The organism is Aurantimonas sp. A2-1-M11 (genome assembly GCF_036549475.1).
Taxonomy (GTDB): Bacteria; Pseudomonadota; Alphaproteobacteria; order Rhizobiales; family Rhizobiaceae; genus Aurantimonas.
The window spans coordinates 1-111894 of sequence record NZ_JAZHLI010000006.1; the positions used below are offsets into that span (position 1 = coordinate 1).

Here is a 111894-nt window from a genome sequence, read left to right on the forward strand (position 1 = left end):
TGCGGCGGAATCCCGCCAAACTGTCGATGACCAACAAACGATTGAAGGCCGGGTGGAACGAAAAATTCCTCGTCAGCCTCATCTCGTGAAATGCAACTCACCCGATTCCCCTGCCATTCCCCGCGCCCCCCATTGGACGACGGACCGTGCCGGTCACGCGCGAGCAGAGCGCATGTCAGCCGTAATGGTTGCGCACGACGGCGTTGGCCAGTTCCTCGCGGCTGATGACGCCGGCGATGTCCTCCGGCCGCGGCACGCCGCGGGTCTCGTTCACCACGATCGCATAGGAGCGGTTGCGACGGTTCATCCGGGTCACGACCGTATTCAGATTGTGAACCGTGGAGGCGAGGATGAATTCCGACGAGCCGATGTCGTCCAGCGTCTGGGTGGTGAAGCGGTCGGCGCGGTACGGGATGGTGCCGAATCGCACGAAGCCGGTGATGCGGTTGCCGTCGGTAAGGATCACCCGCGAGGTCTCGACATCGATACGCTTGAGCGCCTCCGAGACCGTCATGCTGCCCGGCAGGATCTCGAAGGTCTTCGACATGACCTCCGTCACCGGCTGCACCATGAACATGTTGGTGGTGCGGTCGGTGGGGATCGGACGGCCGCGGTACCTCAGCTTGATCGTGTAGATATCGGCCACAATCAGCGAGCGCCGCACGCCGATGGCAATCGCCACGGCCAGCACCAGCGGCAGGATGATGTCGTAGTCGCGGGTCATCTCGAAGATCATCACGATCGCCGTCATCGCCGCACTGGTGGCGCCGCCGACCATCGCCCCCATCCCGATGATGGCGAAGGTCTCCATCGTCAGCCCGGCGCCCGGCAAAAGCGTGTTGCCGATCAGGCCGATCGCGCCGCCCAGTGCCGCGCCCATGAACAGGCTCGGCGAGAAGATCCCGCCCGAGGCGCCGGCGCCGAGGCTGAGGCAGGTGGCCACCAGCTTGCCGACGAACAGCATGAGCAGCACCGCGACGGTCATGTCGCCGCCGCTGATGATGTCCTGGATGGTGGAATAGCCGACCGAATAGATGTGGTAGTGGCCGGTCCAGGTCAGGAACAGATAGCCCATCACGCCGACGGCGGTCATGCCGATGACGTTCTGGACATAGGGATTGAGGCGCGATCCCTCGAACACGTCCTCGGATTTGGCGAGCAGCTTGACGAAGGCCCAGGCGGCCACGCCCATGACCGCGCCGAGGATGGCCGACAGAAGAAGCTCGGCGCCATTGACCGCCATGCCTTCGGGCAGCCCGCCGAGCGGCACGATGAAGGCCGATTCGATGCCCATGGCCAGGCGGTAGACATAGGTGGAAGTCGCGGTCGCCACGACCACCGGCAGGAAGGTGCGGGCCGAGATCTCCGGCAGCAGCACCTCGGAGGCGAACAGCACGCCGCCGAGCGGCGTGTTGAAGGTCGCGGCGATGCCGGCGCCGGCACCGGCCGAGAGCAGCGTGATCTTCTGGTGTCGCACGAGGCCCAGCGCCCGTCCGAAGGTCGAGCCGAAGGACGAGCCGATCTGGATGATCGGCCCCTCGCGCCCGACCGAGGCGCCGGTGCCGATGGAGATCGCCGAGGCCAGCGACTTCACCACAGCGACGACGCCGCGCACGTTCCCGTTCTGGTGATAGATCGCGTACATGACCTCGGGCACGCCATGGCCCTTGGCCTCGGGCGCGAAGTTGCGCACCAGCCAGACGACGACGAGACCACCCAGCACCGGCACCAGGATGATGCCCATGCCCCAGGGGCTCGGCGCGCCATAGGCGTTGGGCTCGAGGTGCAGGTTGAACTGCCCGTAGAAGGCCAGATTGTAGATGAATGCGATCAGATACTTGAACACGATCGCGCCGAGGCCGGCGACGATTCCGACGACCAGCGCCAGCACCAGCATGATCGGCAGCGACATCTCCCGGTCCGGCGGCGCCTCCGCCTCCGGTGCGAACGACGCAACGGGTTGGGCAGACGGGCTTTCGACGGACATGATCGCAAGGAACGCTGTTGGAATGGATCGGGCTGGCTGTAAGGTCCCCTTCTATTTCACCCTCACCGGCCTATGAAAAGACCGTAAGGGGAAGATTTGCCGCGCGTCCCCACGCATTCCCGTGGAGTTTAGTCCTTCCACGCCGCCAGGCAACCCGGCCGCTCGCCGCTGACCGGGTCGCGCTCCGGCAAGCCCAGAGCCGCGATCTGCGCCCGTACGGCGCCCATGTCGCCGTCGCCGGGCCGCAGGATCGCGCCGTTCTGGCCGGGCGGATAGGCGCCGACAACGGCGAAATCCGGGCTCGCCGACAGCCGCCGATGGCCCACCCCTGCCGGGATCATCACCACGTCGCCCGGCCGCATCCTTGCCTGAACGCCGCCGTCGCCGCCGAAGCCGATCACCGCCTCGCCGCCGACACAGCCCAGCACTTCGTGCCCCTGTGCATGGAAGTGCCAGTAGTCGAAGACCGTGTAGGTCCACGTCCCCTGCCAGCCATTGTCGGTGAAGCGTCGGGCCATCGCCGCAGAGCTCGCGTCTTCCGCAGGGACAGCCTGGGGCAGGACGAGCAGGGGCAGATGGCTGCTCGGAATTTCCGTATCGTCGGGCAGATGATGTGTGACGACTTCCATTTTGCCTCGCTAGCATCGATGATGACGCCATGAGCGGCACCAGGGACATGGCGCCGCGAGAAATGGCCTGGTTTGCAGAAGAGCTAGGCAAGGTTCCTGTCCGGTCCACGAGGTCCATGCCACACCATCGTCTCCCGCATCCCGCGCTTGCCGCTCCATTCGTCGTCGACACCGTGCTGAAGCGCGACGTCTTCGGCGAGATCTCGGCGGGGCACATGGCCGATGCGCCGGAGACGATCGTCACCCGCCGCCGCGTCGCGGGCGCCGCCCCCTGGGTTCGCCGCTTCGCCTGGCATCTGGCAGGCCGCGAGATCCGCGCCTTGCAGAAGCTCGCGCCGGTGGACGGCACGCCGAAGCTCCTGGGCGTCGATTCCAATGCGCTGTACCGTTCCTGGATCGAGGGCACGCCGCTGCATGTCGCCCGGCCGAAGGGCAACACCGCCTATTTCCGCGATGCCAAGCGGCTGCTGCGCAGCCTGCACCGGGCAGGCATCACCCACAACGATCTGGCCAAGCCCCAGAACTGGCTGATGACCCCGGATGGCAAGGCGGCGCTGATCGACATGCAGCTCGCCACCGTCTTTCCCCGCCGTACCCGCCTGTTCCGCCTCCTGGCGCGCGAGGACCTGCGCCACCTCCTCAAGCACAAGCGCAGCTTCTGCCGCGAGGCGCTGACCCCGGCCGAACGGCGAATGCTGGCGACCAAGAGCCTGCCGGCGCGGATCTGGATGGCCTCCTTCAAACCCGTCTACAATCTGGTGACCCGCGGGATCTTCAACTGGTCCGACGGCGAGGGGACCGGGGACCGGATGGACACCGACGGCAAGGCAATCATGGCCCGGCTCGCGGCCGACCCCGCCATCACCGGATTCGCGCTCGTGCCGTACCCTTATCCGCGCCAGCGCGGCATCGGCCTCTACCTGTTTGCCGAGCCCGCGCCCGGCACGGACGGGTCGGCGCTGGAGCGCCGGCTGCGCGGGGCACCGCGCCCGCGCCCGGACCTCGTTCAGGCGGTCGCCGCCCTGCCTCGCGACGCCAGCGGCACGGTCCGCGAGGATCTCCTGCGGCTGGTGGCAATCAATCAGGTCGAGCGCATCCCGGCCGTCGCCCGGGACGAGGCCGCCCTCGCCGCCACCCTGCGCATCGCCGAGGACCGCCGCAACTTCACCGACCGCCGGCTGAAGGGATAGACGCAGGGGGCAGCCCCAGCTGTCCCGCGATCGCCTGGCCGGCGGCGACGCCCGAAGACCAGGCCCACTGGAAATTGTAGCCGCCGAGCCAGCCGGTCACGTCCACGGCCTCGCCGATGGCGTAGAGGCCCGGCACGCGGCGCGCCTCCATGGTCTTGGACGACAGTTCGGCGGTGTCGATCCCGCCGGCGGTCACCTCGGCCTTGGCGAGTCCCTCGGTGCCGGTCGGGCGGAAGGTGAGCCGCGTCAGCGTTTCGGCGGCTACGCCCAGTTCGGCATCGGTGATGCTGCCGAGCTCGCGCGGCTCGCCGATGCGCTCGGCCAGGGCATCGGCAAGGCGGTTGGGAAGCCGCTCGGCCAGCGCCGCCTTCATGTGTGCGCGCGGCATCCGCCGCTTGGCCGCCCGCAGCATCTCGGCGGCGTCCTTGACCACGGTCAGCGCGATGGTCTCGCCCGGCGCCCAATAGGACGACACCTGCAGGATGGCTGGGCCGGACAGCCCCTTGTGGGTGAACAGCGCCGCCTCCTCGAAGGCGACGTCGCCGACCCGCGCCACCGCCGGGCAGGACACGCCGGAAATCTTCCGGAACAGCATTTCGTCCGGTCCCAGCGTCAGCGGGACCAAAGCGGGCCGCGGCGTGACGACGTTCAGGCCGAAACGCGCGGCGATCTCGTAGGCCTTGCCGGTCGCCCCCATCTTCGGGATCGACGGCCCGCCGGTGGCGACGACCAGCGCGGGTGCCGACGCGCGGCCCACCTGGAAGCGGCCGTCGGCATGGCCGATCTCGCCGACCGGCGTCGACAGCGCGATCTCGACGCGGCCGGCCTCGCATTCCGCTAGCAGCATGTCGACGATCTGCCTCGCCGATCCGTCGCAGAAGAGCTGGCCGAGGGTCTTTTCGTGCCAGGCGATGCCATGGCGCTCGACCAGCGCCAGAAAGTCCCACTGGGTGTAGCGGCTGAGCGCCGACTTGGCGAAATGCGGGTTCTGCGAGAGGTAGCAGCGCGGCTCCGTCTCGCGGTTGGTGAAGTTGCAGCGCCCGCCGCCCGAGATCAGGATTTTCTTTCCCGGCGCGTCCGCATGGTCGATGACGAGCACCCGCGCGCCCGCCTGCCCCGCCGTCGCAGCCGCCAGGAGCCCCGCGCCGCCGGCGCCCAGAATGATCGCGTCGTAATCCATCATCGCCTTGTGTGGAATGCGTGGACGCTCCGGCGCGGCCCATAAGGGCGCGAACCAGCAGAGAGCGCCGCCGTCTGCCGCTCAAGCCCCGTTGACGAAGCCTTCGAGAACGCGCTTCTGGCCGGCCTTGTCAAAATCGACGGTCAGCTTGTTGCCCTCGACGCTGGCGACGGTGCCGTTGCCGAACTTCATGTGGAAGACCCGGTCCCCGGCGGCAAAGCGGCTCTCCTCGGTGGCGACGGACTTGGCCACCAGCTCGCCCTCGATGTCGCGCGGGCCGCCCTTGCGGGCCGAGGCGTTGAGGCCGAAGCCGGTGCGCGGCGGCTGGTTGTGCCCCTTGCCGCCAGGCTGGCCGCCGCGAACCCCGCCATCGTCATAGCTGATCTCGCGGGTCCGCCCACCGGACCAGCCGTCGCCGCCCCGGCCGCGCCCGCCATTGCCCCCGGCAAAGCCGGCATTGGCCGCCTGGGCCCGCCGCCAGCCCGGCGTCGTGTAGGCACCTTCCTGGAAGGCCGCCGCGCCATCCCAGCGGCTCGCGCCGTAGCCACCGAAGCCGCCGGCGCCGTAGCCACCATAGGAGGTGTTGGCCTCCATCACCTCGACATGCGCCTCGGGCAGTTCGTCGAGGAAGCGCGAGGGAACGGTCGATTGCCACATCCCGTGGATGCGCCGGTTGGAGACGAACCAGATCTTCACCCGCTGCTTGCCGCGGGTCAGGCCCACATAGGCCAGCCGGCGCTCTTCCTCGAGGCCGGAGCGACCGCCCTCGTCGAGCGCGCGCTGGTGGGGAAACAGCCCCTCTTCCCAGCCGGGCAGGAACACCGTCTCGAACTCCAGCCCCTTGGCCGCGTGCAGCGTCATGATCGAGACGGCGTCCATCTCGGCGTTCTGCTCGGTGTCCATGACCAGTGCGACATGCTCCAGGAAGGAGGGCAGCGTGTCGTAGGCCTCCATGGAGCGGACGAGTTCCTTGAGGTTTTCCAGCCGCCCCGGCGCCTCGGCCGAGCGGTCGTTCTGCCACATCTCGGTGTAGCCGGATTCCTCGAGGATCTGCTCGGCGAGTTCGGTGTGCTTGGCGGTGGGAAGCTGCTCGGCCCAGCGCATCAGGTCGGTGACCACCCTGCGCAGCGCGTTGCGCGGCTTGGGCTTCAGTTCCTCGGTCTCCACCATCTCGCCGGCCGCCGCGATCAGCGGCACGCCGCGGGCGCGCGCATAGTCGTGCAGAAGCCGCATGGTCGCGTCGCCGAGGCCGCGCTTGGGTGTGTTGACGATGCGCTCGAAGGCGAGGTCGTCGGCCGGCTGGCAGACGCAGCGGAAATAGGCCAGCGCGTCGCGCACCTCCATGCGCTCGTAGAAGCGCGGGCCGCCGATGACGCGGTAGTTCAGGCCCATGGTGACGAAGCGGTCCTCAAACTCGCGCATCTGGAACGAGGCGCGCACCAGGATCGCCATGTCGTTGAGGTTGTGGTCGTTGCGCCGCTGCAGATCCTCGATCGCCTCGCCGATCGCCCGGGCCTCTTCCTCCGAATCCCAGCCGGCATTGACCTCGACCTTCTGGTGCTCGGGGTCGGAATGGTCGGTGAACAGGGTCTTGCCGAGCCGGTCCTCGTTGTGGGCGATCAGGTGCGAGGCCGCGCCCAGGATGTGGGCGGTCGAGCGGTAGTTGCGCTCCAGCCGGATCACAGTCGCGCCGGGAAAATCCTTGTCGAAGCGCAGGATGTTGTCCACCTCGGCGCCGCGCCAGCCATAGATCGACTGGTCGTCGTCGCCGACGCAGCAGATGTTGACGGGCGGACGGCTCCCCCGGTCGCTGCCTTGCGCGGCGGGCAACGCGGGCGACGGGCTGATCTCCCCCCTTGTGGGGGAGATCACCTTGCTTGAAGCCTCGTCACGCTGCTTCGGACGCTGGGCGAGCAGGCGCAGCCACAGATACTGGGCGACGTTGGTGTCCTGGTACTCGTCGACCAGGATGTAGCGGAAGCGGTCGTGATACTCGCCCAGCAGATCCGTATGGGTCCGGAAGATTGCGATGGGATGCAGCAGCAGATCGCCGAAGTCGCAGGCGTTGAGCGCCTTCAGCCGTGCCTGGTAGGCCGCATAGAGCTCCCGGCCCTTGCCATTGGCGAAGGCACGCGCGTCCCCCTCGGGAATGTCCTTCGGCGTCAGTGCCTTGTTCTTCCAGCCATCCAGCATGTTGGCGAAGGTGCGGGCCGGCCAGCGCTTGTCGTCCAGGCCCTCGGCCTGAATGAGCTGCTTGATCAGCCGGATCTGGTCGTCGGTATCGAGGATCGTGAAGTTCGACTTCAGCCCCGCCAGCTCGGCGTGGCGCCGCAGGATCTTGACGCCGATGGAGTGGAAGGTGCCGAGCCACGGCATGCCCTCGACCTGCTCGCCGACGAGGAGGCCGATGCGCTGCTTCATCTCGCGCGCCGCCTTGTTGGTGAAGGTCACGGCGAGGATCTGCGAGGGCCAGGCCCGGCCGGTGGCCAGGATATGGGCGATGCGCGTCGTCAGCACGCGCGTCTTGCCGGTGCCGGCGCCGGCCAGCACCAGCACCGGTCCCTCGGTGGTTTCCACCGCCGCGCGCTGTTCCGCGTTGAGGCCTGAGAGATAGTCCGGCGCGCCGGCGTTGCGCACGACGCCGCGAGCCGACAGCGCACGGGCGGCGATGCCGCCGGGACGGGCCGGCGGGACCCCGGTTGATTCGTCGAAATCTGTCATCAGCGCCAATGTAAGACTTCGCGCGCGGAACACTACAGCAACGGCCCGAAAATCGGAATCGATCCTCGGGAAGCACGACGCGGAGATTCAACGGGTTAGAGCGTCCTGTCGGGCGCACGGCGGTCCGGGCAACCATCACGCCAGCAAGTCGCCGAACGCATCCGGCGCACAATGCGCGGGACCTTCGTTGCACCAGGATCGCGACCGGCTAGTATGGGCCGAACGCGATGGAGCAGGCGATCATGGACGACAGGACCCCGACGATCACCCAGGCGATGATCGACGCCTATGACGAATACACGCACCTGACGCTGGATCGTCGCGGCTTCATGTGCCGGCTGACCGCGCTGGCGGGATCGGCGACGGCTGCCGCAGCGATCGTGCCGCTGATGGCCGCCTCCAGCGCCCGCGCCGCCATGGTCGCGCCGGACGATTCCCGCCTGTCCGCCGTCTGGGCCACCTTCCCCGGCACCACCGGCGAGATGAAAGCCTATGTGGCCCGGCCTGCCGACGCGGCCGACACGGCCCTGCCCTGCGTGCTGGTGATCCACGAGAACCGCGGCCTCAACGGCCACATCCAGGACGTCGCCCGGCGGCTGGCGCTGGAAGGCTTCCTCGTCGTGGCGCCCGACTTCCTGTCGCCGGCCGGCGGTACGCCGCCGGACGAGGACAGGGCGCGCGAGATGATCGGCCAGCTCGACGCCGAGGGGCGCATCGGCAACGCCGTGGCCGCGCGGCAGTGGCTTGCCGGGCGCCAGGACAGCACCAGGCGCGTCGGGGCGGTGGGCTTCTGTTGGGGCGGCGGTCTCGTCAACGACCTCGCCGTCGCCGATCCGGAGCTGGCCGCCGGGATCGCCTATTACGGCCGCCAGCCCGATGGCGACGGCGTCGCCGATATCGAGGCGGCCATGCTGCTGCACTATGCCGGCCTCGACCAGCGCATCAATGCCGGCATCGACGCCTATCGCGCCGCGCTGGAGGCGGCCGGCACCACCCACGAGATCCATGTCTATGACGGGGTCAACCACGCCTTCAACAACGATACCTCCGAGGCCCGCTACGATGCGGAGGCCGCCGAACTCGCCTGGGGCCGCACGGTGCGCTTCCTGAAGGACCATCTCGCGGGCTGATCCAGCATCGGAATCTCCCCGTGAGCGCGTCCCGCGCCATCCTTTGCCTTGCCTTGGGTGAAACCATCGTCTGGGCCGGCTTCTACTATCTCTTTCCGGCGCTGCTCCTGCGCTGGGAGGCCGATGCCGGCTGGCCGAAGACCTGGCTCACCGCGGCCTTCGCCGCGGCGGTGATCGTGTCGGCGCTGGTGTCGCCGCTGGCGGGACGGACGATCGACCGGGGCCACGGCCCGGCCATCATGGCCGGCTCGGCCCTGGCCGGGGCGGTGCTGCTGGCGCTGCTGCCCTTTGCCGGATCGCTCCCCGTCTTCGCCCTGCTCTGGCTCGGCATCGGCGCGGCGATGGGCGGCTGCCTCTACGAACCCTGCTTCGCCCTGGTCACGCGAGTCCTCGGAACCGCCGCGCGGCCGGCGATCACCCGTATCACCTTGCTGGCCGGCTTTGCCGGCACCCTCTCCTTTCCGCTCAATCACTGGATGGCGGAACTGGCCGGGTGGCAGGGCGCGGTCTGGCTGTTCGCCGCACTGGTCGGCTTCTGCGGGGTCCCGCTGATCCTCCTCGGCGCGCGCGGCCTGGAACGGGGAATGGAATACCTGCCGGAGGACACGGCCAGCCCCCGGCGTGCCGAGGCACCGGAGGGCGCCGCGGCCACAGAGCTTACCGATCCGGTCGCAGGCCCAACCGCTCCGCCCCGTCCGGTCGCAGAACTCGTGCGCCGACCGCTCTTCTGGTATCTCGCCGCCGGCTTCTCCCTGCTCGGCTTCAATCATGGGGTGGTGCTGAACCATCTTCTGCCGATGCTCGCCGACAGGGGCGTCGGCCTCGACATCGCCGTCCTCGCCGCCGCCATGATCGGGCCGATGCAGGTGGCCGGCCGGCTCGCCCTCATGCTGGGCGGAGGCCGGCTGTCCAATGGCCTCGTGGCCACGCTGTCCTTCGCCTTCGTCATGACGGCGACGCTCTGCCTGATCGCGGCGGAATTTGCGCCCTTGCTGGTTATTGCCTTCGTCGTCCTGCAGGGCAGCGGCTACGGCGTGCTCAGCATCATGCGGCCGGTGATGACGCGGGAGATCCTGGGCCAGGCCCATTTCGGCGCGATCAGCGGCGCGATGGCGGTGCCGTATCTGGTGGCCTACGCGCTGTCGCCCTTCATCGGCTCGCTCTTGTGGGCGGCCGGCGGCTACGACTTCGCGCTGGTGGCCGTCGCAGCCCTCACCCTCGTCGGACTGGTATGCTATCGCGTTGCCCTGCGGCTCTCGGCAGCGCGTGCCGCCTCGCCGGAACCGGCCTGAGCCGTCAGGCGAGCTTGGCCAGCAGCAGCGGCTGCTCGGGTTCGGGCTTGGCAAAGAGCGCCAGCGCAACGACCTCCCCGGTCGCATCGCGCGTCGCGTCCGGTTCCAGCCCGACGATCTGTCCCCCGGCGCTCAGGAGCGTGAGCGCCAGTTCGTCTGCCGGCTTCGGTCGGCTGAAGAAGTAGCCCTGCATCTCGTGGCAGCCTTCCCGCAGCAGGATGTCGCGTTGCGCGGCCGTCTCGACGCCTTCGGCGATCACCGTCAGGTCCATGGCCCGGCTGAGGCTGATCACGGCGCGGATGATCGCCAGGTTCTCGCGGTCCTCGATCCTGCGGACGAAGGACTGGTCGATCTTGATCTTGTCGAAGGGGAAGCGGCTGAGATAGCCGAGCGAGGAATAACCTGTGCCGAAATCGTCCATCGAGATGCCGATGCCGCGGTCCCGCATCCGCTCCAGCGTCGCGAGCACCTTCGACGAATCCTGCAGCAGCAGCGATTCCGTCACCTCGATCCGCAGGCGCTTGTGTGGCAGTCCCGTACGCTCCAGGATGGTTTCCACCTTTTTCGCCAGGCCCGCATCACGAAACTGCACCGGCGAGAGATTGACCGAAATGGACAGATGCGACGGCCATTCCGCTGCCTGCCGGCAGGCCGCCTCCAGCGCCCAGCTTCCGATCGGTCCCATCAGCCCGCAATCCTCGGCGACGGGAATGAACTCGGCGGGCGACACCAGGCCGCGCTGCGGATGGTGCCAGCGCAGCAGCGCCTCGAAGCCTGTGACGGCCTGCCGTTCGACATCCACGAAGGGTTGGTAGAACAGCGTGAACTCGTCGTTGTCGATCGCCAGCCGCAGATCAAGCTCCAGTTGCCGGCGCGCGTCGAGACCGGCATCCATGTGCGGTTCGAAGAAGCGGAACGTGCCGCGCCCGTCAGCCTTGGCCCGGTACAAGGCGACGTCGGCACTCTTGATGATCGTGTCGGGATCGATCGGCTCGCCGGCTTCCGCCATTTCGGCCGTGACGAAGATGCCCACGCTGACGCCGACGCAGATCTGGCGTCCGTCGATCGGGAACGGCTCGACGAAGGCGGCGAGGATGCGCGTGGCCAGTGCCTCGGCGGCCAGACGCGGATCGCCGGCTGACTGGATGATGGAGAATTCGTCGCCGCCGACCCGGGCGACCAGGTCGTCCCGCCGCACGCAGGACTGCAGCCGTGCGGCAGCGGCGCGCAGGAGGGCGTCGCCGGTCGGATGGCCGAGCGTGTCGTTGACGGTCTTGAATCCGTCGAGATCGAGGCACAGCACCGTGGTGCTCGCCACGCCGCGCCGCGTGCGGGTGACGTCCTCGAGCCGCTCGCGGAACTGCACGCGGTTGGGCAGGCCGGTAAGCGCATCGTGCAGCGCCATGTGGGATAGCTTGGCCTGGGCGTGGTAGCGTTCGGTCACGTCCTCGAAGGTGTCGACCCAGCCGCCGCCGGCGATCGCCTGCCGCGAGGTCGCAATCATCCGCCCGTCGGGCAGTTCGTGGGTGACGTTGCCGCCAGGGCCGGGCGCCAGGAGGTGCTGGATATCCGGATCGAGCATCACCTGCCGGGCCGAGGCGCCGATCTGCAGCCCGCCGAACATCTCCGCAAACCGGCGGTTGAACACGATCAGCCGCTCCTCGCTGTCGAACATGCACAGACCCTGCGTCATGTTGTGGAGCGCCGCCTCGAAGCGGTTGTTCTGGAGGGCGATGTGACTGTCATAGCTGTCGGCCTGCTTGGCCATCAGCTCCTTGATGCGCCCGATATGCTCGCTGATGCTGCCCTGCATCGTCGCCAGCGCCCGCATCAGCTGTGCGGTCTCGTCGTGCCCGCGCGGGACGATCGCATTGTCCAGTTTGCCGTGGGCGATGGATTCGGCCACCTGCACCGCCCGGCGCAGGGGTGGCACGATCATCCGCGACAGAAGCAGCGAGATGATCACCGCCAGCGCCACGGCCGCTGCCATGGCGGCCTGGGTGCTGCGCATGGAGGCCTCGATCAGGTCGCCGACCTCGCGGCGGAAACGATAGCCGTCCCCCGCCAGGATCTCCACGGCCGTATCGAATGCGGTGTCGATTTCGGAAAACCGCGTCTGGATCTCCCCTGGAGGCAGCTCGTTGAAATCCGCCTGGAGCGACCGCAGCTCGGTGCGGATCTCGCCGATCTTGGCGCGGCCGCCCGGTGACATCGCCCGCTCCGACGCCACGTCGAGATCCGCCATGATGTCCGGCAGGACCGTCGACAGGGCGCTCCTGGCGGACAACCGGGTTTCGCCGTCCAGGCCCGCCATTCCCAGCCGCAGTTGCAGATCATCCCGATCGATCTGGATCAGCGAGTTCTGGGCCGAACGCAGATAGCTGAGTGACAGCAGGGCCTCGTCGTAGATCCGGGTGGCCAGACCTCCGGCTTCGCGCTGCGAGTACTGCGCGAAGACACCCAGTCCGAGCGTGACAAGGCTCAGGCACAGACACCCGACGAGAAGCTTCAACCTGATGGGCATGGGGTCGGTCTCTTTGTGCCGATGCCTGGAGAGGCGGTGAATCTGCCGACCACTATTCGACCGATACTGCGAGGCTCATGCGCGGATGGATGCCGCAGCGAACCTCGTACTCGCCCCGGCGCGGGAAGGTCACGTCGATGATCTCGCCGGGAGCCTGCTCGTCGGAATCGAAGCTGAAGCCAGCGGACTCGACATAGATCTGGTGCAGGAATTCGTCGCGATTGGTGAAGCGCAGCATGTCGCCCGTGCCGATCGCGACGACCTTGCGATCGAACATCCGGTCGATCTGGTCGATGACGACCATCTGACCGGCCGCCATGGCGGCGACGATCGGCAGGGCAAAGCCGCACGTGGCGGCACAGGCGAGAAGTCGGATCACGAGAGAGCCTCTCCGGTTGCTATTGCGAGTCGGCCACGACCGGATCGCGCGTACGGCGACGGTCATGGGAAAGGCGATAGCTGCGCGTGCGTGAGATCAGCATGGGATCGTCCGACGGGGCGATGCCGCCGACCAGACTGAGCGGCGTGAACAGGAGGTCGCGCTGGCGCGCCGCCGCATTTTCCGCGAAGCCGGTCAGGAAAAAGGTCCCGAGTTCGACCTCTTCCCGATCCTTCGGCCAGGGAAAGGCCGCGCGGGTCAGGGAGTCGCCCTCGCCGGCAAGCTGCACCAGCAGCCGGAAGCGCACCGGGCCGTCCTGCATGCGCTGCGCCATGTCGCGCGACAGATAGTCCGCGTCCCGTTCCTTCGTCTCGGCCTCGCTCAGATGGGCGACGCCGGCCTCGGGCACCAGTCGATACTTGCCGAAGCGCGATTCGCCCGCCGCATTGGTGAAGGCAAAGGCATTGACGCCGAAGAAGGCCTCGGTGGCGTAACTGACCGGCGCCGGCTTCGGCGTGTCGACGAAGCGGCGCGCTGCCGGATGCGCTGCCAGATGGTCGGCAAGGACCTGCGGATCCTTCGAGCCGAGGGCCTGAACGAAGTCCCGGAACTCTGCGGGCGTCTGGGCCGCGAAGCCGTCGAAGGAATGAACGACGATGTCGGTCGACCCGCCGTCCGGCAGCAGGAACTTGATCGCCATGCCCTTGGGATTCGCCGCGCCGTCGTGGTCGGGCACCTCGGGCATGCCGGCAAAATCGGAAAAGCGGACCAGCACCGGTACGTCGCTGCCGGTCAGATGCTCCGCGCGGGTCAGCGAGGCCGCGTGCCCGGATGGGCGAAACATCCCGTCCAGCAGGATGCCCTGGGCATGTGCCGCACGATGGCCCGCGTAGGGGCCGCCGAACACCTTGTCGAGACCGTCAACGATGCCCCGGGCGATCTCGGTCTGGCCGGAACCGGCCGGTGACTTCTGGGCCGAAGCCGGTGCTGCGATGCCGATCGCGGCGGCAAGCACGATACAACCCGCCGCGCGCCGCAGCGTATCACCGCTCTTTCTGTCGTCTGTTCTGATCATCGCGGGAATCCTGCCGATGGGAGACCCGTCAAACTCACACAGGCGTGATTAAGCGATTGCTACATTTCAATGCCTTGCACGAATTTTCTGAGCGACGACGTCCGTAGTCGGAATCTCCAGGCCACTTCCACAACCCGAATGAGGGCACAGGCGGCGGCGCGGCGCGTCAACCGTTTCCCGTCACCGCCATCTGGGGCAGGAAGAAGGGAAGCGTCGGGGGTGTGCGGCCCACCGGCAGCGCGATGCCGTAGACCACCTCCACCATTGCGTCGTCGACGACCGAGCCGACCGGTCCGGCGGCGACCACGCGGCCGTCCTTGAGCGCAACGATCCGGTCGCTCGCCATGGCCGCCAGGTTGAGGTCGTGCAGCACGGCGACGATTCCGATACCGCGCCCGGCCAGACGGCGCGCCAGCGTGAGGGTCTCGACCTGGTGACGCAGATCGAGGCTGGCGGTCGGTTCGTCGAGGAGCAGGAAATACCCGCCGGCAACCTGGCCCGCCTGCGCCGTGTCCATCGCGGCCTCGATCTGGGCGATGCCGCGGGCCAGATGCACGCGCTGCGCCTCGCCGCCGGACAGGCTCGGCACCAGCTGCCGCGCATGGCCCGCCATGTCCACCTGCGCCAGCGCCGATTCCGCGATCTCCCCGCGGCGCCTGCCACTTGCCCCGCCGGCCTCGGCGCCGAAGCGGACGATCTCGGCGGCCGTGAAGGGAAACGACAGGTCGACGCTCTGGGCCACCACGGCCCGGCGCCGCGACAGCCCGGCGGCGCCGATCTCACTTAGCTCGCGCCCGTCGAGGCGCGCCGACCCGCGATCCGGCCGCAACTGGCCGCTCAGCACCTTCATCAATGTCGATTTGCCGGCCCCGTTGGCGCCGATCACCCCCACGCATTCGCCCGCCGTGACGGTAAATCCGACACCGTCGAGAATGGCCCGTCCGCCCAGCGAGACGGAGATGCCTGAGAGTTCCAGCATCAGACGACCATCCCGCCGCGCCGCCGCAGCAGCAGCCACAGGAAGAACGGCGCCCCCACCAATGCGGTCAGGATGCCGATCGGCAGTTCGGCCGGCGCGACGATGGTGCGCGCCACCGTATCGGCGGCCACGACGAGACTGCCGCCGAACAGCGCGGCCGCCGGCATCAGCGTGCGGTGGTCGGGGCCGATCAGCGTGCGCAGGAGATGCGGGGCGACCAGGCCGACGAAGCCGATGATGCCGGAAACGGCCACGGCGGCGCCGACCGCGGCGGCAATGACGAAGATTGCCAGGCGCGTCACAACCTGCACGTCGATGCCCAGATGGAAGGCTTCGCCGTGGCCCAGCGTCATGGCGTTCAGGCTGCGCGCCAGGAAGGGCGCTGCGAGGAAGGCCGGCAGCATCAGCGGCAGGATCGCTAGGAGCTTGGGCCATGTCGCGCCGCCCAGGCCGCCCATCGTCCAGAAGGTCAGTTCCCGCAATTGCTGGTCGTCGGAGATGAAGACGAGGACGCCGATGAGCGCGCTGGCCAGCGCCGCCAGCGCGATGCCGAGGAGGAGCATGGCGGCGACGGACGTGCGCCCGTTCACCGTGGCGAGCCGGTAGAGGATCGTGGTGGTGCCGAGCGCGCCCATGAAAGCCGCGATGGGCAGGAGATGGTGCGCGACGAAATCCGGCAGCCAGAATGCCACCGAATGGCCGAGGACGATGCTGGTGACCGCGGCCAGCGCAGCGCCGGAAGAAATGCCGACAAGCGACGGATCGGCAAGCGGATTTCGGAACAGCCCCTGCATCATCGCGCCCGACAGCGCGAGGGCCGCGCCGACCAGCATGCCGGTCAGGATCCGGGGCAGCCGGATGTCGAGGACGATGGTGGCGACCGACAGGTCGAGCGCCGGCCGCTGCCCCGTCGTCGCCGCCAGCACGGACTCGAGCGTCGCCCCTAGCGAAACGCCAGCGGCGCCCACGGTCAGGGCGACGAGACAGACGACGAGCGCGATGGCCCCGGTCGCGCAGACCGCAAGGCGCGCCAGCACGGCCCTGTCGCGCGATCGGGCATCCGCTGCGCCGGACCGCATGGCCGCAAGATCGCCGGTGACGCTCACCGCGGCGCGACCCAGGGCCGCGGCGGCAGAACCGGCAGGTCGAGGTCGGGATAGAGGTCCGCGGCGAGATCGCGCACGGCATGGGCTGTGCGCGGGCCGAAGCCCAGGAGATAGGTGCCGTCATGGGCGTAGAGCCGATCCTGGCGGACCGCCGGGGTGGTGGCGAAGGCCGGATCGGCGCGGACGCGGTCCAGCCCGTCGGCGTGTTCGCCCGAAGCCATGGTCACGACGGCATCGGGAGCAGACGCGACGGTCGCCTCGGGGGTTGCCGGCTTGAATCCTTCGAAGGCGGCGAAGGCGTTGTCGGCGCCTGCGAGCGACAGCATGGCGTCGGCCGAGGTGGCGCTGCCGGCAACCAGCGGGGCGCCGCTGCGCATCGCCAGGATGAAGGCGACGGACAGCCGCCTCTCCACCGATGCGGTGCCCGTCGTGATCGCGGCGAGATCGGCCGAGACCGCCGCGGCCAGTTCCTCGCCCTTCTCCGCCCGGCCGACAGCAGCCGCGACGGCGCGGATCTTTGCGGCGATCCCCTCCGGCGTCGGCGTGTCGGGAATGTTCACGAAGGGAACGGACGCCGCTTCCAGGACGTCGAGCACGGCGGGCGGTCCGGCCCCCTCGATGGCGACGATGAGGCTGGGGTCGAGCGCCAGGATGCCCTCGGCCGCCAGCGCCCGCATGTAGCCGACGTCGGGCTTGTCTTCCATTGCGGCGGGATAGGTGCTGGTCGTGTCCACGGCGACGACGTTTTCGGCCATGCCGAGGGCGTCGAGGATTTCGGTCACTGCCCCGCCGATGGAGACGATCCGCGACGTGTCGGCGATCTCGACCGTGCGTCCAAGAGCGTCGGTCACGCTGTGGCTATCCGCCATCGCCGGGCCGGCCATCGCCGGCAGCAGCGACAGCCATGTCGCGGTGATCTGGAAGCGGCGCGAAATTGTCGTCATGCGGGATGCCCTATTTGGTCAGGATGAGCTTGTTGTTGGACGTCAGCCGCAGCCGGTAGATGTCGTCGGCATGCCGGATCAGGATTTCCCGGCCGGTCGAGAACAGATCGGCGGCGTTCAGCACGGGCAGCGTCTGTTTGCGCCGGTCTGCATGGCCGCCTGCCACCTGCAGCTTCGAGGCCATTTCTTCCGACATAGGCATCCTCATCAACGCTGGCCCGGCGCGGAAACCTTTCCCGCGTCGGGCTTTGCCAGTTTTGTGGCAATATGTTGACTATGATAATCATATTAAATATCGAATGCAAGCAGGGCACGACGGTCACGTCACCGGGTGCCTTCGAACGCCAGCCAGCCGCACCTGACCGTAGCCAGCCAGCCCGTAACCCTCTCCAACGACAGCGGGAAATCATGGCCCATCCAGACGGGCGCCACGGCGGCGCGACACTCCCCCTCCTTCTTCCGATGATGGCGGGCGCATCGCTCCTCGTCCTCGCATCGGCCGCCACGGCACAGGACACGCAGACCGCCGGTGAACCGGGCGCGACGCTGGTCCTCGACGACGGCACGACGATCCAGCTCGACGAGGTCTCGATCCTCGCCAATCGCGGGCTCGAGAGCCCCATCCAGAGCCTCGGCGGCGTCAGCATCGTCGGCCGCGACGAGATCGCCCGCTACAATTCCGGCGACCTGGAGGAGATTCTCGAGACGATCCCCGGCGTCTCCACCACCAGCGACGGCGACGATCCCGGCGTGTCGATCGCCGTGCGGGGCCTGCGCGATTCCGGCCGTGTCAATGTGATGATCGACGGCGCGCGCCAGAATTTCGGCGTGCAGGGCCATCTCGACAACAATCTCGTCTATGTCGACCCCGCCTTGCTGGGCGGCATCGATGTGATCCGCGGCCCGGTGGCCAATGCCTATGGCTCCGGCGCGATCGGCGGCGTGGTGGCGTTGCGGACACTGGAGCTGGAAGACCTGCTGACGCCGTCCGAGCGCTATGCGGCGCGTATGGGAACGGTCTACGGCACCAACGGGCCGGACTGGCTGGGCAAGCTGGAGGCCGGCGTGCGGCTCGGCGACCGGGCCGATGTCTACGGCGCCTTCGTCTATCGCGACGAGGACGATTTCCATGACGGTGACGGCAACGACGTCGACAACACCGGCTTCGACGTGCGCTCGGGCGTCCTGAAGGCACGCCTGCGGCCGGCCGACGGACACGAGATCACCCTGTCCGGCGTGATCTACGACAACGACTTCGTCTCCTCGACGGGCGGCGGCACCGATCGCGACACCGACGTGCGCAACGCCACCTACCGCCTGGGCTACAGCTTCCTCAGCCCCGACACCCCGCTGGTCGACCTGACCTTCAATCTCTACCGCAACGAGACCGACTACACGCAGATTGACCGGGACGCCGCCGCGGCGCGCCGCGACGTCGAGGTCGCGACCACCGGCTTCGATCTCTACAACGCCTCGCGCTTCGATCTCGGCATCGTGCCGACGACCCTCACCTATGGCGTCGACTATTTCCGCGACGAGGTGGAAACCCATGACGACGTCGGCTCCACCGAGCTCTTCACGCCCTCCGGCACGCGCGAGGTCTATGGCGGCTTCGTCCAGGCGAAGTTCGAATACGAGACCTGGCTCGAAGTGATCGCCGGCGGACGCATCGACCATTTCGACCTGACCAGCACCGTCACGACCGAGGAGAACACCGGCGACCGCTTCTCGCCGAAGCTCAGCGTCGGCCTCACGCCGGTGCAGGGTTTCCAGATCTACGGCACCTATGCCGAGGGGCTCCGCTCGCCGACGCTCAACGAGGCCGTCGTCTCGGGCCTGCATCCGGCACCGGCCGCTTTCGAGCTGCTCCCGAACGCCGGCCTGTCGCCGGAAGTCGGGCGGACGCTGGAGGCGGGCGTGAACCTGTCCTACGATGATGTCCTCGTCGGCGGCGACGGCCTGCGCGCCAAGCTGTCGGTCTTCCGCAACGATGTCGACGACTACATCGAATATGCCACGATCGACCGTGCCGGCGTCGTCAATCCCTGCCTTGCCGGCCGCGGCCCGGTCTGCTTCGCCCGCCTTCCCTACGATGCGCTGCAGTACCAGAACATCGACGAAGCGCGGCTGGAAGGCGTCGAGCTGGAAGCCAGCTACGACTGGCGCTGGGGCTATGTCGGCCTGGCCGGCGCGATGATCGACGGCGAGAACCGCCGCAACGGCGATCCCCTCAACTCGGTCTATCCCGACAAGCTGACGACGACGCTCGGCTTCCGGGCGCTGGACGAGAAGCTGACCTTCGGCGGCCGCTGGCACGCCGTGGCAGCCAAGGACGACGTCACCGATCCGACCCTCGTCTCGGACAGCTACGACGTCTTCGACCTCTTCGTCGCCTACGAGCCCAACGAGAACACCCGCTTCGACGCCAGCATCCGCAATCTCTTCGACCGGCAATACCAAGCCTATTCGGGCTTCCCGGCGAGCGAGACCGAACCGGCACCCGGCTTCGAGGCGATGTTCGGCGTGAGCATCAAGTTCGGCGTCGAGAGCTGACAGCAACAGACAAGGATGAGACCATGTACATCGCAATGAACCGCTTCAAGGTGCTTCCCGGACAGGAGGAGGCGTTCGAGGCCGTCTGGCGCAACCGCGAATCCCAGCTCCAGACGGTGCCCGGCTTCGTCGAGTTCCATTTGCTGCGCGGCCCCGTTCGGGAGGATCACGTCCTCTTCGCCTCGCACACGATCTGGGCCGACGAGGCGGCGTTTACCGGCTGGACCCGGTCGGAGGCGTTCCGCGCCGCCCATCGCAGCGCCGGCGAACGTCAGCCGATGTATCTCGGCCATCCCGAATTCGAGGGCTTTACCGTCGTCCAGACGATCCCTGGCCTCGAAACGGCCGATCTCGCAGCCACCGGCTGAACACTGGAAACAGGCCGGCGGCGCAACTTTCAGTGTGCCGCCGGCACCAATGCCGACGCTACATCAGGACCACGTGGCGGACGGTGCGGCCAGCCGCGAGGGCGTCGAAGCCTTCGTTGATGTCGTCAAGCGTGCCGCGGCTGGTCAACAGCCGGTCCACCGGCAGCCGTCCAGCGCGATACAGGGCGATGTAGCGCGGGATGTCGCGGCTCGGGATGCAGCTTCCCACATAGCTGCCCTTCAGCGTGCGTTCCTCGGCGACGAGCTTCAGCGGCGACAGCGCCATGGTCGCCGTCGGCGGCGTCAGCCCGGCCGTCACCGTGGCCCCGCCGCGCCGGGTGATGGCGAAGGCGAGTTCCAGAGCCCGCGCCGACCCCGCCATCTCGAAGGCATGGTCGACCCCGCCCCCGGTCGCCGCGCGCACCGTATCCGCCGCGCCGTCCTCGCCGGCATTGAAGATGTCCGTCGCGCCCAGCGACTTCGCCATGTCCAGCTTGTCGGCCTGCAGGTCGACGGCGATGATCCGGGACGCACCGGCCGCGACCGCGCCCAGGACTGCGCTGAGGCCGACGCCGCCGAGCCCGACCACGGCGACCGTCTCGCCCGCCTTGACCCGGCCGGTGTTCACCACCGCGCCGACGCCGGTCAGCACCGCGCAGCCGAACAGCGCCGCGATCTCCAGCGGCAGTTCCGGATCGATCCTGATCACCGAACGGCGCGACAGGACCGCACGCTCGGCAAAGGCCGAGACGCCGAGATGATGGTGCACCGGCTGGCCGTCCATCGACAGGCGGCGCTCGCCCGACAGGAGCGTGCCCTCGCCGTTGCGGGCATTGCCCGGCTCGCACAAGGCCGGCCGCCCTTCGGCGCAGGGGCTGCAATGGCCGCAGGACGGCACGAACACCATCACCACGTGGTCGCCCGGCACCAGATCGTCGACGCCCGCGCCGACCGTCTCGACGATGCCGGCGGCCTCATGGCCGAGCACCATCGGGGTCGGCCGCGGCCGTACGCCGTCGATCACCGACAGGTCGGAATGGCACAGGCCGGCAGCCTTGATGCGCACCTGCACCTCGCCGAAGCCGGGCTGCGCCAGTGCGACGGTCTCGATGGAGAGCGGCCGCGACGTCGCGTAGGGCCCCTCGACTGGCGATTTGCGCAGCACCGCCGCGCGCGTGGTGATGGTCGTCATCTCTGTCCTCCCCTCAGGCATGTTGCTGCGATCGTCCGCCCCTGGCCGTCCGTTCGCTGCGACCGGCCAGAGATGTCGCATCGGGGTCCCGGCTTGGCAATCAGCCAGACCGGCCTGCGATCCCTCAGACCGGTATGAAGCAGACGACGAGCCCGCCGAGGCCGGCGGCAAGCCGCAGCCAGACCGGGCCTCGCCAGATGAAGGCCAGCGACAGTGCCCACAGCGCGATGGCGATCTTGACGAAGGCGATGGCCGCATCGGCCGGCTGGTCGGCCATGTGGATGATCGCCGGATTGGCGATCATCGCCAGCGGGATGACATAGAGGCCGATGCCCAGGCGCATTGCCGAGCCCGCGACCTTCAGCCAGTTCTCGCCCACCATGCCCGCGGCGATGAACACCGCGCCGCAGACCGGCGGGGTGATCGTCGACAGGAGCGCGAACCAGAACACGAAGAGATGCGCCAGCAGCGGCTCGATGCCCAGCCGCTCCAGCGCCGGCCCGGCAATCGTCACGCAGATCACGTAGGCCGCCGTCGTCGGCACCTCCATGCCGAGCAGGATGCAGGCGATCGCCGTCAGCAGCAGGGCGGGCCACAGGGAATCGTCGGCCACCGACAGGATCGTCGAGGTGACCTTCACGCCGAGCCCCGTCATGCCGAGGACGCCGATGACGATGGAGGCGCAGATGATGATCGCACCGATCACCGCGATCTGCTGGCCGGCGGAGACCGCGGCATTGCCCGCCCGTTCGACGAAGCGGCGCACGGAGATCTCGCCGCGAACATTGGCGAAGAGCAGGAGTGTCGCGGCGAGGATGGCCAGGCACGCCGCATATTGCGGCGTGAAGCCGCCGACGAACATGCGCTCCAGGAGAACGCCGAATGGCACCGCGAAGAACAGCGAGGTGATGACGACGTCGCGCAACTTCGGGCGATCCGCCGCGTCGACGGCGCCCAGATCGTAGCGGCGGGCGAACAGGTCGATGCCGATCCATGTCGTCATGAAGTACAGGACAGCCGGCGGCAGCGCCGCGGCCATGATGGTGGCGTAGGGCGAACCGGTGAGTTCGACCATGACGAAGGCTCCCGCCCCCATCAGCGGCGGCATGATCTGGCCGCCCGACGAAGCCACCGCCTCGACCGCACCGGCCAGCGCGCGCGGATAGCCGAGCCGCGTCATGGCCGGAATGGTCACAGCGCCGGTCGAGGCGACATTGGCCGAGGCCGAGCCGGAGATAGAGCCGAACATCGCCGAGGACAGGACCGAGACCTTGCCCGCGCCGCCGCGCAGGCGGCCCGCCGCCAGCGTGGCCAGGTTCATGAAGCCTTGGCCGGCCTCGCCGGCATTCAGCACCGCGCCCAGGATGACGAAGATCGAGACGATGCCGACGGAGACCCCGGTCAGCGAGCCCCAGATGCCGCCCTCGGTGATGGTCATGGTGCCGAGGAAGCTGGGAAGCGGAAAGCCGGGATGGCCGAATTCGCCGGGCACGTATTCGCCGAACATGCCATAGGCCAGACACAGCAGCGCGACCAGCGGCAGCGGCCAGCCGATCGCCCGCCGCGCCATTTCCAGCGTCACCACGATCAGCGTGACGGCCATCGCCATCTGGGGGCCGTTGTCGATGAAGCCGTACTGGTCGGACAGCGCCTCGGCGTTCAGCGCGATGTACAGGCAGGCGATCTCGCCGAGAACGAGGAGGACCCAGCCCGACCAGAGCTGCGCACGGCTCTGTGCCAGAAAGACGAAGAGCCAGGGCAGCGCCAGCGCCATGTGGATCGGCCGCGCGACGAGCGCCGGCACGAGGCCGCTGAAGATCAGCCCGAGATGGAAGGCGACGGAGAGCACGCCGAGCGCCGGCCAGACGAACCGGATCGGAGTGCGCGCGGCCGCGTCGTCGGCTTCCATCGTCGTCATTGGATCATCCTTGCGCGGCCCGGGGACGGCGCTTCGCAGGCATGATCCGGCCCCGGCAGCGTCGCGCGCTGTCGGGGCCGGATCGGGCGGTGTCGGTTACGGGCGCAAGCGCTTCAGCCTCAGCGCAGATCGTCCGGAAGGTCGATCCCGGCTTCCTCGTAGTAGCGCGCCGCGCCCGGATGCAGCGCGACGCCGCTGCCTTCCAGCAGCTCCGGCGTCACCGCGTTCCACCAGCGGGCCTGCTCGCCCATCGCCGCCTTCTGTTCCCAGAAGGTCTTGGTCAGGAGATAGGCGGCCTCCTCGCTGGTCCCGGTTGTGGTGAAGGCGATGACCGGCAGCGAGGTGGTGATCGTGTCCTCATCGACCCCGGCATAGGTGCCGGCCGGGATCACCTGCCGGGTGCGCCCGGTTTCGCTCACCTGCTCGTCGGTCAGGGTGATGAGGCTCACCGGCGTGCTGGCCGACGCCTCGATGACGTTCGGCGCGGGGAAGGAGCCCGCCGTGACGAAGCCGTCGATCTGGCCGTTCTTGAGTGCGTCCGATGCGTTGCCGAGTTCGGCGTCGGCGACGGTCACCTTGTCGGTCAGGCCGAACAGGTCGAGATATTTCTCGCCCTCGGTGGCGCCGAAGGAGCCCTTGCCGAGCAGGATGGTCTTGCCGGCCATGTCCTCCAGCGAGCGCGCGCCGGCATCGCCGCGCATGACGAAATGCATGGTCAGCGACGGAATCGGAAACAGCGAGCGGATCTCGGCAAAGCGCGGATTCTGGCGCTCGGCGAAGGGTCCGGTGCCGGCGGCGGCGGCAGAGACCAGTCCCGGCGGCGCCGTGAAGACGTAGCTGCCGGAGCGGGCCGCCGCTTCCATGACGTTCTGGACGGAGCCTTGGCTCTCCTCGACGGTGACGATGACCTCGCCGTCGGTGCCGGCCTTGACCGCGTTCGCGAGCTCCACGCCCATCTGGTAGTAGGACGTCCCGCTCTTGGCGGATTTGTAGGAGATCCGCTCCTCGGCCGCCGCCGGCGCGGCATGCAGCCCCGCCACGAGTGCGGCCGCAGCCGCGGCAATCGCCTTCAGACCTGTCGAATGCATTGTCATTCCTCCCATTGTCGTTTCGCCATGCGTGGCGCCTGTCCCGACCGACGCTGTCGGCAGCGGCGGCCCGTCTGTCAAGTCCGGCCGCCGGCCCCGGACTCTCCGACGGCCGGCCGATCGATCACATCGGGATCGGGTAGCGCCGGTGCAGCGCCACGATCTCGGCCATCACATCCTCGCCCAGCGTGACCTCGACCGCCGCGATGTTGTTGCGCAGCTGGTTCAGATTGGTCGCGCCGATGATGGCCGCCGTGGTGAACGGCCGGCTCAGGCAGAAGGCGATCGCCATCTGGCAGACATCGAGGCCGTGCTTGCGCGCCACCGCGCCGTAGGCGTCGGCGATCGCGGCGTTCTCGGGCGTATAGCGGCCACCGAGCGCGTTGTCGTTGACGGCGAGCCGCGCACCCTCGGGGCTCGCGCCGCCGCTGTACTTGCCGGTCAGAAGGCCGGCGGCGAGCGGCGAATAGGCCAGCAAGCCGACATCCTCGTTCACGGCCAGTTCCGCCAGGTCGAGATCGAACAGCCGGTGCATCAGGCTGTATTCGTTCTGGATCGAGGCGATCCGCGGCAGGCCCACGGACCCGGCGATCTGCAGGTATTGCTGCGTGCCCCAGCAGGTCTCGTTGGACAGGCCGACATGGCCGATCTTGCCGGCCTGCACCAGTTCGTCGAGCGCTTCTAGCACCTCCACCATGTTGGCACGCACCGCCTCGCGGTCCTGGCCGCTCGGATCGTAGGTCCAGGACTGGCGGAAATGGTAGGAGCCGCGGTTCGGCCAGTGCAGCTGGTAAAGGTCGATCCGGTCGGTCTGCAGCCGCTTCAGGCTGGCCTCCGCCGCTGCCTTCACGCTGGCGCCGGTGATCGGCTCGCCGCCCCGCACCTTGGCATTGCCCTGTCCGGTGATCTTGCTGGCCAGGACGATGTCGTCCCGCTTGCCCGAAGCCGCGAACCAGCTGCCGATGATCTCCTCGGTGCGGCCCACCGTCTCGGCCGTCATCGGCGTCGTCGGATACATTTCGGCGGCATCGAAGAAATTGACGCCCGCCTCCACCGCGGCGTCCATCTGCTGATGGCCCTCGGCTTCGCTGTTCTGGCTTCCCCAGGTCATGGTGCCGAGGCAGATCTCGCTGACGCTCAGGCCGGTCCGGCCGAGTGGACGGTACTTCATGCATGTCCTCGCTGTGGGGGAATCGAATTGCGGCGGAACCTAGCCGATTTCGCCAGACACTCAAGCAAACGGCGGGTCTTTCGGCGGGTTCAGTCGAACGCTTCGGCGAAATCGATCAGCCGGAAACGCACCTCCTCGCGGCCGCGGAAGCGGTCGAGCGACAGGGTCCCGACGGCATGCACCGGGCGGTCGCGGGAATTGAGCAGCCGCTGGCCGATCTCGGTTTCCGCCGACTTGAAGGCGATGGCCGACACGCGCGCCCCGTCGGCCCCGCGCAGGGTCGCCCGCACATGGCCGTTGCCGACGATGGAGGAGGAATCGACCCGGTGCCGAGCCAGCGCGAAGATCGGCGCGGCGTGGCCCGAGCCGAAGGGCCCGGCCCGCATGATCGTGGCATAGAGGTCGGGCGTCAGGCCCGCCGCACTGACGGTGCCGTCCACCTTGAGGGAGTCGCCTTCGCGCAGCGCCGTGACGGCGGCGGCCGCGCGCTCCTCCAGGAAGCCGCGGAAATCGCCGAGCCGTTCCTTGCGGATCGTCACGCCGGCGGCCATCGCATGCCCGCCGCCCTTTTCCAGCAGCCCGACCGTCACCGCCTCGCGCACCAGCCGGCCGAGATCGAACCCGCCGATCGAGCGTCCGGACCCGGTACCGCGTCCCGACCCGTCGAAGGCGATGGCAAAGGCCGGGCGGCGGTAGCGCTCCTTCAGCCGCGCCGAGATCAGACCGACAATGCCCGGATGCCACGTGGCGGAGCCGACGACCAGCACGGCCGGTCCCTCGCCTGCGCCGATCTCGGCGGCAACCTCGGCATCCGCCTCCGCCAGCATGGTCTGTTCCATCGCCTGGCGTTCCTCGTTGAGGGCGCTGAGGCGCGCGGCGATCTCGTCGCAGGTCGCGTCGTCGTCCAGGCACAACAGCCGGCTGCCGAGGGCGGCGTCGCCGATCCGGCCGCCGGCATTGATCCGCGGCCCGAGTAGGAAACCGAAATGGTGGGTCTCCATCGGTCCTGACAGGCGCGCGATCCGTCCCAGCGCCGCCAGCCCGCCATTGCGCTGGGCATGGGCCACCTTCAGCCCCTGCACGACGAAGGCGCGGTTGAGACCGACCAGCGGAACGACGTCGCACACCGTCGCCAGCGCCACCAGGTCGAGCAGCCCGAAAACGTCCGGCAGCTTTGCCTGGGGCATTCCCCGCCGGCGCAACTCGCGCGACACCGCGACCAGCGTCATGAACACGACGCCGGCCGCGCACAGATGACCGAGGCCGGAGAGATCGTCCTGGCGGTTCGGATTGACCAGCACATTGGCATCGGGAAGCTCAGGGCCGGTCTGGTGATGATCGAGGACCACCACGTCGACGCCCTCGTCGCGGGCCGCAGCAATCGCCTCGAAGCTGCCGGTGCCGCAGTCGACGGCCACGATGAGCGTCGCCCCGTCCGCCGCCAGTTCGCGCATCGCGGCGGGGTTCGGGCCGTAGCCTTCGGTGATCCGGTCGGGAATGCGGATCGCGGCGTCGATGCCGAAATGCTTCAGGTAGCGCCACAGCAGCGCCGATGACGCCGCGCCGTCGACGTCATAGTCGCCGAAGATCGCCATCCTCTCGCGCCGCCCGATGGCGTCGGCCAGGCGCGCCGCGGCCGCGTCCATGTCGGTCAGGCGCGAGGGATCTGGCATCAGGTCGCGGATGCGCGGATCCAGGAACCCCGTCGCCTCGGCCTCCGCCACGCCCCGCGCGGCCAGGACCCGGCTGACGATGTCGGGCAGGCCCAATGACTGCGACATCTTCAGGGCGGCGCCTTCGGCCCGATCGTCCAGCGCGTTCAGCCAGCGGCGACCGCCGATCGAGCGATCGACGTCGAGGAATGTGCGCAAGGGTGCGGCCATGGATGCGTTGTGGCGGTGCTTCGGGGGACGCGCAAGGCCGTCCCCGGCTTCGCTCACAGATGAAATTTGGACTTGTCGTGGTGATAGGCGCGCATCTCGCGCACGGTGCGCGAGCGCGAGCGCATCAGCAGCGTGTGGGTGACGATGCGGTCGCTGTAGAAGCGCACGCCATCGAGGAGATTGCCGTCGGTCACGCCGGTCGCGGCAAAGATCACGTCGCCCGACGCCATCTCGTCGGTGGAATAGATCCGGTACGGGTCGGAAATCCCCATCTTCTCGGCGCGGGCGCGCTTGTCGTTGGTGTTAAGCTGCAGGCGTCCCTGGATCTGGCCTCCGGTACAGCGCAGGGCCGCGGCGGCCAGGACACCCTCGGGCGCGCCGCCGATGCCCATATAGATGTCGATGCCGGTCTGCTCCGGATCGGTGGTGTGGATCACCCCGGCAATGTCGCCGTCGCCGATCAGGCGGATGGCGGCTCCCGCCTCACGCACCGCCTCGATCAGCGGCGCATGCCGCGGCCGGTCGAGGATGCAGGCGGTGATCTCGGAGACCGCCACGCCCTTGGCCTTTGCCAGCGCCTGGAGATTGGCTTCCGGCGGCTGGGCGAGATCGACCACGCCCTCCGGATAGCCCGGTCCGACAGCGATCTTCTCCATGTAGACGTCCGGCGCGTTCAGGAGGCTGCCACGCCCGGTCATGGCGATGACCGCCAGCGAGTTGGGCAGGTTCTTGGCGCAGACCGTGCGGCCCTCGAGCGGATCCAGCGCGATGTCGACGGACGGCCCCTCGCCGGTGCCGACCTCCTCGCCGATGAACAGCATCGGGGCCTCGTCGCGCTCGCCTTCGCCGATGACGATGACGCCCTGGATGGCCAGGGTGTTGAGCTCCGAGCGCATCGCGTCGACGGCGGCCTGGTCGGCGGCCTTCTCGTCACCGCGTCCGCGCAGATGCGCCGCGGCGACGGCGGCCCTCTCGGTGACCCGCGCGATTTCGAGCGTCAAGATCCGGTCCAGCGTGCCGGTCTCGTCGAGTGCCCTGGTCATCGCGCGTCTCTCCCCCTCGTCCCATCCCCGCCGCCCGAATCGTGTCAGCGCCGGGCTTCCAGGTCTGATATGACCCGGATGTGCGAAAACACAATGTCACTGGCCGCGGCGCCGGAGAAACCGCCCTGTCCGCCAGTTGCCGTGATCAGTCCAGTGCCTCGATGCGGATCATCTTCGGCTCGCCTTCCAGGTGCCCGTCCTTCGACACCAGCTCCAGCGCCTTGCGGACGGCCGCCTCGGTGGTCTCGTGGGTGACCAGCACGACCGGCGCGATGGCCGAATCGCCGGCCTCGTCGCGCCGGCGCTGGACGATCGATTCCAGCGAAATCTTGCTCTCGGCCATGCGCCGCGCGATCGAGGCGAAGGCGCCGACCCGGTCGAGCACCGACAGGCGGATATAGTAGCCGCCCTCATGGGCGCGCATGCGGGCGCGCTTGTACGGAGCGAGCTTCGCCGCCGGCATGCCGAGGGTCGGGCGCAGATCGCCGCCGGCCACGTCCATGATGTCCGACAGCACCGCCGAAGCGGTCGCGTCGCCGCCCGCGCCTGGGCCGGCCAGCAGGATCGAGCCGAGAAGGTCGGTGTCGACTGCCACCGCGTTGGTCACGCCGTCGACCCGCGCCAGGGCGGAATCGGCCGGGATCATCGCCGGATGGACGCGCTGCTCGATGCCGGTGTCGGTGCGCATGGCGACGGCGAGAAGCTTGATGCGATAGCCGAGCTCGGCCGCCGCCGCGATGTCGTCGTTGGTCACCGCCTCGATGCCCTCGATGAACACCGATTCCAGGTCCAGTTCGCAGCCGAAGGCGAGCGAGGTCAGGATCGTCAGCTTGTGGGCGGCATCGAAGCCGCCGATGTCGAAGGTCGGGTCGGCCTCGGCATAGCCGAGGCGCTGGGCATCGGCGAGGCACGCGTCGAAGGCGATCCCCTCCTTCTCCATGCGCGTCAGCATGTAGTTGCAGGTGCCGTTGAGGATGCCGTAGACGCGGCTGACATCGTTGCCGACCAGCGCCTCGCGCATGGTCTTGACGATCGGAATGCCGCCGGCGACCGCCGCCTCGAACAGGATCTCGGTCTTCTTGCGGGCTGCCAGGCGGGCCAGCGTCACGCCGTGATGGGCCAGGAGCGCCTTGTTGGCGGTCACCACCGGAAGGCCGCGATTGAGCGCCGCCTTCACCGAATCCAGCGCCGGGCCGTCCGAGCCGCCGATCAGTTCGACGAAGACGTCGATCTCGGCTTCGCTCGCCAGCTTCACCGGATCGTCGAACCAGGCGAGCCCGGCACTGTCGAAGCCGCGATCGCGGCTGCGGTCGCGGGCACAGACGGCGGTGGCGCGGATCGGGCGACCGGCCTTGTCGGCCAGTGTCTCGGCCTTGGTCTCGATCAGCCGGGCAAGGCTCGCGCCGACCGTTCCAAGCCCGGCGATGCCGAGCCGCAATGGGCTGTTCATGACGTCCCTGTCGATGTTTGCGTCGAATTGGCCGGCGCCGGCCAGGTCAGGTCCCGGCGCCGATGGCCACGACCTTCTGCCCGGCTTCGGCGCCGGAGGCAAGGAAGCGCTTGATGTTGCGGGCCGCCTGGCGGATGCGATGCTCGTTCTCCACCAGCGCGATGCGCACATGGCTGTCGCCATGCTCGCCGAAGCCGATCCCCGGTGCTACGGCGACATCGGCCTTCTCGATCAGCAGCTTGGAGAATTCCAGCGAGCCCATGTGGCGGTAGGCCTCGGGCAGCGGCGCCCAGGCGAACATGGTCGAGGACGGCGACGGAACGTCCCAGCCGGCCCGGCCGAACGAATCGACCAGCACGTCGCGGCGGCGGCGATAGATGGTGCGCACCTCCTCGATGGCCTCGTCGCCGGCGTTCAGCGCGGCGGTCGCGGCGACCTGGATCGGCGTGAAGGCGCCATAGTCGAGATAGGACTTCACCCGCGCCAGGGCGGCCAGCAGCCGTTCGTTGCCGACAGCAAAGCCCATGCGCCAGCCCGGCATGGAGAAGGTCTTCGACATGGAGGTGAACTCCACGGCCACGTCGATGGCCCCCTCCACCTCGAGGATCGAGGGCGGCGGCGAGCCGTCGAAGAAGATCTCCGCATAGGCCAGGTCCGACAGGACGACGATCTCGTGCTTGCGCGCGAAGGCGACGATCTCGCGATAGAAGTCGAGATCGGCCTCGAAGGCCGTCGGATTGGCCGGATAGTTGAGAATGATGGCGATCGGCTTGGGGATCGAATAGCGCACGGCCCGGTCGATCGCGACGAGGAAGTCGGCGTCCGGCCTGGCGGGGATCGCGCGGATGGTGCCGCCCGACATGATGAAGCCGAAGGCGTGGATCGGATAGGTCGGGTTGGGACACAGCACCACGTCGCCGGGCGCGGTGATCGCCTGCGCCATGTTGGCGAAGCCTTCCTTCGAGCCGAGCGTCGCCACGACCTGCGTATTGGGGTCGAGCTTCACGTCGAAGCGACGGGCGTAATAGGCCGCCTGCGCCTTGCGCAGCCCGGCAATGCCCTTGGAGGCCGAATAGCGGTGGGTGCGCGGGTCGCGGATCGCCTCGCACAGCTTATCGACGATGAATTTCGGCGTCGGCAGGTCGGGGTTGCCCATACCCAGATCGACGATGTCGGCACCGCCGGCGCGGGCCGCGGCCTTCAGGCGGTTGACCTCCTCGAAGACATAGGGCGGAAGCCGGCGGATTTTGTGGAATTCTTCCATGGTGCATGATCCTCGGCGCGAAGGCCGGTCGCAGGATTGGGTCGGCCGCAGGGCTGTTACTGCCCGGCCTCGATCTGGCGCAGGACTTCCTCGGGCGTCGGAACGGTGCGCGTCGGCCGGTTTCCGGATGCGTCGCGCGGGCTTGGCTGGGTGGCGAGCACCGCCTCCACCTCGGCGGCCTGCTGCTGGCGAACCGACTCGGCGCGTTGGATCTTCCCGGCAAAGCCGCTCGGCGCCGCCGCAGCGCCGGCATGTTGGCTGGCGGCCGCGGCGAGGCGGGCCTGCTCGGCCTGTACCTCGGCATCGGTAAGCTGCGCCGCCGCCTTGCCCGGATAGGCGCCCAGCAGCGGATAGCCGTCCGCGTCCGCGCGCTGCGAACTCGGTACGTCCGGCGAGGCGGCCAGCCGGAGGGCGCCAATGGACGTGTCGTCCGACTGGCAGGCTGCCACCGGCAGCAGCGCCAGGACGATCGCGAACGGGCGGATAACGGAAAGCGGGAGCATAGCCATAAGGCCTTCTTGAAACTGCGTCACACCTCATATCCTAGAGGCCGGGCTTTGACAAAGCTGCGGTGCCCGATTGTGGCGGGACGCGTTCGTCGACACAATGGCCGGGCACCTCGGGTCCAGACTGGGAACCAGCACGCCCGCACCGCATGGGAGGATGCCGCAATGACGACCAAGCAGCCGATCGACGCCCCACCACAGGACCGCGCCGACCCCACGTCCGACTTCGTCGTCAAGGACCCCGAAGCCTTTGCCCGCAACATGGCGCATGTGCTGGAAGAGATCGGCAAGGCGGCCTCCGCCTGGGTCGGCCCGCGCGAACGCGGCGAGATGGTCGAGGACACCCCCGTCTCGATGGGCGAGATCGTGCAGACCCTGTCGAAGGTCTCCGAATACTGGCTGACGGACCCGACGCGGGCGATCGAGGCGCAGACTTCGCTATTCACCAACTACATGAACGTCTGGAACAATTCGATCCGGCGAATGGCCGGCGAGGCGCCGGTGGATCCCGTGGAGCCGCCCAAGGGCGACAAGCGCTTTGCCGACAAGCAATGGTCCGAGCACCTGTTCTTCGACTTCGTCAAGCAGGTCTACATCCTGACGACGCGCTGGGCCGACGACCTCCTGGAGCGCACGGAGGGCCTCGACCCGCACACGCGCCACAAGGCAGAATTCTACCTCAAGCAGGTGGAGAACGCGCTGTCGCCGTCGAACTTCGTCCTGACCAATCCCGAGCTCTACCGCGAGACGCTGGCCTGCAACGGCGAGAACCTGGTGCGCGGCATGAAGATGTTCGCCGAGGACATGAAGGCGGGCGGCGGCATGCTGCGCTTGCGCCAGTCCGATTCCTCGACCTTCCAGGTCGGCCGCGACATGGCGCTGACGCCGGGCAAGGTCGTCGCCCAGAACGACATCTGCCAGATCATCCAGTACGCGCCGCAGACCGCGACGGTGTTCAAGCGCCCCCTGCTGATCGTGCCGCCCTGGATCAACAAGTTCTACATCCTCGACCTGAAGCCGGAGAAATCGTTCATCAACTGGCTGGTCGGCCAGGGCCACACGGTCTTCGTCATTTCCTGGGTCAATCCGGACGACCGGCAGGCGATGAAGGACTGGCACGACTATATCCAGGAGGGCATCGTCTTCGGCCTCGACACGGTCGAGGCGGCCACCGGCCAGAAGGAAGTCAACACGATCGGCTATTGCGTCGGCGGCACGCTGCTCGGCGCGTCCCTGGCCTATCTGAAGGCGACCGGCGACGAGCGCATCGCCTCCACCACCTTCCTGACCACCCAGATCGACTTCACCTATGCCGGCGACCTGAAGGTCTTCGTCGACGAGGCACAACTCCAGACCCTGGAGCGCGCCATGGAGAAGAAGGGCTATCTGGAGGGTGCGCAGATGGCGACGGCCTTCAACCTGTTGCGCTCGGGCGACCTGATCTGGCCCTATTTCGTCAACAACTACCTGCGCGGCAAGGAGCCGCTGCCCTTCGACCTGCTCTACTGGAACGCCGATTCCACCCGCATGCCGAAGGCGAACCACCTGTTCTACCTGCGCAACTGCTATCTGGAGAACCGGCTGTCGCGCGGCGAGATGGAGATCGCGGGCGTGCAGCTGGACCTGTCGAAGGTCGACATCCCGATCTACAATCTGGCGACCAGGGAAGACCACATCGCCCCGGCCCGCAGCGTGTTCCAGGGCTCCCGCGCCTTCGGCTCGCAGGTGACATACGTCCTGTCGGGTTCGGGCCATATCGCCGGCGTCGTCAATCCGCCGGAGAAGAACAAGTACCAGTACTGGACGGGGCCCGCCCCGAAGGAGGCCGGCACCTACGAGGACTGGCTGGTGGCGGCGAAGGAGACGCCCGGCTCCTGGTGGCCCCACTGGCAGGAATGGATAGCACCGCTCTCCGGCAACAAGGTCAAGGCGCGCAAGCCCGGCGGCCGCAAGCTGAAGCCGATCGAGGACGCGCCGGGCAGCTACGTGAAGGTCAAGGCCTGAGCACCGACACCCGGCAAGACCATTGCTCACCGGTTGGCGGAACGGCTCCCTGCCCGATCAACGCCCGGTCGCCGCATTGACGCCGGCCGCTCGCCCCCGCTATCGGCAGCCATGGTCACCTTCCCCTCCAAGCTCGTGCCGGCGCGGCTCGTCATGCGCTACAAGCGCTTCCTCGCCGATGTCGTGATCGACGGTGAGAGCGCGCCAGTCACCGTCCATTGTCCCAATCCCGGCGCGATGATGGGGCTCAAGGCCGAGGGTTCGCGGGTCTGGCTGTCGCGCTCGTCCAACCCCAACCGCAAGCTTGCGATGACGCTGGAGATCGTCGAGGCCGACGGCGCGCTGGTGGGCATCAACACCGCTTTACCCAACCGGCTGGCCGAGGAAGCCGTCGCCGCCGGGCTGGTACCGCCGCTGGCCGGTCTCGGCATCGGACGGCGCGAGGTGAAATATGGCCGCCAGTCCCGCGTCGACCTGCTCTATGCCGCGCCGGACGGACAGCCGATCTATGTGGAGGTCAAGAACGTCCACCTGATGCGCGAGCCGGGTCTGGCCGAGTTTCCCGACTGCGTGACGACGCGCGGTGCCCGCCATCTCGCCGAACTGGGCGACCGGGTGGCGGCCGGCGACAGGGCCATGATGCTCTACGTCGTCCAGCGCGGCGACTGCGACCGGGTCTCCTTCGCCGCCGATCTCGATCCCGCCTATGCCGCGGCATTCGCACTCGCCCGCGAACGAGGGGTTGAAGCCCATGCCGTTCGGTGCGACATCAATCTGTCCGATATCCGTCCCACGACCATCCTCCCGATCGTCGACAGCGCGCGCCAGCCATGACCACCTATCTCGAAGCCGAAGCGAATCCGACCCGCAATACGGGTGCGATCCGTCTCTACGACGAAGCCGCCTTCGCGGGCATGCGCAAGGCCTGCCAGTTGACGGCCCGCTGCCTCGACGGGCTCGCCGGCATGGTCGAGCCGGGCGTCACCACCGACGCGATCGACCGCTATGTCATGGACTTCGCCGTCGCCAACAACGCGGTGCCCGCCACCCTCAACTACCGCGGCTACACCAGGAGCGTCTGCACCTCGATCAACCATGTGGTCTGTCACGGCATTCCCAACGACAAGCCGCTCAAGGAAGGCGACATCGTCAATATCGACGTCACCTTCATCGTCGATGGCTGGCATGGCGATTCCTCGCGCATGTACCTGGTCGGCCGGGTCAAGCGCGCCGCCGAGCGGCTCTGCGACGTCACCTATCGCTCGCTGATGATCGGCATCGAGGCGGTCCGGCCGGGCGTCCATATCGGCGACATCGGCGAGGCCATCCAGACCTATGCCGAGGGCGAGCGCTGCTCGGTCGTCCGTGATTTCTGCGGCCACGGCGTCGGCAAGCTCTTCCACGACGCGCCGAACATCCTGCATTACGGCCGCCGCGGCGAAGGCGCGGAGATGCGCCCCGGCATGATCTTCACCATCGAGCCGATGATCAATATCGGGCGCCCGCATGTGAAGATCCTCTCGGACGGCTGGACCGCAGTGACCCGCGACCGGTCGCTGTCGGCCCAGTACGAGCACACGGTCGGCGTCACCGAGACCGGCTGCGAGGTGTTCACCCTGTCGCCGGGCGGGCTCGACACGCCGGGCCTGACGGTCGAACACCCGGTCCCAGTGGCCGGGTAGACGCGGGACGATGACCGGAGCGGCCTCCGACGACGAACCGGGCCCGACGGGTCTTCAGGAGGCCGGGTCGCCCGGCGCGCGGCGGAAGAGCCAGCCGGCGACGCAAGCCGAACACCATCTGGGCCATCGCGACCGGTTGCGCACGCGCTTTGCCGAGGCCGGCGCCGAGGCCCTGGCCGACTACGAACTTCTCGAACTCGTCCTCTTCCGCACCATCCCGCGACGTGACGTCAAGCCGATCGCCAAGGCGCTGATCGCGCGCTTCGGCTCGCTCGCCGAGGTGCTGAACGCTCCGCCCCGCCGGCTGGTCGAAGTGCCCGGCGTCAAGGAGAGCGTGGCACGCGACATCGCCATCGTCGCGGCGATCAACCAGCGGGCCATGCGCTCGGCGGTCCGGCGGCGCGAGATCCTGTCCTCCTGGTCGGCGGTGCTCGATTATTGCAAGGCGGCCATGGCGTACGAGACGCGCGAGCAGTTCCGCATCCTGTTCCTCGACAAGAAGAACGCCCTGATCGCCGACGAGGTGCAGGGCACAGGCACCGTCGACCACACGCCGGTCTATCCCCGCGAGGTGGTCAAGCGCGGGCCGGAACTGTCGGCGACGGCCATCATCCTCGTCCACAACCATCCGTCCGGCGATCCGACCCCGTCGCGCGCGGATATCGAGATGACCCGCACCATCATCGATACGGCCAAGCCGCTCGGCATTGCGGTCCACGACCACATCATCATCGGCAAGAACGGCCACGCCAGCCTGAAGGGCCTGCGCCTGATCTGAGGATCGCTGCGGTCGCGCATGCAGACCACGATCCCGAAGAGTGCTCGCCAAAGCTGCAGACTTTCCTTTGTCACACCACTGCGGCCAAATTCCCTTGCGTCATCTCAGCCGGGGGTGAGAATCGACCATGCCGACCGAGCGCTTCACGATCGCAACGTTCAACCTGCGAAACCTGAACGAGCCGGGCCTTGCGATGTACGGCCGGGACGGCTGGTCGCAGGAGGAATACGATCGCAAGATTGCCTTCACCAGCACGATGATGGCGATGCTCCCCGCCGATATTTGGGCGTTCCAGGAACTCTGGCACGGCGCCTCCCTCGACCGCGCCCTCGCAACGGCCGGTCTGGCGAACGACTACGTCACACTCGTCCCCGAGGATCATGCCGGCGGCAGGATCGTCTGCGCGGCCGCGATCCGCAGGGAAATGCTGGTCGGTGAACCGGAATGGATCCGCGACTTTCCCGAAGGGCTGGTCCTGGCCAGCGGCGGCGACGATCCCCAGACGGAGCGCATCGCCGTCGAACTCTCGAGCTTTTCCAGGCCCGTCCTGCATTTCCAGATGCGCCCGTCCGGGTGGGCCGCCCCGATCCATGTCTATGTCTGTCACTTCAAGTCGAAGGGGCCGACCCAGATCTTCAGGGAGCCCTGGTACGAGCGGGACGAGCATTCCCGGCACAGCGAAGCGATCGGCGGGGCGCTGTCGACCATTCGCAGAACCGCCGAGGCAACGGCGCTGCGCTACATGCTGACGGACCAGATGAAGGGCAACGACACGCCGGTCATCGTGCTGGGCGACGTCAATGACGGCACCCTGTCCAACACGATGAACATCCTGACGGGCCAGCCGCGCTTTCTGGTGGGAGAAGGCCGCGGCGGCGGCGACACGGACCTGTACACCGCGCAGACGCTGCAGGAATACCGCTCCACGCGCGACGTCTACTACACGCACATCTTCAACAACAATTTCAAATCCCTCGACCAGATCCTGGTCAGCCGCGAGCTCTACGACAACAGGCGCAATCGGGTCTGGGCCTTCGACGGCCTCGACATCGCCAACGACCATCTGCACTACGATCCCAAGCACGCGCAGGGAACCAGCGATCACGGAGTGGTGCGGGTCGCCTTCAAATACGATCCCGCCTGAACCGACCGGGCCCGGCCAGCCGACGCCACGGTCTCAGTGCAGATGGCCGCCATCCTTGACCAGCCGGATCTCGCGCGGCCGGATGAGCCCGGCATGCATGACCCGGACGGAATGGATCGCCGCCTCGATCTCGCGCTCCCAATGGTCGAGGAACCGCTTCAGCCGCGGATAGGTTGGCGCCATGTCCTCGAACTGCCAGGAAAAGCTCTGCAGGAAATCCGGATGATCGGGCATGCGGTAGAGCACTTCGGCCGTGGTCAGGCCGAAGCCCCTGAGCATGGCTTCGAATTGGGGATCGACGTCGCGGCTACGCATCGGCACGCTCCATGGCTGTGCCGGCCGGAATGGACCGGCAACCTTGATGCTCTGCCTGCATCGTTAACGAGCCGTTAACGACGCGCAAGCCCGTCGCGCATTGGTGAAGGCTGCTTGACGGCTCGCCCTGCCCGGCTCAGCTGCGGCCCACCCGCAGCGTCGACCGGCCGCCATCGATGCCGATGACCTGCCCGGTGATCCAGGAGCCGGCGTCCGTCAGCAGCAATTCGCCCATGGCGGCGATGTCGTCCGGCCGGCCAAGCCGCGGCATCGGATGCATCTTGGCGACCGCCTCGGCCATCTTGTCGTTGGCGACGACGCGCTGGCCGAGCGGCGTGTCGAGCAGCGACGGCGCGATGGCGTTGACGCGGATCTGCGGCGCAAGTTCGGCGGCGAGCGAGCGAGTCAGGCCGACCACCGCGCCCTTCGCCATGGCGATCGATGCATGGGCCGGAAAGCCCTGGTCCACCGCCACTGTGGAGAAGAGGAGGACGCTTGCGCCCTCCGGCGCCTTCTGCAGCGCCGGCAGCGACGCCTGAATCGCTTTCGCAGCGCCGAGCGCGTTCAGGTTGAAATCGTTGAGGAAGTCGTTTGCCTTGAGCTTGGCGAAGGGCTTCAGATTGATCGAGCCGACGGCGTAGACCAGCCCGTCCAGGATCTCACCCGCCGCTTCCGCGGTCGCCGCCACGGAGCTGTCGTCGAGAACGTCGCAGGCCACCGATTGCGCGCCGATCTCGCCCGCCAGGGCCTCCAGCGCGTCCGTATTGCGACCGGCGAGGACGAGTTCGTGTCCGGCCTTCGCCAGGCGCCGGGCGATTGCCTCGCTGACGCCGCCATTGCCGCCATAGATGAGATATCTGCCCATGTTCGAGTTGGCCCTTCCGTGATTGCGTCGAGCCCCGCCAGATGCGGCCGGAGACCAGGCAATCAACTGCGACGCGATGGCGCGCCGGGCAGTCCTTCGCTTGCCGATGATCAGCCGGTGACGATCGCTCCGCCGGCCGCGCGCATCGCCTCGGGCGTGTCGACGTCGACGCTCGCCGCCGACCCGATCTCCACCGACACCAGAGCCCCGGGATGGGCGGCGATGAGCGATTGCGCGCCGACATCTCCGGTGATCGCCGCGATCTCGTCGGCGTAGGACGTGGCGATCAGCACCGGGTTGCGCCGCTGGCCGCCGTCCGAGGCGGCCACGATCGCGCCGTCACCGGCATTGGCGAAGGCGGCGATCATCCCGTCGAGATGCTCCGGGCCCAACAGCGGCTGGTCGGCCAGCATGACGAGCACGCCGGCGGCCCCCGCCGCGGCGGATGCGGCAAAGCCGGCGCGCAACGAGGTGGAAAGGCCCTCCGCAAAATCGTCGTTGTCNCGGCCCCCGCCGCGGCGGATGCGGCAAAGCCGGCGCGCAACGAGGTGGAAAGGCCCTCCGCAAAATCGTCGTTGTCGACGATCGCGACGTCGAGACCGGAGAGCGCCGCGACGATTTTCTCGCGCATGTGGCCGACGACCACCCGCACCTGCCGGGCGCCCGAGGCCAGCGCGGTCTCGGCCGAGCGCCGCACCAGCGGCACGCCGTCAAAGGTCGCCAGCAGCTTGTTCGGTCCGCCCATGCGGCGGGACCGTCCCGCGGCCAGGATCACCACGTCCACGGCGGCGTCATCCTGCGATTGCGTCTCGCTTTCCTTCGGCAGTGCCTCGCGCGGCTGCGGCCGTGACGCGATCTCCGTCAGCAGCCCGCCGACGCCCATGCCGCGAATGTCCTCGCCCGACACGGGAAGATCGGCCAGCAGGCGATACAAAACCCAGTCGAATCCGTTTTCCTTCGGACTGCGCGCGCAACCGGGCGCTCCCAGCACCGGGCTTCCCTCCAGCCGGCCGAGCAGCAGCAGATTGCCCGGATCGACCGGCATGCCGAGATGGTCGACCTGGCCGCCGGCCGCCACGAGGGCGGCAGGAATCACGTCGCCGACATCGATGACCGCCGACGCGCCGAAGACCAGCGTGATGTCGACCCCCTTCGCCTGCGCCAACGCCGCCTGGAGGGCAGCGGTGTCGTGCTGGCAACGGATCTCCTCGGTGATCGTCGAGCCGGACAGCGCCAGTCGCGCCTGCGTCACGCGGCGGGTCTTGTCGAGGACGCTCGCCTTGACGCCCGGCAGTTCGGTCTGGATCAACGCCACGCGCTTTGCCGCAAAGGGCGCGAGCCGGAAGGCCGGACGGCCGGCCAAGAGCCGCGTCACCGCGTCGACGGCCGCGCCCGGCACGGCGAGCGGGATGATCTTCACCGTCGCGACCATCTGGCCGGCCGTCACGGGCGCATGCTCCGCCAGGGTGGCGAGGGTGATGCCGGGATCGATCGCGTTCAGGTGGTCGACGACCCCGCGATCGGGTAGGAACAGCCCCGCCGCCTCGGCGAAGAGATTGACGCGGCCCGTTCCCGCCGCCCCGACCCGCACATGCGCGCCGCCCAGCGCCGCGCCGATCGCGGCGGCGGCCTCGTCCTCGCTCAGATCGCCCGGCTCGAGCCGCGCCGCAACGACGGCCTCGACACCGGCGCCTTGCAGCCGCGCCACATCCGCGCCGGTCAGCCGCGTACCCTTTTTCAGCCGATCACGGCCGAGCGCCTTGGAATGGGCCAAGATCGTGCCCTCGGCATCGGCAACGGCGACCTCCCCGAAGATCATGCCGCCTCGGTCTCGCCCCGACGGTCGGCGAACATCTTGCGCTTGCGGAAGGCCTCGACCACCGAGGCCATGATGGCGACGGCGATCTCGCCAGGCGTCGCGGCGCCTATGTCTGCGCCGATCGGCGCCTCGATCCGTTCGATCAGATGCGGTGCGATGCCCGCCTCGACCAGTCGGTCCACCCGCTTGGCATGGGTCTTCCGGCTGCCGAGCGCGCCGATGTAGAAGCAGCCCGCCTTCAACGCCGCGATCAGCGGAAAATCGTCGATCTTCGGATCATGGGTGATGACGCAGAGCGCCGTATAGGCGTCCAGCGGGCGCACCTTCAGGACATCCTCCGGCCATTCGGCGTGCAGCGCCACGTCGGGGAAGCGCTCTGGCGTGGCGAAGGCGGTGCGCGGATCGATGATCTCGATGTCGTATCCGGCCAGCCGGGCGATCGGCGCCAGCGCCTGGCTGATATGGACGGCACCGATCACCACCAGGCGCGCCGGCGGCAGATGCGCGTTGAGAAACGCCTCGCCCTCTCCGGTCTGGACGATCCCCGACTTGCCCGACCGGATCGCCCGGCCGACCTCTTCGGCCAGCGGATCGGCGCCCACTTCCGTCTCGCGCACCAGCCGCTGGGCACCGCTGGCAAGGTCGGTGACGACGACGGCGGCCCGCCGCTCACCGCGCTCGGCATTGAGGGCGGACAGAAGCGCGCGGTCCATCAGTTCACCCGTTCCACATAGACCCGGATCCGGCCGCCGCAGGAGAGGCCGACGCGCCATGCGGTCTCGTCGGCGACACCGAATTCCAGCATGCGCGGTTCGCCCGCCTCGATCACGTCGACGGCCTCGGCGACGACCGCCCCCTCGACGCAGCCGCCCGAAACCGAGCCCTCGAAATTGCCGTCGGCATCGATGACCAGATGGCTGCCGGTCGGACGCGGGGCCGAGCCCCAGGTCTCGACGACGGTGGCAAGGGCGAGGCTGCGTCCCTCGCCCGCCCAGGTCTCCGCGGTCTTCAGGACGTCGAAATCGGGTTGCGTCTGGCTCATCTGCGTCTTCCTTCAAACCAGTCCAGGTGCCTGCCACCTTTGCCCGACGAGACCTCAAGCAGCGGCCGCGCGATCGGCGGCGGCGATCCAGCGGCGCGGATCGGTGTTGCGGTCACCACCTTCCGACAGCGCCGCACAGAGCGCGCTCATCGCCTCCAGAGAATGCACCGACCGGAACTCGTCGACATGCGGAAGCATGGCGCGCACCCCCTTCGCCCGGGCCGAAAAGCCGTCGAACCGCAGGAGCGGGTTCAACCATATCAGCCGCCGGCTGGATTTATGCAGTCGCTCCATCTGTTTCGAGAGATCGTCGACGCTGTCGCGCTCCAGCCCGTCAGTAATCAGGATCGTCACGGCCCCCTGCGTCAGCACCCGGCGCGACCAGATCCGGTTGAAGTCGGCCAGCGCCTCGCCGATCCGCGTCCCGCCGGACCAGTCGCGCACGGCGCCGGCGCAGTCGGCCAGCGCCTCGTCGGGGTCCTTGTGGCGCATCTGCCGGGTGACGTTGGTCAGCCGGGTCCCGAACAGGAAGGTGTGCACGCCCCGCCGCTGCTCGGTCAGCGCATGCAGGAAATGCAGGAAGATCCGGGTGTACTGACTCATCGAGCCCGAGATGTCGGCGAGCACCACGAGTGACGGATGCACCTCGCGGGGCGAGCGGAACTTCGGCAGGACGAGGTCGCCGCCGGTGCGCATCGAGGCGCGCATCATCGCCCGCGGATCGATCCTGGCGCCGCGCGGATCGCTGCGGAAACGCCGCGTCTTCACCCGGTCCGCCGGCAGGCGCAGCGCGGCGATCGCCCGCTTGGCCTCCGCGATCTCGGCGACGCTCATCTGGGCGAAATCCTTCTGGCGCAGCACCTCGTTGCCGGAGACGGTCAGGCTGGCGTCGATCTCGATCTCCGGCCGCTCCTGCTTCGTCACCCGCTCCTGCGCGCCCTCGAACATCGCCTCGGCGGCGCGGTCCTCGCCGGCCCGCTTCTTCTCGGGCGTCGACGGGCGCGGCGGCGCGGTGGGCGAGAACATCGCGATCATCTTCTCGATGAGTTCGCGCGATCGCCAGAACAGCCGGAACGCCTCGCTGAAGACCGCATGATCCTCACGCCGCGACACCAGAACCGCATGGAGGGTCCAGTAGAAATCGTCGCGCGAGGACAGGCCGGCCGCCTTTACGGCGGCGATGGCGTGCAGCGTGGCGGAGGGACCGAGCTTCAGCCCGGCCTTGCGCAGGGCCCGGGCGAAATAGGCGATGTTGTCGGCCAGCCGGCCTTCCGGGTCTGCCGTGGCCGGATCTGCCGTGGCCGGATCGGCGGTCGCCGGTTCGCCAGACGCCCTGCGCTCGGCCGGATCTGCCGCGGCCATAGCGCTAGGACGCCCTTGCCAGGTCGCGCTTCACCTCGGTCAGGATCTCGCGGCTTTCGCCCCGCTCCATGCGCTGGATGTCGTCCTGGTATTTCAAGAGAACGCCAAGCGTGTCGGAGACATGCGCCGGATCGAGGGCGATGGCGTTCAGCTCGGTCAGCGCGTTGGCCCAGTCGATCGTCTCGGCGACGCCGGGCGCCTTGAACAGGTCGATGCCGCGCAGACGTTGCACGAAGGCGACGAGTTCGGCCGCCAGCTCGGCATTGGCGCGCGGCGCCTTGCGGCGCACGATGTCGAGTTCGCGGTCCGAGGCGGGGTAATCGACCCAGTGATAGAGGCAGCGGCGCTTCAGGGCGTCGTGGATCTCGCGGGTCCGGTTGGTGGTGATGATGACGATCGGCGGCTCGGCCGCGCGGATCGTGCCGAGCTCGGGAATGGTCACCTGGTTGTCGGACAGGATCTCGAGCAGGAACGCTTCGAAGGCCTCGTCGGTCCTGTCGAGCTCGTCGATCAACAGCACCGGCGGGCGGCCCGGCTCGCCCTCCAGCGCCTGCAGGATCGGCCGCCGGATGAGGAAGCGCTCCGAAAAGATCTCCGACCGCGTCGCGTCCCGCGACGTGTCGCCGGAGGCTTCGCGCAGGCGAATCTCGATCATCTGCGCCGCGTAGTTCCACTCGTAGAGCGCCGAGGAGACGTCCAGCCCCTCGTAGCACTGCAGGCGGATCAGCGGCCGGTCGAGCGCGGCGGCCAGCACCTTGGCGATCTCGGTCTTGCCGACGCCGGCCTCGCCTTCCAGGAACAGCGGCCGTCCCATTTTCAGCGCCAGGAACAGCACCGTCGCCAGTGACCGGTCGGCCACGTAGTTCTGGCTGTCGAGCAGCGCTTCGGTCTCGTCGATCGATGCCGGCAATGAGTGTGTCACGTCGCTTCCTTCACGCATGGTGCGTCGCCGAGCCCCCAGGGCCCGTCAGAGATGGCGGTAGGCCCGGTCTAGATAGACCAGGGAGGAGGCCTTGGGATTGGTGCGCACGGCCACGACCTCGCCGATCAGGATCCGGTGGGTCGCGACGACGCTGGCCTCGAGGAGCCGGCAGTCGAAGCTGGCGAGCGAGGAGGTGAGCAACGGCGCGCCGGTCTGCAGCGTCTCCCATTCGGCCGAGGCGAAGCGGGCCTCGGGCGACAGCCGGCCCTCGCCGGCAAAGGCGCGGGCCACCGCCTCGTCCTCCGCGCCCAGGAGGTTGACGGCGAAATTGCCGTTCTCCTCGAAGCGGTCATTGTCCGGGCTGGACATGTTGAGACACACGAGCAGCGTGGCCGGGGAATCGGACACCGAGCAGGCGGAGGACACCGTCACGCCCCGCCGCCCTGCCGGTCCGTCGGTCGTCACCAGGTGCACTGCCGCCGCAAAGCGGCTCATCGCGTCGCGAAAGCTCTCGCGGTCGATCGTCGAAGTCGTCAGCAAACCATCTTCCATGCATTGCGGGACCGAATCCCGAGACATTGCCCCGAACATAGGGCGAGCTGAGCGGTTTCGCACGGGGGCAAGGGGCAATCCGTCCTCGCGCAGGGTGCGATGACCGGGCGACGTCGCCGTGCCGGGGCGTGGAAAGGCGTTTCCGCTGGCCCGCGGCGTGCTGTAGTCTCCCGGCCATGATCACGATGCTTCCCGACGCCGGCCGGCTCGGCCGCGCCACCTGCCTGGCCGCCCTGTCCCTGGCCGGTCTCTGCCTTGCGTTTCCGGCTGCGGCCCAGCCGGCCGACCCCGCACAGGGCCCGGCGGCGCCAGTCCTTCTCGGCGTCGCCGCGCCGCTGAGCGACAGCCAGGCGATTCTCGGGCAGCAGCTCGTCGCCGGCGCGCGCGCCGCGGCCGGCACCACGGAGGGCGATGCCGCCATCGAGATCGTCGACGCCGACACAAGATGCTCGTCCGAGGGCGGCCGCCAGGCGGCGGAGACCTTCGTGGCGATGGACGCCGCGGCGGTCGTCGGCTTTCTCTGCGCCGAAGCCATCGAGGCGGCGCTGCCGGTCCTGACAGAAGCCGGCATTCCGGTGATCGACGTCGGCGTGCGCGCCAACCGGCTGACCGACCGCCGCGAGCGCACGGGCCATCTGGTCTGGCGCATCGCCCCGCGCTCCGACGCCCAGGCCGCGGCCATCGCCGGCGAGATCGCCCGGCGCTGGCAGGGCGAGCCGCTCGGCCTCGTCGACGACGGCTCGATCGCGGCGCGCGGCCTGGCCGATGCGGTGCGCCGCCTGCTCGGCGACCAGGGCATCGAACCACAGAGCGTCGACAATTACCGCCCCGCCGAGGAAAAGCAGTTCGGCCTCGTGCGCCGGCTGGAGCGCACGGGCATCACGCGCTTCTTCATCGCCGGCGACCGGCCGGACGTCGCGATCATCATGCGCGACGCTGCCGCCTCCGGCCTGTCGTTGCAGGTGATCGGCGGCGAGGAACTGCTCGACGAGACCAGCATCGATGCACCCCTGCCCGAGGGCGTGATCGCGGTGGCCCCACGCAGCAGCTTTCCCGAACTGGCCGCCGCGGCCACGGACGAGGGCGGGTTGCTGCCGCCGCAGGGCTATTTCGGCACGGCCTATGCGGCGACCGAGATCGCCCTCACGGCGGCGCGGCGGGCGGCTGCCACCGATCGTCCCCTTGCCGAAATTCTCGGGGCGGACAGCTTCGCGACCGCGCTCGGCGAAATCGGTTTCGACGACAAGGGCGATTCCGACCTCGACCTCTACCGGGTGTTCGAATGGCGCGGCGACCGCTTCGCCGAAGCCGGCGAAGGCTGAGCCCATGTCCGGCGGCTGGCGGCAGGGGCCACGCAACAGCCTGACCGACCTGGCCGGCATCCGTGTGGGCCATGCCGGCGACGCGGCCCTGAAGAGCGGCACGACCGTCGTCCTGCTCGATCGGCCGGCGGTCGCCTCCGTCGCCATTCTCGGCGGCGCTCCCGGCACCCGCGAGACGGATCTCCTGGCGCCGGAAAACACGGTGGCCGCCATCGACGCGCTGGCGCTGTCGGGCGGTTCGGCCTTCGGCCTCGACGCTGCCGCGGGCGTGCAGGCCTTCCTGGCAGAAAGCGGTCGCGGCTTTGCCGTCGGCGACGTGCGGGTGCCGATCGTTCCGGCGGCGATCCTGTTCGATCTGGCCAATGGCGGCGACAAGCGCGCCGGCTGGGATCGCTACCCGCCCTATCGCGACTTCGGCTACGAGGCGGCCCGCACGGCCACGGAGGACTTCGCCATCGGCACGGCCGGAGCCGGCATCGGCTGCACCACGGCGACCCTCAAGGGCGGTCTGGGCACGGCCTCAACCATTCTGGCGAGCGGCATCACCGTCGCCGCCCTCGTGGCCGTCAATGCACTCGGCTCCGTCACCATTGGAACCGGCCGCCATTTCTGGGCAGCGCCCTTCGAGATGGCCGGCGAGTTCGGCGGTCTCGGCCTGCCCAGCCCCCTGCCGGCCGACGCCGCCGCCATGCGCACCAAGCTCGACCCGCGCCCGGGCACCAACACCACGATTGGCATCCTGGCCACCGATGCGGTGCTCGACAAGGCGGCCGCCAGGCGGCTGGCCATTGCCGGGCAGGATGGATTTGCCAGAGCGATCTGGCCGTCCCACACCGATTTCGACGGCGATCTGGTCTTTGCCGTTGCCACAGGCACCAGCGGTATCGCACCCGAGCCGGGCGAACGGGTGGAACTGGCCGCGGCAGCCGCCGCCACCATGGCCCGCGCCATCGCACGGGGCGTTTCGGCCGCGAGCGCACAGGACTATGATCGCTTACCCGTCTGGTCTGCGGGATGAGTTGCGGCCGGTCGACCCGATGCGGTTGGCCGGCGGAACATGACCCAAGTGGGAGGAACGCACATGCCGACGCATTTCGGGTCCCCGCACCGCCTGCGCAGCTTGATGCTGGCGGCCCTGCTCGCCGCCGCGCCCGCCACGGCCCGGGCCGGCGACTTCGCCACGCTGCAGTCCTACGGCTTTTCCGCCGATGGCAGCGTCTATGCCTTCGGCCAGTCCGGCATCCAGGATGGCTCGGGCTTTCCCTATGCGGAGATCTTCTTCCTCGATGTGAACGAGGATCGCTTCCTGGCGCCCTCGCCCGTCCGGGTGCGGCTGGACGACGACAGCGCGACCCTCGACATGGCGATGGACGAGGCCCGCAGCCGCGCCGCGTCGCTGTTCGACACCCATGATCCGCAACCCGATGCCGGCCAGCTCGTCTTCGCCAGCCCGGCCGCCGAACTGCCGGACGATCCGCACCGGGCGCGCTTCCTGCCGCGCGCCATGGCCCCATCGTCCGATCGGCTGGTGGAATTGCGGATCGAGACGATCCCCCTGTCCGGCCCGGCCCATTGCACGGGTTTCGGGGAGACCGTCGGCTATCGCCTGGTGCGGATCGCCACCAAGCCCGGCACCGCCGCGCAACTCGTCCACGAAGACTCGTCCATCCCCGAAAGCCGTGGCTGCCCGCTCGATTACCGGGTGTCCGAGGTGAGAGTGCTTCAGCGTCCCGATGGCGGCTTTGCCGCGGTCGCGATCATCGGCGTCGAACAGGTCGGCTTCGAAGGCCCGGATCTGCGCTTCATCGCCAACCCGGTGCCGGTGGACTGAGCCGCGCACCGGAGTCCGTTGAGGCAATATAAAACGTCTGGTAGACGGCGCTCATCGCGTTTTCCCCCGCTCGTCTCCGAAAGATGTCAGCCGATGATCCCTCGCTATTCCCGCCCCGACATGGTCGCCGTCTGGTCGCAGGAGACGAAGTTCCGGATCTGGTTCGAGATCGAGGCCCATGCCTGCGATGCGCTCGCCGAACTCGGCGTGATCCCGGAGAGTGCTGCCAGGACGATCTGGGAGAAGGGCGGCGCTGCGACCTTCGACATCGACCGGATCGACGAGATCGAGCGGGAAACCAAGCACGACGTCATCGCCTTCCTGACCCATCTGTCGGAGATCGTCGGACCGGACGCCCGCTTCGTCCACCAGGGCATGACCTCGTCGGACGTGCTCGACACCTGCTTCAACGTCCAGCTGGTGCGCGCATCCGACATCCTTCTCGCCGACATGGATGCCCTGCTCGCCGCCCTCGAGCGCCGCGCCTTCGAGCACCGCGACACCGTCACCATCGGCCGCTCGCACGGCATCCACGCCGAGCCGACGACCTTCGGCGTCAAGCTCGCCCTCGCCTATGCAGAGTTCCAGCGCTGCCGCGAACGGCTGGTCGCGGCCCGCGCGGAGATCGCCACCTGCGCCATCTCCGGCGCCGTCGGCACCTTCGCCAACATCGATCCGCGCGTCGAGGAGCATGTCGCCAAGGCCATGGGGCTGACGCCGGAGCCGGTGTCGACGCAGGTCATCCCCCGCGATCGCCATGCCATGTTCTTCGCCATCCTCGGGGTCGTGGCGTCCTCCATCGAGCGACTGGCGACGGAGATCCGCCATCTGCAGCGCACCGAGGTGCTGGAAGCGGAGGAGTATTTCTCGCCCGGCCAGAAGGGCTCGTCGGCCATGCCGCACAAGCGCAACCCGGTCCTGACCGAGAACCTCACGGGTCTTGCCCGGATGGTCCGCTCCTACGCCATGCCGGCCCTGGAGAACGTCGCCCTGTGGCACGAGCGGGACATCTCGCACTCCTCGGTCGAGCGCTATATTGGTCCGGACGCGACGATCACCCTCGACTTCGCCCTCGCTCGGCTCACCGGCGTCGTCGACAAGTTGCTGGTCTATCCCGACCGGATGATGGCCAACCTCAACAAGTTCAAGGGCCTCGTCCATTCCCAGCGGGTCTTGCTGGCACTGACCCAGGCTGGCGTGTCGCGCGAGGATTCCTACCGTCTGGTCCAGCGCAACGCCATGCGGGTCTGGGAGGAGGACAAGGACTTCCTGACCGAGTTGCTGGCCGACCCCGAGGTGACGAAGGCGCTGCCCGAGGCGACGATCCGCGAGAAATTCGACCTCGGCTATCACACCAAGCATGTCGGCACGATCTTCGAGCGGGTCTTCGGCCGCGCCGGCTGACGGGCCCTTCTCCGGAACCATCGGCTGCGCCCAGCGGTTGGCAGACACACGGCTTCGTCCGGGTTTCTGCAGCCCCCGGGCGAAACCGCTCAACCGGGAGGAAGAGACATGACCACGCCACGCGACCCCCAGCGCCCGAGCCAGCGCAATCACACGCTCTGGATCGTGCTGACCGTTCTCGTCGTCGCGGGAATCGTCTATTTCCTGTTCTTCACCGCCACGCCCGAAGATTCCACGCGCGATGCCGTCGGCGACGTACCGAGCGAGGCCAGCGAGGCGCCACCGCCCGCCGGCAGCGACCCGATCACCCTGCCGGCGGAATGATCGCGTCAAGGTGAGTCGACGCTTCGACATCTCAGGACGCACGGTCCTCCTGACCGGCGCCTCCAGCGGCGTCGGCGCAGCGCTCGCCGCCCGCCTTGTCGAACGGGACTGCCGGGTTGTCGCCTGGTCGCGGCGGCCGCCGCCGATCGGTGGGCCCTCCATCATCCACGAGGCGGTGGACCTGAGCGACATGGCGGCACTGGACGCAGCGCTCGACGGGCTGCTGGAGCGCCACCCCGAGCTGTCCGTCGTGATCAACAATGCCGGAGTCTCGGAGCGGGCGGACTTGGCCGATGGCGACCCCGCGCGGCTGGACGAACTCGCCGAGATCCAGATCGCGGTCAATCTGCAGGCCCCGATCCGCATCTGCCAGCGCCTCTTCGCGCCGTTTTCCCGGCGCGGCACCGCCATGATCGTCAACAACACCAGCGGCCTCGCCGTCGCGCCGACCGTACCGCATCCGGTGTATTGCGCCAGCAAGGCGGGCCTGCGTGCCTTCACCCAGTCGATGCGCTATCAGGCCGAGGCCGCCGGCGGCCAGATCGCCGTCATCGAGATCCTGTTGGCGGTGGTCGAGACCCCGTTGAACGCAGGCTATGCCGGCCGCAAGATGCCGGTGGACAAGGCGGTTGACCGGATCATGCGCGGTCTGGCGAAAGCCGAGCCGGAGATCTGGGTCGGCCAGGCCGCGCTCCTGCGCCGGATCGCCGGGATTTCCCCGGCGCTGGCACGTCATATCCTCAAGGTAGCAACCGGTTAGCCCTGTGCGCGCGAATTGCCGGGCGGCGCCTTGACACATATCGTGGCCAGTCGCATCTGGGTCCGATGCGAGTTGCAGATGCCGACATCCTGATCGTGCCCGGATACAAGGGCTCCCCGGAGAACCATTGGCAGAGCCGTTGGGAGCGCAAGCTGTCGACCGCGCGTCGGGTCCGCCAGGCCGAATGGTCCAAGCCGGTGCGCGACGACTGGACGTCTGCCATCGCCGAGGCGGTCAACGAATCGACGCGTCCGCTCGTGCTCGTCGCCCATTCGCTCGGCGTCGCTGCGGCCGTCCAGGCGGTGCCGCAGTTCCGCAATCGGATCTCCGGCGCCTTCCTGGTGGCGCCGCCGGATGTCGGGAACGAGAGCATACGCCCCCGGCATCTGATGACCTTCGGCCCCTATCCGCGCGACCCGCTGCCGTTTCCGAGCGTCGTCATCGCCAGCCGCAACGATACCTTTTCGTCGCTGGACAGCGCGGAGGACATCGCCGCTGCCTGGGGCTCGCTGTTCATCGACGCCGGCGAATCGGGCCATATCAATGCCGAAAGCGGCCACGGTCCCTGGCCGGAAGGCCTTCTGACCTTCGGCAAGTTCATGTCGCGCCTGACCGTGGCGGCCTGACGCCGCGAACGGCGTCAGGCAAGGTGTCGATTCAGCCGGCCGCGGCCTTTGCCAGCGCGGCTGCACCGGCCGCCAGCACGCCGAAATCCGATCCGACGCAGGCCAGGCGGTAGCCGTAGCCGCGATAGCGCTGCACGTCCTGCGGGGTCGCCGCATAGATTGCCGCGATCTTGTCCGCGGAAGCCGCCGATGCCGCGATCTGCCGGATCGCCGACTCGGTCGTCTCGCTGCGCGGGTCGAGCGTGCCGTTGCCCGACAGGGCGATGGACAGGTCCGACGGCCCCACGAAGACGCCGTCCAGGCCGTCGATCGCCAAGATCTCCGGCAGGTTGTCCAGCGCAGCCGAGGTTTCGATCATCGCGAAGGCCAGCGTCTCGGTGCGGGCCTCTGGCACATAGGCATTCCGGTCGTCGTAACCGTGCAGCTGTGCTGCGCGTGTCGGCCCGTAGGAGCGCAGCCCCGTCGGCGGATACTTCACCACCGAGACGAAGGCGCGCGCATCCTCGGCGGTCTCGATCATCGGCATGATCAGGCCCGTCGCGCCGAAATCGAGGCAGCGGGCCGCCAGGGACCGATCCTCGATCGGCAGCCGCACCAGCGCCGGCCGGCCGAGCAGGACCGCCCGCTCGATGCCATCGCGCAGGGACGCCACGTCGAGGAGCCCGTGCTGGACGTCGAAGGTCGCGGCATCGAAATCGGCGCGCAGGAACGCTTCGTGCACGAGCGGCTCGGGAATGCCGAGCCACGACGACAGCACGAAGCCGCCGTCGCCGAGGCGGCTGCGAAGTCTGGGAAGCGCCATTCTATTCGGACTGGACTTGCTTCTCGGCCTCGCCGAGGAACTGGGCCATGCGCTGACGGATCTGGTGATCCGACTGCTCGACGCCCGCCGCGTCGAAATCCCTGCGGATCTTCTGGAACACGTCGTCGTCGCCCGGCATCAGGAAATCCGCCTTGATCACTTCCTGGGCGTAGGCATTGGCGTCGTCGCCGCTCTTGCCGAGCAGTCCCGCAGCCCACAAACCGAGCAGCTTGTTGCGCCGTGCCTCGATCCGGAAGCGGACCTCCTGGTCATGGGCATAGCGCGACTCGAAGTCCCGCTCGCGGTCGTTCAGCGACATGATCGTCCTCCTTGTCCGATGGCCGGGCAATCGCCTCGGCCTGGCTGATCCTTACTGGCTGGCGCCGGCTTTTTGAAGCCGCTTTCGGCTGTCGCCAGCCCCGTGTGACCTTGATATCTGCGCACAACCGTACGACTTGCCCCTCATGCCGGCAGTCGACGATTGTTAAGGTCGACCGTTTGGTCTAATGACCGGCATGATCGTCAGACGTCTTCGCACCGGGCCAGGGTCGGTGCCTCCACCACGATAGAGCTGCATAATGACACGTCGCCGCCGTATCTACGAAGGCAAGGGCAAGATCCTCTACGAGGGCCCCGAGCCCGGCACCCTGGTCCAGTTCTTCAAGGACGATGCCACCGCCTTCAATAAGAAGAAGCACGAAGTCGTCGACGGAAAGGGCGTCCTCAACAACCGCATTTCCGAATACATCTTCCTGCACCTGAACAAGATGGGCATTCCGACCCACTTCATTAAGCGGCTCAACATGCGTGAGCAGCTGATCAAGGAAGTCGAGATCATCCCGCTGGAAGTGGTGGTGCGCAACGTGGCGGCCGGTTCGCTGGCCAAGCGCCTCGGCATCGAGGAAGGCACGGTACTGCCGCGCTCGATCATCGAGTTCTACTACAAGGCCGACGCGCTCGATGACCCGCTGGTCTCCGAAGAGCACATCACGGCCTTCGGCTGGGCGAGCCCGCAGGAAATCGACGACATCATGGCGCTGGCCATCCGGGTCAACGACTTCCTCTCCGGCCTCTTCCTCGGCGTCGGCATCCAGCTCGTCGACTTCAAGATCGAGATGGGCCGGCTGTATGAGGGCGACATGATGCGGATCATCGTCGCCGACGAGATCTCGCCCGATTCGTGCCGGCTCTGGGACGTGCAGACCCAGGAGAAGCTCGACAAGGACCGGTTCCGCCGCGACATGGGCGGCCTCGTCGAAGCCTATCAGGAAGTCGCGCGTCGTCTCGGCATCATGAACGAGAACGAGCCGCCCCGCCCCTCGGGGCCGGTACTGGTCAAGTGAGGCGGCGCCGTGCCGTCAAGCAGCCGGTGCCGGCATTGAGACTGGTCTATTCCAAGGACAGGCGGATATCGTGATCAAGGCACGCATTGTCGTCACGCTGAAGAACGGCGTCCTCGACCCGCAGGGCAAGGCGATCGAGGGCGCGCTCGGCCATCTCGGCTTCGACGGCGTCGGATCGGTCCGCCAGGGCAAGGTGTTCGACGTCGAGATCGACGGCGAGGACCGCGCCGCGGCCGAGGCGTCGCTCGACGACATGTGCGCCAGATTGCTGGCCAATGCCGTCATCGAGAACTACACTGTGGAGATCGCGTAGGGGTTGTACCAGAGGGTATGATGACCGAGGTCACGAACGAACTGATGTTCGAGTTGATGAAAGGGTTTCATCAACGCTTCGACAAGCTGAATTTCCGGCTGTCCGAGGTGAAGGCAGAGCTGCAGTCGATCCGGAACCATGGTGTCGATGCAGAGCGACATCCACAACATCTACGGGATTCTCGACCGGAACGGCGATCGGCTGGAGCGCATCGAGCGGCGGCTCGAGCTTCGGGAATTGTCCGAACCGCCAAATCTCTACGATCCGCAAGCCTGAGTCGCCTGTCGCTTCGCCCCGGCGGCACCATCTTTGCCGAAGATGATGCCGCCGTTTCCATTTCCGGGCCTTGCCGGCCTCGCTCTCCAACTTTGCTGTGACGCCATGAAAACAGCCGTTCTCCTCCTTCCCGGTCTCAATCGCGATCGTGACATGATCGCCGCGCTGACATCGATCACCGGACAGGCTCCGCGCACGGTCTGGCAGACGGAGACGACGATCCCCGACGTGGACCTCATCGTCATCCCGGGCGGCTTTTCCTTCGGCGACTATCTGCGCTGCGGCGCCATCGCGGCCCGGTCGCCGGCGATGCGGGCCGTCGCCGATGCCGCGGCGCGCGGCGTGCCGGTGCTCGGCGTCTGCAACGGCTTCCAGATCCTCTGCGAGGCGGGGCTTCTGCCCGGCGCGCTGATGCGCAACAACACCCTGCGTTTCGTCTGCCGCGACGTGAAGCTGGAAGTGGTCACCGCGGCCACCCGCTTCACCCGCAACTACACGGACGGCCAGATCATCCGCTGCCCGGTCGCCCATCATGACGGCAATTATTTCGCCGACGAGGCGACGCTGGCGCGCCTCGATGGCGAGAACCGGATTGTCTTCCGCTATGCCGAGGGCACCAATCCGAACGGCGCCATTCGCGACATCGCCGGCATCGTCAACGATTCCGGCAATGTTCTAGGCATGATGCCGCATCCGGAAAATCTCATCGAGCCGGAACATGGCGGCACCGACGGCCGGGCGATCTTCGAGAGCGCCCTTGGCATGACGACGAGCCTGGCTGCGTGATCGGGTCCGCCCTGCGGTCCTTCGCGTCGCTTCTGGCGGCCCTTGCGCTTTCGGCGCTGCTGGGCGCCTGCGCCACGAAGCCGGGCCCTGCCACCAGCGCCGGCGCGGGTCAGGACACGGGTCTCGACCGCATGGAGCGCCTGACGCTCGCGGCCAATCGCTGCTGGTTCAAATCCGGCGACGCGGCGTTCGCACCCTACAGCCTCGCGCCGGAGCTATCCTCCTTCTCGGGCCGCCCGCGCTTTCTTCTGGTGCCCCGCGGCAAGCCGGAATCCCGGCCGCTGCTGGTCGTCGAAGGCCGCAAGGGCTCCACCGGAATCGACGTCTACGGGCCGCTGATGGGCGAGCCCGTCGCCGCCCGCATCTCCGCCGATCTGTCCCGCTGGCGCGCCGGCGCGGATGGCTGCACCGCCTGACATGGCGCGGCTGCAGACCATCGCGGCGGTGCTGGCGGGCTTCGGCCTCAGCGCCTGCCTGTCGGGAGAAACCGCATCGCGGGCCGAACGCGCACCCCAGGCCGTCTCGGCGACCTCCTCGGCCGGTTCGGCCCGCCCCGGCCCCGCCGAGATCGCCTATGCCGACGCCACGGCAGCCGGCATCTTTCGCCGCCGCCCTTCCGAGCGCTCGGCCGGCTTCCTGCCCGTCGCCGATCCGGGGGGCTACGGCCTCTGCCTGCGCTCGCCGGTCGCTGGGGGTGGCATGGACCACGCGCTGATCCTCTTCACCCGCCGCCTCGACGGCGACGCGATCTCGCAGGTGGACGACGACACGCTGGTGCTGCGCCGGCCCGCGGACACGGGGCCCTGCCGCTCGGATGGCATCGACTACCTCCCGGCCGGCACGCGCTAGCTCCTTTGCCAATCGGCGTCACAACAGTCGCGGCTGCCTACCAGCGCTGCTTGACCGGCTCGACCCGCGCGGCGGGATCGTCCTTGTAGCTGCGGATCGACTGCTCCAGCGCCGTGTATTCGCGGCAGCCATTCTCGAACGCCCCGTCGGAGAAGGTCAGCGCCACGCGCCGGCATTCGCCGCGGAGGCGGATGAGCAGGATACCGGCATCGCGCACCCGGCCGAGATCGAGATAGGCTTCACCGAGATAGGCCATGGCGCCGCGATGATGGGGATTGATCGACAGCGCCCGTCCATAGGCGTCGAGGGCGCGCTCGTGATTGCCGGATTTGCGCAGGGAATAGGCGAGCAGCGTCCAGGCATTGTCGTGATGCGGCCGCCGTGCCACGACCCTGGCGAACGCCGTGATGGCGGCCGGCCAGTTCTCGGCGTCGAAGGCTTCGACGCCGTCGGCATAGTCGGAATCGCCGGAGCGCACCTTGGGGCTCATCTCGCCGGAAAACACGGCGCCGGCCTCGGGCGGCAGGCCGGTCACGGTCGCAAGGCCGAGGAGCAGGTACCCGGCAAGCCTGCCAACTGCTCCGGTCGCCGTCTTCGCCATGGGGCTCTCCCTGCCTGCGCCGGTTGCCTCTGCCGGATGAGACCACCGATCGGGACGCCGCGAAACCGGCGCCGGGTGCGGCAGAGCGTCTCGCCGCGCCGGCGGCCCTGCCCAGCGCCTGAAGCCGGCGATCGCGGGACGGCGCCCAAGCCCCTTTGTGTGCGCCGCCGCAGGTGGTAACAGGCCCGCAGGACCTTGCCGGAACGTCGCCCCAGGACACGCCATGAACGCCGAGACCCCCATCACCCCGGAACTGATCGCCGCGCACGGGCTGAAGCCGGACGAGTACGACCGCGTCCTGGCGCTGATCGGCCGCGAGCCGACGCTGACCGAACTCGGCATCTTCTCGGCCATGTGGAACGAGCATTGCTCGTACAAATCCTCCAAGCGCTGGCTGCGGACCCTGCCGACCAAGGGCGAGCGCGTCATCCAGGGCCCCGGCGAGAATGCCGGCGTCGTCGATATCGGCGACGGGCTCTGCGTGGTCTTCAAGATGGAGAGCCACAACCACCCTTCCTATATCGAGCCCTACCAGGGCGCCGCGACCGGCGTCGGCGGCATCCTGCGCGATGTCTTCACCATGGGCGCCCGGCCGATCGCGGCCATGAACGCCCTGCGCTTCGGCGCGCCGGACCATCCGCGCACACGCCACATCGTGGCCGGCGTGGTCGCCGGCGTCGGCGGCTACGGCAATTCCTTCGGCGTGCCGACGGTCGGCGGCGAGGTCAATTTCCATCCCCGCTACAACGGCAATTGCCTGGTCAACGCCTTTGCGGCCGGTCTCGCGAGAACCGACGCGATCTTCTACTCCAGGGCCGAAGGCGTCGGCCTGCCGGTCGTCTATCTCGGCGCCAAGACGGGCCGCGACGGTGTCGGCGGCGCGACCATGGCCTCCGCCGAGTTCGACGACACGATCGAAGAGAAGCGCCCGACCGTGCAGGTCGGCGATCCCTTCACCGAGAAGTGCCTGCTGGAGGCCTGTCTGGAGCTCATGCAGACCGGCGCGGTCATCGCCATCCAGGACATGGGTGCGGCGGGCCTGACCTGCTCGGCCGTCGAGATGGGCGCCAAGGGTGATCTCGGCATCGAGCTCGATCTCGACCAGGTGCCGGTCCGCGAGGCAAAGATGACCGCCTACGAGATGATGCTGTCGGAAAGCCAGGAGCGCATGCTCATGGTGCTGCGCCCCGACAAGCGCGAGGAAGCCGAGGCGATCTTCGTCAAATGGGGCCTCGACTTCGCCATCGTCGGCCGCACCACCGACGATCTGCGCTTCCGCATCCTGTGGGAGGGCCGCGAGGTCGGCAATCTGCCGATCAAGGAGTTGGGCGACGAGGCGCCGGAATACGATCGCCCCTGGATCGAGCCGGTGCCCGCCGCGCCGATCGCTGCCGGAGAGATTGCCGAACCCGCCGATTACGGCGCCGCGCTCTTGACGCTGCTCGGCTCGCCGGATCTGTGCTCGCGGCGCTGGGTGTTCGAGCAGTACGACACGCTGATCCAGGGCAATTCGCTGCAGCGGCCGGGCGGCGACGCCGGCGTCGTGCGCGTCGACGGCCATCCGACCAAGGCGCTGGCCTTCTCCTCGGACGTGACGCCGCGCTATTGCGAGGCCGATCCCCTGCAGGGCGGCATGCAGGCGGTCGCCGAATGCTGGCGCAACCTGACCGCGGTCGGCGCCGAGCCGCTGGCGGCCACCGACAATCTCAATTTCGGCAATCCGGAAAAGCCGGAGCTGATGGGACAGTTCGTCAAGGCGGTCGAGGGCATCGGCAAGGCCTGCGAGGCCCTCGCCTTCCCGATCGTCTCGGGCAATGTCTCGCTCTACAACGAGACCCACGGCCAGGGCATCCTGCCCACCCCGACCATCGGCGGCGTCGGCCTGATCGAGGATCGCAGCCGCACCGCCACGATCGGCGGCATGCAGGATGGCGAGATCCTGATGCTGGTGGGCGCCGACGGCAGCCATCTGGGCGCCTCGATCTATCTGCGCGAGATCGCGGGCCGCGAGGCGGGCTCCCCACCCCCGGTCGACCTGGGCGCCGAGAAGCGCCATGGCGATTTCGTTCGCGGGCTCATCCGCGACGGCCGCGTCGCGGCCTGCCACGACCTCTCCGACGGCGGCCTGGCCATCGCCCTGGCGGAAATGTGCATAGCCTCGGGCCTAGGCGCCAGCCTGGATGCGGGCGACGGCGCCGGCCATGCGCGGCTCTTCGGCGAGGACCAGGCGCGCTACGTCGTGGCCCTCAAGGCGGGCGACGTGGCCGCGGTCGAGGCCGAGGCGGCCACGGCCGGCGTGCCCCTGCGCCGTCTGGGCACCGTCGAAGGCGACCGGCTGGTTGTCGCCGGGCGTCTCGACCTGCCGGTCGAGGATCTCACCATCGCCCACGAAACCTGGTTCCCGGCCTACATGTCCGGCGAGATCATCGAGCCCGCAGCCGCGGCCTGAGCGACACGGACACCGGCGTCCGCGATTGATCGCGGGCCGGGCCATCCCTATCATCCGGTTCGGTCGCGATCGCGACATCGGCCGAAGGAGACCCAGCACATGCCCATGAACGCCCGCGACATCGAGACGATGATCAAGGACGCCATCCCCGACGCCGACGTGACCATCCGCGACCTCGCCGGCGACGGCGATCATTACGCGGCCGAGATCGTCTCGGAGAGCTTTCGCGGCAAGTCGCGCGTACAGCAGCACCAGATGGTCTACAATGCGCTGCAGGGCAATATGGGCGGCGAACTGCACGCACTGGCCCTACAAACCAGCGCACCGAAGTAATATGTTGCGGCGACGCGCAAGAGGGCTCTGCCCGTTGCCGACGATCTCCCGGGCATGCAGCCCCCAGATACGGGCCGCTTGACCGACATCTCGGCGCACGAGCGCAACGAAATGGACGCACGGCAGGGGTGCTTCAGGCAGCTGCAGCAGTGTCCGCGAATCTGAGCAAAGGACCGAACGCCATGACCGCCATCAACGAGTGGATCGACAACGAAGTAAAGACCAACGACGTGGTGGTCTTCATGAAGGGCACACCGGCCTTCCCGCAGTGCGGCTTTTCCGGCCAGGTCGTGCAGATCCTCGACTATCTCGGCCTCGAATACAAAGGCGTGAACGTCCTGTCGACCGACGATCTGCGCCAGGGCATCAAGACCTACAGCGAGTGGCCGACCATCCCGCAGCTCTACGTGAAGGGCGAGTTCGTCGGCGGTTGCGACATCATCCGCGAGATGTTCCAGGCCGGCGAACTGCAGACCTTCCTCACTGAAAAGGGTGTCGCTACGACAGCGCCGGCGACCGCCAACGGCTGATAGCTCCGCGCGCCCGGTAACCCTGCGCGCCTGTCCAGTTCGGACCATCTCGGCGGCCCGTGCGTTCCATGCGTACGGGCCGCTTTCGGTTGACACATCGTCGCCATCCAGGAGCGGCCAGATTGCTAAGCTAAGCTTGCGATATTGTGCGGTGCGGAATACATCTGCGCGGGCTTACCCACGAGGCTGACCATGTCCGACGCGTCCCCCCACAGCGAAACGCGCGGGCTCCCCTATTGGGAGCTCGTCACCATGGTCGCCTGTCTGATGGCGCTCAACGCGGCGGCAATCGACATCTTCATCCCGTCCCTGCAGGAGATGGGTGCAGCCCTCGGCGTCGACGACCCGAACCAGCGGCAGCTTGTCATCACCGCCTATATCCTCGGCTTCGGTGGCGCGCAGATCGTCTACGGCACGCTGTCGGACCGCTTCGGGCGCCGGCCGATCCTGTTCTTCGGCCTGGCGGTCTACATCCTGGCGTCGATCGCGGCGATCTTCTCGCCGACCTTCGGCGTGCTCCTGGCTCTGCGCGCGGTCCAGGGAATCGGTGCGGCAGCGACTCGCGTCATTGCCATCTCCGTCGTGCGGGACTGCTTCGGTGGCCGCCGCATGGCCAGCGTCATGTCGCTGGTGATGATGGTGTTCATGGCGATCCCGGTGATCGCGCCGAATATCGGCCAGGCGATCATGCTGTTCGGATCCTGGCGCGAGGTGTTCGTCGCCATCGCCGTCTTCGGCCTGTTCGTGACGATCTGGTCCGCGATGCGGCTGCCGGAGACCCTTGCACCGGAAGACCGGCGCGAACTCACCTTCAAGCGCACCGCCGAGGCGTTCCGCATCGTCCTCACCAACCGCGTCGCCTTCGGCTACACGGTCTCGACCGCGCTGATCTTCGGCGTGCTGTTCGGCTTCATCAACCAGGCCGAGCAGATCTACACCGGGGTCTACGGCCTCGGGCCGATCTTCACCGTCGCCTTTTCGGCGACCGCGGTGTTCATGGCGGTGGCGTCCTTCGTGAACTCCCGGCTGGTCGAGCGGCTCGGCATGCGCCGGCTGTCGCACGGTGCGCTGATCGGCTTCCTGCTGGTTGCCGTGCTCCATTTCGCCGTCGCCTTCGCGATGGGCGGCGCGGCGCCGTTCTGGTTCTTCGTGGTCGCGATGACGATCAATTTCGGCCTGTTCGGCTTCATCGGCACGAACTTCAACGCGCTCGCCATGGATCCGCTCGGCCATGTCGCCGGCACCGCTTCCTCGGTGCTCGGCTTCATGCAGACCTTCGGCGGCGGCCTGTTCGGCGCGGCGATCGGCTATTTCTACGACGGCACGGTGCTGCCGATGCTAACCGGCTTCATCATCCTGTCGGTCTCGTCGCTGATCTGCGTGATCCTCGCCGAGGGCCGGCTGTTCGACGCCAAATACGATCCGCCCGGCGAACAGCCCGCCGCATCCAGGGCAGGCCCTGCCGAGTAGTCCGCCCGACGCCCGCATCGGTCACCCGCCGGCGGGCGAACTCCGTTCCTGGCTCCTGCAGCATCCCGCGGCCATATCCCGCGGGATGCGCGGCACGCTACTGCGGCAGCAGGCCGTCCCGCGCCGCGGTCCAGACGCTCGCGTCGCAGGCCGCAATGACCACGCCCTCCTTGTCGCGCGGCGTATAGGGCGAACCGTCCGGCTTGGCGACATGCCCGCCCGCCTCGGCCACGAGCAGGCAGCCGGCCAGATGATCCCAGGGCATCAGCTTGGAATAGACGTTGAAATGCGCGCCGCCGGAGGCCAGCAGCCGGTATTCATGGCCGGCGCAGCGATAATTGCCGGTGATCTTGATACCCGCGAGCCGCGGCAGCACCGCGGCCTTTTCGGCTGGCGCGAAATAGCTCGTGCTGATGCAGCCGATGGTCTCGGACAGCGCCACCGGCGCGGCGGTCTGCAGCCGGCGCTCCTCGCCCGATCGCGTCCGCTGGAACGCCCCGGCGCCTTTTTCGGCGATCATCACGTCGTCGCCGACCGGATCGTAGATGATGGCGCCGACGGTCTCGCCGCGAAGCACCACTGCCGCCATCACGGCAAACAGCGGCAGCCCGGCCGCGAAATTCGCCGTGCCGTCGACCGGGTCGACCACGATCGCCAGTTCCGCGTCGTCCAGGCGATGCAGCAGCGCCGGATCGGCGGCTACCGATTCCTCGCCGAGAAACAGCGCGTCGGGCGCAAGCTGCCGGCATTCGCGGGCTATCCACCGCTCCGCCGCCTCGTCCGCCTCGGTCACCAGGTCGGTCGCCGAGGTCTTCTGGCGGATGTCGGCGTCCGAGAGATTGCGGAACCGCGGCATGATCTCCGCCATCGCCGCCTCCCGCAGGATCAGGGCCAGGCCGTCGATGTCGATGGGTGCGGTCATGTCAGAAGCCTCAGGCTGGGGAGCGGTCGGTGGGCGAAGCGGGTGCCAGTCCGGCAAAGTCGAAGACCGACGCGTCGAGGAGATGGCCGGGCCGTACATTCGCCAGCGCGCGCAGCATCACCTGCTTGCGGCCCGGGAAGCGGCGCTCGAGATCGGCGATCATCTGCTTGGTGATGTTGCGCTGCAGGCCGTCCTGGCTGCCGCAGAGGTCGCAGGGAATGATCGGGAAGGCCATCGCCGCGGAGAATTTCGCAATGTCCTCCTCCACGGAGCGGATCAGCGGCCGCAGCACCATCAGGTCGCCCTCGTTGTTGAGGAGCTTGGCCGGCATCGCCGACAGCCGCCCGCCATGGAAGAGGTTCATGAAGAAGGTCTCCAGGCAGTCGTCGGCATGGTGGCCGAGGACCAGCGCCTCGCAGCCCTCCTCGCGGGCGATGCGGTAGAGATTGCCGCGCCGAAGGCGCGAGCAGAGCGCGCAATAGGTGGAGCCGGACGGCACCTTCTCGGTCACCACCGAATAGGTGTCACGATATTCGATCCGGTGCGCGATGTCGTAGCGCGTCAGGAAGTCGGGCAGGACGTGCCTGGGAAAGTTCGGCTGCCCCTGGTCGAGATTGCAGGCCAGGAGATCGACCGGCAGCAGGCCGCGGAACTTCAGATCCGACAGGAGCGCCAGCAGCGCATAGGAATCCTTGCCGCCCGAAATGCCCACCAGCCAGCGTGCGCCCGGCCGCGCCATGGCGTGGGCCTCGATGGTCTCGCGCATCTCGCGCAGCAGCCGCTTGCGCAGCTTCTTGAAGGTCACCGACGACGGGCAGTCGCGAAACAGCGGGTGCGCCTGACCGGCGCCGTCGTCCAGCGCCTGACTCTCTGCCGCGTCCGCGCGCGTGGTCTCCAGATCGAGCATCCCGGCCTCCGTCGTCACGGGTTTCGTCTACAGCATCGGCGGGGGGATCGGGACCGCTTTCCGTCCAGCACGATGCGGAGAATTCGGCAGATCAGTCCGCCCAAAGCAAAAGGCCGCCCAATGGACGGCCTTTCGCAGATCTCGCAGGCGCCGAAGAATCAGCGCGAATAGAACTCGACCACCAGGTTCGGTTCCATCTGTACCGGATACGGCACGTCGTGGAGGCCCGGAACGCGCTGGTAGGTCGCGACCATCTTCTGGTGATCGACCTCGACATATTCCGGCACGTCGCGCTCGGCGAGCTGCACCGATTCCAGGACGATCGTCAGCTGCTTGGACTTCGGACGAACCTCGATCACGTCGCCTGCCTTGCAGATGTACGACTGGATGTTGGTGCGCACGCCGTTGACGTTGACATGGCCGTGGTTGACGAACTGACGGGCCGCGAAGATCGTCGGCACGAATTTCGCACGATACACGACAGCGTCGAGCCGGCTCTCAAGCAGACCGATCAGGTTCTCCGAGGTGTCGCCCTTGCGGCGCGCAGCCTCTTCGTAGGTCTTGCGGAACTGCTTCTCGGAGACGTCGCCGTAATAGCCCTTGAGCTTCTGCTTGGCGCGCAGCTGCACGCCGAAATCGGAAACCTTGCCCTTGCGGCGCTGGCCATGCTGGCCCGGGCCGTACTGGCGCCGGTTCACCGGGGACTTCGGACGTCCCCAGATGTTTTCGCCCATGCGGCGATCGATCTTGTACTTCGCTGATGCGCGCTTGCTCATCGCATTTCCTTCAACAAAACGAGGCCCCGCGGACAATCCGAGGACCTTCTGAGGAAACGCGCCCTCCTCTGCCCGCTGTTGCGGACTGACAGGACGACATGGGCACTAGGCGATGTCGTCCACGGGACACGTCAAAAACCGGCTGGAACGGGTCCAACCGGCTGGGCTGTTCCATACGGAAGCGACCGGCGGGTGTCAACCGGCCGCGATCCGGTCAGTACTTCGCGATCACCCAGATCGCATGGATGATGCCGGGGATGTAGCCGAACAGCGTCAGAAGGATGTTGATGAAGAAATGCTTGCTGAAACCGACCTGCATGAACACACCGACGGGCGGCAGGATGATTGCGAGAATGATGCGGATGATGTCCATGAGCGGTTCGGTCCTTTTCGTAAGATAGCGTTCTGATGTGTTGGTATCTGCAACGTGCCGTCCCCCGGCATGTTCCAACCACCCTTCGCCGGTGCACTGATGGACGCCGCCCGGACGGCTTGCTCTTTTGCCCGCGCGATGGCCCCCATCTGATCCTGCCGCAACGTAAAGAGGGAAGTGCATGCGACGGACGATGCTGGCCTTGCCGTTGATCGTGGGGGCCGGATTGCTCCTCAATTCCTGCGCCACCCTGTCGGAGGAGGAGTGCGTGACCAGCAACTGGCGCACGCTCGGGGAATCGGATGGGGCAAGCGGCCGACCGGACTATTTCGTCGCCGAACATCAGGCTGCCTGCTCTAGGCACGGCATCGCCCCGGATGTCGGCGCATGGCGCGCCGGCTGGCAGGACGGCATCGCCACCTTCTGCACGCCGGAGAACGGCGCCCGCCTCGGCGCCGAGGGACGCTCCTACCAGAATTCCTGCCCGCTCGATCTCAAGGACGGCTTCGAGCGGCCTTACCGTGCGTACAAGCGCGTCCACGACGCCGAACAGCGGGTCGGAGATCTGCGCGGCCGCATCGACCGCATGCGCGACGAGATCGAGGACGAGAAGAAGGAACGCGAGAAGCGGCGCGAGCTTCGCCGCCTGCGCGACGATCTCTGGAAGGCCGAGGGCAATCTGCGCCGGGCCGAAAACGATCTGCTGATCGAGCGCTTCGCACGGGCGGCGGGCTAGCGCATCGGCCCGAAGACCGGATGAGGTTATCGCGCCGCACGCGGCGGAGTTCGATCCGTCGGAGCGTTCTTCCTGCGTTCTCCCCGGCGCAGGGCGCTCTAGGAACTGCCGTCCGTCACGTCGAGGCCGAAGCCGCGCACCAGCCGGCGCATCTGGTAGCCAGGTGCGCCGCCGGTGAAATGCGCGCGGTCGAAGCCTTCCGGCAGGTCGCCCGCTTCCGGCCGGCACAGCGAGCGGGCCCGGCGGGCGATCGCTTCGGCCGGGTCCAGCCAGTCGACGGGCCAGGGCGCCAGCCGGCGGAAATGATTGGCGATCAGCGGATAATGGGTGCAGGCGAGAACCACGATGTCGGTCCGCCGGTCACCCGCCGCGACGAAGCAGGGCGCGATCTCCGCGGCGATGGCATCGTCGAGTTCCTGCCCGCCGCATGCGCCTATATCGAGGAGCGAGCGTTCGGCCAGCGTCGCGAGCGCCGGCGATCCCACCAGCCGCACCTCGCAATGGGTGGCGAAGGCCTCGACGAGGTCGCGCGTATAGACCCGTCGCACCGTGCCCGGCGTCGCCAGCACGCTGACCAGGCCCGAGCGGGTACGCTCGGTGGCCGGCTTGATGGCCGGCACCGTTCCGACGAAGGGGATGTCGAAGCGGGCGCGCAATTGCGGCAGCACCAGCGTCGAGGCCGTGTTGCAGGCGATGACCGCAAGGCTCGGCGCATAGGTACCGATGAGGTCCTCGAACAGGCCGAGGATGCGTGCGACCAGCGGCTCCTCCTCCCAGTCGCCATAGGGAAAGCCTGCATCGTCGGCGACGTAGATGAAGCGCCGGTCCGGCATCGCCGTCCGCAATTCGCGCAGCACGGTCAGCCCGCCGATACCCGAATCGAAGACGAGGATCGGTGCGCTCACAGCGCCGACTTTCCGGTCCGCTCGGCCCCGTCCTGCAGCCCGTCGTCCTGGGGCGTCTCGTCCTCGTGAGCGCCGGACGGCGTGACGGAGCCGCCGTCCTCCGCCGCCCCGTTCGCCGGCGCCAGCCCACCCTTGGCGATGACATAGTCGAAGGAGCGGATGACGCCGCGCATCGTGCGCACTTCCGGCTCGGAGAAGCCGGCCTTGGTCAGCATGGTCCGCAGCTTCTGGGTCAGCGCCTCGCGCTTGTGCTCGGGATGAAAATAGCCGTTCCGGTCGAGCGAGGCTTCCAGATGCGCCAGCAGCCGGTGCAGATCCTCCTTGCGTGCCGGCGGCACCTCGGGCGCAGAGAAGCGCGGCCGGGTCACGTCGGCCGAGCCGGCCATGCGCCAGGCATAGCTCATCAACAGCACCGCCTGGGCGATGTTCAGGGAGGCGAATTGCGGGTCCACCGGGAAGGTCACGATCTCGTCGGCCAGGCCGACTTCCTCGTTCGACAGGCCGAAACGTTCGCGGCCGAACAGGATGCCCGCCGGCTGGCCCGCCCCGATCCGCGCCCGCAGGCTGGCCGCGGCCGATTCCGGCTCGCGCACCGGCTTGAAGCTGTCGCGCGCCCGCGCCGTCGTGGCATAGACGAAGGTCAGGTCGGCAACCGCCGCCTCGACGCTGTCATAGAGCCGGGCGCGGTCGATGACGTGGTCGGCGCGCGAGGCCGCTGCCACGGCGCGCTCGTTCGGCCAGCCGTCGCGCGGGCTGACCAGCCGCAGGTCGGACAGCCCGAAATTGGCCATGGCCCGCGCCACCATGCCGATATTCTCGCCAAGCTGCGGCTCGACGAGGACGATGGCGGGCCCGGTCTCGGGCAAACTTGTGGAGGACTGGTTTTCCGGCACGCTGGGACTTCCGCTGTTTCAGCCCGCTGATACCGCGTCGTGCGTGCCGCGCCAAGCCGGCCTTGCGGCGCCCGGCTCCACCGGCAGCGCTCAGGGCGTCGCGCCGTCCACCGCCTGCCACGCGACGCGGCGCTCCCTTTCGGGGTCCGGCACGACCCGGTCTCCCCGCCCGGCGAAGATCATCGTCTCCCGCGTCTCGGGCCGATAGGCCGGCCATGCCTCGCCCGGCCGTCCGCCATTGACGAAGGCCATCCAGTGGTCGCGCATCCGTTCCGACAGCCGCAGGCGGGGCGGATCGGGCAGAACGCCGAGATAGACGCTGCGGAACGGCTTGAGGAAATCCTCGAAGAGCAGCGGCAGATCGACCGAATGGGTGGCGCCAAGCCGCGACAACAGCCCCTTTGCCTCCCAGTCGAGCCGGTACATGAAGGTCGGCACGCGCTGCGAATGGTCGTCGGCCTGGTGGATAGCCGCCATGCGGAAGAGCAGGTCGGTGCCGAATGCGATCCGTCCCGCCCTCCCGCGCGAATAGAGCGCGGCGATCCGCGCCGCGGCCACCTCCCCCGCCACCTCGCCCACCCAGCGCCGCAGGGACGCCATGTCGCTGTCGATCTTCAAGATCGGCAATTCGCTGAAGAAGGAGAACTCGTCGCGGTTCGTGCCGATCAGCAACGGCACCGGGATCATCGCCCGGTAGAGCGCCGGCAGCGGACCGTCCGGCAGTTCGCCGCAATCGAAGTGCGGGCGCGAGGGAATGCCGGGGAACTCGGCGGTGACCTTGCGCGAGGCAAGGCCGAAGGCCTGCGGCGCCAGGCGGAACAGCCGTTCGCGATCGGGCCGCGCGCCCAGCGCATCCAGCGTGCGTTCGCCGATCTCCATCGCCCGCTCGCGCGGATAGAACAGGTTGAGCCCGCCGGACTGGGCGATCGCCTGGCCGAACAGCCCGTGCGATCCCGGCGCCGCCATGTGGAAGGCGACCGACGCGGCCCCGGCGGATTCGCCGGCGATCGTCACCCTCTCCGGGTCCCCGCCGAAGGCGGCGATGTTGTCGCGCACCCATTGCAGCGCCAGCCGCTGGTCGAGAAGTCCGGCATTGTTGGCGAACCGCTCGTCGCCGGGAAACAGCTCGGCAAAGCCGTTGAAACCGAAGAAGCCCAGCCGGTAATTCAGCGTCACCACCACCGCGTCGCCGCGGCGTGCGAGATCACCGCCGGGATATTGCGAACCCGAGCCGATGATGAAGCCGCCGCCATGGAGGAACACCAGGACGGCACGCGCGCCGCCCGTGTCCGGCGTCCAGACATGCAGGTTCAGGCAGTCCTCGCTGAAGGAGCGGTTCAGGCCGGCAAAGGTGGCGAAGGGCTCGACCAGCGCCCGCCGCTGCGGCGCGGCCGGGCCGTAGGAATCGGCCTCGAAGGTCGCCTTGAAGGGCCTGGCGGGATCCGGCGCGGCAAAGCGCAGGCGGCCCAGCGGCGGCTCGGCATAGGGAATGCCGAGGAAGCTCGCGATGCCGCCGACGCGTTGGCCGCGCACCCGGCCGCAGGGCGCTTCGACGACGACGGATTCTGCCATGCTCGAACTCCTGTGGGGGGCGACGGCAGGCCGGCCCGCCCGCCGGTTCCGTGCCGCGGCCCATGCTTTGCGTCCACTGATACGGGTGTTATAGGGCGCCGTGAGTTTCCGGGCGTGACACGACGTCCTGCATTGGTGCGGCCGCCCGAGGCCGCGTTTTTTCATTCTTCAGGGGAAGACAGAGATGGCGAAGATCAAGGTCGACAATCCGGTTGTGGAACTCGACGGCGACGAGATGACCCGGATCATCTGGCATTTCATCAAGGACAAGCTGATCCACCCCTATCTCGACATCGACCTGGAATATTACGACCTCGGGATGGAGAACCGCGACGCCACCGACGACCAGGTGACGATCGACGCCGCCAACGCCATCAAGAAGCACGGCGTCGGCGTCAAATGTGCGACGATCACGCCCGACGAGGCCCGGGTCGAGGAATTCGGCCTGAAGAAGATGTGGCGGTCGCCCAACGGCACGATCCGCAACATCCTGGGTGGCGTCATCTTCCGCGAGCCGATCATCGCCAAGAACGTGCCGCGCCTGGTGCCCGGCTGGACCAAGCCGGTGATCGTCGGCCGCCACGCCTATGGCGACCAGTACCGCGCCACCGACTTCAAGTTCCCCGGCAAGGGCAAGCTGTCGATCAAGTTTGTAGGCGAGGATGGCGAGACCATCGAGCACGAGGTGTTCGACGCCCCCGCCGCCGGCATCGCCATGGCGATGTACAATCTCGACGAGTCGATCCGCGATTTCGCCCGCGCCTCGCTGAACTACGGCCTGCAGCGCGGCTATCCGGTCTATCTGTCGACCAAGAACACCATCCTCAAGGTCTATGACGGCCGCTTCAAGGACATCTTCCAGGAGGTGTACGAGGCCGAGTTCGAGGCCAAGTTCAAGGCCGCGAAGATCACCTACGAGCACCGCCTGATCGACGACATGGTGGCCTCCAACCTGAAATGGTCGGGCGGCTATGTCTGGGCCTGCAAGAACTACGACGGCGACGTTCAGTCCGACACCGTCGCCCAGGGCTTCGGCTCGCTCGGCCTGATGACCTCGGTGCTGATGACCCCGGACGGCCAGACGGTCGAGGCCGAGGCCGCCCACGGCACCGTCACCCGCCACTATCGCCAGCATCAGCGGGGCGAGCAGACCTCGACCAATTCGATCGCCTCGATCTTCGCCTGGACCCGCGGCCTCGCGCACCGCGCCAAGCTCGACGACAACAAGGCCCTGGCCGACTTCGCCGCGACGCTGGAGAAGGTCTGCGTGTCGACCGTCGAGAGCGGCTTCATGACCAAGGATCTGGCGCTGCTGATCGGCCCGGACCAGCCGTGGCTGTCGACCACGGGCTTCCTCGACAAGGTCGACGAGAACCTGCAGAAGGCCATGGCCTGATCACCGGCTACGGATGAGATGACGACGCGCCCGGCCTCACCGCCGGGCGTTTTCGTATGGGCGTCGTGCGGCATGGACACCGGTTCCGATATTCGGCCGCATGACGCGCCGGGGACGACGGATGGGCGCAACGCTGTGACGCGGCCGCACGCGCCCTCCGACCGCAAAAAGGGGCGCCGCAGCGCCCCTTGAACAATCCGAAGATGCGTGACCGGTCAGGCCGCGGCAGCCTCGAGTGCGGCTTCCACCGCCGCGACCGCCGCATCGGCCTTGTCGGCGTCGGGACCGCCCGCCTGGGCCATGTCGGGGCGCCCGCCGCCGCCCTTGCCGCCGATCGCCGCGCTGGCCTCGCGCACCAGCGACACCGCGTCGAAGCGCTGGGTCAGGTCCGGCGTGACGCCGACGACGACGCTGGCCTTGCCCGCATCCACGCTAACGAAGGCAACGACGCCGGAGCCCATCTGCGCCTTGGCCTCGTCCACCAGGCCCTTGAGATCCTTGCCGGCGACCCCGTTCAGCACCCGGCCGATGAAGCCGACGCCGGCAACCGTCCTGGCCGCGGACCCGCCGTCGCCGCTCGCGCCGTCACCGGCCAGGGCCAGCCGCTTGCGCGCCTCGGTCAGTTCTCGCTCGAGCCGGCGCCGCTCCTCGACCACCGCTTCCAGGCGGACCGGCGCATCGGCCGGCGACACCTTGAGGATCGCCGCCATCTGGCGGACCCGGGCATCCTGCGCGAGCAGGTAGTCCCGTGCCGCCTGCCCCGTCAGCGCCTCCACGCGGCGCACGCCGGCGCCCACCGCGCTCTCGCCGAGAATATGCACCAGTCCGATGTCGCCGGTCGCGGTCACATGGGTGCCGCCGCACAGTTCGATCGAGAAGATCTTGCCGGCCTTCTCGCCCTCCTCGGCCGTGCCCATCGACACGACGCGCACCTCGTCCCCGTATTTCTCGCCGAACAGCGCCATGGCGCCCGAGGCGATCGCGTCGTCGACGGCCATCAGCCGCGTCTCGACCGGCGCGTTCTGCAGGACGATGCCGTTGGCCAGCCGCTCGACCTCCGCCAGTTCGCCGGCCTCGATGGGCTTGGGATGGGAGAAGTCGAAACGCAGCCGGTCCGGCGCCACCATCGAGCCCTTCTGCGCCACGTGGGTGCCGAGGATCTCGCGCAGGCCCTCATGCAGCAGATGCGTCGCCGAATGGTTGGCGCGGATCTTGGTGCGGCGGCCATGGTCGACGACCAGATCGAGCGCCATGCCCGGCTTGATGGTGCCGGACCGGACCTTGCCGCGATGCACGAACAGGCCGCCGGCAAATTTCTGCGTGTCCGAGATCACGATCTCGACGCCGTCGCCGCGCATCACCCCGGTATCGCCGAGCTGGCCGCCGGATTCGCCGTAGAACGGCGTCTGGTTGAGGACGACCGCCACCTCGTCCCCGGCACCGGCCGCGGGGACCTCTGCGCCGTTGCGTACCACGGCGAGCACCGAGCCCTCGGCCTGCTCGGTGTCGTAGCCGAGGAATTCCGTCGCGCCGACGCGCTCGCGGATCGGGAACCAGACGGTCTCGGTGGCCGATTCGCCGGATCCGGCCCAGCTCTTGCGGGCCTCGGCCTTCTGCCGCTCCATGGCGGTGTTGAAGGCGTCGAGATCGACCGCGATGCCGCGCTGGCGCAGGGCATCCTGGGTCAGGTCGAGCGGAAAGCCGTAGGTGTCGTAGAGCTTGAAGGCGGTCTCGCCGGACAGCTTGGCCCCCACCTCCATGCCTTCTGTCGCGTCGGTCAGCAGCGACAGGCCGCGATCGAGGGTCTGCAGGAAGCGGCGCTCCTCCAGCTTCAGCGTCTCGGAGATCAGCGCCTCGGCGCGCACCAGTTCGGGATAGGCCCGGCCCATCTCGGCGACCAGCGTCGGCAGCATCCTGTAGAGCACCGGCTCGCGCGCGCCGAGCATCTTGGCATGGCGCATGGCGCGCCGCATGATGCGCCGCAGGACATAGCCCCGACCTTCGTTGGACGGCAGCACGCCATCGGCGATCAGGAAGGCTGTCGAGCGCAAATGATCGGCAATGACCCGGTGGCTAGCGATGCTGTCGCCCTCGGCGCGCGAGCCGATCGTCGCCTCGACCGTGGCGATCAGCGCCTTGAACAGGTCGATGTCGTAATTGTCGTGGACGCCCTGCAGGATCGCGGCGATGCGCTCCAGCCCCATGCCCGTGTCGATCGAGGGGCGCGGCAGTTCCACCCGCTCGTCGGCGCCGAGCTGCTCGAACTGCATGAAGACGAGGTTCCAGATCTCGATGAAGCGGTCGCCATCCTCGTCCGGGCTGCCGGGAGGGCCGCCTGGAATGCCCTCGCCATGGTCGAAGAAGATCTCCGAGCACGGCCCGCACGGACCGGTCTCGCCCATCGCCCAGAAATTGTCGGAGGTGGAGATGCGGATGATGCGGTCGTCGGACAGCCCGGCGATCTTGCGCCACAGCCCCGCCGCCTCCTCGTCCTCGGAATAGACCGTAACCAGCAGCCGGTCGGCCGGCAGCGCGAATTCCTTGGTGATCAGGTTCCAGGCGAGCTCGATCGCCCGGTCCTTGAAATAATCGCCGAAGGAGAAATTCCCCAGCATCTCGAAGAAGGTGTGGTGCCGGGCGGTGTAGCCGACATTGTCGAGATCGTTGTGCTTGCCGCCGGCGCGTACGCATTTCTGCGACGTGGCGGCGCGCTGATAGGGCCGCGTCTCGACGCCGGTGAAGACGTTCTTGAACTGCACCATGCCCGCATTGGTGAACATCAATGTCGGGTCGTTGCGCGGGACGAGCGGCGACGAGGCCACCCGCTCGTGATCGTTCTTCGCGAAATAATCGAGGAACGCGGACCGGATTTCGTTGACGCCACTCATGGATGCGACCTTCGGAACACCTGCGGGGAAGTGCCCTCGGCCGCGGCGCGCACGTCGCCAGCCTCGAGCAAAGGCGCGTTGTACAGAGGCCCGCACCGCGTGTCCATCAGACCCGCGGGGCCGCGCGGCACGCCATCAGGCGGGCTGCCGCGCGGATCGTTCGAAACGGCTTCCGCGATCAGTCGTCGGACGCGTCGCCCGGACCGGTATCGTCGAGCAGCTGCTCGGCCAGGAGCCCGGCATTCTGCCGGATCAGCATCTCGATCTCGTCGGCGATGGCGGGATTGTCGCGCAGGAACGCCTTGGAGTTCTCGCGCCCCTGCCCCAGCCGCTGGCTGTTGTAGGAGAACCAGGCGCCCGACTTCTCGACGATGCCGGACTTCACGCCCAGATCGACCAGTTCGCCGGTCTTGGAGACGCCTTCGCCATACATGATGTCGAATTCGACCTGCTTGAACGGCGGCGCCAGCTTGTTCTTGACCACCTTCACCTTGGTCTGGTTGCCGGTGACCTCGTCGCGATCCTTGATCGCGCCGATGCGGCGGATGTCGAGGCGCACGGACGCGTAGAACTTCAGCGCGTTGCCGCCCGTCGTCGTCTCGGGCGAGCCGAACATGACGCCGATCTTCATGCGGATCTGGTTGATGAAGATGACCATGCACTTGGAGCGCGAGATCGAGCCGGTCAGCTTGCGCAGCGCCTGGCTCATCAGCCGGGCTTGCATGCCGGGCAGCGAATCGCCCATCTCGCCCTCGATCTCGGCGCGCGGCGTCAGCGCGGCGACCGAATCGACCACCAGCACGTCGATCGCGCCGGAGCGCACCAGCGTATCGGTGATCTCCAGGGCCTGCTCGCCGGTATCGGGCTGCGAGATGAGGAGATTCTCCAGATCGACCCCCAGCTTGCGGGCATAGACCGGGTCGAGCGCGTGCTCGGCGTCGACGAAGGCGCAGATGCCGCCCTTCTTCTGGGCTTCGGCGATGGTGTGCAGCGCCAGGGTCGTCTTGCCCGAGCTTTCCGGGCCGTAGATCTCGATGACGCGGCCCTTGGGCAGGCCACCGACGCCAAGCGCGATGTCCAGGCCCAGCGAGCCGGTGGAAACGGTCTCGATCTCGACGATCTTTTCGTTCTCGCCGAGCCGCATGATAGAGCCTTTGCCGAAGGCCCTTTCGATCTGGGACAGCGCGGCGTCGAGCGCCTTGTTCTTGTCCAACGAATTATCCTCGACAAGCCTGAGTGAGTTCTGTGCCATGGGAGACGAGACCTTATTCCACGCGTTGGACGGGGGTGCAATGACAAGGTGTGCTGACATCATGTACCGGATTTGTTCTCAATCGGCAAGGCCATGATCCCGGTTTGTTCCGATTCGCACGCGATCCCCGTCCGCGCCATCCGCGGCCACTTGCCTAACATTTGATGAAGAGCCCGCTCATGTTCTCCACCGGCCCCAGAATCTATGCCGCCGGCGCCGCACACATCGACCGGCGGGCAATTTCGGACTCGCCCTATGTGCCGCGCGCCTCCAACCCCGGACGGCTGGTCGACTGCCCGGGCGGCTCCGCCTTCAACGCCGTGCAGGCGATGGTCCAGGCCGGCGCCGGCGTCAGCCTGCACAGCGCCCGGGGCGGCGATCCAGACGGGCGCCGGGTCACCGAGGCGATCCTCGCCCTCGGTGTCACGGACCTGTCGGTGACATGGCTCGACCGCACCACCCCGACCTATACGGCCGTCCTCGACGACAAGGGCGAGCTCGTCGCCGGAATCGCCGACATGGCGCTCTACGATCTCATGGTGCCGCGCCTGTTCACCAGAAGTGCGGTGCGCACCGCCATTGCCAGGGCCGACGGCATCCTCGTCGACGCCAATCTGCCGGCCGCGTCGATCGCCGCAGTCACGGGCCAGGCGGCGGGCAAGCCGGTGGCGGCCATCGGCGTGTCGCCGGCCAAGATCGGCCGCCTGCAGGATTCGCTCGGCGGGATCACGGCGCTGTTCCTGTCCTATGCCGAGGCTGCCAGCCTGGTCGAGGCGACCATCGGCACCAGCCCGCAACTGATCGCCGAGCTCCTGTCGGAACTGGGCGTCCAGCGTGCCGTGGTGACCGATGGCCCGCGCGAGGCGATGATCCTCGACGGGCAGACCGTGCTTCTGCAGCAGCCGCCCACCGTCGTGCCGAAGGACATCACGGGGGCCGGCGACAATCTGGCCGGCACCGCCTTTGCCATGCTGTGCGCCGGCACCCCCTTTCTCGACGCGGTGCGCGCCGGCATCGTCGCCGCCTCGCTGCGGATCTCCTCCGAGCCGACCTTGCTCGAGGAACTCGCGCACAGGATCGCCGAGGGCGTCGCCGCGCTGCACGAACCCCGCCGGCCGGAGACCGCGTCATGAGCCCCGCTGCGCCCTTCACCCCCTCCGCCGACGTCGCCGCCGCGCTTGCCGCCGGTGCCCCCATCGTTGCGCTGGAGTCGACCATCATCACCCATGGCATGCCCTATCCGCGCAACCTCGCCATGGCCGAGCGCGTCGAAGCGATCGTCCGCGAGGAAGGCGCCGTGCCGGCGACCATAGCGGTCACGGATGGCTGCCTGCGGATCGGGCTCGACCGGGACGAACTGACGGCGCTGGCTACGGCGCGCGATGTGCTGAAGCTGTCGCGCGCCGACCTCGCCTTTGCCGTCGCCACCGGGCGTACCGGCGCGACCACGGTCGCCGCCACGATGATTGCCGCCGCGCTGGCCGGCATCGGCGTCTTTGCCACCGGCGGCATTGGCGGCGTCCATCGCGGTGCCGAGACGAGCTTCGACGTGTCGGCGGATCTGGAGGAACTGGCGCGCACGCCGGTGATCGTCGTCTGCGCCGGTGCGAAAGCGATTCTCGACCTGCAGAAGACGCTGGAAGTGCTTGAGACCAGGGGCGTTCCGGTCGTCGGCCATGGCACCGACGAGCTGCCGGCCTTCTGGTCGCGCAGCTCCGGGCTGCCGGTGCCGCTGCGCCTCGACAGCCCGGCCGAGATCGCCGGCTTCCAGGCCGCGCGCAAGCGGCTGGGCATCGGCGGCGGCATGCTGGTCGTCAATCCGCTGGACGCGGCCCATGCCATCCCCCGCGCCAGGGTGGACGACTGGATCACGGCGGCCCTGTCGGATGCGGAGGCCGCGGGCATTGCCGGAAAGGCGGTCACGCCCTTCCTGCTGGCCCGCATCTTCGAGCTCAGCGACGGCCGCTCGCTGGAGGCCAACATCGCGCTGGTCGAGGCGAATGCCCGGCTCGCCGCCCGGATCGCGGTCGCCCGCCACCGCTGACGCGTCCGGGCCAACGCTTTTATTCGTCGAGCATGTTCTTGACCGCCACCGCCAGCTCGCGCAGCGAGAAGGGCTTGGCGAGGAAGCCGAATTTCTCGCCCTCAGGCAGGTTCTTGGCGAAGGCGTCCTCGGCATAGCCGGAAACGAAGATGAATTTCAGCTCCGGCCGCTTCTTGCGCATTTCGCGCAGCAGCGTCGGGCCGTCCATCTCGGGCATCACCACGTCGGAGACGACGAGTTCGATCTGCCCGTCCAGTTCCTCCATCACCTCCAGCGCCTCGATGCCGGAGGCCGCCTCGTGGACGTCGTAGCCCCGCATCTTCAGGGCGCGGACATTGCCGGCCCGCACATGGTCCTCGTCCTCGACGAGCAGGATCGAGGCGGTGCCCGACAGATCGACCTTGGCGTTGACGGTCACCGCGCTGGTGTCGCTCTTGGACGCGGTCACCTGTGCCGGGATATGCCGCGGCAGGAAGATGCGGAAGGTCGTGCCCTCGCCCGGCCGGGTGTCGACGAAGATGAAGCCGCCGGACTGCTTGACGATGCCATAGACCATCGACAGGCCGAGGCCGGTGCCCTTGCCGATGTCCTTGGTGGTGAAGAACGGCTCGAAGATCCGCTCGGCCACCTCCGCCGGCATGCCCGTGCCGGTGTCGGAAATCTCGGCCAGCACGTAGTCGCCCTCGGTCATCTCCGCATATCCGAAGCCGGCGACCTCCGCCGCCACCACGTTGCGGGTCGAGATGGTGATGGTGCCGCCGTCGGGCATCGCGTCCCGGGCGTTCTGCACCAGATTGGTGATCACCTGCTCGAACTGGCCGATATCGGCCATGACCGGCCACAGGTCGCGGGCGTGATGGCGCTCCAGCTTGGCATGGTCGCCGCTGACCCGCTTCAGCAGCAGATGCATGTCGGCGACCACGTCGGTCAGGTTGAGCATCTTCGGCCGCATCGTCTGCCGGCGCGAATAGGCCAGCAGCTGGCGGACCAGCGAGGCGGCGCGGTTGGCGCTCTGCTTGATCAGCAGCAGGTCCTGGAAGGAGGGATCGCCGGTGCGGTGGTTGAGCAGCAGGAAGTCGACCGAGGCGGTGATGATCGTCAGGACATTGTTGAAATCGTGGGCGATGCCGCCGGCCAGATTGCCGATCGCCTGCATCTTCTGGCTCTTGGCGAACTGATCCTCCAGCGCCCGCTGCTCGGTCGTGTCGACGCCGTAGAGAATGACCACCTCGTCCGCGTCCGGTCCCGAATTCGGGATCGGGCTGACATAGAAGCGCACCGAGCGGGGCCGCTCGCCCTCGATCTCGGCGTCGACCGGCGGCACGCCCGCCTGCCCTTCCATCGCCGCGCCGAGCGCCTGGTGGAAGCCGTCGCGCCCGGCCGCCAGGATGCTGGACTCGATCGCGGCGGTGCCGTTGGCCGCATCGTTGCCGAAGATCTGCCGGAACACCGCATTGGACCTCACCGCGCGGCCCTGCCGGTCGAGCACGGCGATCGCCATGGGCGAGGAATTGAAGAAGCGGGTGAAGCGCGCCTCGGCGACCTCGACCGGGCTCGCGGCATGGTTGTCGCCGCTGCGGTTGAGGACCAGCGTGCGCATCGTCCCGGGCGCGGCCACATCGTCGGAGACCGGCTTGCGCAGGAGGCGCACCGGCAGGCTCCGGCCCGACTGGGTGATCAGGTCGAGATCGATCGCGGTGGTTTCCAGGGCGTCCGCACCGTCGGCGGGCGCGGTCAGCAGGGCCTGCGAGGCCTCGGGCACGAATTCCAGGATCGACCGGCTGAACGGGCGGAACTCCACCAGATCGACACCCAGCCAGTCGGCCAGCGTGGCGTTCAGATAGGCAATCTTCAGATCGCCGTCGGTGGCGAAGAAGCCGGCTGGTGCGCGGTCCAGATAGTCGATGGCGTGCTGCAGGTCCTGGAACGAACTTTCCTGGTGCTTGCGCTCGGAGGTGATGTCGAGGATCTGCCAGGCGTGCAGCGTGCCGGTGGAGGTGACCAGCGGGCGCACCGAGGCGCGATACCAGTGCGGCGTCGGCTCGGCGCCGGGGCCCAGGCTGCGCGGCAGGCGGAACTCGCGCTGCCCCGACCGGTTCTCCCGCGCCAGATTGGCCAGGTGATAGATCGCCTCGGAGGCTTCGGTCTCGCGCGCCAGCAGCCGTTCCAGCGTCTTCACCCCTGCGGCGTTGGTCGCGCCGGTGGTCTCGCCATAGGCCTTGTTGGCGTAGATGATCCGGCCCTTGCGATCGAGGATCAGCGTCCCCGTGCGGGCGGCGTCGAGGAAATCCTTGGCGATGGACGCTTCGGCGATCCGGCCGGTGAACTGCACGAAGCCGAGCGCCGTCGCAAAGATCGCGGCGAGGCCCGCCATGGCAAGGCCGCCGAAGATCACCAGCAGCGCGATGCCGCCATAGGCATTGCCCAGCAGCGCGAGAAGCGCCGCCAGGACCATCAGCGATCCGCCCAGCATCAGGAGACGCCTGACACCCGATGCCGCGGTAGCCCTGTCGATCAGCGGCCGGTCTGCAGACCCCGTCGTCGCCCCTCCATCCATGGTGATTCGCTCCTTGTCCGCGCCGCCATGACTATGAATCAAAAGCAGATTCGAGGCGAGGGTTCTGCTTGATGCATTTATTCGGCCCGTTGCGGGGGAAAATCCCCGCTGCGCCTTCGCGCGCGCCGTCCAACGCTTTATGACCATTCAAGCTGGCGTTGCCCTTGCCCATAGGGTTCATCCCGCGGAAGGTTGGCCCGAGCGACAAGATCGGGCGCAATCGCTCTCGCGCCAAAGCAGAAGGAAGCCCGGCCCATGCCGCAGTGGATCGTCGATCTCGTTGGGGAAAGCCTCGCGCAGATCGTCTGGGTGGCCATCGTCGCCGTTATCGTCTGTCTCCTGGCGATGGCGACGATCGTGCTCGCCAAGAAGGCCTTCGGCGGCCGCATCGGCACCCAGTTCAAGGCCCGCACGCCGCGCCTGGCGGTGATCGATGTCACCCGCATCGACGAGAAGCGCCGGCTGGTACTGGTGCGCCGGGACGAGACCGAGCATCTGATTCTTGTCGGTGGGCAGAACGACCTCCTCCTGGAAGGCAGCATCCTGCGGTTGCCGGCCGCCGCGCGCAGCCATGGCGACTGGAGTGTCTTGCGCGGCGACGAGCCGGAGACGGCACGCGTCTCGCGGGAGCACCGCCACGAGCCGGTCAGGCCCGCCGCCGACGAGCGCGTCCCCGCGCACGATCCGGTCGTCGAACCGGCGGCGCGGCGCGAGACCCGCCATGGGGCGACGGACGAAGCGCCGGTGCCGGACCGGCGTTCTCCCTCCCCGGCGGCGACGCCGTCGCCGGTCGCCGCCGCATCGGGCGTCGCCGCCGCTGCCGCCCTCGCCGACAGCCCACCGGCCGAGCGCCGGCGCCCCGCCGCCGCCTCCATGCCGGAACCGGAGCCGGCGACCCCGCCCGCCCCGTCTGCGTCGACGCCCGAGCCGGCGGCTCCCCGGCGCGCGATGGCCACGCCGACCGCGGTCCGCGCGCCAGAAGCCGACACGACATCGCAGGACGCGGCCAACAATTCCGCCCCCACCGGCCGGATCGAACCGCGCTTTGCCGCTGCCCGGAGCCAGCCCGGGCGTCCCGATCCCGACGCCGAGATGGCTCGCGCCGACCTGCGCGCGCAGATCAACCGCTCGCAATCGCCGGAATTCTCGCGAGTTCAGGACGCCACCGCTCCGGCTGTCGCCGTCTCGCCGGCCGATGTCCCGGTAGCGGCACGCCAGCCTCTGTCGGTCCGCAGCTTCGCGACTGCCATCCAGCAGCGCAAGGCGCCGCCCGAAATGCCGCCGGCGGCGGCGCCGCGGCCGCGTCCGGCCTCCGACGCCCCCACGCCGGGTGCGGCAACGGCCGCCGCCACATCCGTCGGCCCGTCCCGGACACCCCCGCCGGCCCCGGAACCGCGCATCGCGCCGACCGGTGACCCCACGCCCGCTCCCGTCGCGACGCGAGACAGCCTGCCGGAGCCTGCCGCCCCGGAACCGCGCGCCGAGAAGACGCCGCCCATCGAGGCCGAACGCGCCGATCCGAGCCTGGAAGACTTCCTTTCGGCCGAGCTCGACACCGACTTCGGCGACGACGAGAGCGAGGACATTGTCGCCCCCGGTTCGTCCGCAGCGCCCGCCGCAACGAACACGGCCGCGCCACGCCCGGACGATCCGGCCGCGCCGCGCGACATTCCGCGGGTCGAGCTGTCCTCGCGCCCGGTCGGCTCGTCGGTCTGGCCCGAATTCCCGAAGGCGGAAGCCGCGCAACCGTCGCCGGTTCCTGCGCCGACGATCGAGGCACCGCGCCGCGAGCCGATGACGCCGCCTGCGCCGGCGAGCGATGACGCAGCCGTCGAGACGACCGAGGCACAGGGCGCGGAAACCCAGGACAAGGCCGCACCAGCGACCGCCGATGCGCCGCCTGAGCGGCGTCTGACGCTGGAGGAAGAAATGGAGCGCCTGCTGGGCGACTTCAGCCTCGGCGAAAAGGGCGGGCCCAAGCCGAACTGATCGCAATCAAACGCCCGCCTGCCTGCCACGGGCGCGGCCAGCCCAGAGGCGGCGATCGTCGATGGTGCGGGATGTCAGAGAGAAACGCGGGGTCGGACTGTTCGCGTCCCTGAGGCACGCGCCCCCGATGCAGGATGTGGACCCCGTGCGGGGTCGGCCGGTCGACTATTCGTCGCGGTAGACCTTCTCGCGGCGCTCGTGCCGCTCCTGCGCTTCCAGGGACATGGTCGCGATCGGCCGGGCATCCAGCCGCTTCAGGCTGATCGGCTCGCCGGTCTCTTCGCAATAGCCGTAGGTCCCGTCCTCGATTCGCTCCAGCGCGGAGTCGATCTTGGCGATCAGCTTGCGCTGGCGGTCACGGGCGCGAAGCTCGATCGCGCGGTCCGTCTCGGAGGAGGCGCGGTCGGCCGCGTCAGCCTGATTGCTGTTGTCGCTGGCCAGGCCGAGGAGCGTTTCGCGCGATTCCCGCAGGATTTCGGCCTTCCACGCCAACAGCTTTTTGCGGAAATAGTCCTTCTGGCGGTCGTTCATGAACTGCCCGTCTTCGGACAAGGTCGCATCGATATTGAGTAACTGGCTCATCACGCACCTCCGTTTCCGCAATTCGGGCTTATAGCGACGCTTGTCTCACGGAACAAGTTAACTCCGACATCCTACAACCAGAATGTGAAGACGTTTCTAAGAGACGGATTTCCCACGATTTTCCGAGTGCTCTATCCCCCGCGTCGATGACGTGGCGATGACGGCCGGCCCGTGACGGAAAACGGTTTGCCGTTTACCCACAGCCTGGCTCGCCCGCGCCCGCCGGAACGATACGGACCAGGCGACCGATTGCCCGCGTCGCATTTATCGGCATAGTCCCTCGCCATGTCCTCCGCGCCCCCGTCCCGCCTCTACATTCTCCGCCATGCCCATTCCGGCTGGGCCCGTCCCGGCGAGAGCGATCATGATCGCCCGCTGGACGCACGCGGCCACGAGGAGGTCGGGCGGCTGACCGCATATCTGCGGCGCGAGGCCTTCGCATTCGACGCGGTCGTCTGTTCCACGGCGGTGCGCACCCGCGAGACGCTGGACCTGATTCGCCCGGTATTGCCCACCGAGATCGCCGAACAGAATTCCGACGCGCTCTATGGCGGCGGGGTCTCGGCCTATTTCGACGCGGTGCGCGGCTCGGCGGGCACGAAGGCGCTCCTCGTCGTCGGCCACAATCCGATGATCGAGGAATTCACGCTGTCCCTCGCCGGAACCGGCGATTCCGCCGCGCTGGCTACCGCCAGCCAAGGCTTCCCGACCGGCGGCTTGGCGATCCTGGAATTTCCCGGCCCGCTCTCCGAGATCGCGGCCGGCACTGGCGATCTGCGCCGCCTCTTCGATCCGGACGAAGACGGCTGATACCGGGCCGCCTCGGGGTCCAGCCTTTCGGGCGGCCTCCGGCAGACCTATATCGGCCTGCACGACCGACAGAGAGCCCCGAGAGGACCCCAGCCCCAGCCTATGACCTCCCTTGCCGACGAAGCCCGGCTCGTCTTCGACACGTTCACCGATCGCACCACCGGCCTGTTCCACCCCACCCTGCGGCTGGGCGTCACCGGCCTGTCGCGCGCCGGCAAGACCGTCTTCATCACCGCCCTCGTCCACAATCTGCTGCATGGCGGGCGGCTGCCGCTGTTCGAGGCGCAGGCAGGCGGGCGCATCCTGCGCTCGTTCCTGGAGGAGCAGCCCGACGACGCCGTGCCGCGCTTCCAGTACGAGGAGCATATCCGCACCATTCTCGAGGACCGGCTCTGGCCGAACTCGACGCGCGCGATCTCCGAACTGCGGCTGACCATCGAATATGAGTCCGGGTCGGGCTGGGGCCGTATGTTCTCCGGCGGCCGGCTGTCCATCGACATCGTCGACTATCCCGGCGAGTGGCTCCTGGACCTGCCGCTTCTGGAAAAGGACTTCGCGACCTTCTCGGCCGAATCGCTGGAGCGTGCCCGCCTGCCCGCGCGCCGGCATCTGGCGAAGGCCTATCTCGATCTCGTCGACTGCACCGATCTCGATGCGCCGGCCGACGAGCCGACCGCGGTCGCCCTGAGCCGCGCCTTTGCCGACTATCTGAAATCCTGCCGGGCCGACAGCGCCGCCCTGTCGACACTGCCGCCCGGCCGCTTCCTGATGCCGGGCGATCTCGAAGGCTCGCCCGCCCTGACCTTCGCGCCGATGCCGGTCGAGGCCGGCCGGACCTATCCGAAGGGCTCGCTCGCCGCGCTGCTTGCCCGACGCTACGAGGCCTACAAGAGCGTGGTGGTCAAACCCTTCTTCCGCGATCATTTCGCCCGGCTCGACCGGCAGATCCTGCTGGTCGACGTCATGCAGGCGATTAATGCCGGACCGGAGGCGGTGCGTGACCTCGAGACCGCCCTCGCCGACATTCTCGGCTGCTTCCGCCCCGGCCGCTCGACCTGGCTCGGCTCCTTCCTCACCCGCCGCATCGACCGGATCCTCGTCGCGGCGACCAAGGCCGACCATCTGCACCGCGACAGTCACCGGCGCCTGGAAGGCGTCGTGCGCCGGCTGCTCGACGACGCCATCGCCCGGGCGAAATTCTCCGGCGCCCGCACCGACGTCCTCGCGCTGGCCGCCGTGCGCGCCACCCGCGAGGCAAGCGTCGAGGACGGCGGCGAGACTCTGCCCGTCATCGTCGGCACGCCGGCCGAAGGCGAGACCATTGGCACCGAGACCTTCGACGGCCGCACCGAGACGGCGATCTTCCCGGGCGACCTGCCCGCCGACCCGGCGAAGCTCTTCGTCGACGCGGCCGCCCCCGATCCGATTCGCTTCGTGCGGTTCAAGCCGCCGCGGCTCGAACGCAATGCGGAGGGGCTGACCCTGTCGCTGCCCCATATCCGGCTCGACCGCGCCCTGCAGTTCCTGATGGGAGACCGGCTGTCATGACGAGCGACGAGACCGGTGGGAGCCGCCGTCCGCAGCGCAGGCCCGGCGCCTTTCGCCTCGACGAGGCCGGCATGCGACCGGAGCCGGAGCCCAGAATGGCGACGGCGAGCCGGGCGCCGCGTTCCATCGACAATCTGTCGGGTCTTCGCCTGGATCCCGAGGACGCCATCGAGCGCGAGGCGATCGCGATCCTCGAAGACGATCCGGCGACCCGCCGCAAGCGCCGCTTCTCCTTCGGCAAGCTGTTCCTCGCCGCGCTCGGCCTTCTGGTGTCGCTCGCCGTTGCCCTGGCCGTGGACGCCCTCGTCCGCGACCTCTTCGCCCGGTGGGAATGGCTGGGATGGGGCGCCCTCGTCCTGGCTGGCCTCGCCGTCGTCGGCGCGCTGGGCGTCGCGCTGCGCGAAGCGATCGGCCTGATGCGGCTCGCCGCCGTCGACCGCGAGCGCCAGGCCGGCCGTGCCGCCTACGAGGCCAACAGCACCGAGGATGCCCGCAACGTCGTCAGCGGCCTGTCGGCCCTTCTCTCGGGCCGGCCGGAGACCGCCAAGGGCCGTGCCCGCATGGCGGAACTGAAGGACGAGGTGATCGACGGCGCCGATCTCGTGGCGCTGGCCGAGCGCGAGATCCTGGTGCCCCTCGACGCGCGCGCCCGCGCCCTCGTTCTCGCCTCGTCCAAGCGGGTGTCCATCGTCACCGCGGTCAGCCCCAAGGCGCTCGTCGACGTCGCCTATGTCCTGTTCGAGACGGTCAAGCTGATCCGCCGCATGTCGGAGCTCTATGGCGCGCGGCCCGGCACGCTGGGCCTGATCCGCCTCACCCGCGACGTCGTCGCCCATCTCGCCGTCACCGGCACGATCGGCATCGGCGACGGGCTCGCCCAGCAATTGCTCGGCCACGGCGTCGCCGCGAAACTCTCCGCCCGGCTCGGCGAGGGCGTCGTCAACGGCCTCCTTACCGCGCGCATCGGGCTTGCCGCCATGGATCTCTGCCGGCCGCTGCCGTTCCTGCGGCAGCGCCGCCCGTCGATCACCGACGTGCTCGGCGACCTGACGGTCATCGGTGCGCCACGATCGCCCCGCGAGGGCGGATCTGCCGGTTGAGCGCCCCGGTGCAAGGCTGTGTTAACCCTTACGGATCATAAAGGGGCTACAGCATCGGCCCGAAAATCGACAATCGATTTCGGACAGCACGATGCGGAGATTCAAAAGGTTGGAGCGCCCCTGGTGCGTCCTGTCGGACGCACGGCGCTCCAAGCAAACAACCACTTGTGCCGTCAGGAAGGTCCGCTCATGTCCCGCATGCTGAACGCCGGTATCGCCCTCGCCATCGCGGCCGGTTCGGCCATGGCGACGCCTGCTCTCGCCGATCCCGACAAGGCGTTCTTCCGCCAGGTCGTCGGCCAGTGGTCCGGACCGGGCGAAATCGTCGCGGGCAAGTACAAGGGCACCAAGTTCGTCTGCGACTTCGCCGGCACCGAGCATCCCACGGATACCGGCGTGGCCCTCGACGGCTCCTGCCGCGTCGGCCTGTTCTCCCAGCCCATGCACGCCGAGGTGCGGCGCGCCGGCACCAGCTATCGCGGCGCCTTCCAGGACGGCGCCAAGGGCAAGGGCCTCGACATCGTCTCCGGCAATGTCGACCGGGACCGCATCATCGTCGGCCTCGACCGCAAGCAGCTCAAGGGCGCCATGATCGCCCGCCTGGCCGACGAACAGACCCTGGCGATCACCGTCTCGGTCACCGTCGCCTCGGAACTCGTGCCCGTCATCGGCATGAACCTCAAGCGCACCGGCGGCACCCGCCAGAGTGCCCTGACGAAGTAAGGCTGCAGCCGGCTAAGGCCGTCCCCACCGTCAGCGTTCGCGCCACCATTGCCCGTCTGCGCTGGCCGGGGTGATCCCCTCGGGGTCGGCGGCCGCGATCCAGTCGGCCACGCTCCGGCCGTCGAACGTCAGTTCCGGCGCGATGTCGCCCAACGGCACCAGCACGAAGGCCCGCTCTGTCACCCGCGGATGCGGCAGGGTCAGCGTTTCGTCCGCATGGGGCATGCCCGCATAGTCGAGGACGTCGAGGTCCAGCGTGCGCGGCCCCCAGCGCTCGCGGCGCTCGCGCTTGAAGGCGCGTTCCGTGGCAAGGCAGAGCGCCAGCAGCTCGGGCGGCGACAAGGTCGTGTCGACGGCGGCGCAGGCATTGACGAAGTCGGGCTGGTCGGTCTTGCCCCAGGGCGGCGTGCGATAGAGCCGCGAGACCGCCGCCACCGCCGTGTCGTCGCGCGCATCGATGCGGCGCAGCGCCGCCGCCATGTTCGCGGCCGGATCGCCGATATTGCCGCCGAGTCCCAGATACGCGCGTGCCCTCACCAGCGCTCGCCCCGCATGGCGCGGAACATGGCATCCGCCACCCGCAGCGCGTCGCGATTGGCCGGCACGTTGTGGACGCGGAAGATGTCGGCGCCGCGCTCGCGCATCAGCGCGCTGGTGGCGGCGCTCGCAATGTCGGGTTCGGGATCCTCGCGCCCCACCGCGCCGCGCACGAAGCGCTTGCGCGAGGTGCCGACGAGCAGCGGATGGCCGAGCGCCTGGAGTTCGTCCAGCCGGACCAGCAGGATGAGGTTCTGCGGCCCGTCCTTGGCGAAGCCGAAGCCCGGGTCGACGACGATCGCCTCCGGCGCCACGCCCGCCCCGCGCGCGATGTCCAGCGAGCGATTCAGGAACAGGAACTGGTCGGCGATCATGTCGTCGAGGACGTCGCGCTCGCGGCCATTGTGCATCAGGCAGAGCCCGGCCCCGGTCTCGGCCGCCACCGCCGCGATGCCCTGGTCCTTCTGTGCGCCCCAGATGTCGTTGACGATGTGGGCGCCCGCTTCGATCGCCATGCGCGCCGTCTGCGACCGGTAGGTGTCGACCGAGATCAGGCAGTCGGACCGTGCCGCCAGCGCCGTGATGACCGGCAGGATGCGCCGCTGCTCCTCGGCGGCGTCGACCGGGATCGCGCCGGGCCGGGTCGATTCGCCGCCGATGTCGACGATCGTTGCGCCGGCCTCGACCATCCGCAGCGATTCTGCCACGGCGGCCTCGACGCTGGCATAGCGTCCGCCATCGGAGAAACTGTCCGGTGTCGCGTTGAGGATGCCCATGATGCAGGCCGGCCCGTTCAGGTCGATGCTGCGGCCATGGGCCACGCGCCAGGTCCCGCCGCGCGGTTCGATCAGCTTCATCGCGTGTCACCTTCGGAGCAATCCATCGGGTTCTGGTAGCGCGCACCCCGGTCGCGTGCAATCGCGCGGCGGCCCAACGGCCAAGGGGTTTGCCGCCTTGGCCGTCGAAGCCGTGCGGCGACCACCGCACGTCGCCGATTCTGCCGGCCGCGCACTGGCCCGCCGCGCCCTGTGCGCTAGTCTGTGGGGGCTCAGACCCTCCCGCCAGTTCCGAGAAGATCGCCGATGCACCTCAAGTCTGTCCACCAATGGGTTATCCAGCGGATCGAGATCACCACGCTCATCAGCGCCCTTGTCGCCGCCGCTGCAGTCTGGGGGTTCGTCTCGCTCGCCGGCGAGGTGGTGGAAGGCGACACCAAGGGCCTCGACACCGATATCCTGCTGTGGTTTCGCAGCGCCACTGACCCCCAGGATCCGCTCGGCCCCGGCTGGATCGAGGAGTTCGGCCGCGACATGACGGCGCTAGGCGGCACCGGCGTTCTGGTCATGCTGACCGTGTTCGCCGGCGGCTTCCTCTGGATGCAGGGCAAGCGCCGCTCGATGGTGATGATCTTCGCCGCAGTGGGCGGCGGCTTCGCGATGAGCCAGCTGCTGAAATTCGGCTTCGACCGGCCGCGTCCCGACCTCGTGCCCCATGGCTCCATCGTCTACACCGCCAGCTTTCCCAGCGGCCACACGATGATGTCGGCGGTCACCTATCTGACCCTGGCGATCCTGGTCGCCCGCGTCCAGACGCGCCAGCGCGTGCGTGTCTACCTGATTGCGGTGGCGTGCTTCCTCACGGTGCTGGTCGGCGTCAGCCGGGTCTATCTCGGTGTCCACTGGCCGACCGACGTTCTGGCCGGCTGGACCGCCGGCGCCGCCTGGGCCGTCGGCTGGTGGATGCTCGCGCGCTGGCTGGAAGGACGCGGCGCCGTCGAGCCGCAGGCCCAGTCGATCGCCGACGGGCGCGATTCTGCCGACGTCGCCGGACGCATGACCGAGACGCCCGGCGCCCGGCCGTCCTGACGGCGCATGCGGGATGTTTTCATGCGTCCCTCATGCGCCTTTCGTCGCGCTTGAACGCCCGCAACCCGTTGATTCGCCCGGTCATGTTGTGGATCCTGCCCCGAAATCGACGCATTCGGCTTGCGGTCGCGCCACTGCTATGGAAATGATCATGCCTTCGCGTGCGGCGTTCCTGACGCTGCCGCATGCGGCACACCGGCATCCCAGAAGCACCGGAAAACGGGCGGGCAATGGAATATTTTCTTCAGCAGCTGATCAACGGTATCACCCTCGGCTCGATCTACGGGCTGATCGCCATCGGTTACACGATGGTCTACGGGATCATCGGCATGATCAATTTCGCCCATGGCGAGATTTTCATGATCGGGTCGTTCGTCTCGCTCACGGTCTTCCTGGCGCTTGCCGCCCTCGGCATCACCTTCCTGCCGCTGGTGCTGCTGATCATGGTTCTGGTGGCCATGCTCTGCACCTCCCTCTGGGGCTGGACCGTCGAGCGCGTCGCCTACCGGCCGCTGCGCGGCTCGTTCCGCCTGGCACCGCTGATCACCGCGATCGGCATGTCGATCTTCCTGCAGAACTTCGTGCAGGTCACCCAGGGTGCCCGCGTCAAGCCGCTGCCGCCGCAGATCCAGGGCGGTATCACGCTGATGGATTCCCCGTCCGGCATCGTCGTGCAGTTCAGCTACATGCAGATGATCATCATCGGCATGACCATCGTGCTGATGGCCGGCTTCTCCCTGCTGATCTCGCGCACCTCGCTCGGTCGCCAGCAGCGCGCCTGCGAGCAGGACCGCAAGATGGCATCGCTGCTGGGCGTCAATGTCGACCGCACGATCTCGCTGACCTTCGTCCTCGGCGCCTCCCTCGCGGCGGTCGCCGGCATGATGTACCTGCTCTATTACGGCGTCATCGACTTCTATATCGGCTTCATTGCCGGGGTGAAGGCGTTCACCGCGGCGGTTCTGGGCGGCATCGGCTCGTTGCCGGGCGCCATGCTGGGGGGCCTTGCCATCGGCCTGATCGAGACCTTCTGGTCAGGTTACTTCTCGGTCGAGTACAAAGACGTGGCCGCCTTCTCCATCCTCGCGATCGTCCTGATCTTCATGCCCTCCGGCCTGCTCGGCCGGCCTGAAGTCGAGAAGGTCTGATCCGGATGGCGAGCACGACATCTCCCGCCGCCTCGAACCGTCCCGAGGGTGCGGAAATCCTCTCCGAGGAGCGCCGCGCCGCCGCAGGCGGCGAGCCGCCCTTCTCCGAGGCGCCGCCCCAGGACAGCCGTCTCGTCGGCTCCCTCAAGGAGGCGGCGATCACTGCGGCACTCATCGCGGTCATCACGCTCTTCTTCCTCGCCTTCCGCTCCGACATCGCGTCGGGTGGGCTTGCCCTGACGCTCCGGCCGGACCTCTGGTTTGTCTGGGTGGCGATCGCCTTCGGCGTGCGGTTCCTCCTGTCCTATTTCGTCTTCCGGACGGACCAGCCGATCACCGGGTTCATCAAGCGCACCTTCGCGCCCAGTGCCCGGGGCCTGCCGATCGGCAAGGTCGTCGGCATTCTCCTGCTGCTGGTCGCCCTGACCCTGCCCTATCTCCTGGCGACCCTGGTGCCGAGCCAGAACCGCTACCTCCTCGATCTGGCGATCCTGATCCTCACCTATGTGATGCTGGGCTGGGGACTGAACATCGTCGTCGGCCTCGCCGGCCTCCTCGATCTCGGCTACGTCGCCTTCTACGCGGTCGGCGCCTATTCCTTCGCGCTGCTGTCGTCGAATTTCGGCCTCGGTTTCTGGGTCTGCCTGCCCATGGCCGGCCTGTTCGCGGCGCTGTGGGGCATCATGCTGGGCTTCCCGGTGCTGCGCCTGCGCGGTGACTATCTGGCGATCGTCACGCTCGCTTTCGGCGAGATCATCCGCATCGTGCTTCTCAACTGGTACGAGTTCACGGGCGGCCCGAACGGCCTGCTCGGTATCCCCAAGCCAACGCTCTTCGGACTGGAATTCAATCGCGGCGACAATTCCTTCGCCGAGTATTTCGGCCTCGAATACGACACGGTGCAGCGCTTCGTGTTCCTGTACTACATCATCCTGGCGCTCGCGCTTCTGACCAACTTCGTCACGCTGCGGCTGCGCAAGCTGCCGGTAGGACGGGCCTGGGAAGCCCTGCGCGAGGACGAGATCGCCTGCCGCTCGCTGGGCATCAACACCACCAACGTCAAGCTGACGGCGTTCGCCACCGGTGCCATGTTCGGCGGCTTCGCCGGCGCCTTCTTCGCCACCCGCCAGGGCTTCATCTCGCCGGAGAGCTTCACCTTCATCGAATCGGCGATCATCCTGGCGATCGTGGTGCTGGGCGGCCTCGGCTCGCAGCTCGGCGTCGTCATCGCCTCGGTGGTGATGATTGGAGGTATCGAGCTCCTGCGGAACCTCACCATCCTCGAAGCGGTGTTCGGCCAGGGCTTCGACCCGACCCAGTACCGCATGCTGATCTTCGGCCTCGCCATGGTCGCGATCATGGTTTGGAAGCCTCGCGGCCTGATCTCGTCGCGCACGCCGTCCGATATCTACAAGGAGAAGAAGAAGATCGGCGCCGATCAGGTCTCCCAGGGCGAGGGCCACTGATGTCGAACAATCCTGAAAGATGGCTGCAAGATCCGGTCCTGACGGTCGAGCACCTGACAATGCGCTTCGGTGGACTGACCGCCGTGGACGACCTGTCCTTCAGCGTCGGGCGCGGTGACATCACCGCCCTGATCGGGCCCAACGGTGCGGGCAAGACGACGGTCTTCAACTGCGTCACCGGCTTCTACAAGCCGACCGAGGGCCGCATCGCCATGCGCCGGGGCCGCAATGTCCCCGACGCCAAGATCGCCGCGCTGACCCGCAGCGGCAACCAGTACGACGAGGACGACGAGCACGCCGTCTTCCTCCTGGAGCGGATGGCTGACTTCCGGATCACCGAAGTCGCCGGCGTCGCCCGCACCTTCCAGAACATCCGCCTGTTCGGCGGCATGTCGGTGCTGGAAAACCTCCTGGTCGCTCAGCACAACAAGCTGATGAAGGCCTCCGGCATGACCATTGGCGGCCTGTTCGGCCTGCCCGGCTACCGGAAGGCGGCAGCCGACGCCAAGCGCAAGGCGATCGAGTGGCTAGAGCATACGCGCCTCCTCGACCGTGCCGACGATCCGGCCTCCGACCTGCCCTATGGCGCCCAACGCCGGCTGGAGATCGCCCGCGCCATGTGCACGGACCCGGCCCTTCTGTGCCTCGACGAGCCGGCCGCCGGCCTCAACCCGCGGGAATCGGCGGAGCTCAATACGCTGCTGCGCTACATCCGCGACGAGCACGACGTCTCCGTGCTTCTGATCGAGCACGACATGGGCGTGGTGATGGAGATTTCCGACCACATCATCGTCCTCGACTACGGCAAGAAGATCTCCGACGGCTCGGCCGCCCAGGTCCGCGACGATCCCAAGGTCATCGCCGCCTATCTCGGCGTCGACGACGAGGAGGTGGAAGCGGTCGAGGAGGATCTCGGCGTCAGGAAGGCCGGCGCATCGACGCACGCGGCCGACGGCAGGCAGGGAGACACGGCATGAGCGCGGTCGCGCCGACGCCCACGGGGGAGCCGATGCTGGCCGTCCGCGGCGTGCATACGTTCTACGGCAAGATCCAGGCGCTGCGGGGCGTCGATGTCGACGTCTTCCCCGGCGAGATCGTCACGATGATCGGCGCCAACGGCGCCGGCAAGTCGACGCTGATGATGACCATCTGCGGCAATCCGCAGGCCAGCGAGGGGCAGATCGTCTATCGCGGCGAGGACATCACCCACATGCCGACCCACGACATCATGTCCCGGTCGATCGCCCAGTCGCCCGAAGGGCGGCGGGTCTTCGGCCGCATGACGGTGATGGAGAACCTCCAGATGGGCGCCATCATGGAGGACGAGAAATATTTCGACGACGACCTGCGCAAGGTCTTCGAGCTGTTCCCGCGCCTGAAGGAACGCCGCGGCCAGCGCGGCGGCACCCTGTCGGGCGGCGAACAGCAGATGCTGGCCATCGGCCGGGCGCTGATGAGCCGGCCGAAGCTCCTGCTCCTGGACGAGCCGTCCCTCGGCCTCGCCCCGCTGATCGTCAAGCAGATCTTCGACGTCATCCGCGATCTCAACGCCAATGAGGGCCTGACCGTCTTCCTCGTCGAGCAGAACGCCTTCCACGCCCTGCGCCTGGCCCATCGCGGCTATGTCATGGTCAACGGCTCGGTCACCATGTCGGGCACCGGCCGGGAGTTGCTCGCCCGCGAGGAAGTGCGCAGCGCCTATCTGGAAGGGGGAGCCCACTGATGGAATCCGAAATGGGGATGCTCTGGGAAGTCGCCCTGCCCGAATTCCTGCTCGTCACCGTCGTGCTCGGCGGCGGCGGCGCCTGGATGATCGGCCGCTCGACGGCGCTGACCTGGAACGGCTGGGGGCTGATGGCCTTCTACGTTCTGCTTCTGAACATCGCCGTGCGCTTCATTCATTTCAGCCTGTTCGACGGCTCCTTCTTTATCCCGCCCGCAACGTTCGGCACGGCAATCTACTACGGCCTGATCGATTTCGTCGTATTGTTCGCCCTTGCCGCTGCAGGCCGCAGCTATGTCCGCAGCCGCCAGATGTCTCGGCAGTACGGTATATTGCACGACAACCATGGCTAATTCTGCCGCGTGAATGGGCGCCGGTGAAAAACTGTGCCGGGGCTATTCCAACGAAGACGAATCCGGTCTTAAATCCCCCTCGGTAGAGGACGGTCAACACCGCCTCGTGGCCCATCGGCCGCCAGAATCAACAGGAAGGTTCCCATGAAGAAAGCACTCCTAGCCGGCGCAGCGCTCAATCTGGTCTTTGCAGGCGCAGCGTTCGCCGACATCACGATCGGGGTTGCCGGTCCCATGACCGGCCAGTACGCGAGCTTCGGCGAGCAGTTGCGCACGGGCGCCGAGCAGGCTGTCGCCGACATCAACGCCGCCGGCGGCGTGAACGGCGAAATGCTGCAGCTGTCGGTCGGCGACGATGCCTGCGATCCCAAGCAGGCGGTTGCCGTTGCCAACCAGTTCGCCTCGCAGGGCGTCCCCTTCGTCGCGGGCCATTTCTGCTCGGGCTCCTCGATCCCGGCCAGCCAGGTCTATGCCGACGAGCAGATCGTCCAGATCTCGCCCGCCTCGACCAACCCGGACTTCACCGACAAGCGCCCCGGCGATGGCGTGTTCCGCGTCTGCGGCCGTGACGACCAGCAGGGCGAAGTGGCCGGCAACTACATTTCGGACAACTTCCCGGACGCCAAGGTCGCGATCATCAACGACAAGACCGCCTACGGCAAGGGTCTCGCCGACCAGACCCAGAAGTACTACGAGGAAGCGTCCGGCAAACAGCCGGCCCTCGTCGAGGCCTACACGGCTGGTGAAAAGGACTACACCGCCCTCGTCACCAAGATGAAGGAAGCCGAGATCGACCTGCTCTACATCGGCGGCTACCACACCGAAGCCGGCCTGATGGCGCGCCAGCTGCGCGAGCAGGGCATGGACACCGTGCTGATGTCGGGCGACGCGCTCGTCGCCGAGGAATACTGGGCGATCACCGGCGACGCCGGCCAGGGCACGCTCATGACCTTCTCGCCGGACCCGCGCAAGAACGAGGCTGCCGCCCCGGTCGTTGCCGAGTTGGAGAAAGCCGGCAAGACCGCCGAGGGCTATGTCCTCTACACCTACGCCGCGATCCAGGCCTGGGCCGATGCCGTCAACAAGGCCGGCTCGACCGATTTTGACCCGGTCGTCACCGCTCTCAATGACGGCGACTTCTCCACGGTCATCGGCGACCTGACCTTCGACGACAAGGGTGATGTCACCCTGCCGGGCTACGTCGTCTACGAGTGGAAGGACGGCCAGTACGACTACGTCAATGTCGCGGAGAACACTGACATGACGAAGCCGGGCGGCGACGCACTGAAGCCGAGCGAAGGCGTGGACACCAAAGAGACCAAAAGCAACTGATCATCGCGGCTGGCTCTCATGCCGGCCGGTTGTCAGAACGAAAGGCCCCGGCGCTGCGCGCCGGGGCCTTTTCATTATCTGTTGCCCTGAGCCTCTGGGCGAATGAGGATGTCAGCCGAGGAGCCGTTGGCGTGCCCAGGCGCAGAAGGACCCTACTCAGCGCCTAACGATTCGTCGGTCCGTTCAGCGGACCGGCTCGGCCGCGTCCCCGCTCACTCCTGCCCGTGCTTGAACACCGCGCTGCGCTTCTCGCGGAAGGCGGACATGCCCTCCTTCTGATCGGAGCCGGCGAACAGTGCGTGGAAGGTGCGGCGCTCGTGCAGCAGCCCCTCGCGCAGGCCCACCTCGAAGGAACGGTTGGTCGCCTCCTTGGCAGTAATCGTCGCCGGCTTGGAGAACTCCGCGATGGTGCGCGCCGCCGACATCGCTTCCTCCATCAGCGAGGCGGCCGGCACCAGCCGCGACACCAGGCCCATCCGCTCGGCTTCCTGTGCGTCGACCATCCGGCCGGTCAGGATCATGTCCATGGCCTTGTACTTGCCGACCGCGCGGGTCAGGCGCTGCGAGCCCCCCATGCCCGGAATGACGCCGAGCTTGATCTCCGGCTGGCCGAACCTGGCCGTGTCGGCGGCGATGATCAGGTCGCACATCATCGCCAGTTCGCAGCCGCCGCCCAGCGCGAAGCCGGACACCGCCGCGATCATCGGCGTGCGAACCCGCTCCAGCATCTCCCAGTCGGAGAACCAGTCGGCCAGGAGCATCTCCATCACCGTCCGGTCTTCCATCTCCTTGATGTCGGCGCCGGCGGCAAAGGCCTTTTCCGAGCCGGTGATCAGGATCGCCCCGACGCCCGGATCACGGTCGAGTTCGCCGGTCAGCCGGACGATCTCACGCATCACCTCGGCGTTCAGCGCGTTGAGGGCCTTCGGCCGGTTGAGGGTGAGGATCGCCACGCGCCCCTCCCGGCTGGTGAGTACGACCTTGTCTTCGCTCATCTGTCCTCCTCTTGCGGGCCCATGCCTGCTTTCGGTCCGTCGACATGCCACGTGACGGCGAACGAGCCCTCCTCCGCGGAAGCCCCCGCCACCGCCGCCGCGGTCATTTCGGTGCCATGCGGATCGCGCCGTCCAGGCGGATCGTCTCGCCGTTCAGCATCGCGTTCTCGGCGATGTGGATGACCAGCCGGGCATATTCCTCGGCGGTTCCGAGGCGGGAGGGGAACGGCACCGCCGCCGCCAGCGAGGCCTGCACCTCTTCGGGCATGCCGGCCAGCATCGGCGTCTCGAAGATGCCCGGCGCGATGGTCATCACCCGGATGCCGGTCTGTGCCAGATCGCGGGCCATCGGCAGCGTCATGCCGGCGATCGCCGCCTTGGAGGCCGAATAGGCGAGCTGGCCGATCTGGCCGTCGAACGCCGCGACCGACGAGGTCGAGACGATGAGGCCGCGCTCGCCGTCGGCGTTCAGGGTCTCGCCTTCCGACATCAGCTGCGCGACCTGCGACGACATGTTGAAGGATCCGACCAGATTGACCGCGATCACCTTCTGGAAGAGCGCCGGATCATGGGGCTCGCCCCGCGAGATGGTCTTGCGCCCGGCCACGATGCCCGCGCAATTGACGAGGATGCGCGGCGTGCCGATGGCCGCCACCGCGGTCGCCAGCGCCTGCCGCACCGATTCGGGATCGGAGACGTCGCAGCGCGCGAAGACGCCGCCGATCTCGTCCGCGACCGCCCGGCCGGCCTCCTCGTTGAGGTCGAGCACCGCGACCTTCACGCCCCGGGCCGCCAGCGCGCGGGCCGTGCCCCGTCCCAGTCCCGAACCCGCGCCGGTCACGATCGCCGGTGTCGTCGTTCCGATATCCAAGCATTCCTCCATGCGTTGCAGGGGTGCAGGCCGCCACGCGCGGCCCCTCTCCCGTCAGATGTGACACAGGCGTAGACCCGCGCGCCGTTCGGCGAAAGCCGGAAACGACGTCCGGCGCCGAACTTCCTGCCCCGACTTCCCCGAAGCCGCGCCACGTCGTATGCACGGCAAACGATCTGCCACAGGAGTTCCCCATGACCCGCACCGTCTACGTCAATGGAGCCTACGTCCCCGAGGATCAGGCGACCATCTCGGTCTTCGACCGCGGCTTCCTGTTCGCGGACGGCGTCTACGAGGTCACGACGGTGCTGTCGGGCAAGCTCGTCGATTTCGTCCCACACATGGCGCGGCTGGCACGCTCGCTCGGCGAACTCGACCTGCCGTCGCCGGCGGGCGAGGAGGAATTGCTGGCCATCCATCGCGAACTCGTCGCCCGCAACGATCTCGACGAGGGGCTGATCTACATGCAGGTGACGCGCGGCGCCGCCGATCGCGACTTCCTGTTCCCGCCCAAGGACACAGCCCCGTCCCTCGTCCTGTTCACCCAGGCGATGCCCCTGCGCGACAGGCCGGCGGCGCGCACCGGCATTCGCGTCGCCTCCGTGCCAGACCTGCGCTGGGCCCGGCGCGACATCAAGACGGTGCAGCTCCTCTATCCCTCCATGGCCAAGATGGAGGCCAAGGCCAGGGGCGCCGACGACGCCTGGCTGGTCGAGGACGGCATCGTCACCGAGGGCTCGTCCAACAACGCCCACATAGTCACCGCCGACGGCACGCTGGTCACCCGCAACCTCTCGCATGCGATCCTTCACGGCATCACCCGCGCCGCCGTGCTGAAGCTGGCGCGGGACGACGGCGTCGCGGTCGAGGAGCGCAGCTTCACCCTCGAGGAAGCCAAGCGCGCCAGCGAGGCCTTCGTCACCTCCGCCTCGACCTTCGTCATGCCGGTCGTGGAGATCGACGGCCAGCCCGTCGGAACCGGGGAACCCGGACCGATCGCCCAGCGCCTGCGCGAAATCTACCTCGCCGAAGCCGACCGAACGGCCATCTGAGGCCGGCCGAAACCGCAACGGTGAAAGCGTCCCGTCGGAGGCTTGGCGCTCTGATCGAGTGCACAGCTTTCGTTTCTTGCGCTTGGGTTTCGGTTTGACCATGATCCTCCCGACCGGGAGGAGGAAGACCATGCTGTCAGACCGGCAGATTCAGATACTCGAAAGCGCCAAGCGCGCCGGCCGCGTCTCGGTCGAGGAGCTGGCCGCGCGCTACGACGTGTCGGTCCAGACGATCCGCAAGGATCTGAACGATCTCTGCGACCAGCGGCTCCTGGCCCGCGTCCACGGCGGCGCGGTCCTCTCCTCAGGCGTCGAGAATGTCGACTACGACGCCCGCCGCACCATCGCGGCGGACGAGAAGGGCGCTATCGGCCGCGCCGTCGCCGACCTGGTGCCCGACCGCGCGTCGCTCTTCATCAATATCGGCACCACCACCGAGGCCGTCGCCCGCGCGCTGCTGCGCCACGCCGGGCTGATGGTCATCACCAACAACATCAACGTGGCCACCGTCATGCGGCCCTATCCGGAGATCGAGGTGGTCATCGCCGGCGGCGTGGTGCGCCGTTCCGACGGCGGCATCGTCGGTGAGGCGGCCGTCGACTTCATCCGGCAGTTCCGCGTCGACTTCGCCATCATCGGCGTGTCGGCGATCGATCCCGACGGCTCGCTGCTCGACTTCGACTATCGCGAGGTGCGCGTCGCCCAGGCGATCATCTCCAATGCGCGCCACGTCATCCTGGCCGCCGATTCCTCCAAGTTCGAGCGCAGCGCGCCGGTACGCATCGGCCATCTGGAGCAGGTCCACACCTTCGTCACCGACGTCGCAACGCCGGCGATCCGGGAGATCTGCCGGGACCGGGAGGTGCGGTTGATCGAGACTGCACGCCACGAGACCCTGCAGCCCAGCGCCGCGGAATGAATTTCGTTTGACTTTCGGTTTGGTTTCGTAATAGCCTTGTCATGTTCGCAATCGCAACCTCGAATGTTGCGGTGCGAAGCCTGGGGAGGCTCTGCTGGACTACGACGTCTTCATCATAGGTGGCGGAATCAACGGCTGCGGCATCGCCCGCGATGCCGTCGGTCGCGGCTACCGGGTCGGGCTTGCCGAGATGAACGACCTGGCCTCCGGCACATCCTCGTGGTCGACCAAGCTGGTGCATGGCGGCCTGCGCTATCTCGAACACTACGAATTCAGCCTCGTGCGGCACGCGCTGATGGAGCGCGAGGTGCTCTGGTCGATCGCGCCCCACATCATCCGGCCGCTGCGCTTCGTCCTGCCCCACCATGACGGCCTGCGTCCGGCCTGGCTGCTGCGCCTCGGCCTGTTTCTCTACGACCATATCGGCGGACGCCGGAAGCTGAAGGCGACGACCACGGTCGATCTCGACGGCCCGCTCGGCGCCCCGCTGAAGGACTCGTTCCGCAAGGGCTTCGAATATTCCGACGCCCGCGTCGACGATGCCCGCCTCGTTGTCCTCAACGCCCGCGACGCGGCGGCGCGCGGCGCCGACATCATGGTCCGCACCCGGGTGACCGAGGCGCGGCGCGAGGATGGCGGCTGGGTGATCGCCCTGCGTGACCAGGAGACCGGCGCGGTGCGCCAGGTGACGGCGCGCTTCCTGGTCAATGTCGGCGGCCCTTGGGTCGACGCCATCATCCAGAACACCATGGGCCGCAACGGCGCCCACCACATCCGCCTCGTCCAGGGCTCGCACATCGTCACGCGCAAGCTCTACGAGCATGACCGCGCCTACATCTTCCAGAACGCCGACGGGCGGATCATCTTCACCATCCCCTACGAGGACAACTACACCCTCGTCGGCACCACCGACCGGGATTACGAGGGCGATCCGTCCGGCGTGACGATCAGTCAGAGCGAGATCGACTATCTTCTGTCGGCCGCCAGCGAGTATTTCGCCCGGCCGGTGGTCGCAGACGACATCGTCTGGACCTTTTCCGGCGTCCGCCCGCTCTTCGACGACGGCGCCTCCAAGGCGCAGGAAGCAACCCGCGACTACGTGCTGAAGGTCGAGGGGGACGGCGACGCGGCGCCCGTCCTCAACTGCTTCGGCGGCAAGATCACCACTTACCGCGTCCTGTCCGAGGAAGTGCTGGGCAAGATCGCCCACCATCTCGGGGCCAGGGGAACGAGCTGGACCGGCAAGCAGCCGCTGCCGGGCGGCGACTTCGCGGTGGACGGCGTCGACGCGCTGGAGGAAGCGCTGCGGCAGGGTGCGCCGGAACTCGACGATGCGACCGTTCGAAGGCTGGTCCGCTCCTACGGCACCGACGCGGCGAAATTCGCCAGGGGCGGGGCGCTGGGCCGCGATTTCGGGCACGGCCTTTACCAGGCGGAGATCGACTGGCTGACCCGGGAGGAATGGGCGCGCACGGCAGAGGACATCCTGTGGCGCCGCACCAAGCTGGGGCTGCGCTTCTCGCCCGACGAGACGAGCGCGCTGGCGCAATATGTGACGCAGCGACAGAATGAACGGAGGACGGCCGCCGAATAGATCCGGCAGGTCTGGGAGGACACATTGCTCGAATTGCAGAACGTCAGCCGCAGCGTCGGCGGCGAAAAGCACATCATCGACGTCTCGCTGACCCTCGACCGCGGCTCGCTCAACGTGCTGCTCGGGCCGACGCTGGCTGGCAAGACCAGCCTGATGCGCCTGATGGCAGGGCTCGACGCCCCGACATCCGGCCGCATCGTCATGGACGGCAGGGACGTGACCGGCGTGCCCGTGCGCAAGCGCAACGTGGCGATGGTCTACCAGCAATTCATCAACTACCCGACCCTGACGGTCTACGAGAACATCGCCTCGCCGATGCGCATTGCCCGCAAGTCGGCGGCCGAGATCGACGCCGCCGTCCAGAAGGCCGCGGCGCTGATGAAGCTGACCGACTTTCTCGACCGCACGCCGCTCAACCTGTCCGGCGGCCAGCAGCAGCGCACCGCCCTCGCCCGCGCGCTGGTCAAGAATGCCGAACTGGTGCTGCTCGACGAGCCGCTGGCCAATCTCGACTACAAGCTGCGCGAGGAACTGCGCGAGGAACTGCCGAAGATCTTCGCCGAGACTGGCGCGATCTTCGTCTATGCCACCACCGAGCCGCACGAGGCGCTGCTCCTGGGTGGGCGCACGGCCACCCTGTCCAAGGGCCGCGTGACCCAGTTCGGCGAGACGCCCGACGTCTATCGCCGGCCGCACGACCTCCTGACGGCGCGCACCTTCTCTGACCCGCCGCTCAACGTCATGGGTTTTTCCAAGTCGGGCAACCGCTTCACCTCGGACAATGGTGTCGCCTTCGATGCTGCGCCGGCCCAGGCCGACCTGCCCGACGGTCGCTATCTAGGCGGCATCCGGCCGCATCACCTGACCATCGAAACCGGCACGGCCACCGGCGGCACCGGCTTTGCGGCGGTCATCAGCCTGACCGAGGTCACCGGGTCGGAAACCTACATCCACGCCGATGTCGGCGACGACCGGATCATCGCCCTCGTCCACGGGGTGCGCCGCCACGAGACCGGCGAGGCTATCCGCCTGTCATTCGATCCCGCCCGCCTCCTCGTCTTCGACGAGACCGGCCACGCCGTCGCGGCGCCCGCGCGACAGACGGCCTGAGGAGAACGCCATGGCCCGCATCCGCCTCGATCACATCCGCCACGCCTATTCGCCCGCCTTGGCGGCGGCCGACACCTACGCCCTGCGCGAAGTGCACCACACCTTCGACGACGGCGGCGCCTATGCGCTGCTCGGCCCCTCCGGGTGCGGGAAGACGACACTCCTCAACATTATCTCCGGCCTGCTGACGCCCTCGGAAGGCAGCGTCCTGTTCGGCGATCAGGACGTGACCATGCTGACGCCGGAGGCGCGCAACATCGCCCAGGTGTTCCAGTTTCCGGTCATCTACGACACCATGACGGTGCGCGAGAACCTCGCCTTCCCGCTGAAGAACCGCAAGGTGCCGGCCGCCGAGATCCGGACCCGCGTCCAGGACATGATCGGCCGCATCGGGCTCGAGGCCAAGGCCGACCGCAAGGCGCGCGGCCTGACCGCCGACGAGAAGCAGAAGATCTCCCTCGGCCGCGGCCTCGTGCGTTCCGACGTCAACGCCATCCTCTTCGACGAGCCGCTGACCGTCATCGACCCGCACATGAAGTGGCAGCTGCGCTCCGAGCTGAAGCAGCTCCACCGCGAATTCGCGATGACCATGATCTACGTGACCCACGACCAGACCGAGGCGCTGACCTTCGCCGACAAGGTCATGGTCATGTATGAGGGCGAGGTCGTCCAGATCGGCACGCCCGAAGAGCTGTTCGAGCGGCCCCAGCATACCTTCGTCGGCTATTTCATCGGCTCGCCGGGCATGAACGTCCTGCCCTGCCGGATCGACGGCGGCGACGCGATGGTCGCCGACATGCGGATCGCCCTGCCGGGCGGACGCGCCGCCTATGCCTCCGGCGCGCGGACCGAGCTCGGCATCCGGCCAGAATTCGTCACCATCGTCAGCCGCGGCGACAGCGACGCGGTGCCGGTGACCATCGACAAGGTCGAGGATATCGGCTCGGAGCGCATCGTGCGGGCGCGGCTCGGCGACCATCCGCTCAGCGCGATCGTGCGCGAGGGCGTGGCCATCCCCACAGACGCCGCCATGCGCTTCGCGCCCGACGCGCTCAATCTCTATGCCGATTCCCGGCTGGTCGCACGGGTCTAGGGAGGACGCACATGGACAAGACCTGGAACAACAAAGCCTGGTTCATGGTCACGCCGGTGCTGGTGCTGGTCGCCTTCTCCGCCGTGATCCCGCTGATGACCGTGGTCAATTACGCGGTCCAGGACACCTTCGGGAACAACCAGTTCTTCTGGTACGGCACCGACTGGTTCGAGGAGGTGCTCACCTCCGCGCGCTTCCACGACGCGCTGATGCGCAACCTGGTGTTCTCGGCCATCATCCTCACCATCGAGGTGCCCCTGGGCATCCTCGTCGCGCTGGCCATGCCCCGCAAGGGCATCTGGGTGCCCGTGTGCCTCGTCCTGATGGCGCTGCCGCTGCTGATCCCCTGGAACGTCGTCGGCACGATCTGGCAGGTCTTCGCACGCACCGACATCGGCCTGTTCGGCTACACGCTCGATGCGATCGGCCTCGACTACAATTACGTCCAGGACTCGTTCGATGCCTGGGTCACCGTCATCATCATGGATGTCTGGCACTGGACAAGCCTCGTCGTCCTGCTCTGTTACGCCGGCCTCGTCTCGATCCCGGACGCCTACTACCAGGCCGCCAAGATCGACGGCGCGTCGCGCTGGGCGGTGTTCCGCTACATCCAGCTGCCCAAGATGGGGCGCGTGCTGCTGATCGCCGTGCTGCTGCGCTTCATGGACTCGTTCATGATCTACACCGAGCCCTTCGTGGTGACCGGCGGCGGTCCGGGCAACGCCACCACCTTCCTGTCGATCGATCTGGTGAAGCTTGCCCTCGGCCAGTTCAATCTCGGCGAGGCGGCGGCGATGTCGCTGATCTACTTCCTGATCATCCTGGCCCTGTCGTGGGTGTTCTACACCATCATGACCAATGTCGGCACCGAGCGGCCGATGAAGGGAGGCGACCATGACTGACGCAACCGCCAGCCAGCGCGCGGTCGAGGCCCCGGGCGCCGGCGCCGTGCCGCCGACGGGCCGCTCCGAGACCGCGATCGCCCGGCGTGCCCGCCGGAAATCCGGCGGCTTCCGCTGGAAGGCGCTGATCCCGATCCTCTACATCGTCTTCCTGCTCCTGCCGATCTACTGGTTGGTCAACATGAGCTTCAAGACCAACCAGGAGATCCTCAGCGGGCTGACGCTGTTCCCCGACAACCCGACCCTGCGCAACTACGCCGTGATCCTGACCGATCCGTCCTGGTACAACGGCTACATCAACTCGATCATCTATGTCGTTCTGAACATGGTGATCTCGGTGTCCGTTGCGCTGCCGGCAGCCTATGCCTTCTCGCGCTTCCGCTTCCTGGGTGACAAGCACCTGTTCTTCTGGCTCTTGACCAACCGCATGGCGCCGCCGGCGGTGTTCGCCCTGCCCTTCTTCCAGCTCTATTCGGCCTTCGGCCTGATCGACACGCATATCGCCGTGGCGCTCGCCCACTGCCTGTTCAACGTCCCGCTGGCGGTGTGGATCCTGGAAGGCTTCATGTCCGGCGTGCCCAAGGAGATCGACGAGACGGCCTATATCGACGGCTATTCGTTCCCGCGCTTCTTCTTTAAGATCTTCACGCCGCTGATCGCCAGCGGCATCGGGGTCGCGGCGTTCTTCTGCTTCATGTTCTCCTGGGTCGAACTGCTGATCGCCCGAACCCTCACCGTGACCGACGCCAAGCCGATCTCGGCGATCATGACGCGCACGGTCTCGGCCTCCGGCCTCGACTGGGGCGTCCTGGCCGCCGCCGGCGCCCTGACCATCATTCCCGGCGCGATCGTGATCTGGTTCGTGCGCAACTACATCGCCAAGGGCTTCGCCCTGGGGAGGGTGTGATGCGGGTCGCAGCCAGCATCAGAACCAGCCCGTCAGTCGGTGATGTCCTCGATGCCGAGCTTAAGCGCGGCCGCCAGGGCTTTGAGCGTCGACAGCCGCGGGTCGATCTTGCGGCTCTCGATGTCGCTGACGCTCGCCGCCCGCACCCCCGCCTTCGCCGCAAGCTCCGCCTGCGTCAGGCCGACCGACTTGCGCCAGGCCGCCAGCGGATGGAGCGTGCCGTCCAGCGATGCCAGGACGAGTTCCGCAGGCATCGACGGCGCGTCTTCGTTATCGAGGCGAGCCTGCTCGGCGAGCGCAGCATCTCCGGCATCCTCGAGGAACGTGTGGTATTCCTCCTCGGTCAGGACGATGAACTTCTCGCCCTTGAGGTTCGTCGCCTTGTTCATGATATCTCTCCTTCAGCGGTACACGTCTCGCCGATGGGCGATACGCACCACGTAAATCCCATCGACCAGTTCGAAAACGGCGCGCCAGTTGCCGTGTCGGAGGCGGTAAGATCGCCCTCCTACAAGCTTGATGACATCGCCGTTTCCCGTCTCGGCATAGCGGACGAGTTTGACGACAAGTGCGTTTCGGTCGGCAGTCGGCATTTCTCGCAAGCCTTTGCGCGCCTCGCTGCTGAAACGTATTTCCATACCTTATCCCGTAACCTAACGCGAAAAATATACGCTTTAGCGGAAAAGCAGGCAAGGGGAATTCAGCGATGATCGACCTGTCATGGATGGCCTGGACCTGGCCGACCGCGATCTTCTTCATCGTGATCTTCACTCTCATCGCCCTGATGGGCGTCTGGGAGCGCGTCTCGCCCGGCGGCAATCCGCGCGTTGGGATATTGCGCTTCGAGACCACACGCGGCGACCGGCTGTTCGTGTCGCTGCTCGGCTCGGCCTTCATCTGCCTCGGCTGGCTGTGGGGCGTCGACCTGCCGCTCTGGTATGCGCTCGGCCTCTGCGCCGTCTTCTTCGTTCTGGTTTTCCGGCTCGTCTGACGGGCCGGAACCGGGCCACGCCGCGTCGTCGCCGGTCGACGTGGACATGCCCAATGCTCGCACCGGCGAACACACTGGGAGGACTTTCAACATGATGAAACGATATCTGATGGGAACCGCCGCCACCCTGGCGATCGCCATCGCCGCAGGACCGGCGATGGCCGACATGGAGGCCGCCAAGCAGTTCCTGGACGCCGAGATCGGCGATCTCTCCACGCTGTCGCGCGAGGACCAGGAAAAGGAGATGCAGTGGTTCATCGACGCCGCCCAGCCCTACCAGGGCATGGAGATCAAGGTCGTCTCCGAGACCATCACCACCCATGAATACGAGTCCAAGGTGCTGGCCCCGGCCTTCACCGCGATCACCGGCATCAATGTCAGCCACGACCTGATCGGCGAGGGCGACGTCGTCGAGAAGCTGCAGACGCAGATGCAGTCGGGCGAGAACATCTACGACGCCTACATCAACGATTCCGACCTCATCGGCACCCACTGGCGCTACCAGCAGGCACGCAGCCTGACCGACTGGATGGAAGGCGAAGGCAAGGACGTCACCAATCCCGGTCTCGACCTCGACGACTTCATCGGCAAGTCGTTCACCACGGCGCCGGACGGCGAAATGTACCAATTGCCCGACCAGCAGTTCGCCAATCTCTACTGGTTCCGCAATGACTGGTTCAACGACGAGAAGAACAAGGCCGACTTCAAGGCAAAGTACGGCTACGAGCTCGGTGTGCCGGTGAACTGGTCGGCCTATGAGGACATCGCCGAGTTCTTCACCGGCCGGGACCTCTCTCACATGGGTGTCGACGGCACGGTCTATGGCCACATGGACTACGGCAAGAAGGACCCGTCGCTCGGTTGGCGCTTCACCGATGCCTGGCTGTCCATGGCCGGCAATGGCGACAAGGGCATTCCGAACGGCGTCCCGGTCGACGAATGGGGGATCCGCGTCAACGAGCAGAGCCAGCCGACCGGCTCATGCGTCGCGCGCGGTGGCGACACCAACGGCCCGGCCGCGGTCTACGCCATCGAGAAATATCTCGACTGGCTAAAGGCCTATGCCCCGCCGGAGGCCCAGGGCATGACATTCTCCGAATCCGGTCCCGTTCCGGCGCAGGGCCAGATCGCCCAGCAGATCTTCTGGTACACCGCCTTTACCGCCGACATGGTCAAGGACGGGCTCCCCGTGGTTGACGAGGAGGGCAACCCGAAATGGCGCATGGCTCCCTCACCGCACGGCGTCTACTGGGTCGATGGCATGAAGCTCGGCTATCAGGATGCCGGTTCCTGGACCTTGATGAAGTCGACGCCCGTCGATCGCGCCAAGGCGGCCTGGCTCTACGCCCAGTTCGTCACCTCCAAGACCGTCGACGTGAAGAAGAGCCACGAAGGTCTGACCTTCATTCGCGAGTCGACCATCCGCGACGACAGCTTTACCGAGCGGGCGCCGAAACTCGGCGGCCTCGTCGAGTTCTATCGTTCGCCGGCCCGCATCCAGTGGACGCCGACGGGCACGAACGTGCCCGACTATCCCAAGCTCGCGCAGCTTTGGTGGCAGGCGATTGGCGATGCCGCCTCGGGCGCCAAGACCGCCCAGGAAGCCATGGACGCTCTCTGCGCCGAGCAGGAGAGCATTCTGGAGCGGCTCGAGCGGGCCGGCATCCAGGGCGACATCGGCCCGAAGCTCAACGAGGAGCATGATATGGCGTATTGGGTCGAGCAGGCCAAGGCAAACGGCAACATCGCGCCGCAGCCCGAGAAGGAGACCGAAAAGGAACAGCCACAGACAGTCTCCTACGACGAACTGGTGAAGAGCTGGGCCGACGCGAGCGCGGCGATGCCGCCGGAGGGGCGCGCGACGGACGTCGCGCCCGTCACGGGCGATGCGCCGGCTGAAAAGCCGGCCGCTCAGTAATCCGGGGAAGTTCGGAGGAAAAAGAAAGCCGGGCTCGCCCCGGCTTTCCACTGCGTATGAGATGAGCATCAAAGGGTGACACGATGTCCGGATACGTTCTCGCCATCGACCAGGGCACGACGTCGACCCGCGCCATCGTCTTCGACGATGGGTTTCACATCCGCGGTCTCGGCCAGCAGGAATTTCCGCAGCATTTTCCCCGTTCCGGCTGGGTCGAGCACGATCCCGAGGACATCTGGTCCTCGACGCTTGTCACCATCCGCTCGGCGCTCGCCGACGCCTCCCTTTCGGCCTCCGACATCGCCGCCATCGGCATCACCAACCAGCGTGAGACCACGCTGATCTGGGACCGCGACACCGGCCGGCCGATCCACAACGCCATCGTCTGGCAGGACCGCCGCACCGCCGAATTCTGCCGCAATCTTGTCGCCGACGGGCACGAGGCGGAGATCACGCGCAAGACCGGCCTCGTAGTCGATCCCTATTTCGCCGGCACCAAGATCGCCTGGCTCCTCGACAATGTAGACGGCGCGCGCGCACGGGCCGAGGCCGGCAAGCTCGCCTTCGGCACCGTCGACAGCTTCCTGCTCTGGCGGCTGACCGGCGGCAGGGTCCATGCGAGCGACGCCACCAATGCCTGCCGCACGATGCTCTTCGACATCGCGGCGAATGACTGGGACGACGATCTCCTGGCGTTGCTGAAGGTGCCGCGCGCGCTCCTGCCCGAGGTGAAGGATTGCGACGCCGCCTTCGGGACCACCGACCCGGCCCTGCTGGGCGCCGCCATCCCGATCTGCGGCATGGCCGGGGACCAGCATGCCGCGACGCTCGGCCAGGCCTGCTTCCGGCCCGGCATGCTGAAATCGACCTATGGCACCGGCTGCTTCGCCGTCCTCAACACCGGGGAGACCCGCGTGCCCTCCTCCAACCGCCTGCTGACGACGATCGCCTATCGGCTGGCCGGCCGCACGACCTTCGCGCTGGAAGGCTCGATCTTCGTCGCCGGCGCCGCCGTGCAATGGCTGCGCGACGGCCTCGGTCTCGTCGACCGGGCCGATCGCACCGGCCCCATGGCCGATGCCGCCGACGACGCCCAGGATGTCTACATGGTCCCCGCCTTCACCGGCCTCGGCGCCCCCTGGTGGGACGCGGAGGCGCGCGGCGCAATCTACGGTCTCACCCGCAAGACCGGTCCGAACGAATTCGCCCGCGCGGCGCTCGAATCCGTCTGCTTCCAGACCGCCGACCTCCTGTCGGCCATGCGAAAGGACTGGAACGGCGCCAACGACACGATTCTGCGCGTCGACGGCGGCATGGTCGCGTCCGACTGGACCATGCAGCGCCTCGCCGACATTCTCGCGGCTCCCGCCGACCGCCCGGTCGTGCTGGAGACGACGGCACTCGGCGCCGCCTGGGTCGCCGGACAGAAGGCCGGCGTCTGGCCCGACATGGACGGCTTTGCCGAACGCTGGCATCTCGAACGCCGCTTCGAGCCGCACATGGACCCCGTCACCCGCGGCCGCAAGCTCGCCGGCTGGGCCGATGCCGTCCGCCGCACGCTGACATAGGGGCGGCGCCGATGGACAGGCGGATATCGCGTCACTAGATTGCGGATATCCACATGTTGGGGGGAGGTTCGAATGCCTCTGTTCGTGAAGGATCCGGAAGTTGGCGAACTGGCCGACCGTCTGGCTTCGCTGAAGGGTGTCACGAAGACCGAGGCGGTTCGACAGGCCCTTCGCCATGAGATCACGGCACGCCCAACCGTTCCCGACGCGACGTCCCCCTATGTTCGCGGAACCCTGAGCGTGGTGGACGATTTCCACGAGCGGTATGGGCCACCGACTGGAAACGCTGACAAGGCTTGGATCGACAGCCTCTATGAAGACGGCTGATGTTCGTCGACGCCTCGGTGCTCTGTGCACTCCTCGCCAAGGAGGCCGATGCCGCCTTCCTTTATACCCGGCTGGAAAGCGGTTCGACCCGGATCACGTCCCCCATGGCTGTCTGGGAAGCATCGATTTCGCTCACGCGGATCATGAAGATTGTACCCTCCGTCGCTCACGAATTCGTCCGCGATGAGTGCCGCCGGCATCGATCTCGTCGCCATCCCTCCTGTCGCGACCTCGACCGCCATCGAAGCCTATGCCCGCTACGGCAAGGGCCGACACCCGGCGGCGCTGAATTTCGGCGATTGCTTCGCCTATGCCTGCGCGCGCCATTTCAACCTGCCGTTGCTCTTCAAGGGCGACGATTTCGCCCGCACGGACATCCGTCCGGCCTGACGACCATCCCCCATTCGGGCAGCCCGCCGCACGCCATCGCGGAATCGATCCCGACCGTTGACCTTTGCCGCGCGATCCGGTCTGTCGTCAGCCGAAACCGGCGCCCCACCCGGCTGCCGCCCCGATCGATCCGCAAGAGATTTGCCATGGCCACCAAGGACATCGTCTATGTCGCCCTGTTCGCTGCCCTGATGGCGGTACTCGGCGTATTCCCGCCGCTGATGATTCCGGCGCTCGGCATTCCCATCACCGCCCAGTCCATGGGCCCGATGCTGATGGGCGGCATCCTCGGTGCGCGGCGCGGCGGCCTGTCGATGCTGCTGTTCCTCACCCTCGTTGCGGTCGGCCTGCCGCTCCTGTCCGGCGGTCGCGGCGGGCTGGCGCCCTTCGTCGGACCCTGGTCGGGCTTCATCTATGGCTGGGTCGCCGCCAGCCTCGTCATCGGCTGGCTGACCGAGCGCTGCTGGAACCGCCTGTCCTTTCCGCTGGCCTTCGGCATCGCCGTCCTCGGCGGCATCGGCGTAGTCTATCTGGTTGGCGTCCCCTGGTATTCGGCCATGTCGGGCATGGGCCTGCGCGAAGCCTTCGTCGGCTCCGCCCTGGCCTTCATTCCCGGCGACCTGATCAAGGCGGGCGTCGCGGCGGCGGTCATCGTTACCGTGCGGCGCGCCTATCCGCTGATCGCGCCGCGCGCTGCCAGCCGCCCGGTTTGAGCCGGCAGCGCAGGATGGTCGCCCCGTGATCGCGCTGACCGGCGTTGCGGCCGAACGCGGCGGTCGCCGCGTCCTGTCGGGCCTGGACCTGACCCTCGGCGAGCGCCGGATCGCGATCATCGGCGCCAACGGATCCGGCAAGAGCACCTTCGCGCGCCTGCTCAACGGTCTCGTCCTGCCCAGCGAGGGCAGCGTCACCGTCGACGGCCTCGACACCCGGTCCAGCGGCAAGGACGTGCGCCGTCAGGTCGGCTTCGTCTTCCAGAACCCCGACAACCAGATCGTCTATCCGACCGTCGCCGAGGACATCGCCTTCGGGCTGAAAGGCCGCGGGCTGGACCGCCAGGCGATCGACGCGCGGGTGGCGGCGACGCTCGACCGCTTCGGCATGGCCGGCATGGACGACCGCCTGGCCCACGAACTGTCGGGGGGCGAGCGGCAGATGCTGGCACTCGCCGGCGTCATGGCGATGGCGCCGCGCTGGCTGGTCATGGACGAGCCGACGACGCTGCTCGACCTGCGCAATACGCGCCGGGTCATGGAGGCCATTGCGGCGCTCGACCAGCACGTCGTCTTCGTCACCCATGATCTCGAACTGATCGCCGGCTTCGACCGGGTGCTGGTGTTCGAGGCCGGGCGCCTCGTCGCCGATGCCGCGCCTGCCGAGGCGATTGCCGCCTACCGGGCCATCGCAGGATGATCGCCGGCCTCTACCGGCCCGGCACCAGCCCGGTGCACCGGGCCCGCGCCGGCACCAAGCTCGCAGCTCTGCTGGGCCTCGGCACGCTGCTCTTTGTCATAGCCGATCCGTGGCTCGCGGCCGCCGCGCTGGTCCTCACCCTGGCCGCGCACGGGCTGGCGCGCATCCCAGCGCCCGTCGCCTTAGCCCAGATCCGTCCGGCCCTGTGGATCCTCGCCATCCTCTTTGCAGTGCAGGCCTGGCTGGTCGGCCTCGACGCCGCCCTCCTGTTGGTGCTGCGCTTTGCGGCGCTGATCCTGGCGGCTGCCCTCGTCACCCTGACGACGCGCACCGCCGAACTCGTGGCGGTGATCGAATGGGCGCTGTCGCCGCTCGGCCGTCTCGGCGTCGACGTGGCCAAGGTTGGCCTCGCCATCTCCCTTGCCATCCGCTTCATTCCCGCCGTCGCAGCGATCGTCGAGGAGGTGCGCGAGGCCCAGCGCGCCCGCGGCCAGGATCGCAGCATGATCGCCCTGGCGGTGCCGGTAATCATCCGGCTTCTCAAGATGGCCGACGAGATCGCCGAGGCGATCGACGCACGTTCCTGACGGGAGAAATTCCCGTTCTGCGATAGGGCGTGACGGGCCGCACCCGGGCGCGCTAGATGAGGGCGGGCACGCAGAAGGATCACGGGAGGATCTGTCATGCGAGGAATTCGGGCGACGCTCTGCGCCGCGCTGGCTCTGGCGTTTTCGACGACGTTCGCTGCGGCTCAGGACGGGACATCCCTCGAGCCCGTGCGGATCGGCGTCCTGAAATACGGCACAGTCAACTGGGAACTCGACGCCATGAAGCGCGCCGGGCTCGACACCGAGCATGGCGTGGATGTGGAGATCGTGCCTTTCGCCGGCGAGGATGCCTCCAACGTGGCCCTGCAGGCGGGCTCGGTCGACATGATCGTCTCCGACTGGCTCTGGGTGTCGCGCCAGCGGGCGACCGGGGCCGACTTCACCTTCGTGCCCTATTCCACCTCGGTCGGATCGATGATGGTGCCGGGCGACAGCGACATCGCCGATCTCGGCGACCTGACGGGCAAGACCATCGGTGTCGCCGGCGGGCCGCTCGACAAGAACTGGCTGCTGATCCAGGCGCTCGCGCAGAAGGAACACGGCATCGATCTCGCTGCCGAAAGCGAGATCGCCTATGCGGCACCACCCTTGCTGGCCGAGAAGGCGCGCACGGGCGAACTCGATGCGGTCCTCAATTACTGGCACTACGCTGCCCGGCTGGAGGCGCAGGGGTTCCGCACGCTGATCTCCGGCACCGACGCGGCAATTGCGATGGGAACAACCGGCCCTGTCGCTTCCATCGGCTGGGTCTTCAGCGACGCCTTTGCCGAGAACAATCCGGAAGCAGTCGAAGGCTTCCTTGCCGCCGACGAGGCCACCAAGGAACTGCTTGCCAGCTCCGACGAGGCTTGGGAGGCGCTGAAGCCCCTGATGAATGCCGAGGACGAGGCGACCTTCCGCACGCTTCGCGAGCGCTACCGCGAGGGCATTCCCACCCGCAGCCGCGCCGACGAGGCGGTCGACACGGCCAGGCTCTACGAGCTTCTGGCGGAGATCGGCGGGCCGAAGCTGGTCGGCCCGTCCGACGTGCTGGTGGACGGAACCTACTTTATCGGCGACGGGAATGATTCCTGACGCAGCGGCCGGCGAGCGCAGCACGCCATCCGCCGGCATCGCCCCCGCCCTGGTGACGGCGCTTTCGCTGCTGGGCCTCCTGGCAGTCTGGTGGATCGCGGCCATCGTCATCGACAGTCGCGTGCTGCCGGGGCCGCCGGCGGTGCTCGACGCCTTCTGGCGCGATGCCGTCACCGGCGAACTGTTCTATCACCTGGCCATGACGCTGATGCGCGTGGCCGCGGCCTTCGCCATCGCCATGATCGTGGGCTCGGCCTTCGGCATGTATCTCGGCATGTCCCCCCGGGCCGACCGCTTCTTCGATCCGTGGCTGATCCTGTTCCTCAACATCCCGGCACTGGTGGTGATCGTCCTCGCCTATATCTGGTTCGGCCTCAACGAGGCGGCAGCGATCGGCGCCATCGCGGTCAACAAGATCCCCAATGTCGTCGTCACCATGCGCGAGGGGGCCCGGGCGCTGGACCGCGGCCTGGGCGAGATGGCTTCGGTCTATCGCTTCGGGCGCTGGCGGACCCTGCGCCACGTGGTGCTGCCGCAGCTTCAGCCCTATTTCGCGGCCGCGTCCCGCTCGGGGATCGCGCTGATCTGGAAGATCGCCCTGGTAGTCGAACTCCTCGGCCGGTCCAACGGCGTCGGCTTCCAGATCCATCTCTATTTCCAGCTTTTCGACGTCGCGGCCATTCTCGCCTACACGCTGGCCTTCGTCGGCGTCATGCTCCTGATCGAGTTCCTGCTTGTTCAACCCCTCGAAGCCCATTCCATCCGCTGGCGCGCCCGGCCCGCTTGACGTCCTGATCCGCGGCAAGGTGTTCACGGCGATCGACGGCATGCGCCTTGCCGCGATCGACGAGATCGCCTTCGCCGCGCCCGCCGGCAGCTTCACGACGCTGATCGGCCCGTCCGGCTGCGGCAAGACCACGACGCTGCGGATCATCCTGGGTCTCGACCGGGATTTTTCCGGCCATGTCCGGCTGCCGGCCGAGGACGGGCGCATCGCCGCCGTGTTCCAGGAGCCGCGCCTCCTGCCCTGGCGCACCGTCGAGCAGAATGTTCGCCTCGCCCTGCCCGAAGCCCTGACCGGCGCCGATCTCGACGCCCTGTTCGAGACGCTGGGCCTGGCCGCGATGCGCGGTCGCTATCCCGGCGAACTCTCGCTGGGCCTAGCCCGCCGGGCGGCCCTGGCCCGGGCCTTCGCCATCCAGCCGGCGCTGCTGCTCCTCGACGAGCCCTTCGTCTCCCTCGACGAGGCGACGGCCAACCGCCTGCGCGCCCTGTTGATGGAGGTGTGGTCGGCGCGCCCGACGACGGCGCTGATGGTCACCCACAATCTGCGCGAGGCGGTCGAACTCTCGGACCGCATCGTCTTCCTCACCGAGCGACCCGCTAGGGTGCGCGGCATCCACGACATCGACACCCCGCGATCGCGGCGGGACGCCGGCTGGCGCGAGGATATGATCAAGGCCATCGACGCCCGCTTTCCGGGCGTCCTGTAGCTGTCGGCATCCTATAGCGCGAGTGCTGCGCCCCGTCTCAGCGTTCGGCGCTCGGCGAGCCGGCCGGCGCGGCGACCAGCGCGAAGCGGATCGTCACCGCCTTGTCGAGATACTGGCCCGTCGGATCGTTGGACACGCCGAGATCGAAGGCGGTGCGATCGACCGTCGCCGAGCCCGCCGCCACATGCGCGGTGCC

At 67.9% G+C, this 111894-nt stretch carries 112 protein-coding genes (1 of these 112 only partly in view); 61 read left to right on the forward strand and 51 right to left on the reverse strand.

The annotated features are described in order from the left end of the window. Nucleotides 1-175 precede the first annotated feature (175 nt). Together VQ042_RS04085 and VQ042_RS04090 are read right to left on the reverse strand one after the other, a co-directional pair. On the reverse strand, nucleotides 176-1912 hold the full coding sequence (locus VQ042_RS04085) for a chloride channel protein (RefSeq protein ID WP_331815867.1): 1737 nt from the start codon (nucleotides 1910-1912) through the stop codon (nucleotides 176-178). A 203-nt stretch (nucleotides 1913-2115) separates the two neighbouring features. After that, complete coding sequence (locus VQ042_RS04090; RefSeq protein ID WP_331815869.1) at nucleotides 2116-2616, reverse strand: cupin domain-containing protein; 501 nt, start codon at nucleotides 2614-2616, stop codon at nucleotides 2116-2118. Nucleotides 2617-2732: 116 nt separating this feature from the next. Here VQ042_RS04090 and VQ042_RS04095 point away from each other — a divergent pair, with 116 nt between their 5' ends. Continuing rightward, nucleotides 2733-3806, forward strand: coding sequence for a serine/threonine protein kinase (locus VQ042_RS04095; protein ID WP_331815871.1), 1074 nt, complete (start codon nucleotides 2733-2735; stop codon nucleotides 3804-3806). Here VQ042_RS04095 and VQ042_RS04100 read toward each other — a convergent pair. Then, a complete protein-coding gene (locus VQ042_RS04100; protein WP_331815873.1) occupies nucleotides 3781-4986 on the reverse strand; it encodes an NAD(P)/FAD-dependent oxidoreductase in 1206 nt (401 codons plus the stop codon). The genes VQ042_RS04095 and VQ042_RS04100 overlap by 26 nt on opposite strands. Before the next feature lie 81 nt (nucleotides 4987-5067). Further along, a complete protein-coding gene (locus VQ042_RS04105; RefSeq protein WP_331816094.1) occupies nucleotides 5068-7707 on the reverse strand; it encodes an ATP-dependent helicase in 2640 nt (879 codons plus the stop codon). A 242-nt stretch (nucleotides 7708-7949) separates the two neighbouring features. Here VQ042_RS04105 and VQ042_RS04110 point away from each other — a divergent pair, with 242 nt between their 5' ends. After that, nucleotides 7950-8837 (forward strand): dienelactone hydrolase family protein, encoded by an 888-nt coding sequence (locus tag VQ042_RS04110; protein ID WP_331815875.1) that lies wholly within the window; start codon nucleotides 7950-7952, stop codon nucleotides 8835-8837. 20 nt (nucleotides 8838-8857) lie between these two features. Next, the gene (locus tag VQ042_RS04115; RefSeq protein WP_331815877.1) at nucleotides 8858-10129 is read left to right on the forward strand and encodes an MFS transporter; all 1272 of its coding nucleotides are present in this window, start codon (nucleotides 8858-8860) and stop codon (nucleotides 10127-10129) included. 4 nt (nucleotides 10130-10133) lie between these two features. On the opposite strand, the gene VQ042_RS04120 is transcribed toward VQ042_RS04115, so the two are convergent. From VQ042_RS04120 to hemP, 7 genes are all read right to left on the reverse strand, one after another. After that, the gene (locus VQ042_RS04120) at nucleotides 10134-12653 is read right to left on the reverse strand and encodes an EAL domain-containing protein (protein WP_331815879.1); all 2520 of its coding nucleotides are present in this window, start codon (nucleotides 12651-12653) and stop codon (nucleotides 10134-10136) included. A gap of 52 nt (nucleotides 12654-12705) precedes the next feature. Beyond that, nucleotides 12706-13032, reverse strand: coding sequence for a methylamine utilization protein (locus VQ042_RS04125; RefSeq protein WP_331815881.1), 327 nt, complete (start codon nucleotides 13030-13032; stop codon nucleotides 12706-12708). A 19-nt stretch (nucleotides 13033-13051) separates the two neighbouring features. Continuing rightward, nucleotides 13052-14107 carry a catalase family peroxidase gene (locus tag VQ042_RS04130; RefSeq protein WP_331815883.1) on the reverse strand — a complete coding sequence of 352 codons (1056 nt, stop codon included), beginning with the start codon at nucleotides 14105-14107 and terminating at the stop codon, nucleotides 13052-13054. A gap of 166 nt (nucleotides 14108-14273) precedes the next feature. After that, nucleotides 14274-15086 (reverse strand): heme ABC transporter ATP-binding protein, encoded by an 813-nt coding sequence (locus tag VQ042_RS04135; protein WP_331815885.1) that lies wholly within the window; start codon nucleotides 15084-15086, stop codon nucleotides 14274-14276. Next, complete coding sequence (locus VQ042_RS04140) at nucleotides 15086-16165, reverse strand: FecCD family ABC transporter permease (RefSeq protein ID WP_442880028.1); 1080 nt, start codon at nucleotides 16163-16165, stop codon at nucleotides 15086-15088. Before VQ042_RS04140 ends, VQ042_RS04135 begins: the two co-directional genes overlap by 1 nt. A 23-nt stretch (nucleotides 16166-16188) precedes the next feature. Then, nucleotides 16189-17136, reverse strand: a complete 948-nt coding sequence (locus tag VQ042_RS04145; RefSeq protein ID WP_331815889.1) for a heme/hemin ABC transporter substrate-binding protein — start codon at nucleotides 17134-17136, stop codon at nucleotides 16189-16191. A gap of 10 nt (nucleotides 17137-17146) precedes the next feature. Continuing rightward, the gene (hemP, locus tag VQ042_RS04150; RefSeq protein WP_442880023.1) at nucleotides 17147-17332 is read right to left on the reverse strand and encodes a hemin uptake protein HemP; all 186 of its coding nucleotides are present in this window, start codon (nucleotides 17330-17332) and stop codon (nucleotides 17147-17149) included. A gap of 212 nt (nucleotides 17333-17544) precedes the next feature. Here hemP and VQ042_RS04155 point away from each other — a divergent pair, with 212 nt between their 5' ends. Next, nucleotides 17545-19689 (forward strand): TonB-dependent hemoglobin/transferrin/lactoferrin family receptor, encoded by a 2145-nt coding sequence (locus VQ042_RS04155; RefSeq protein WP_331815891.1) that lies wholly within the window; start codon nucleotides 17545-17547, stop codon nucleotides 19687-19689. 23 nt (nucleotides 19690-19712) lie between these two features. Next, entirely contained in the window at nucleotides 19713-20057 is a 345-nt protein-coding gene (locus VQ042_RS04160; protein WP_331815893.1) for an antibiotic biosynthesis monooxygenase family protein, read from the forward strand. Between the two features lie 58 nt (nucleotides 20058-20115). Here the strand turns inward: VQ042_RS04160 and VQ042_RS04165 are convergent, their stop codons facing one another. From VQ042_RS04165 to VQ042_RS04205, 9 genes are all read right to left on the reverse strand, one after another. Continuing rightward, on the reverse strand, nucleotides 20116-21240 hold the full coding sequence (locus VQ042_RS04165) for a zinc-dependent alcohol dehydrogenase family protein (protein ID WP_331816098.1): 1125 nt from the start codon (nucleotides 21238-21240) through the stop codon (nucleotides 20116-20118). Between the two features lie 133 nt (nucleotides 21241-21373). Then, nucleotides 21374-23167, reverse strand: coding sequence for a TRAP transporter permease (locus tag VQ042_RS04170; RefSeq protein WP_331815895.1), 1794 nt, complete (start codon nucleotides 23165-23167; stop codon nucleotides 21374-21376). A 119-nt stretch (nucleotides 23168-23286) separates the two neighbouring features. Beyond that, on the reverse strand, nucleotides 23287-24255 hold the full coding sequence (locus tag VQ042_RS04175) for a TAXI family TRAP transporter solute-binding subunit (protein WP_331815897.1): 969 nt from the start codon (nucleotides 24253-24255) through the stop codon (nucleotides 23287-23289). 124 nt (nucleotides 24256-24379) lie between these two features. Then, on the reverse strand, nucleotides 24380-25426 hold the full coding sequence (locus tag VQ042_RS04180; protein ID WP_331815899.1) for an aldo/keto reductase: 1047 nt from the start codon (nucleotides 25424-25426) through the stop codon (nucleotides 24380-24382). Nucleotides 25427-25515: 89 nt separating this feature from the next. Next, the gene (gene recJ / locus VQ042_RS04185) at nucleotides 25516-27309 is read right to left on the reverse strand and encodes a single-stranded-DNA-specific exonuclease RecJ (protein WP_331815901.1); all 1794 of its coding nucleotides are present in this window, start codon (nucleotides 27307-27309) and stop codon (nucleotides 25516-25518) included. Nucleotides 27310-27362: 53 nt separating this feature from the next. After that, a complete protein-coding gene (glpX, locus tag VQ042_RS04190; RefSeq protein ID WP_331815903.1) occupies nucleotides 27363-28352 on the reverse strand; it encodes a class II fructose-bisphosphatase in 990 nt (329 codons plus the stop codon). A gap of 145 nt (nucleotides 28353-28497) precedes the next feature. Continuing rightward, the gene (locus VQ042_RS04195; protein WP_331815904.1) at nucleotides 28498-29802 is read right to left on the reverse strand and encodes a homoserine dehydrogenase; all 1305 of its coding nucleotides are present in this window, start codon (nucleotides 29800-29802) and stop codon (nucleotides 28498-28500) included. 46 nt (nucleotides 29803-29848) lie between these two features. Then, nucleotides 29849-31066 carry an LL-diaminopimelate aminotransferase gene (locus tag VQ042_RS04200; RefSeq protein ID WP_331815905.1) on the reverse strand — a complete coding sequence of 406 codons (1218 nt, stop codon included), beginning with the start codon at nucleotides 31064-31066 and terminating at the stop codon, nucleotides 29849-29851. Between the two features lie 56 nt (nucleotides 31067-31122). Beyond that, nucleotides 31123-31599, reverse strand: coding sequence for a hypothetical protein (locus VQ042_RS04205; protein ID WP_331815906.1), 477 nt, complete (start codon nucleotides 31597-31599; stop codon nucleotides 31123-31125). A gap of 138 nt (nucleotides 31600-31737) precedes the next feature. Here VQ042_RS04205 and phaC point away from each other — a divergent pair, with 138 nt between their 5' ends. The 5 genes from phaC to VQ042_RS04230 all read left to right on the forward strand — a co-directional run bounded on the left by phaC (nucleotide 31738) and on the right by VQ042_RS04230 (nucleotide 37180). Continuing rightward, complete coding sequence (gene phaC, locus VQ042_RS04210) at nucleotides 31738-33576, forward strand: class I poly(R)-hydroxyalkanoic acid synthase (protein WP_331815907.1); 1839 nt, start codon at nucleotides 31738-31740, stop codon at nucleotides 33574-33576. 111 nt (nucleotides 33577-33687) lie between these two features. Continuing rightward, complete coding sequence (gene sfsA, locus VQ042_RS04215) at nucleotides 33688-34410, forward strand: DNA/RNA nuclease SfsA (RefSeq protein ID WP_331815909.1); 723 nt, start codon at nucleotides 33688-33690, stop codon at nucleotides 34408-34410. Further along, on the forward strand, nucleotides 34407-35258 hold the full coding sequence (map, locus tag VQ042_RS04220) for a type I methionyl aminopeptidase (RefSeq protein ID WP_331815911.1): 852 nt from the start codon (nucleotides 34407-34409) through the stop codon (nucleotides 35256-35258). The genes sfsA and map overlap by 4 nt, the downstream gene beginning before the upstream one ends. Nucleotides 35259-35268: 10 nt before the next feature. Further along, the gene (radC, locus tag VQ042_RS04225; RefSeq protein WP_331815913.1) at nucleotides 35269-36036 is read left to right on the forward strand and encodes a RadC family protein; all 768 of its coding nucleotides are present in this window, start codon (nucleotides 35269-35271) and stop codon (nucleotides 36034-36036) included. A 127-nt stretch (nucleotides 36037-36163) separates the two neighbouring features. Next, nucleotides 36164-37180: an endonuclease/exonuclease/phosphatase family protein gene (locus VQ042_RS04230; RefSeq protein ID WP_331815915.1), complete on the forward strand. Its 1017-nt coding sequence runs from the start codon at nucleotides 36164-36166 to the stop codon at nucleotides 37178-37180. Nucleotides 37181-37213: 33 nt separating this feature from the next. Here VQ042_RS04230 and VQ042_RS04235 read toward each other — a convergent pair whose 3' ends face one another. From VQ042_RS04235 to VQ042_RS04270, 9 genes are all read right to left on the reverse strand, one after another. Further along, nucleotides 37214-37495 (reverse strand): usg protein, encoded by a 282-nt coding sequence (locus VQ042_RS04235; protein ID WP_331815917.1) that lies wholly within the window; start codon nucleotides 37493-37495, stop codon nucleotides 37214-37216. A gap of 136 nt (nucleotides 37496-37631) precedes the next feature. Then, entirely contained in the window at nucleotides 37632-38360 is a 729-nt protein-coding gene (locus VQ042_RS04240; protein ID WP_331815919.1) for an SDR family NAD(P)-dependent oxidoreductase, read from the reverse strand. Nucleotides 38361-38470: 110 nt separating this feature from the next. Continuing rightward, a complete protein-coding gene (locus VQ042_RS25925; RefSeq protein ID WP_442880024.1) occupies nucleotides 38471-38773 on the reverse strand; it encodes a nucleotidyltransferase family protein in 303 nt (100 codons plus the stop codon). Further along, complete coding sequence (locus VQ042_RS04245; RefSeq protein WP_442880025.1) at nucleotides 38725-40179, reverse strand: NTP transferase domain-containing protein; 1455 nt, start codon at nucleotides 40177-40179, stop codon at nucleotides 38725-38727. The genes VQ042_RS25925 and VQ042_RS04245 overlap by 49 nt, the downstream gene beginning before the upstream one ends. Continuing rightward, nucleotides 40176-40892, reverse strand: a complete 717-nt coding sequence (locus VQ042_RS04250) for an XdhC family protein (protein ID WP_331815921.1) — start codon at nucleotides 40890-40892, stop codon at nucleotides 40176-40178. Before VQ042_RS04250 ends, VQ042_RS04245 begins: the two co-directional genes overlap by 4 nt. Then, nucleotides 40892-41221: an XdhC family protein gene (locus VQ042_RS04255; RefSeq protein WP_331815923.1), complete on the reverse strand. Its 330-nt coding sequence runs from the start codon at nucleotides 41219-41221 to the stop codon at nucleotides 40892-40894. Before VQ042_RS04255 ends, VQ042_RS04250 begins: the two co-directional genes overlap by 1 nt. Before the next feature lie 54 nt (nucleotides 41222-41275). Then, nucleotides 41276-42583, reverse strand: coding sequence for a vWA domain-containing protein (locus VQ042_RS04260; protein ID WP_331815925.1), 1308 nt, complete (start codon nucleotides 42581-42583; stop codon nucleotides 41276-41278). A 4-nt stretch (nucleotides 42584-42587) separates the two neighbouring features. Then, entirely contained in the window at nucleotides 42588-43523 is a 936-nt protein-coding gene (locus VQ042_RS04265; RefSeq protein WP_331815927.1) for an AAA family ATPase, read from the reverse strand. 27 nt (nucleotides 43524-43550) lie between these two features. Continuing rightward, complete coding sequence (locus VQ042_RS04270) at nucleotides 43551-44057, reverse strand: flavin reductase (RefSeq protein ID WP_442880026.1); 507 nt, start codon at nucleotides 44055-44057, stop codon at nucleotides 43551-43553. A gap of 176 nt (nucleotides 44058-44233) precedes the next feature. Between VQ042_RS04270 and VQ042_RS04275 the strand changes: the two genes are divergently transcribed. The 7 genes from VQ042_RS04275 to VQ042_RS04305 all read left to right on the forward strand — a co-directional run bounded on the left by VQ042_RS04275 (nucleotide 44234) and on the right by VQ042_RS04305 (nucleotide 50324). Further along, on the forward strand, nucleotides 44234-45379 hold the full coding sequence (locus VQ042_RS04275) for a branched-chain amino acid ABC transporter substrate-binding protein (protein WP_331815931.1): 1146 nt from the start codon (nucleotides 44234-44236) through the stop codon (nucleotides 45377-45379). A 4-nt stretch (nucleotides 45380-45383) separates the two neighbouring features. Further along, entirely contained in the window at nucleotides 45384-46397 is a 1014-nt protein-coding gene (locus VQ042_RS04280) for a P1 family peptidase (protein ID WP_331815933.1), read from the forward strand. Between the two features lie 63 nt (nucleotides 46398-46460). Beyond that, nucleotides 46461-47210, forward strand: a complete 750-nt coding sequence (locus VQ042_RS04285) for a DUF2259 domain-containing protein (RefSeq protein WP_331815935.1) — start codon at nucleotides 46461-46463, stop codon at nucleotides 47208-47210. Nucleotides 47211-47303: 93 nt separating this feature from the next. Further along, nucleotides 47304-48614, forward strand: a complete 1311-nt coding sequence (gene purB, locus VQ042_RS04290; RefSeq protein ID WP_331815937.1) for an adenylosuccinate lyase — start codon at nucleotides 47304-47306, stop codon at nucleotides 48612-48614. A 108-nt stretch (nucleotides 48615-48722) separates the two neighbouring features. Next, nucleotides 48723-48938 (forward strand): hypothetical protein, encoded by a 216-nt coding sequence (locus tag VQ042_RS04295; RefSeq protein ID WP_331815939.1) that lies wholly within the window; start codon nucleotides 48723-48725, stop codon nucleotides 48936-48938. 10 nt (nucleotides 48939-48948) lie between these two features. Continuing rightward, a complete protein-coding gene (locus VQ042_RS04300; RefSeq protein WP_331815941.1) occupies nucleotides 48949-49698 on the forward strand; it encodes an SDR family NAD(P)-dependent oxidoreductase in 750 nt (249 codons plus the stop codon). A gap of 65 nt (nucleotides 49699-49763) precedes the next feature. Continuing rightward, nucleotides 49764-50324 (forward strand): RBBP9/YdeN family alpha/beta hydrolase, encoded by a 561-nt coding sequence (locus tag VQ042_RS04305; protein WP_331815943.1) that lies wholly within the window; start codon nucleotides 49764-49766, stop codon nucleotides 50322-50324. 31 nt (nucleotides 50325-50355) lie between these two features. Here the strand turns inward: VQ042_RS04305 and VQ042_RS04310 are convergent, their stop codons facing one another. Both VQ042_RS04310 and VQ042_RS04315 read right to left on the reverse strand, forming a co-directional pair. Further along, on the reverse strand, nucleotides 50356-51126 hold the full coding sequence (locus VQ042_RS04310; protein ID WP_331815945.1) for an HpcH/HpaI aldolase family protein: 771 nt from the start codon (nucleotides 51124-51126) through the stop codon (nucleotides 50356-50358). A gap of 1 nt (nucleotide 51127) precedes the next feature. Further along, nucleotides 51128-51445: a DUF1476 domain-containing protein gene (locus VQ042_RS04315; protein ID WP_331815947.1), complete on the reverse strand. Its 318-nt coding sequence runs from the start codon at nucleotides 51443-51445 to the stop codon at nucleotides 51128-51130. Nucleotides 51446-51704: 259 nt separating this feature from the next. Here VQ042_RS04315 and purC point away from each other — a divergent pair, with 259 nt between their 5' ends. The 6 genes from purC (at nucleotide 51705) to VQ042_RS04345 (ending at nucleotide 54693) form a co-directional block, all read left to right on the forward strand. Next, complete coding sequence (purC, locus tag VQ042_RS04320; protein ID WP_331815949.1) at nucleotides 51705-52469, forward strand: phosphoribosylaminoimidazolesuccinocarboxamide synthase; 765 nt, start codon at nucleotides 51705-51707, stop codon at nucleotides 52467-52469. 70 nt (nucleotides 52470-52539) lie between these two features. Next, nucleotides 52540-52782 (forward strand): phosphoribosylformylglycinamidine synthase subunit PurS, encoded by a 243-nt coding sequence (gene purS / locus VQ042_RS04325; RefSeq protein WP_331815951.1) that lies wholly within the window; start codon nucleotides 52540-52542, stop codon nucleotides 52780-52782. 138 nt (nucleotides 52783-52920) lie between these two features. After that, nucleotides 52921-53058, forward strand: a complete 138-nt coding sequence (locus VQ042_RS04330; protein ID WP_331815953.1) for a hypothetical protein — start codon at nucleotides 52921-52923, stop codon at nucleotides 53056-53058. A gap of 105 nt (nucleotides 53059-53163) precedes the next feature. After that, nucleotides 53164-53844: a phosphoribosylformylglycinamidine synthase subunit PurQ gene (gene purQ, locus VQ042_RS04335; RefSeq protein ID WP_331815955.1), complete on the forward strand. Its 681-nt coding sequence runs from the start codon at nucleotides 53164-53166 to the stop codon at nucleotides 53842-53844. Further along, a complete protein-coding gene (locus VQ042_RS04340) occupies nucleotides 53844-54260 on the forward strand; it encodes a hypothetical protein (protein ID WP_331816100.1) in 417 nt (138 codons plus the stop codon). The genes purQ and VQ042_RS04340 overlap by 1 nt, the downstream gene beginning before the upstream one ends. Beyond that, nucleotides 54244-54693: a hypothetical protein gene (locus VQ042_RS04345; protein ID WP_331815957.1), complete on the forward strand. Its 450-nt coding sequence runs from the start codon at nucleotides 54244-54246 to the stop codon at nucleotides 54691-54693. Before VQ042_RS04340 ends, VQ042_RS04345 begins: the two co-directional genes overlap by 17 nt. Nucleotides 54694-54730: 37 nt before the next feature. Here the strand turns inward: VQ042_RS04345 and VQ042_RS04350 are convergent, their stop codons facing one another. Next, nucleotides 54731-55294 (reverse strand): tetratricopeptide repeat protein, encoded by a 564-nt coding sequence (locus tag VQ042_RS04350; RefSeq protein WP_331815959.1) that lies wholly within the window; start codon nucleotides 55292-55294, stop codon nucleotides 54731-54733. 223 nt (nucleotides 55295-55517) lie between these two features. On the opposite strand from VQ042_RS04350, the gene purL reads away from it, so the two are divergent. From purL to VQ042_RS04370, 4 genes are all read left to right on the forward strand, one after another. After that, entirely contained in the window at nucleotides 55518-57743 is a 2226-nt protein-coding gene (purL, locus tag VQ042_RS04355; RefSeq protein WP_331815961.1) for a phosphoribosylformylglycinamidine synthase subunit PurL, read from the forward strand. A 99-nt stretch (nucleotides 57744-57842) separates the two neighbouring features. Next, nucleotides 57843-58076: a BolA family protein gene (locus VQ042_RS04360; RefSeq protein WP_331815963.1), complete on the forward strand. Its 234-nt coding sequence runs from the start codon at nucleotides 57843-57845 to the stop codon at nucleotides 58074-58076. Nucleotides 58077-58258: 182 nt separating this feature from the next. After that, nucleotides 58259-58606 (forward strand): Grx4 family monothiol glutaredoxin, encoded by a 348-nt coding sequence (grxD, locus tag VQ042_RS04365; protein WP_331815965.1) that lies wholly within the window; start codon nucleotides 58259-58261, stop codon nucleotides 58604-58606. Between the two features lie 192 nt (nucleotides 58607-58798). Further along, complete coding sequence (locus VQ042_RS04370; protein WP_331815967.1) at nucleotides 58799-60076, forward strand: multidrug effflux MFS transporter; 1278 nt, start codon at nucleotides 58799-58801, stop codon at nucleotides 60074-60076. A 97-nt stretch (nucleotides 60077-60173) separates the two neighbouring features. Here the strand turns inward: VQ042_RS04370 and VQ042_RS04375 are convergent, their stop codons facing one another. The 4 genes from VQ042_RS04375 to VQ042_RS04390 all read right to left on the reverse strand — a co-directional run bounded on the left by VQ042_RS04375 (nucleotide 60174) and on the right by VQ042_RS04390 (nucleotide 63054). After that, a complete protein-coding gene (locus tag VQ042_RS04375) occupies nucleotides 60174-60998 on the reverse strand; it encodes an inositol monophosphatase family protein (protein ID WP_331815969.1) in 825 nt (274 codons plus the stop codon). A gap of 10 nt (nucleotides 60999-61008) precedes the next feature. Further along, complete coding sequence (gene ttcA, locus VQ042_RS04380; protein ID WP_331815971.1) at nucleotides 61009-61905, reverse strand: tRNA 2-thiocytidine(32) synthetase TtcA; 897 nt, start codon at nucleotides 61903-61905, stop codon at nucleotides 61009-61011. A 158-nt stretch (nucleotides 61906-62063) separates the two neighbouring features. Continuing rightward, entirely contained in the window at nucleotides 62064-62681 is a 618-nt protein-coding gene (gene rpsD / locus VQ042_RS04385; RefSeq protein ID WP_331815973.1) for a 30S ribosomal protein S4, read from the reverse strand. 214 nt (nucleotides 62682-62895) lie between these two features. After that, on the reverse strand, nucleotides 62896-63054 hold the full coding sequence (locus VQ042_RS04390) for a YqaE/Pmp3 family membrane protein (protein ID WP_331816102.1): 159 nt from the start codon (nucleotides 63052-63054) through the stop codon (nucleotides 62896-62898). A 268-nt stretch (nucleotides 63055-63322) separates the two neighbouring features. Between VQ042_RS04390 and VQ042_RS04395 the strand changes: the two genes are divergently transcribed. Beyond that, complete coding sequence (locus VQ042_RS04395; RefSeq protein ID WP_331815975.1) at nucleotides 63323-63790, forward strand: DUF2799 domain-containing protein; 468 nt, start codon at nucleotides 63323-63325, stop codon at nucleotides 63788-63790. Nucleotides 63791-63888: 98 nt separating this feature from the next. Here VQ042_RS04395 and murI read toward each other — a convergent pair whose 3' ends face one another. From murI to VQ042_RS04410, 3 genes are all read right to left on the reverse strand, one after another. Then, nucleotides 63889-64695: a glutamate racemase gene (gene murI / locus VQ042_RS04400; RefSeq protein ID WP_331815976.1), complete on the reverse strand. Its 807-nt coding sequence runs from the start codon at nucleotides 64693-64695 to the stop codon at nucleotides 63889-63891. After that, nucleotides 64692-65588 (reverse strand): RNA methyltransferase, encoded by an 897-nt coding sequence (locus VQ042_RS04405; RefSeq protein WP_442880027.1) that lies wholly within the window; start codon nucleotides 65586-65588, stop codon nucleotides 64692-64694. Before VQ042_RS04405 ends, murI begins: the two co-directional genes overlap by 4 nt. A 90-nt stretch (nucleotides 65589-65678) precedes the next feature. Further along, on the reverse strand, nucleotides 65679-67160 hold the full coding sequence (locus VQ042_RS04410; protein ID WP_331815977.1) for a carboxylesterase/lipase family protein: 1482 nt from the start codon (nucleotides 67158-67160) through the stop codon (nucleotides 65679-65681). 184 nt (nucleotides 67161-67344) lie between these two features. On the opposite strand from VQ042_RS04410, the gene VQ042_RS04415 reads away from it, so the two are divergent. Continuing rightward, nucleotides 67345-68556, forward strand: a complete 1212-nt coding sequence (locus tag VQ042_RS04415; protein WP_331815979.1) for an NADP-dependent isocitrate dehydrogenase — start codon at nucleotides 67345-67347, stop codon at nucleotides 68554-68556. A gap of 215 nt (nucleotides 68557-68771) precedes the next feature. Here the strand turns inward: VQ042_RS04415 and alaS are convergent, their stop codons facing one another. Beyond that, complete coding sequence (gene alaS, locus VQ042_RS04420; protein WP_331815981.1) at nucleotides 68772-71444, reverse strand: alanine--tRNA ligase; 2673 nt, start codon at nucleotides 71442-71444, stop codon at nucleotides 68772-68774. 178 nt (nucleotides 71445-71622) lie between these two features. Next, on the reverse strand, nucleotides 71623-72696 hold the full coding sequence (recA, locus tag VQ042_RS04425; protein ID WP_331815983.1) for a recombinase RecA: 1074 nt from the start codon (nucleotides 72694-72696) through the stop codon (nucleotides 71623-71625). 179 nt (nucleotides 72697-72875) lie between these two features. Here recA and VQ042_RS04430 point away from each other — a divergent pair, with 179 nt between their 5' ends. Further along, complete coding sequence (locus tag VQ042_RS04430) at nucleotides 72876-73829, forward strand: carbohydrate kinase family protein (RefSeq protein ID WP_331815985.1); 954 nt, start codon at nucleotides 72876-72878, stop codon at nucleotides 73827-73829. Continuing rightward, nucleotides 73826-74740: a pseudouridine-5'-phosphate glycosidase gene (locus VQ042_RS04435; protein ID WP_331815986.1), complete on the forward strand. Its 915-nt coding sequence runs from the start codon at nucleotides 73826-73828 to the stop codon at nucleotides 74738-74740. Before VQ042_RS04430 ends, VQ042_RS04435 begins: the two co-directional genes overlap by 4 nt. Nucleotides 74741-74759: 19 nt before the next feature. On the opposite strand, the gene cckA is transcribed toward VQ042_RS04435, so the two are convergent. Both cckA and VQ042_RS04445 read right to left on the reverse strand, forming a co-directional pair. Beyond that, a complete protein-coding gene (gene cckA / locus VQ042_RS04440) occupies nucleotides 74760-77297 on the reverse strand; it encodes a cell cycle histidine kinase CckA (RefSeq protein WP_331815987.1) in 2538 nt (845 codons plus the stop codon). A 31-nt stretch (nucleotides 77298-77328) separates the two neighbouring features. Next, nucleotides 77329-77469, reverse strand: a complete 141-nt coding sequence (locus tag VQ042_RS04445) for a hypothetical protein (RefSeq protein WP_331815988.1) — start codon at nucleotides 77467-77469, stop codon at nucleotides 77329-77331. Nucleotides 77470-77552: 83 nt separating this feature from the next. Between VQ042_RS04445 and VQ042_RS04450 the strand changes: the two genes are divergently transcribed. Next, nucleotides 77553-79286, forward strand: a complete 1734-nt coding sequence (locus tag VQ042_RS04450; protein WP_331815990.1) for a flagellar biosynthetic protein FliO — start codon at nucleotides 77553-77555, stop codon at nucleotides 79284-79286. A gap of 165 nt (nucleotides 79287-79451) precedes the next feature. On the opposite strand, the gene dksA is transcribed toward VQ042_RS04450, so the two are convergent. After that, nucleotides 79452-79868 carry an RNA polymerase-binding protein DksA gene (dksA, locus tag VQ042_RS04455; protein ID WP_024348614.1) on the reverse strand — a complete coding sequence of 139 codons (417 nt, stop codon included), beginning with the start codon at nucleotides 79866-79868 and terminating at the stop codon, nucleotides 79452-79454. A gap of 285 nt (nucleotides 79869-80153) precedes the next feature. On the opposite strand from dksA, the gene VQ042_RS04460 reads away from it, so the two are divergent. The 4 genes from VQ042_RS04460 (at nucleotide 80154) to VQ042_RS04475 (ending at nucleotide 84049) form a co-directional block, all read left to right on the forward strand. Beyond that, the gene (locus VQ042_RS04460) at nucleotides 80154-80678 is read left to right on the forward strand and encodes a SixA phosphatase family protein (RefSeq protein WP_331815995.1); all 525 of its coding nucleotides are present in this window, start codon (nucleotides 80154-80156) and stop codon (nucleotides 80676-80678) included. Nucleotides 80679-80780: 102 nt separating this feature from the next. Further along, nucleotides 80781-82226: a YcjX family protein gene (locus VQ042_RS04465; protein ID WP_331815997.1), complete on the forward strand. Its 1446-nt coding sequence runs from the start codon at nucleotides 80781-80783 to the stop codon at nucleotides 82224-82226. Then, the gene (locus tag VQ042_RS04470; RefSeq protein WP_331815998.1) at nucleotides 82223-83326 is read left to right on the forward strand and encodes a YcjF family protein; all 1104 of its coding nucleotides are present in this window, start codon (nucleotides 82223-82225) and stop codon (nucleotides 83324-83326) included. The genes VQ042_RS04465 and VQ042_RS04470 overlap by 4 nt, the downstream gene beginning before the upstream one ends. A gap of 198 nt (nucleotides 83327-83524) precedes the next feature. Continuing rightward, nucleotides 83525-84049, forward strand: a complete 525-nt coding sequence (locus VQ042_RS04475; protein WP_331816106.1) for a hypothetical protein — start codon at nucleotides 83525-83527, stop codon at nucleotides 84047-84049. A gap of 30 nt (nucleotides 84050-84079) precedes the next feature. Here the strand turns inward: VQ042_RS04475 and folK are convergent, their stop codons facing one another. Then, nucleotides 84080-84586: a 2-amino-4-hydroxy-6-hydroxymethyldihydropteridine diphosphokinase gene (folK, locus tag VQ042_RS04480; protein ID WP_331816000.1), complete on the reverse strand. Its 507-nt coding sequence runs from the start codon at nucleotides 84584-84586 to the stop codon at nucleotides 84080-84082. Continuing rightward, a complete protein-coding gene (folP, locus tag VQ042_RS04485; RefSeq protein WP_331816002.1) occupies nucleotides 84583-85443 on the reverse strand; it encodes a dihydropteroate synthase in 861 nt (286 codons plus the stop codon). The genes folK and folP overlap by 4 nt, the downstream gene beginning before the upstream one ends. Before the next feature lie 225 nt (nucleotides 85444-85668). Here folP and VQ042_RS04490 point away from each other — a divergent pair, with 225 nt between their 5' ends. The 7 genes from VQ042_RS04490 (at nucleotide 85669) to VQ042_RS04520 (ending at nucleotide 92473) form a co-directional block, all read left to right on the forward strand. Next, complete coding sequence (locus VQ042_RS04490) at nucleotides 85669-86451, forward strand: phosphatase PAP2 family protein (RefSeq protein WP_331816003.1); 783 nt, start codon at nucleotides 85669-85671, stop codon at nucleotides 86449-86451. Between the two features lie 230 nt (nucleotides 86452-86681). Next, entirely contained in the window at nucleotides 86682-87599 is a 918-nt protein-coding gene (locus VQ042_RS04495; protein ID WP_331816004.1) for an ABC transporter permease subunit, read from the forward strand. 5 nt (nucleotides 87600-87604) lie between these two features. Next, nucleotides 87605-89065 (forward strand): high-affinity branched-chain amino acid ABC transporter permease LivM, encoded by a 1461-nt coding sequence (gene livM, locus VQ042_RS04500; protein ID WP_331816005.1) that lies wholly within the window; start codon nucleotides 87605-87607, stop codon nucleotides 89063-89065. After that, entirely contained in the window at nucleotides 89065-90042 is a 978-nt protein-coding gene (locus VQ042_RS04505) for an ABC transporter ATP-binding protein (protein WP_331816007.1), read from the forward strand. Before livM ends, VQ042_RS04505 begins: the two co-directional genes overlap by 1 nt. After that, complete coding sequence (locus VQ042_RS04510; protein ID WP_331816009.1) at nucleotides 90039-90788, forward strand: ABC transporter ATP-binding protein; 750 nt, start codon at nucleotides 90039-90041, stop codon at nucleotides 90786-90788. Before VQ042_RS04505 ends, VQ042_RS04510 begins: the two co-directional genes overlap by 4 nt. Next, on the forward strand, nucleotides 90788-91141 hold the full coding sequence (locus tag VQ042_RS04515) for a DUF6867 family protein (protein ID WP_331816011.1): 354 nt from the start codon (nucleotides 90788-90790) through the stop codon (nucleotides 91139-91141). The genes VQ042_RS04510 and VQ042_RS04515 overlap by 1 nt, the downstream gene beginning before the upstream one ends. Nucleotides 91142-91285: 144 nt before the next feature. Further along, nucleotides 91286-92473 (forward strand): branched-chain amino acid ABC transporter substrate-binding protein, encoded by a 1188-nt coding sequence (locus VQ042_RS04520; RefSeq protein WP_331816012.1) that lies wholly within the window; start codon nucleotides 91286-91288, stop codon nucleotides 92471-92473. Nucleotides 92474-92685: 212 nt separating this feature from the next. Here the strand turns inward: VQ042_RS04520 and VQ042_RS04525 are convergent, their stop codons facing one another. Continuing rightward, on the reverse strand, nucleotides 92686-93468 hold the full coding sequence (locus VQ042_RS04525; protein ID WP_331816013.1) for an enoyl-CoA hydratase: 783 nt from the start codon (nucleotides 93466-93468) through the stop codon (nucleotides 92686-92688). Between the two features lie 103 nt (nucleotides 93469-93571). After that, nucleotides 93572-94351 carry an SDR family NAD(P)-dependent oxidoreductase gene (locus VQ042_RS04530; protein ID WP_331816015.1) on the reverse strand — a complete coding sequence of 260 codons (780 nt, stop codon included), beginning with the start codon at nucleotides 94349-94351 and terminating at the stop codon, nucleotides 93572-93574. Between the two features lie 182 nt (nucleotides 94352-94533). Between VQ042_RS04530 and VQ042_RS04535 the strand changes: the two genes are divergently transcribed. From VQ042_RS04535 to VQ042_RS04565, 7 genes are all read left to right on the forward strand, one after another. Continuing rightward, nucleotides 94534-95391, forward strand: a complete 858-nt coding sequence (locus VQ042_RS04535) for a D-amino-acid transaminase (protein ID WP_331816017.1) — start codon at nucleotides 94534-94536, stop codon at nucleotides 95389-95391. Between the two features lie 130 nt (nucleotides 95392-95521). After that, nucleotides 95522-96310 carry a DeoR/GlpR family DNA-binding transcription regulator gene (locus VQ042_RS04540; RefSeq protein ID WP_331816019.1) on the forward strand — a complete coding sequence of 263 codons (789 nt, stop codon included), beginning with the start codon at nucleotides 95522-95524 and terminating at the stop codon, nucleotides 96308-96310. A gap of 91 nt (nucleotides 96311-96401) precedes the next feature. After that, a complete protein-coding gene (glpD, locus tag VQ042_RS04545) occupies nucleotides 96402-97904 on the forward strand; it encodes a glycerol-3-phosphate dehydrogenase (protein ID WP_331816108.1) in 1503 nt (500 codons plus the stop codon). 24 nt (nucleotides 97905-97928) lie between these two features. Beyond that, nucleotides 97929-99014, forward strand: coding sequence for an ABC transporter ATP-binding protein (locus VQ042_RS04550; RefSeq protein WP_331816021.1), 1086 nt, complete (start codon nucleotides 97929-97931; stop codon nucleotides 99012-99014). 10 nt (nucleotides 99015-99024) lie between these two features. After that, nucleotides 99025-100107, forward strand: coding sequence for an ABC transporter ATP-binding protein (locus VQ042_RS04555; RefSeq protein WP_331816023.1), 1083 nt, complete (start codon nucleotides 99025-99027; stop codon nucleotides 100105-100107). An 11-nt stretch (nucleotides 100108-100118) separates the two neighbouring features. Continuing rightward, nucleotides 100119-101009, forward strand: coding sequence for a carbohydrate ABC transporter permease (locus VQ042_RS04560; RefSeq protein WP_331816025.1), 891 nt, complete (start codon nucleotides 100119-100121; stop codon nucleotides 101007-101009). After that, complete coding sequence (locus VQ042_RS04565; protein ID WP_331816027.1) at nucleotides 101002-101916, forward strand: carbohydrate ABC transporter permease; 915 nt, start codon at nucleotides 101002-101004, stop codon at nucleotides 101914-101916. The genes VQ042_RS04560 and VQ042_RS04565 overlap by 8 nt, the downstream gene beginning before the upstream one ends. 32 nt (nucleotides 101917-101948) lie before the next feature. Here VQ042_RS04565 and VQ042_RS04570 read toward each other — a convergent pair whose 3' ends face one another. Both VQ042_RS04570 and VQ042_RS04575 read right to left on the reverse strand, forming a co-directional pair. Next, a complete protein-coding gene (locus VQ042_RS04570; protein WP_331816029.1) occupies nucleotides 101949-102305 on the reverse strand; it encodes a helix-turn-helix domain-containing protein in 357 nt (118 codons plus the stop codon). Nucleotides 102306-102317: 12 nt separating this feature from the next. Then, nucleotides 102318-102554: a type II toxin-antitoxin system RelE family toxin gene (locus VQ042_RS04575; protein WP_331816031.1), complete on the reverse strand. Its 237-nt coding sequence runs from the start codon at nucleotides 102552-102554 to the stop codon at nucleotides 102318-102320. Nucleotides 102555-102622: 68 nt separating this feature from the next. Here VQ042_RS04575 and VQ042_RS04580 point away from each other — a divergent pair, with 68 nt between their 5' ends. The 11 genes from VQ042_RS04580 (at nucleotide 102623) to VQ042_RS04630 (ending at nucleotide 111698) form a co-directional block, all read left to right on the forward strand. Further along, a complete protein-coding gene (locus tag VQ042_RS04580) occupies nucleotides 102623-102907 on the forward strand; it encodes a DUF2160 domain-containing protein (protein ID WP_331816033.1) in 285 nt (94 codons plus the stop codon). Nucleotides 102908-103001: 94 nt separating this feature from the next. Continuing rightward, nucleotides 103002-104825, forward strand: a complete 1824-nt coding sequence (locus VQ042_RS04585; protein WP_331816110.1) for an ABC transporter substrate-binding protein — start codon at nucleotides 103002-103004, stop codon at nucleotides 104823-104825. Between the two features lie 83 nt (nucleotides 104826-104908). Beyond that, nucleotides 104909-106393 (forward strand): glycerol kinase GlpK, encoded by a 1485-nt coding sequence (gene glpK, locus VQ042_RS04590; protein ID WP_331816035.1) that lies wholly within the window; start codon nucleotides 104909-104911, stop codon nucleotides 106391-106393. Nucleotides 106394-106465: 72 nt separating this feature from the next. Continuing rightward, complete coding sequence (locus tag VQ042_RS04595; RefSeq protein ID WP_331816037.1) at nucleotides 106466-106720, forward strand: type II toxin-antitoxin system VapB family antitoxin; 255 nt, start codon at nucleotides 106466-106468, stop codon at nucleotides 106718-106720. Between the two features lie 183 nt (nucleotides 106721-106903). Further along, nucleotides 106904-107110 carry a type II toxin-antitoxin system VapC family toxin gene (locus VQ042_RS04600; protein ID WP_331816039.1) on the forward strand — a complete coding sequence of 69 codons (207 nt, stop codon included), beginning with the start codon at nucleotides 106904-106906 and terminating at the stop codon, nucleotides 107108-107110. 146 nt (nucleotides 107111-107256) lie between these two features. Beyond that, a complete protein-coding gene (locus VQ042_RS04605; RefSeq protein WP_331816041.1) occupies nucleotides 107257-107823 on the forward strand; it encodes a biotin transporter BioY in 567 nt (188 codons plus the stop codon). A gap of 25 nt (nucleotides 107824-107848) precedes the next feature. After that, nucleotides 107849-108523, forward strand: coding sequence for an energy-coupling factor ABC transporter ATP-binding protein (locus VQ042_RS04610; RefSeq protein ID WP_331816043.1), 675 nt, complete (start codon nucleotides 107849-107851; stop codon nucleotides 108521-108523). Beyond that, complete coding sequence (locus VQ042_RS04615; protein ID WP_331816044.1) at nucleotides 108520-109110, forward strand: energy-coupling factor transporter transmembrane component T family protein; 591 nt, start codon at nucleotides 108520-108522, stop codon at nucleotides 109108-109110. Before VQ042_RS04610 ends, VQ042_RS04615 begins: the two co-directional genes overlap by 4 nt. Before the next feature lie 96 nt (nucleotides 109111-109206). Continuing rightward, nucleotides 109207-110205, forward strand: coding sequence for an ABC transporter substrate-binding protein (locus VQ042_RS04620; protein WP_331816046.1), 999 nt, complete (start codon nucleotides 109207-109209; stop codon nucleotides 110203-110205). A 49-nt stretch (nucleotides 110206-110254) separates the two neighbouring features. Then, nucleotides 110255-110992 carry an ABC transporter permease gene (locus VQ042_RS04625; protein ID WP_442880029.1) on the forward strand — a complete coding sequence of 246 codons (738 nt, stop codon included), beginning with the start codon at nucleotides 110255-110257 and terminating at the stop codon, nucleotides 110990-110992. Further along, the gene (locus VQ042_RS04630; protein WP_442880030.1) at nucleotides 110961-111698 is read left to right on the forward strand and encodes an ABC transporter ATP-binding protein; all 738 of its coding nucleotides are present in this window, start codon (nucleotides 110961-110963) and stop codon (nucleotides 111696-111698) included. Before VQ042_RS04625 ends, VQ042_RS04630 begins: the two co-directional genes overlap by 32 nt. 37 nt (nucleotides 111699-111735) lie before the next feature. Here VQ042_RS04630 and VQ042_RS04635 read toward each other — a convergent pair whose 3' ends face one another. Next, nucleotides 111736-111894 carry the 3' portion of a cytochrome b/b6 domain-containing protein gene (locus VQ042_RS04635; protein WP_331816052.1) on the reverse strand. Its footprint extends 1137 nt past the window's final position, so only the last 159 of its 1296 coding nucleotides appear in the window; the start codon falls outside the window, past its right edge — the gene reads right to left on this strand; the stop codon is at nucleotides 111736-111738.

What these genes read in the sequence shown, in the direction of transcription:
- VQ042_RS04135 (WP_331815885.1), bottom strand. Translation starts at nt 15,086, where the DNA reads ATGCTGGAACTCTCAGGCATCTCCGTCTCGCTGGGCGGACGGGCCATT.
- rpsD (WP_331815973.1), bottom strand. Translation starts at nt 62,681, where the DNA reads ATGAGCAAGCGCGCATCAGCGAAGTACAAGATCGATCGCCGCATGGGC.
- radC (WP_331815913.1), top strand. Translation starts at nt 35,269, where the DNA reads ATGACCGGAGCGGCCTCCGACGACGAACCGGGCCCGACGGGTCTTCAG.
- VQ042_RS04375 (WP_331815969.1), bottom strand. Translation starts at nt 60,998, where the DNA reads ATGACCGCACCCATCGACATCGACGGCCTGGCCCTGATCCTGCGGGAG.
- purL (WP_331815961.1), top strand. Translation starts at nt 55,518, where the DNA reads ATGAACGCCGAGACCCCCATCACCCCGGAACTGATCGCCGCGCACGGG.
- glpK (WP_331816035.1), top strand. Translation starts at nt 104,909, where the DNA reads ATGTCCGGATACGTTCTCGCCATCGACCAGGGCACGACGTCGACCCGC.
- VQ042_RS04100 (WP_331815873.1), bottom strand. Translation starts at nt 4,986, where the DNA reads ATGGATTACGACGCGATCATTCTGGGCGCCGGCGGCGCGGGGCTCCTG.
- VQ042_RS04110 (WP_331815875.1), top strand. Translation starts at nt 7,950, where the DNA reads ATGGACGACAGGACCCCGACGATCACCCAGGCGATGATCGACGCCTAT.
- VQ042_RS04285 (WP_331815935.1), top strand. Translation starts at nt 46,461, where the DNA reads ATGCCGACGCATTTCGGGTCCCCGCACCGCCTGCGCAGCTTGATGCTG.
- VQ042_RS04510 (WP_331816009.1), top strand. Translation starts at nt 90,039, where the DNA reads ATGAGCGCGGTCGCGCCGACGCCCACGGGGGAGCCGATGCTGGCCGTC.
- VQ042_RS04570 (WP_331816029.1), bottom strand. Translation starts at nt 102,305, where the DNA reads ATGAACAAGGCGACGAACCTCAAGGGCGAGAAGTTCATCGTCCTGACC.
- VQ042_RS04200 (WP_331815905.1), bottom strand. Translation starts at nt 31,066, where the DNA reads ATGGAAGAATTCCACAAAATCCGCCGGCTTCCGCCCTATGTCTTCGAG.
- VQ042_RS04555 (WP_331816023.1), top strand. Translation starts at nt 99,025, where the DNA reads ATGGCCCGCATCCGCCTCGATCACATCCGCCACGCCTATTCGCCCGCC.
- VQ042_RS25925 (WP_442880024.1), bottom strand. Translation starts at nt 38,773, where the DNA reads ATGCTGGCCGACCAGCCGCTGTTGGGCCCGGAGCATCTCGACGGGATG.
- VQ042_RS04445 (WP_331815988.1), bottom strand. Translation starts at nt 77,469, where the DNA reads ATGGGCAAGGGCAACGCCAGCTTGAATGGTCATAAAGCGTTGGACGGC.
- VQ042_RS04475 (WP_331816106.1), top strand. Translation starts at nt 83,525, where the DNA reads ATGCTGAACGCCGGTATCGCCCTCGCCATCGCGGCCGGTTCGGCCATG.
- VQ042_RS04345 (WP_331815957.1), top strand. Translation starts at nt 54,244, where the DNA reads ATGGCTGCACCGCCTGACATGGCGCGGCTGCAGACCATCGCGGCGGTG.
- ttcA (WP_331815971.1), bottom strand. Translation starts at nt 61,905, where the DNA reads ATGCTCGATCTGGAGACCACGCGCGCGGACGCGGCAGAGAGTCAGGCG.
- VQ042_RS04180 (WP_331815899.1), bottom strand. Translation starts at nt 25,426, where the DNA reads ATGAAGTACCGTCCACTCGGCCGGACCGGCCTGAGCGTCAGCGAGATC.
- VQ042_RS04170 (WP_331815895.1), bottom strand. Translation starts at nt 23,167, where the DNA reads ATGACGACGATGGAAGCCGACGACGCGGCCGCGCGCACTCCGATCCGG.
- VQ042_RS04595 (WP_331816037.1), top strand. Translation starts at nt 106,466, where the DNA reads ATGCCTCTGTTCGTGAAGGATCCGGAAGTTGGCGAACTGGCCGACCGT.
- purQ (WP_331815955.1), top strand. Translation starts at nt 53,164, where the DNA reads ATGAAAACAGCCGTTCTCCTCCTTCCCGGTCTCAATCGCGATCGTGAC.
- VQ042_RS04390 (WP_331816102.1), bottom strand. Translation starts at nt 63,054, where the DNA reads ATGGACATCATCCGCATCATTCTCGCAATCATCCTGCCGCCCGTCGGT.
- VQ042_RS04620 (WP_331816046.1), top strand. Translation starts at nt 109,207, where the DNA reads ATGCGAGGAATTCGGGCGACGCTCTGCGCCGCGCTGGCTCTGGCGTTT.
- cckA (WP_331815987.1), bottom strand. Translation starts at nt 77,297, where the DNA reads ATGGATGGAGGGGCGACGACGGGGTCTGCAGACCGGCCGCTGATCGAC.
- VQ042_RS04560 (WP_331816025.1), top strand. Translation starts at nt 100,119, where the DNA reads ATGGACAAGACCTGGAACAACAAAGCCTGGTTCATGGTCACGCCGGTG.
- VQ042_RS04235 (WP_331815917.1), bottom strand. Translation starts at nt 37,495, where the DNA reads ATGCGTAGCCGCGACGTCGATCCCCAATTCGAAGCCATGCTCAGGGGC.
- VQ042_RS04575 (WP_331816031.1), bottom strand. Translation starts at nt 102,554, where the DNA reads ATGGAAATACGTTTCAGCAGCGAGGCGCGCAAAGGCTTGCGAGAAATG.
- VQ042_RS04130 (WP_331815883.1), bottom strand. Translation starts at nt 14,107, where the DNA reads ATGATCAGAACAGACGACAGAAAGAGCGGTGATACGCTGCGGCGCGCG.
- VQ042_RS04430 (WP_331815985.1), top strand. Translation starts at nt 72,876, where the DNA reads ATGTTCTCCACCGGCCCCAGAATCTATGCCGCCGGCGCCGCACACATC.
- VQ042_RS04120 (WP_331815879.1), bottom strand. Translation starts at nt 12,653, where the DNA reads ATGCCCATCAGGTTGAAGCTTCTCGTCGGGTGTCTGTGCCTGAGCCTT.
- dksA (WP_024348614.1), bottom strand. Translation starts at nt 79,868, where the DNA reads ATGAGCCAGTTACTCAATATCGATGCGACCTTGTCCGAAGACGGGCAG.
- VQ042_RS04435 (WP_331815986.1), top strand. Translation starts at nt 73,826, where the DNA reads ATGAGCCCCGCTGCGCCCTTCACCCCCTCCGCCGACGTCGCCGCCGCG.
- VQ042_RS04280 (WP_331815933.1), top strand. Translation starts at nt 45,384, where the DNA reads ATGTCCGGCGGCTGGCGGCAGGGGCCACGCAACAGCCTGACCGACCTG.
- folP (WP_331816002.1), bottom strand. Translation starts at nt 85,443, where the DNA reads ATGAAGCTGATCGAACCGCGCGGCGGGACCTGGCGCGTGGCCCATGGC.
- VQ042_RS04360 (WP_331815963.1), top strand. Translation starts at nt 57,843, where the DNA reads ATGCCCATGAACGCCCGCGACATCGAGACGATGATCAAGGACGCCATC.
- grxD (WP_331815965.1), top strand. Translation starts at nt 58,259, where the DNA reads ATGACCGCCATCAACGAGTGGATCGACAACGAAGTAAAGACCAACGAC.
- purB (WP_331815937.1), top strand. Translation starts at nt 47,304, where the DNA reads ATGATCCCTCGCTATTCCCGCCCCGACATGGTCGCCGTCTGGTCGCAG.
- VQ042_RS04095 (WP_331815871.1), top strand. Translation starts at nt 2,733, where the DNA reads ATGCCACACCATCGTCTCCCGCATCCCGCGCTTGCCGCTCCATTCGTC.
- VQ042_RS04495 (WP_331816004.1), top strand. Translation starts at nt 86,682, where the DNA reads ATGGAATATTTTCTTCAGCAGCTGATCAACGGTATCACCCTCGGCTCG.
- VQ042_RS04415 (WP_331815979.1), top strand. Translation starts at nt 67,345, where the DNA reads ATGGCGAAGATCAAGGTCGACAATCCGGTTGTGGAACTCGACGGCGAC.
- VQ042_RS04155 (WP_331815891.1), top strand. Translation starts at nt 17,545, where the DNA reads ATGGCCCATCCAGACGGGCGCCACGGCGGCGCGACACTCCCCCTCCTT.
- VQ042_RS04515 (WP_331816011.1), top strand. Translation starts at nt 90,788, where the DNA reads ATGGAATCCGAAATGGGGATGCTCTGGGAAGTCGCCCTGCCCGAATTC.
- hemP (WP_442880023.1), bottom strand. Translation starts at nt 17,332, where the DNA reads ATGTCGGAAGAAATGGCCTCGAAGCTGCAGGTGGCAGGCGGCCATGCA.
- VQ042_RS04265 (WP_331815927.1), bottom strand. Translation starts at nt 43,523, where the DNA reads ATGCGTGAAGGAAGCGACGTGACACACTCATTGCCGGCATCGATCGAC.
- VQ042_RS04330 (WP_331815953.1), top strand. Translation starts at nt 52,921, where the DNA reads ATGGTGTCGATGCAGAGCGACATCCACAACATCTACGGGATTCTCGAC.
- VQ042_RS04270 (WP_442880026.1), bottom strand. Translation starts at nt 44,057, where the DNA reads ATGGAAGATGGTTTGCTGACGACTTCGACGATCGACCGCGAGAGCTTT.
- recA (WP_331815983.1), bottom strand. Translation starts at nt 72,696, where the DNA reads ATGGCACAGAACTCACTCAGGCTTGTCGAGGATAATTCGTTGGACAAG.
- VQ042_RS04250 (WP_331815921.1), bottom strand. Translation starts at nt 40,892, where the DNA reads ATGGACCGCGCGCTTCTGTCCGCCCTCAATGCCGAGCGCGGTGAGCGG.
- VQ042_RS04260 (WP_331815925.1), bottom strand. Translation starts at nt 42,583, where the DNA reads ATGGCCGCGGCAGATCCGGCCGAGCGCAGGGCGTCTGGCGAACCGGCG.
- VQ042_RS04145 (WP_331815889.1), bottom strand. Translation starts at nt 17,136, where the DNA reads ATGACGACAATTTCGCGCCGCTTCCAGATCACCGCGACATGGCTGTCG.
- VQ042_RS04275 (WP_331815931.1), top strand. Translation starts at nt 44,234, where the DNA reads ATGATCACGATGCTTCCCGACGCCGGCCGGCTCGGCCGCGCCACCTGC.
- VQ042_RS04525 (WP_331816013.1), bottom strand. Translation starts at nt 93,468, where the DNA reads ATGAGCGAAGACAAGGTCGTACTCACCAGCCGGGAGGGGCGCGTGGCG.
- VQ042_RS04460 (WP_331815995.1), top strand. Translation starts at nt 80,154, where the DNA reads ATGTCCTCCGCGCCCCCGTCCCGCCTCTACATTCTCCGCCATGCCCAT.
- VQ042_RS04175 (WP_331815897.1), bottom strand. Translation starts at nt 24,255, where the DNA reads ATGCATTCGACAGGTCTGAAGGCGATTGCCGCGGCTGCGGCCGCACTC.
- VQ042_RS04450 (WP_331815990.1), top strand. Translation starts at nt 77,553, where the DNA reads ATGCCGCAGTGGATCGTCGATCTCGTTGGGGAAAGCCTCGCGCAGATC.
- phaC (WP_331815907.1), top strand. Translation starts at nt 31,738, where the DNA reads ATGACGACCAAGCAGCCGATCGACGCCCCACCACAGGACCGCGCCGAC.
- VQ042_RS04605 (WP_331816041.1), top strand. Translation starts at nt 107,257, where the DNA reads ATGGCCACCAAGGACATCGTCTATGTCGCCCTGTTCGCTGCCCTGATG.
- sfsA (WP_331815909.1), top strand. Translation starts at nt 33,688, where the DNA reads ATGGTCACCTTCCCCTCCAAGCTCGTGCCGGCGCGGCTCGTCATGCGC.
- VQ042_RS04305 (WP_331815943.1), top strand. Translation starts at nt 49,764, where the DNA reads ATGCGAGTTGCAGATGCCGACATCCTGATCGTGCCCGGATACAAGGGC.
- VQ042_RS04255 (WP_331815923.1), bottom strand. Translation starts at nt 41,221, where the DNA reads ATGAGCCAGACGCAACCCGATTTCGACGTCCTGAAGACCGCGGAGACC.
- VQ042_RS04295 (WP_331815939.1), top strand. Translation starts at nt 48,723, where the DNA reads ATGACCACGCCACGCGACCCCCAGCGCCCGAGCCAGCGCAATCACACG.
- VQ042_RS04090 (WP_331815869.1), bottom strand. Translation starts at nt 2,616, where the DNA reads ATGGAAGTCGTCACACATCATCTGCCCGACGATACGGAAATTCCGAGC.
- VQ042_RS04240 (WP_331815919.1), bottom strand. Translation starts at nt 38,360, where the DNA reads ATGGGCAGATATCTCATCTATGGCGGCAATGGCGGCGTCAGCGAGGCA.
- VQ042_RS04085 (WP_331815867.1), bottom strand. Translation starts at nt 1,912, where the DNA reads ATGTCGCTGCCGATCATGCTGGTGCTGGCGCTGGTCGTCGGAATCGTC.
- VQ042_RS04585 (WP_331816110.1), top strand. Translation starts at nt 103,002, where the DNA reads ATGAAACGATATCTGATGGGAACCGCCGCCACCCTGGCGATCGCCATC.
- alaS (WP_331815981.1), bottom strand. Translation starts at nt 71,444, where the DNA reads ATGAGTGGCGTCAACGAAATCCGGTCCGCGTTCCTCGATTATTTCGCG.
- VQ042_RS04505 (WP_331816007.1), top strand. Translation starts at nt 89,065, where the DNA reads ATGTCGAACAATCCTGAAAGATGGCTGCAAGATCCGGTCCTGACGGTC.
- purC (WP_331815949.1), top strand. Translation starts at nt 51,705, where the DNA reads ATGACACGTCGCCGCCGTATCTACGAAGGCAAGGGCAAGATCCTCTAC.
- glpX (WP_331815903.1), bottom strand. Translation starts at nt 28,352, where the DNA reads ATGACCAGGGCACTCGACGAGACCGGCACGCTGGACCGGATCTTGACG.
- VQ042_RS04470 (WP_331815998.1), top strand. Translation starts at nt 82,223, where the DNA reads ATGACGAGCGACGAGACCGGTGGGAGCCGCCGTCCGCAGCGCAGGCCC.
- livM (WP_331816005.1), top strand. Translation starts at nt 87,605, where the DNA reads ATGGCGAGCACGACATCTCCCGCCGCCTCGAACCGTCCCGAGGGTGCG.
- map (WP_331815911.1), top strand. Translation starts at nt 34,407, where the DNA reads ATGACCACCTATCTCGAAGCCGAAGCGAATCCGACCCGCAATACGGGT.
- VQ042_RS04140 (WP_442880028.1), bottom strand. Translation starts at nt 16,165, where the DNA reads ATGCGGTCCGGCGCAGCGGATGCCCGATCGCGCGACAGGGCCGTGCTG.
- VQ042_RS04565 (WP_331816027.1), top strand. Translation starts at nt 101,002, where the DNA reads ATGACTGACGCAACCGCCAGCCAGCGCGCGGTCGAGGCCCCGGGCGCC.
- VQ042_RS04370 (WP_331815967.1), top strand. Translation starts at nt 58,799, where the DNA reads ATGTCCGACGCGTCCCCCCACAGCGAAACGCGCGGGCTCCCCTATTGG.
- VQ042_RS04105 (WP_331816094.1), bottom strand. Translation starts at nt 7,707, where the DNA reads ATGACAGATTTCGACGAATCAACCGGGGTCCCGCCGGCCCGTCCCGGC.
- VQ042_RS04160 (WP_331815893.1), top strand. Translation starts at nt 19,713, where the DNA reads ATGTACATCGCAATGAACCGCTTCAAGGTGCTTCCCGGACAGGAGGAG.
- VQ042_RS04520 (WP_331816012.1), top strand. Translation starts at nt 91,286, where the DNA reads ATGAAGAAAGCACTCCTAGCCGGCGCAGCGCTCAATCTGGTCTTTGCA.
- VQ042_RS04195 (WP_331815904.1), bottom strand. Translation starts at nt 29,802, where the DNA reads ATGAACAGCCCATTGCGGCTCGGCATCGCCGGGCTTGGAACGGTCGGC.
- VQ042_RS04600 (WP_331816039.1), top strand. Translation starts at nt 106,904, where the DNA reads ATGAGTGCCGCCGGCATCGATCTCGTCGCCATCCCTCCTGTCGCGACC.
- VQ042_RS04535 (WP_331816017.1), top strand. Translation starts at nt 94,534, where the DNA reads ATGACCCGCACCGTCTACGTCAATGGAGCCTACGTCCCCGAGGATCAG.
- VQ042_RS04410 (WP_331815977.1), bottom strand. Translation starts at nt 67,160, where the DNA reads ATGGCAGAATCCGTCGTCGTCGAAGCGCCCTGCGGCCGGGTGCGCGGC.
- VQ042_RS04615 (WP_331816044.1), top strand. Translation starts at nt 108,520, where the DNA reads ATGATCGCCGGCCTCTACCGGCCCGGCACCAGCCCGGTGCACCGGGCC.
- VQ042_RS04465 (WP_331815997.1), top strand. Translation starts at nt 80,781, where the DNA reads ATGACCTCCCTTGCCGACGAAGCCCGGCTCGTCTTCGACACGTTCACC.
- VQ042_RS04490 (WP_331816003.1), top strand. Translation starts at nt 85,669, where the DNA reads ATGCACCTCAAGTCTGTCCACCAATGGGTTATCCAGCGGATCGAGATC.
- recJ (WP_331815901.1), bottom strand. Translation starts at nt 27,309, where the DNA reads ATGGCCGCACCCTTGCGCACATTCCTCGACGTCGATCGCTCGATCGGC.
- VQ042_RS04350 (WP_331815959.1), bottom strand. Translation starts at nt 55,294, where the DNA reads ATGGCGAAGACGGCGACCGGAGCAGTTGGCAGGCTTGCCGGGTACCTG.
- VQ042_RS04310 (WP_331815945.1), bottom strand. Translation starts at nt 51,126, where the DNA reads ATGGCGCTTCCCAGACTTCGCAGCCGCCTCGGCGACGGCGGCTTCGTG.
- VQ042_RS04530 (WP_331816015.1), bottom strand. Translation starts at nt 94,351, where the DNA reads ATGGAGGAATGCTTGGATATCGGAACGACGACACCGGCGATCGTGACC.
- VQ042_RS04540 (WP_331816019.1), top strand. Translation starts at nt 95,522, where the DNA reads ATGCTGTCAGACCGGCAGATTCAGATACTCGAAAGCGCCAAGCGCGCC.
- VQ042_RS04315 (WP_331815947.1), bottom strand. Translation starts at nt 51,445, where the DNA reads ATGTCGCTGAACGACCGCGAGCGGGACTTCGAGTCGCGCTATGCCCAT.
- VQ042_RS04230 (WP_331815915.1), top strand. Translation starts at nt 36,164, where the DNA reads ATGCCGACCGAGCGCTTCACGATCGCAACGTTCAACCTGCGAAACCTG.
- VQ042_RS04580 (WP_331816033.1), top strand. Translation starts at nt 102,623, where the DNA reads ATGATCGACCTGTCATGGATGGCCTGGACCTGGCCGACCGCGATCTTC.